The 112,911-nt window shown below is 65.1% G+C and carries 111 protein-coding genes and 2 pseudogenes (1 of these 113 only partly in view); 66 read left to right on the forward strand and 47 right to left on the reverse strand.

Features of this window, described 5'->3' with window-relative positions; all coding sequences use genetic code 11:
• Positions 1-162: 162 nt before the first annotated feature.
• Positions 163-981: an HAD family hydrolase gene (locus tag ACLKOZ_RS17690; RefSeq protein ID WP_436476990.1), complete on the reverse strand. Its 819-nt coding sequence runs from the start codon at positions 979-981 to the stop codon at positions 163-165.
• A gap of 89 nt (positions 982-1,070) precedes the next feature.
• Between ACLKOZ_RS17690 and ACLKOZ_RS17695 the strand changes: the two genes are divergently transcribed.
• On the forward strand, positions 1,071-1,325 hold the full coding sequence (locus tag ACLKOZ_RS17695) for a glutaredoxin family protein (RefSeq protein WP_337346057.1): 255 nt from the start codon (positions 1,071-1,073) through the stop codon (positions 1,323-1,325).
• 88 nt (positions 1,326-1,413) lie between these two features.
• Entirely contained in the window at positions 1,414-2,133 is a 720-nt protein-coding gene (locus ACLKOZ_RS17700; RefSeq protein ID WP_436476992.1) for a redox-sensing transcriptional repressor Rex, read from the forward strand.
• An 87-nt stretch (positions 2,134-2,220) separates the two neighbouring features.
• Here ACLKOZ_RS17700 and ACLKOZ_RS17705 read toward each other — a convergent pair whose 3' ends face one another.
• The 3 genes from ACLKOZ_RS17705 to ACLKOZ_RS17715 form a co-directional block, all read right to left on the reverse strand.
• On the reverse strand, positions 2,221-3,021 hold the full coding sequence (locus ACLKOZ_RS17705; protein ID WP_436476993.1) for a hypothetical protein: 801 nt from the start codon (positions 3,019-3,021) through the stop codon (positions 2,221-2,223).
• A gap of 231 nt (positions 3,022-3,252) precedes the next feature.
• Positions 3,253-3,930, reverse strand: coding sequence for a hypothetical protein (locus tag ACLKOZ_RS17710; RefSeq protein WP_436476995.1), 678 nt, complete (start codon positions 3,928-3,930; stop codon positions 3,253-3,255).
• A 287-nt stretch (positions 3,931-4,217) separates the two neighbouring features.
• Entirely contained in the window at positions 4,218-4,766 is a 549-nt protein-coding gene (locus ACLKOZ_RS17715; protein ID WP_337346061.1) for a YceI family protein, read from the reverse strand.
• A 200-nt stretch (positions 4,767-4,966) separates the two neighbouring features.
• Between ACLKOZ_RS17715 and ACLKOZ_RS17720 the strand changes: the two genes are divergently transcribed.
• From ACLKOZ_RS17720 to ACLKOZ_RS17765, 10 genes are all read left to right on the forward strand, one after another.
• The gene (locus ACLKOZ_RS17720; RefSeq protein WP_436476997.1) at positions 4,967-5,647 is read left to right on the forward strand and encodes a histidine phosphatase family protein; all 681 of its coding nucleotides are present in this window, start codon (positions 4,967-4,969) and stop codon (positions 5,645-5,647) included.
• Positions 5,648-5,727: 80 nt separating this feature from the next.
• Positions 5,728-6,306, forward strand: coding sequence for a TlpA family protein disulfide reductase (locus tag ACLKOZ_RS17725; protein WP_436477214.1), 579 nt, complete (start codon positions 5,728-5,730; stop codon positions 6,304-6,306).
• Between the two features lie 15 nt (positions 6,307-6,321).
• Positions 6,322-7,077, forward strand: a complete 756-nt coding sequence (locus ACLKOZ_RS17730; protein ID WP_337346063.1) for a cytochrome c biogenesis CcdA family protein — start codon at positions 6,322-6,324, stop codon at positions 7,075-7,077.
• Positions 7,077-8,843 carry a cytochrome c biogenesis protein ResB gene (gene resB / locus ACLKOZ_RS17735; RefSeq protein ID WP_436477000.1) on the forward strand — a complete coding sequence of 589 codons (1,767 nt, stop codon included), beginning with the start codon at positions 7,077-7,079 and terminating at the stop codon, positions 8,841-8,843. The genes ACLKOZ_RS17730 and resB overlap by 1 nt, the downstream gene beginning before the upstream one ends.
• On the forward strand, positions 8,843-9,958 hold the full coding sequence (gene ccsB / locus ACLKOZ_RS17740; protein WP_436477001.1) for a c-type cytochrome biogenesis protein CcsB: 1,116 nt from the start codon (positions 8,843-8,845) through the stop codon (positions 9,956-9,958). Before resB ends, ccsB begins: the two co-directional genes overlap by 1 nt.
• A 156-nt stretch (positions 9,959-10,114) precedes the next feature.
• Positions 10,115-12,235: an Hsp70 family protein gene (locus tag ACLKOZ_RS17745; protein WP_436477003.1), complete on the forward strand. Its 2,121-nt coding sequence runs from the start codon at positions 10,115-10,117 to the stop codon at positions 12,233-12,235.
• 174 nt (positions 12,236-12,409) lie between these two features.
• Positions 12,410-14,395, forward strand: a complete 1,986-nt coding sequence (locus ACLKOZ_RS17750; RefSeq protein ID WP_436477216.1) for a LuxR C-terminal-related transcriptional regulator — start codon at positions 12,410-12,412, stop codon at positions 14,393-14,395.
• 164 nt (positions 14,396-14,559) lie between these two features.
• On the forward strand, positions 14,560-15,732 hold the full coding sequence (locus tag ACLKOZ_RS17755; protein WP_436477005.1) for an IniB N-terminal domain-containing protein: 1,173 nt from the start codon (positions 14,560-14,562) through the stop codon (positions 15,730-15,732).
• Between the two features lie 216 nt (positions 15,733-15,948).
• Positions 15,949-17,913 (forward strand): dynamin family protein, encoded by a 1,965-nt coding sequence (locus tag ACLKOZ_RS17760; RefSeq protein ID WP_436477218.1) that lies wholly within the window; start codon positions 15,949-15,951, stop codon positions 17,911-17,913.
• Entirely contained in the window at positions 17,913-19,391 is a 1,479-nt protein-coding gene (locus ACLKOZ_RS17765; RefSeq protein ID WP_436477007.1) for a dynamin family protein, read from the forward strand. Before ACLKOZ_RS17760 ends, ACLKOZ_RS17765 begins: the two co-directional genes overlap by 1 nt.
• 16 nt (positions 19,392-19,407) lie before the next feature.
• On the opposite strand, the gene ACLKOZ_RS17770 is transcribed toward ACLKOZ_RS17765, so the two are convergent.
• Positions 19,408-19,914: a hypothetical protein gene (locus tag ACLKOZ_RS17770; RefSeq protein ID WP_436477009.1), complete on the reverse strand. Its 507-nt coding sequence runs from the start codon at positions 19,912-19,914 to the stop codon at positions 19,408-19,410.
• Between the two features lie 176 nt (positions 19,915-20,090).
• Positions 20,091-20,555: a PLD nuclease N-terminal domain-containing protein gene (locus tag ACLKOZ_RS17775; protein ID WP_337351609.1), complete on the reverse strand. Its 465-nt coding sequence runs from the start codon at positions 20,553-20,555 to the stop codon at positions 20,091-20,093.
• A 60-nt stretch (positions 20,556-20,615) separates the two neighbouring features.
• Here ACLKOZ_RS17775 and ACLKOZ_RS17780 point away from each other — a divergent pair, with 60 nt between their 5' ends.
• Positions 20,616-20,969, forward strand: a complete 354-nt coding sequence (locus ACLKOZ_RS17780) for a DUF4229 domain-containing protein (protein ID WP_436477011.1) — start codon at positions 20,616-20,618, stop codon at positions 20,967-20,969.
• Here ACLKOZ_RS17780 and ACLKOZ_RS17785 read toward each other — a convergent pair.
• From ACLKOZ_RS17785 to ACLKOZ_RS17800, 4 genes are all read right to left on the reverse strand, one after another.
• The gene (locus ACLKOZ_RS17785) at positions 20,966-21,847 is read right to left on the reverse strand and encodes a 1,4-dihydroxy-2-naphthoate polyprenyltransferase (RefSeq protein WP_337346073.1); all 882 of its coding nucleotides are present in this window, start codon (positions 21,845-21,847) and stop codon (positions 20,966-20,968) included. The genes ACLKOZ_RS17780 and ACLKOZ_RS17785 overlap by 4 nt on opposite strands.
• 80 nt (positions 21,848-21,927) lie before the next feature.
• A complete protein-coding gene (locus tag ACLKOZ_RS17790; RefSeq protein ID WP_436477014.1) occupies positions 21,928-23,136 on the reverse strand; it encodes an AMP-binding protein in 1,209 nt (402 codons plus the stop codon).
• A 12-nt stretch (positions 23,137-23,148) separates the two neighbouring features.
• Positions 23,149-24,102, reverse strand: coding sequence for a 1,4-dihydroxy-2-naphthoyl-CoA synthase (locus tag ACLKOZ_RS17795; protein WP_436477016.1), 954 nt, complete (start codon positions 24,100-24,102; stop codon positions 23,149-23,151).
• 21 nt (positions 24,103-24,123) lie between these two features.
• A complete protein-coding gene (locus tag ACLKOZ_RS17800; protein WP_376043810.1) occupies positions 24,124-24,564 on the reverse strand; it encodes a VOC family protein in 441 nt (146 codons plus the stop codon).
• A 238-nt stretch (positions 24,565-24,802) separates the two neighbouring features.
• Between ACLKOZ_RS17800 and ACLKOZ_RS17805 the strand changes: the two genes are divergently transcribed.
• From ACLKOZ_RS17805 to ACLKOZ_RS17820, 4 genes are read left to right on the forward strand one after another with little or no spacing between them, the layout of a single operon-like run.
• The gene (locus ACLKOZ_RS17805; protein WP_376043808.1) at positions 24,803-26,077 is read left to right on the forward strand and encodes an ABC transporter substrate-binding protein; all 1,275 of its coding nucleotides are present in this window, start codon (positions 24,803-24,805) and stop codon (positions 26,075-26,077) included.
• 3 nt (positions 26,078-26,080) lie between these two features.
• Positions 26,081-27,025 (forward strand): carbohydrate ABC transporter permease, encoded by a 945-nt coding sequence (locus ACLKOZ_RS17810; protein ID WP_436477018.1) that lies wholly within the window; start codon positions 26,081-26,083, stop codon positions 27,023-27,025.
• A gap of 3 nt (positions 27,026-27,028) precedes the next feature.
• Positions 27,029-27,946, forward strand: coding sequence for a carbohydrate ABC transporter permease (locus tag ACLKOZ_RS17815; protein ID WP_337346079.1), 918 nt, complete (start codon positions 27,029-27,031; stop codon positions 27,944-27,946).
• 12 nt (positions 27,947-27,958) lie between these two features.
• Positions 27,959-29,773: a hypothetical protein gene (locus ACLKOZ_RS17820; RefSeq protein ID WP_436477021.1), complete on the forward strand. Its 1,815-nt coding sequence runs from the start codon at positions 27,959-27,961 to the stop codon at positions 29,771-29,773.
• On the opposite strand, the gene ACLKOZ_RS17825 is transcribed toward ACLKOZ_RS17820, so the two are convergent.
• Positions 29,770-30,531 (reverse strand): CPBP family intramembrane glutamic endopeptidase, encoded by a 762-nt coding sequence (locus ACLKOZ_RS17825; RefSeq protein ID WP_436477023.1) that lies wholly within the window; start codon positions 30,529-30,531, stop codon positions 29,770-29,772. The two genes, ACLKOZ_RS17820 and ACLKOZ_RS17825, sit on opposite strands and share 4 nt — an antisense overlap.
• Positions 30,532-30,683: 152 nt before the next feature.
• On the opposite strand from ACLKOZ_RS17825, the gene ACLKOZ_RS17830 reads away from it, so the two are divergent.
• From ACLKOZ_RS17830 to ACLKOZ_RS17870, 9 genes are all read left to right on the forward strand, one after another.
• A complete protein-coding gene (locus ACLKOZ_RS17830; protein WP_436477025.1) occupies positions 30,684-31,697 on the forward strand; it encodes a metal ABC transporter substrate-binding protein in 1,014 nt (337 codons plus the stop codon).
• On the forward strand, positions 31,694-32,482 hold the full coding sequence (locus ACLKOZ_RS17835) for a metal ABC transporter ATP-binding protein (RefSeq protein WP_436477027.1): 789 nt from the start codon (positions 31,694-31,696) through the stop codon (positions 32,480-32,482). Before ACLKOZ_RS17830 ends, ACLKOZ_RS17835 begins: the two co-directional genes overlap by 4 nt.
• A 3-nt stretch (positions 32,483-32,485) precedes the next feature.
• On the forward strand, positions 32,486-33,361 hold the full coding sequence (locus tag ACLKOZ_RS17840; RefSeq protein WP_337346084.1) for a metal ABC transporter permease: 876 nt from the start codon (positions 32,486-32,488) through the stop codon (positions 33,359-33,361).
• A gap of 268 nt (positions 33,362-33,629) precedes the next feature.
• Positions 33,630-35,309 (forward strand): ABC-F family ATP-binding cassette domain-containing protein, encoded by a 1,680-nt coding sequence (locus tag ACLKOZ_RS17845; RefSeq protein ID WP_436477029.1) that lies wholly within the window; start codon positions 33,630-33,632, stop codon positions 35,307-35,309.
• 238 nt (positions 35,310-35,547) lie between these two features.
• Complete coding sequence (locus ACLKOZ_RS17850) at positions 35,548-35,895, forward strand: molybdopterin oxidoreductase (RefSeq protein WP_337346086.1); 348 nt, start codon at positions 35,548-35,550, stop codon at positions 35,893-35,895.
• Entirely contained in the window at positions 35,895-38,411 is a 2,517-nt protein-coding gene (gene nirB, locus ACLKOZ_RS17855) for a nitrite reductase large subunit NirB (RefSeq protein WP_436477031.1), read from the forward strand. The genes ACLKOZ_RS17850 and nirB overlap by 1 nt, the downstream gene beginning before the upstream one ends.
• Positions 38,408-38,743: a Rieske (2Fe-2S) protein gene (locus ACLKOZ_RS17860; protein WP_337346088.1), complete on the forward strand. Its 336-nt coding sequence runs from the start codon at positions 38,408-38,410 to the stop codon at positions 38,741-38,743. Before nirB ends, ACLKOZ_RS17860 begins: the two co-directional genes overlap by 4 nt.
• 186 nt (positions 38,744-38,929) lie before the next feature.
• On the forward strand, positions 38,930-40,390 hold the full coding sequence (locus ACLKOZ_RS17865) for an amino acid permease (RefSeq protein ID WP_436477034.1): 1,461 nt from the start codon (positions 38,930-38,932) through the stop codon (positions 40,388-40,390).
• Between the two features lie 251 nt (positions 40,391-40,641).
• Positions 40,642-41,712: a DNA polymerase IV gene (locus ACLKOZ_RS17870; RefSeq protein ID WP_436477036.1), complete on the forward strand. Its 1,071-nt coding sequence runs from the start codon at positions 40,642-40,644 to the stop codon at positions 41,710-41,712.
• 117 nt (positions 41,713-41,829) lie between these two features.
• On the opposite strand, the gene ACLKOZ_RS17875 is transcribed toward ACLKOZ_RS17870, so the two are convergent.
• Positions 41,830-42,006 (reverse strand): CsbD family protein, encoded by a 177-nt coding sequence (locus tag ACLKOZ_RS17875; protein ID WP_337346091.1) that lies wholly within the window; start codon positions 42,004-42,006, stop codon positions 41,830-41,832.
• 133 nt (positions 42,007-42,139) lie between these two features.
• On the opposite strand from ACLKOZ_RS17875, the gene ACLKOZ_RS17880 reads away from it, so the two are divergent.
• The 6 genes from ACLKOZ_RS17880 (at position 42,140) to ACLKOZ_RS17905 (ending at position 46,925) form a co-directional block, all read left to right on the forward strand.
• Positions 42,140-42,598, forward strand: coding sequence for an SRPBCC family protein (locus tag ACLKOZ_RS17880; RefSeq protein ID WP_436477038.1), 459 nt, complete (start codon positions 42,140-42,142; stop codon positions 42,596-42,598).
• On the forward strand, positions 42,598-43,260 hold the full coding sequence (locus ACLKOZ_RS17885) for a pentapeptide repeat-containing protein (RefSeq protein ID WP_436477040.1): 663 nt from the start codon (positions 42,598-42,600) through the stop codon (positions 43,258-43,260). Before ACLKOZ_RS17880 ends, ACLKOZ_RS17885 begins: the two co-directional genes overlap by 1 nt.
• A 133-nt stretch (positions 43,261-43,393) precedes the next feature.
• The gene (locus ACLKOZ_RS17890; RefSeq protein ID WP_337346094.1) at positions 43,394-44,623 is read left to right on the forward strand and encodes a thiolase family protein; all 1,230 of its coding nucleotides are present in this window, start codon (positions 43,394-43,396) and stop codon (positions 44,621-44,623) included.
• Complete coding sequence (locus ACLKOZ_RS17895) at positions 44,623-45,417, forward strand: enoyl-CoA hydratase/isomerase family protein (RefSeq protein ID WP_337351629.1); 795 nt, start codon at positions 44,623-44,625, stop codon at positions 45,415-45,417. Before ACLKOZ_RS17890 ends, ACLKOZ_RS17895 begins: the two co-directional genes overlap by 1 nt.
• Positions 45,418-45,419: 2 nt before the next feature.
• Positions 45,420-46,280 carry a 3-hydroxyacyl-CoA dehydrogenase family protein gene (locus ACLKOZ_RS17900; RefSeq protein ID WP_436477043.1) on the forward strand — a complete coding sequence of 287 codons (861 nt, stop codon included), beginning with the start codon at positions 45,420-45,422 and terminating at the stop codon, positions 46,278-46,280.
• A 36-nt stretch (positions 46,281-46,316) separates the two neighbouring features.
• Positions 46,317-46,925 carry a GNAT family N-acetyltransferase gene (locus tag ACLKOZ_RS17905; RefSeq protein WP_337346097.1) on the forward strand — a complete coding sequence of 203 codons (609 nt, stop codon included), beginning with the start codon at positions 46,317-46,319 and terminating at the stop codon, positions 46,923-46,925.
• Positions 46,926-46,948: 23 nt separating this feature from the next.
• Here ACLKOZ_RS17905 and ACLKOZ_RS17910 read toward each other — a convergent pair whose 3' ends face one another.
• Positions 46,949-47,761 carry an SGNH/GDSL hydrolase family protein gene (locus tag ACLKOZ_RS17910; protein WP_436477045.1) on the reverse strand — a complete coding sequence of 271 codons (813 nt, stop codon included), beginning with the start codon at positions 47,759-47,761 and terminating at the stop codon, positions 46,949-46,951.
• A 157-nt stretch (positions 47,762-47,918) separates the two neighbouring features.
• Here ACLKOZ_RS17910 and ACLKOZ_RS17915 point away from each other — a divergent pair, with 157 nt between their 5' ends.
• Together ACLKOZ_RS17915 and ACLKOZ_RS17920 are read left to right on the forward strand one after the other, a co-directional pair.
• A complete protein-coding gene (locus ACLKOZ_RS17915; RefSeq protein ID WP_436477047.1) occupies positions 47,919-48,638 on the forward strand; it encodes a tyrosine-protein phosphatase in 720 nt (239 codons plus the stop codon).
• A gap of 26 nt (positions 48,639-48,664) precedes the next feature.
• The gene (locus tag ACLKOZ_RS17920) at positions 48,665-50,533 is read left to right on the forward strand and encodes a S1 family peptidase (RefSeq protein WP_436477049.1); all 1,869 of its coding nucleotides are present in this window, start codon (positions 48,665-48,667) and stop codon (positions 50,531-50,533) included.
• 64 nt (positions 50,534-50,597) lie between these two features.
• On the opposite strand, the gene ACLKOZ_RS17925 is transcribed toward ACLKOZ_RS17920, so the two are convergent.
• Entirely contained in the window at positions 50,598-51,044 is a 447-nt protein-coding gene (locus tag ACLKOZ_RS17925; RefSeq protein WP_436477051.1) for a PaaI family thioesterase, read from the reverse strand.
• Positions 51,045-51,182: 138 nt separating this feature from the next.
• Here ACLKOZ_RS17925 and paaZ point away from each other — a divergent pair, with 138 nt between their 5' ends.
• Together paaZ and ACLKOZ_RS17935 are read left to right on the forward strand one after the other, a co-directional pair.
• The gene (paaZ, locus tag ACLKOZ_RS17930) at positions 51,183-53,291 is read left to right on the forward strand and encodes a phenylacetic acid degradation bifunctional protein PaaZ (protein WP_436477053.1); all 2,109 of its coding nucleotides are present in this window, start codon (positions 51,183-51,185) and stop codon (positions 53,289-53,291) included.
• A 154-nt stretch (positions 53,292-53,445) separates the two neighbouring features.
• Positions 53,446-53,853, forward strand: coding sequence for a VOC family protein (locus tag ACLKOZ_RS17935; protein ID WP_337346103.1), 408 nt, complete (start codon positions 53,446-53,448; stop codon positions 53,851-53,853).
• 102 nt (positions 53,854-53,955) lie between these two features.
• On the opposite strand, the gene ACLKOZ_RS17940 is transcribed toward ACLKOZ_RS17935, so the two are convergent.
• The 5 genes from ACLKOZ_RS17940 to ACLKOZ_RS17960 all read right to left on the reverse strand — a co-directional run bounded on the left by ACLKOZ_RS17940 (position 53,956) and on the right by ACLKOZ_RS17960 (position 58,580).
• A complete protein-coding gene (locus ACLKOZ_RS17940; RefSeq protein WP_337351636.1) occupies positions 53,956-55,068 on the reverse strand; it encodes a S1C family serine protease in 1,113 nt (370 codons plus the stop codon).
• An 82-nt stretch (positions 55,069-55,150) separates the two neighbouring features.
• A complete protein-coding gene (locus ACLKOZ_RS17945; protein WP_436477055.1) occupies positions 55,151-56,035 on the reverse strand; it encodes a DUF427 domain-containing protein in 885 nt (294 codons plus the stop codon).
• 8 nt (positions 56,036-56,043) lie between these two features.
• Entirely contained in the window at positions 56,044-56,667 is a 624-nt protein-coding gene (locus tag ACLKOZ_RS17950) for a TetR/AcrR family transcriptional regulator (RefSeq protein WP_337346106.1), read from the reverse strand.
• Between the two features lie 82 nt (positions 56,668-56,749).
• On the reverse strand, positions 56,750-58,111 hold the full coding sequence (paaK, locus tag ACLKOZ_RS17955; protein WP_436477058.1) for a phenylacetate--CoA ligase PaaK: 1,362 nt from the start codon (positions 58,109-58,111) through the stop codon (positions 56,750-56,752).
• Positions 58,112-58,118: 7 nt separating this feature from the next.
• Positions 58,119-58,580 (reverse strand): hotdog fold thioesterase, encoded by a 462-nt coding sequence (locus ACLKOZ_RS17960; protein WP_337351639.1) that lies wholly within the window; start codon positions 58,578-58,580, stop codon positions 58,119-58,121.
• Positions 58,581-58,832: 252 nt separating this feature from the next.
• On the opposite strand from ACLKOZ_RS17960, the gene pta reads away from it, so the two are divergent.
• Entirely contained in the window at positions 58,833-60,920 is a 2,088-nt protein-coding gene (gene pta, locus ACLKOZ_RS17965; protein WP_436477060.1) for a phosphate acetyltransferase, read from the forward strand.
• Positions 60,921-60,987: 67 nt separating this feature from the next.
• Here the strand turns inward: pta and ACLKOZ_RS17970 are convergent, their stop codons facing one another.
• From ACLKOZ_RS17970 to ACLKOZ_RS17980, 3 genes are all read right to left on the reverse strand, one after another.
• Positions 60,988-61,248, reverse strand: a complete 261-nt coding sequence (locus ACLKOZ_RS17970; RefSeq protein WP_436477062.1) for a hypothetical protein — start codon at positions 61,246-61,248, stop codon at positions 60,988-60,990.
• Between the two features lie 96 nt (positions 61,249-61,344).
• Positions 61,345-61,467, reverse strand: a complete 123-nt coding sequence (gene ykgO / locus ACLKOZ_RS17975) for a type B 50S ribosomal protein L36 (protein ID WP_133409460.1) — start codon at positions 61,465-61,467, stop codon at positions 61,345-61,347.
• A gap of 50 nt (positions 61,468-61,517) precedes the next feature.
• A complete protein-coding gene (locus ACLKOZ_RS17980; protein WP_436477065.1) occupies positions 61,518-62,651 on the reverse strand; it encodes a GTP-binding protein in 1,134 nt (377 codons plus the stop codon).
• 152 nt (positions 62,652-62,803) lie between these two features.
• Here ACLKOZ_RS17980 and ACLKOZ_RS17985 point away from each other — a divergent pair, with 152 nt between their 5' ends.
• From ACLKOZ_RS17985 to ACLKOZ_RS17995, 3 genes are all read left to right on the forward strand, one after another.
• Positions 62,804-63,964 carry an acetate kinase gene (locus ACLKOZ_RS17985; protein WP_436477067.1) on the forward strand — a complete coding sequence of 387 codons (1,161 nt, stop codon included), beginning with the start codon at positions 62,804-62,806 and terminating at the stop codon, positions 63,962-63,964.
• 7 nt (positions 63,965-63,971) lie between these two features.
• Positions 63,972-64,532: a GNAT family N-acetyltransferase gene (locus ACLKOZ_RS17990; protein ID WP_436477069.1), complete on the forward strand. Its 561-nt coding sequence runs from the start codon at positions 63,972-63,974 to the stop codon at positions 64,530-64,532.
• 121 nt (positions 64,533-64,653) lie between these two features.
• Positions 64,654-65,838, forward strand: a complete 1,185-nt coding sequence (locus ACLKOZ_RS17995) for a metallophosphoesterase family protein (protein ID WP_436477071.1) — start codon at positions 64,654-64,656, stop codon at positions 65,836-65,838.
• Positions 65,839-65,921: 83 nt separating this feature from the next.
• On the opposite strand, the gene ACLKOZ_RS18000 is transcribed toward ACLKOZ_RS17995, so the two are convergent.
• Entirely contained in the window at positions 65,922-67,121 is a 1,200-nt protein-coding gene (locus ACLKOZ_RS18000; protein WP_337346115.1) for an NAD(P)/FAD-dependent oxidoreductase, read from the reverse strand.
• A gap of 210 nt (positions 67,122-67,331) precedes the next feature.
• On the opposite strand from ACLKOZ_RS18000, the gene ACLKOZ_RS18005 reads away from it, so the two are divergent.
• Positions 67,332-67,799, forward strand: a complete 468-nt coding sequence (locus ACLKOZ_RS18005) for an SRPBCC family protein (RefSeq protein WP_337346116.1) — start codon at positions 67,332-67,334, stop codon at positions 67,797-67,799.
• A gap of 9 nt (positions 67,800-67,808) precedes the next feature.
• Here the strand turns inward: ACLKOZ_RS18005 and ACLKOZ_RS18010 are convergent, their stop codons facing one another.
• Positions 67,809-70,043, reverse strand: coding sequence for a S9 family peptidase (locus ACLKOZ_RS18010; protein ID WP_436477074.1), 2,235 nt, complete (start codon positions 70,041-70,043; stop codon positions 67,809-67,811).
• A 766-nt stretch (positions 70,044-70,809) separates the two neighbouring features.
• On the opposite strand from ACLKOZ_RS18010, the gene ACLKOZ_RS18015 reads away from it, so the two are divergent.
• Positions 70,810-71,232: an Hsp20/alpha crystallin family protein gene (locus tag ACLKOZ_RS18015; protein WP_337346118.1), complete on the forward strand. Its 423-nt coding sequence runs from the start codon at positions 70,810-70,812 to the stop codon at positions 71,230-71,232.
• Positions 71,233-71,402: 170 nt separating this feature from the next.
• Here ACLKOZ_RS18015 and ACLKOZ_RS18020 read toward each other — a convergent pair whose 3' ends face one another.
• The 3 genes from ACLKOZ_RS18020 to ACLKOZ_RS18030 form a co-directional block, all read right to left on the reverse strand.
• Positions 71,403-72,467, reverse strand: a complete 1,065-nt coding sequence (locus tag ACLKOZ_RS18020) for an NAD(P)H-hydrate dehydratase (RefSeq protein WP_436477076.1) — start codon at positions 72,465-72,467, stop codon at positions 71,403-71,405.
• Positions 72,442-73,206, reverse strand: a complete 765-nt coding sequence (locus ACLKOZ_RS18025; RefSeq protein ID WP_436477220.1) for a histidine phosphatase family protein — start codon at positions 73,204-73,206, stop codon at positions 72,442-72,444. The genes ACLKOZ_RS18020 and ACLKOZ_RS18025 overlap by 26 nt, the downstream gene beginning before the upstream one ends.
• A gap of 151 nt (positions 73,207-73,357) precedes the next feature.
• Positions 73,358-75,034: an alkaline phosphatase D family protein gene (locus ACLKOZ_RS18030; RefSeq protein WP_436477078.1), complete on the reverse strand. Its 1,677-nt coding sequence runs from the start codon at positions 75,032-75,034 to the stop codon at positions 73,358-73,360.
• 161 nt (positions 75,035-75,195) lie between these two features.
• Between ACLKOZ_RS18030 and ACLKOZ_RS18035 the strand changes: the two genes are divergently transcribed.
• Positions 75,196-75,636 carry a hypothetical protein gene (locus ACLKOZ_RS18035; protein ID WP_436477080.1) on the forward strand — a complete coding sequence of 147 codons (441 nt, stop codon included), beginning with the start codon at positions 75,196-75,198 and terminating at the stop codon, positions 75,634-75,636.
• Between the two features lie 17 nt (positions 75,637-75,653).
• Positions 75,654-76,463, forward strand: coding sequence for an SDR family oxidoreductase (locus ACLKOZ_RS18040; RefSeq protein WP_436477082.1), 810 nt, complete (start codon positions 75,654-75,656; stop codon positions 76,461-76,463).
• A 6-nt stretch (positions 76,464-76,469) separates the two neighbouring features.
• On the opposite strand, the gene ACLKOZ_RS18045 is transcribed toward ACLKOZ_RS18040, so the two are convergent.
• From ACLKOZ_RS18045 to ACLKOZ_RS18075, 7 genes are all read right to left on the reverse strand, one after another.
• Complete coding sequence (locus ACLKOZ_RS18045; protein WP_436477084.1) at positions 76,470-77,600, reverse strand: LCP family protein; 1,131 nt, start codon at positions 77,598-77,600, stop codon at positions 76,470-76,472.
• An 18-nt stretch (positions 77,601-77,618) separates the two neighbouring features.
• Positions 77,619-78,731, reverse strand: coding sequence for an LCP family protein (locus ACLKOZ_RS18050; protein WP_436477086.1), 1,113 nt, complete (start codon positions 78,729-78,731; stop codon positions 77,619-77,621).
• Between the two features lie 97 nt (positions 78,732-78,828).
• Positions 78,829-79,485, reverse strand: coding sequence for a low molecular weight phosphatase family protein (locus tag ACLKOZ_RS18055; protein WP_436477088.1), 657 nt, complete (start codon positions 79,483-79,485; stop codon positions 78,829-78,831).
• A gap of 204 nt (positions 79,486-79,689) precedes the next feature.
• The gene (locus ACLKOZ_RS18060) at positions 79,690-80,316 is read right to left on the reverse strand and encodes a DUF305 domain-containing protein (protein WP_436477090.1); all 627 of its coding nucleotides are present in this window, start codon (positions 80,314-80,316) and stop codon (positions 79,690-79,692) included.
• Positions 80,317-80,453: 137 nt separating this feature from the next.
• Positions 80,454-80,939 carry a hypothetical protein gene (locus tag ACLKOZ_RS18065; protein WP_436477092.1) on the reverse strand — a complete coding sequence of 162 codons (486 nt, stop codon included), beginning with the start codon at positions 80,937-80,939 and terminating at the stop codon, positions 80,454-80,456.
• A gap of 25 nt (positions 80,940-80,964) precedes the next feature.
• On the reverse strand, positions 80,965-83,046 hold the full coding sequence (locus ACLKOZ_RS18070; protein WP_436477094.1) for a heavy metal translocating P-type ATPase: 2,082 nt from the start codon (positions 83,044-83,046) through the stop codon (positions 80,965-80,967).
• A gap of 32 nt (positions 83,047-83,078) precedes the next feature.
• Positions 83,079-83,387 carry a heavy-metal-associated domain-containing protein gene (locus ACLKOZ_RS18075; RefSeq protein WP_436477096.1) on the reverse strand — a complete coding sequence of 103 codons (309 nt, stop codon included), beginning with the start codon at positions 83,385-83,387 and terminating at the stop codon, positions 83,079-83,081.
• A gap of 392 nt (positions 83,388-83,779) precedes the next feature.
• Here ACLKOZ_RS18075 and ACLKOZ_RS18080 point away from each other — a divergent pair, with 392 nt between their 5' ends.
• The 4 genes from ACLKOZ_RS18080 (at position 83,780) to ACLKOZ_RS18095 (ending at position 86,771) form a co-directional block, all read left to right on the forward strand.
• Positions 83,780-84,451 carry a PAS and ANTAR domain-containing protein gene (locus ACLKOZ_RS18080; protein ID WP_376043719.1) on the forward strand — a complete coding sequence of 224 codons (672 nt, stop codon included), beginning with the start codon at positions 83,780-83,782 and terminating at the stop codon, positions 84,449-84,451.
• 101 nt (positions 84,452-84,552) lie between these two features.
• Entirely contained in the window at positions 84,553-84,972 is a 420-nt protein-coding gene (locus tag ACLKOZ_RS18085) for a YciI family protein (protein ID WP_337351657.1), read from the forward strand.
• Between the two features lie 3 nt (positions 84,973-84,975).
• Positions 84,976-86,226 (forward strand): RNA polymerase sigma factor, encoded by a 1,251-nt coding sequence (locus ACLKOZ_RS18090; protein WP_436477099.1) that lies wholly within the window; start codon positions 84,976-84,978, stop codon positions 86,224-86,226.
• Positions 86,227-86,303: 77 nt separating this feature from the next.
• Positions 86,304-86,771, forward strand: coding sequence for an SRPBCC family protein (locus ACLKOZ_RS18095; RefSeq protein ID WP_337346133.1), 468 nt, complete (start codon positions 86,304-86,306; stop codon positions 86,769-86,771).
• Positions 86,772-86,920: 149 nt separating this feature from the next.
• On the opposite strand, the gene ACLKOZ_RS18100 is transcribed toward ACLKOZ_RS18095, so the two are convergent.
• From ACLKOZ_RS18100 to ACLKOZ_RS18125, 6 genes are all read right to left on the reverse strand, one after another.
• Positions 86,921-87,667: a cation diffusion facilitator family transporter gene (locus ACLKOZ_RS18100; RefSeq protein ID WP_436477101.1), complete on the reverse strand. Its 747-nt coding sequence runs from the start codon at positions 87,665-87,667 to the stop codon at positions 86,921-86,923.
• Positions 87,664-87,990 (reverse strand): ArsR/SmtB family transcription factor, encoded by a 327-nt coding sequence (locus tag ACLKOZ_RS18105; RefSeq protein WP_436477103.1) that lies wholly within the window; start codon positions 87,988-87,990, stop codon positions 87,664-87,666. The genes ACLKOZ_RS18100 and ACLKOZ_RS18105 overlap by 4 nt, the downstream gene beginning before the upstream one ends.
• Before the next feature lie 52 nt (positions 87,991-88,042).
• Positions 88,043-88,816 (reverse strand): ANTAR domain-containing protein, encoded by a 774-nt coding sequence (locus tag ACLKOZ_RS18110; RefSeq protein WP_436477105.1) that lies wholly within the window; start codon positions 88,814-88,816, stop codon positions 88,043-88,045.
• A gap of 163 nt (positions 88,817-88,979) precedes the next feature.
• On the reverse strand, positions 88,980-89,381 hold the full coding sequence (locus ACLKOZ_RS18115) for a VOC family protein (protein ID WP_436477107.1): 402 nt from the start codon (positions 89,379-89,381) through the stop codon (positions 88,980-88,982).
• 10 nt (positions 89,382-89,391) lie between these two features.
• On the reverse strand, positions 89,392-89,877 hold the full coding sequence (locus ACLKOZ_RS18120; RefSeq protein WP_436477109.1) for a helix-turn-helix transcriptional regulator: 486 nt from the start codon (positions 89,875-89,877) through the stop codon (positions 89,392-89,394).
• 9 nt (positions 89,878-89,886) lie between these two features.
• Positions 89,887-90,621 carry a GAF and ANTAR domain-containing protein gene (locus tag ACLKOZ_RS18125; protein ID WP_436477111.1) on the reverse strand — a complete coding sequence of 245 codons (735 nt, stop codon included), beginning with the start codon at positions 90,619-90,621 and terminating at the stop codon, positions 89,887-89,889.
• A gap of 240 nt (positions 90,622-90,861) precedes the next feature.
• Between ACLKOZ_RS18125 and ACLKOZ_RS18130 the strand changes: the two genes are divergently transcribed.
• From ACLKOZ_RS18130 to ACLKOZ_RS18150, 5 genes are all read left to right on the forward strand, one after another.
• Positions 90,862-91,191, forward strand: a complete 330-nt coding sequence (locus tag ACLKOZ_RS18130) for a PadR family transcriptional regulator (protein WP_436477113.1) — start codon at positions 90,862-90,864, stop codon at positions 91,189-91,191.
• Position 91,192: 1 nt separating this feature from the next.
• On the forward strand, positions 91,193-91,558 hold the full coding sequence (locus ACLKOZ_RS18135; protein WP_436477115.1) for a DUF1048 domain-containing protein: 366 nt from the start codon (positions 91,193-91,195) through the stop codon (positions 91,556-91,558).
• Positions 91,555-92,409, forward strand: a complete 855-nt coding sequence (locus tag ACLKOZ_RS18140; protein WP_436477117.1) for an ABC transporter ATP-binding protein — start codon at positions 91,555-91,557, stop codon at positions 92,407-92,409. The genes ACLKOZ_RS18135 and ACLKOZ_RS18140 overlap by 4 nt, the downstream gene beginning before the upstream one ends.
• Positions 92,406-93,170 carry an ABC transporter permease gene (locus ACLKOZ_RS18145; protein ID WP_436477119.1) on the forward strand — a complete coding sequence of 255 codons (765 nt, stop codon included), beginning with the start codon at positions 92,406-92,408 and terminating at the stop codon, positions 93,168-93,170. Before ACLKOZ_RS18140 ends, ACLKOZ_RS18145 begins: the two co-directional genes overlap by 4 nt.
• 71 nt (positions 93,171-93,241) lie before the next feature.
• Positions 93,242-94,189 (forward strand): alpha/beta fold hydrolase, encoded by a 948-nt coding sequence (locus ACLKOZ_RS18150; RefSeq protein WP_436477121.1) that lies wholly within the window; start codon positions 93,242-93,244, stop codon positions 94,187-94,189.
• 44 nt (positions 94,190-94,233) lie between these two features.
• Here ACLKOZ_RS18150 and ACLKOZ_RS18155 read toward each other — a convergent pair whose 3' ends face one another.
• From ACLKOZ_RS18155 to ACLKOZ_RS18170, 4 genes are all read right to left on the reverse strand, one after another.
• The gene (locus ACLKOZ_RS18155; protein WP_436477123.1) at positions 94,234-95,007 is read right to left on the reverse strand and encodes a GAF and ANTAR domain-containing protein; all 774 of its coding nucleotides are present in this window, start codon (positions 95,005-95,007) and stop codon (positions 94,234-94,236) included.
• Positions 95,008-95,083: 76 nt separating this feature from the next.
• Entirely contained in the window at positions 95,084-95,410 is a 327-nt protein-coding gene (locus ACLKOZ_RS18160; protein ID WP_436477125.1) for a hypothetical protein, read from the reverse strand.
• A gap of 170 nt (positions 95,411-95,580) precedes the next feature.
• Positions 95,581-96,594, reverse strand: a complete 1,014-nt coding sequence (locus tag ACLKOZ_RS18165) for a WxL protein peptidoglycan domain-containing protein (RefSeq protein WP_436477127.1) — start codon at positions 96,592-96,594, stop codon at positions 95,581-95,583.
• A 104-nt stretch (positions 96,595-96,698) separates the two neighbouring features.
• Positions 96,699-97,277, reverse strand: a complete 579-nt coding sequence (locus ACLKOZ_RS18170) for a WxL domain-containing protein (RefSeq protein ID WP_436477129.1) — start codon at positions 97,275-97,277, stop codon at positions 96,699-96,701.
• 379 nt (positions 97,278-97,656) lie between these two features.
• Here ACLKOZ_RS18170 and ACLKOZ_RS18175 point away from each other — a divergent pair, with 379 nt between their 5' ends.
• The 3 genes from ACLKOZ_RS18175 to ACLKOZ_RS18185 all read left to right on the forward strand — a co-directional run bounded on the left by ACLKOZ_RS18175 (position 97,657) and on the right by ACLKOZ_RS18185 (position 99,819).
• Positions 97,657-98,088 carry a DUF309 domain-containing protein gene (locus tag ACLKOZ_RS18175; RefSeq protein WP_436477131.1) on the forward strand — a complete coding sequence of 144 codons (432 nt, stop codon included), beginning with the start codon at positions 97,657-97,659 and terminating at the stop codon, positions 98,086-98,088.
• Between the two features lie 123 nt (positions 98,089-98,211).
• On the forward strand, positions 98,212-98,649 hold the full coding sequence (locus tag ACLKOZ_RS18180; RefSeq protein ID WP_436477133.1) for a VOC family protein: 438 nt from the start codon (positions 98,212-98,214) through the stop codon (positions 98,647-98,649).
• A gap of 189 nt (positions 98,650-98,838) precedes the next feature.
• Positions 98,839-99,819 carry a hypothetical protein gene (locus ACLKOZ_RS18185; RefSeq protein WP_436477135.1) on the forward strand — a complete coding sequence of 327 codons (981 nt, stop codon included), beginning with the start codon at positions 98,839-98,841 and terminating at the stop codon, positions 99,817-99,819.
• 710 nt (positions 99,820-100,529) lie between these two features.
• Here the strand turns inward: ACLKOZ_RS18185 and ACLKOZ_RS18190 are convergent.
• Positions 100,530-102,059 carry a DUF222 domain-containing protein gene (locus ACLKOZ_RS18190; protein WP_436477137.1) on the reverse strand — a complete coding sequence of 510 codons (1,530 nt, stop codon included), beginning with the start codon at positions 102,057-102,059 and terminating at the stop codon, positions 100,530-100,532.
• Between the two features lie 411 nt (positions 102,060-102,470).
• On the opposite strand from ACLKOZ_RS18190, the gene paaA reads away from it, so the two are divergent.
• The 7 genes from paaA to galU all read left to right on the forward strand — a co-directional run bounded on the left by paaA (position 102,471) and on the right by galU (position 108,626).
• Positions 102,471-103,514 carry a 1,2-phenylacetyl-CoA epoxidase subunit PaaA gene (gene paaA, locus ACLKOZ_RS18195; protein ID WP_436477139.1) on the forward strand — a complete coding sequence of 348 codons (1,044 nt, stop codon included), beginning with the start codon at positions 102,471-102,473 and terminating at the stop codon, positions 103,512-103,514.
• A 182-nt stretch (positions 103,515-103,696) separates the two neighbouring features.
• Entirely contained in the window at positions 103,697-104,011 is a 315-nt protein-coding gene (paaB, locus tag ACLKOZ_RS18200) for a 1,2-phenylacetyl-CoA epoxidase subunit PaaB (protein WP_436477222.1), read from the forward strand.
• 50 nt (positions 104,012-104,061) lie between these two features.
• Positions 104,062-104,964 carry a 1,2-phenylacetyl-CoA epoxidase subunit PaaC gene (gene paaC, locus ACLKOZ_RS18205; protein WP_436477224.1) on the forward strand — a complete coding sequence of 301 codons (903 nt, stop codon included), beginning with the start codon at positions 104,062-104,064 and terminating at the stop codon, positions 104,962-104,964.
• Positions 104,965-104,969: 5 nt separating this feature from the next.
• Positions 104,970-105,512, forward strand: coding sequence for a 1,2-phenylacetyl-CoA epoxidase subunit PaaD (gene paaD / locus ACLKOZ_RS18210; RefSeq protein WP_436477226.1), 543 nt, complete (start codon positions 104,970-104,972; stop codon positions 105,510-105,512).
• 9 nt (positions 105,513-105,521) lie between these two features.
• Positions 105,522-106,763 carry a 1,2-phenylacetyl-CoA epoxidase subunit PaaE gene (gene paaE / locus ACLKOZ_RS18215; RefSeq protein ID WP_436477141.1) on the forward strand — a complete coding sequence of 414 codons (1,242 nt, stop codon included), beginning with the start codon at positions 105,522-105,524 and terminating at the stop codon, positions 106,761-106,763.
• Between the two features lie 98 nt (positions 106,764-106,861).
• On the forward strand, positions 106,862-107,641 hold the full coding sequence (locus ACLKOZ_RS18220) for an enoyl-CoA hydratase/isomerase family protein (RefSeq protein ID WP_436477143.1): 780 nt from the start codon (positions 106,862-106,864) through the stop codon (positions 107,639-107,641).
• A 94-nt stretch (positions 107,642-107,735) separates the two neighbouring features.
• Positions 107,736-108,626: a UTP--glucose-1-phosphate uridylyltransferase GalU gene (gene galU / locus ACLKOZ_RS18225; RefSeq protein WP_436477144.1), complete on the forward strand. Its 891-nt coding sequence runs from the start codon at positions 107,736-107,738 to the stop codon at positions 108,624-108,626.
• Between the two features lie 69 nt (positions 108,627-108,695).
• Here galU and ACLKOZ_RS18230 read toward each other — a convergent pair whose 3' ends face one another.
• Positions 108,696-110,276 carry a hypothetical protein gene (locus ACLKOZ_RS18230; RefSeq protein WP_436477146.1) on the reverse strand — a complete coding sequence of 527 codons (1,581 nt, stop codon included), beginning with the start codon at positions 110,274-110,276 and terminating at the stop codon, positions 108,696-108,698.
• A 397-nt stretch (positions 110,277-110,673) separates the two neighbouring features.
• Here ACLKOZ_RS18230 and ACLKOZ_RS18235 point away from each other — a divergent pair.
• A pseudogene (locus tag ACLKOZ_RS18235) lies at positions 110,674-110,988 on the forward strand (2-oxo acid dehydrogenase subunit E2); the annotation flags it as partial.
• Positions 110,954-111,307: pseudogene (locus ACLKOZ_RS18240) on the forward strand (glutamine--fructose-6-phosphate transaminase (isomerizing)); the annotation flags it as partial. The pseudogenes ACLKOZ_RS18235 and ACLKOZ_RS18240, both read left to right, overlap by 35 nt.
• A 746-nt stretch (positions 111,308-112,053) precedes the next feature.
• Here the strand turns inward: ACLKOZ_RS18240 and ACLKOZ_RS18245 are convergent.
• On the reverse strand, positions 112,054-112,518 hold the full coding sequence (locus ACLKOZ_RS18245; RefSeq protein ID WP_436477148.1) for an Lrp/AsnC family transcriptional regulator: 465 nt from the start codon (positions 112,516-112,518) through the stop codon (positions 112,054-112,056).
• Positions 112,519-112,677: 159 nt separating this feature from the next.
• Here ACLKOZ_RS18245 and pdhA point away from each other — a divergent pair, with 159 nt between their 5' ends.
• A protein-coding gene (gene pdhA / locus ACLKOZ_RS18250) for a pyruvate dehydrogenase (acetyl-transferring) E1 component subunit alpha (RefSeq protein ID WP_436477150.1) crosses the window boundary here: on the forward strand, positions 112,678-112,911 show its 5' end (the start). The gene runs 984 nt beyond the window's last position; the window shows 234 of its 1,218 coding nt (coding positions 1-234); its start codon is at positions 112,678-112,680; the stop codon falls past the right edge of the window.

The raw sequence follows: 112,911 nt of genomic DNA on the forward strand, positions 1-112,911 counted from the left end.
GAAGACCTCCGTTTGTGGAACTGGACTCTAGACAAGCCCCACTCCACACGGAGGTCTTCTTCATGTCACCAAGCCACGCCGACCGTCACTAACGTCCGTGGTCAATACAACTAGGTAGCAGCAGATGTCGTTTTGAGGGCCCATAACGACATCTGCTGCTACCTAGATGCGGGGGCCGCGGATGCGGGAGAAGCCGCGCCAGAGGCCGTACACGACGCCGCCGGCTGTGGCGGCTTTAAGGCCCAGGGTGGCGGCGCGGCGGCCGGAGCGGAAGTCATACACCGGCCAGTTATTGTCCCGGGCATGGCGGCGGAGCCTGGCATCCGGGTTGATGGCGACGGGGTGTCCCACGAGGGTCAGCAGCGGTATGTCGTTGTAGGAGTCGCTGTAGGCCCAGCAACGCCTGAGGTCCAGTCCCTCGGCGTCAGCAATGCCCTGGACGGCCACAGCCTTCGCAGAGCCGTGCAGGATGTCGCCCACAAGGCGTCCGGTGTACATCCCGTCCGCCACCTCACCGACGGTGCCCAGCGCACCGGTTAGCCCGAGTCGCGTGGCGATGACCGTTGCCACCTCGATGGGGGTGGCCGTGACCAGCCAAACCCGCCGGCCAACCCGCAGGTGCTGTTGGGCCAAGGCTTTGGCTCCCGGCCAGATCCTGGAGGCGATCATCTCGTCATAGACTTCTTCGCCGAGAGCCTTCACGTCCTCAACAGTGATTCCGGCGGCGAGGTTGAGGGCAGAGTCGCGGACCGCATGGACGTCATCCATGTTCTCGCCGCGCGTCACAAACTTGAACTGCTTCCACGCGAATCCGGCGGCCTGGACCAAGGTGAACGCTCCGCGCTGGTGCATCTTGCGGGCCACGTGAAAAAGGCTGGCGCCCCTCATGAGGGTGTTATCGACGTCGAAGAACGCCGCCTCGCCGGTCTGCGGTACCGCAGCCGGCTGTGTGAGAACTGCGACGTACTTCTCCTCGGGCATGTCCCCGAGTCTAGTCAATGCATGCGGCCCCTCCTGCCGCGTGGCCGTGCGCCGCGCTGTCCGCCGCTAAAGGGGGATACGGTTAAACCATGCCAAAACCGCAGGTTGTCCTGATCACCAAAGCCGACTGTCACCTGTGCGCGGACGCGCGCGACGCCGTCGGGCGGGTAACAGCCTCCTTGGGGCTTGAGTGGGCGGAACAGCCGGTGGACCAACTGCCCGAGTTGCGTGACCGCTATGCCGAGGAAATCCCCGTAGTGCTGGTGGACGGCATCCAGCGCGATTTCTGGAAGATCGACGAAGCCCGGCTGGAGCGTGTCCTGCGGCGCGCCATGGCGGAGTAGGGCTGGTTCCGGGCCATGGTTCAGGCTTTGTTGGCAGCAGGCGCAGGGCTCTAGAGTGGAGTCACAACGCGACGCAAGGGAGGGGATAGTGACTTCACTGGATTCATCTCCCCAGCCTGTCCAAGGCGAGTCGGTTGCGCCGGGCATACAGGACGACAAAACCGCTGCCAAGCAGATTCCGCCGGCGGCCGTGGCCAGACTGACCCTGTACCTTCGCGCGCTTAATACCTTGCTGGCCGAAGGCGTGGAGCGCGTATCCTCGGAGTCGCTGGCGGAATTGTCCGGCGTCAGTTCCGCCACGTTGCGCAAGGACCTCTCGCATGTGGGCTCCTATGGCACGCGGGGCGTCGGCTACGAAGTCCAGTACCTTAGCCGCCACATCGCTGCAGCCCTCGGGCTGACCCACGACTGGAAAGTGGCCATCGTCGGCGCCGGTAACCTGGGCAAGGCGCTCGCCAGGTACGGCGGCTTTGAGTCCCGAGGCTTCGATGTCGTAGCCATCTTTGATGCCGACCAGATGGTGGTGGGCAATGAGGTGGGCTGGCTTCGGGTCAGCGACGTTGCAGACCTCGAAACCGTGCTGCAGCGGACGGGCGCCAACATGGTAGTTCTGGCCTTGCCCGCCGCAGTGGCGCAGGACGTGTGTGACCGCGTCGTCGCCGCCGGCGTCCATAGCATCCTGAGCTTTGCGCCTGTGATGCTCCAGGTGCCCGACACCGTAAACCTCCGCAAGGTGGATATGGCCACCGAACTCCAGATCCTGGCCTACCACGCGCAGCGGGCGCAGACCCCGGGCCAGACCGCCTAGCAATCCTGCGGCTCCGGGATCCACGCCCGCTGGGGTGTGGTTTCAATTGTTGGTCAGCGCCGGCATGTCTTCCGGTTGACCGTGAGGCTAGCGGCCGTAGGGGTTTCCCGGCTGGCCATAGGGGTTGGCGAACGGCTGCTGCTTGCGGAAGTACGGGGCCGCTGCCGGCAGGTACAGCAGGACGATGGCTGCGATGCCCATCAGCGTTCCCAGTGTTCCGATGTTCGGCACCTGGAAGAGCCCAAAGATGGACAGTGCCGCGAATACGGTTCCAAGGATCCGGGCCCAGTTCTTGCCCTTGCGGATGAAGAAAGCCACCAATGCGTAGAGCGCGGCTCCGATGATGGCGAAGACCACCAGCGTGCCGGCAATAACGCCCTTGATGTCCTCGTAGGGGATCTCGCCGCCGGCGCCGCCACTTTGCATGGCATCTTCGAAGGTGCTCCGCATCAGCGGGTCATCCAGCTGGCCAACGCCGATCAGCATGCTAATGACATAAATAATGCCCGAGGCAATCAGGAGCCAGAAGGAAATGTTGACCAGCTGGGGGACTCCGTTGCTGCTCGTAGCCGCCGGCTGTTCGGACGGGTACTGTGCGTACGGAGACTGCCCGTACTGCTGGCCAAACGGTTGCTGGCCGTAGGCCGGGGCCTGCGGCGGGTTCTGACCATACGCCGGCGGGTTCTGGCCGTACTGGGGTGCCGGTGTGCCCGTTTCGCCATACTGTGGGGTGTTTTGGCCGTACTGCGGCGCGTTCTGGCCGTACTGCGGGGCAGGGGGCGTGGGCTGGCCAAACTGCGGTGCGTTCTCGCCGTAGCGCGGAGTGGGGGGCTGGCCGCCGGATTCGGGTTCGTTGGGGTTAGGCGGCTGGACTGGGGGAGTACTCATGAGCGGTCCTTTGCAGGTCGAAGTGCGGATCGGCTGCCGGGATCGGTGCACTGGCCCTACCCCCAGCAAGGCTTACTTCCACCGTACCCCCGGGCGGCTCCGTAGAGGGTCATTCCGGAGAGGTATTCCGGCTTCATTCCGCCTTAGTCGGTGAGAACGCGGAGCGCTGGGAAGGCCGCAGCCTGGCGGGTACGCCGGCTGCGGCCTTCGGGAAACAACTTAACCGGCAGGTCAGCCGCGGCCCTTGACTGCGGTGAACCATGCCTGCGAGTTGGGCAGCCACATCAGAACGGTTGCCCCGGCGCTGATCAGGAAGCCGAGCCAGTTATTGCCGATCCCATCGCCCACGCTGCCGCCAATGATGGCGAGGACCAGCGAGACGCCGGCCACGATGGTGAGGGCCAGCCGGGCCCACTCCCGGCCTTCCTTCATCTTCAGGGCGAGGATAATTTGGGCGACGGCGATGGCCAGTGCCACCAGGACCAGGAGGAGGACCACCATGGCCGCCGCAGGTGCAACCGTGAACAGTGCCAGCGCCCCGAATAGTCCCAGGAGTCCGCCCAACACGCCCAAAATGCCGCCGATGAGCCAGATCCAGTAGGACACCTTGAGCTCGATAGGCAGGCCGGTGACGTTGAACATGCCCGAGAACCCACCCTTGGGCAGCACATCGTTAAAGTTTCGGGGGCCGTCCGTCGGCATCTCGAAGTGGAAGCCACCCTGCTGGCCCGGCTGGCTGTGGGGCTGGCCGGGTTGAGCAGGCTGCTGGTAGGCCTGGCCCGGGGCCTGGTATCCCTGTGGTGGTGGCTGGTAACCCTGCGGCGGCTGGTAACCGGCGGGAGGAACGTTGCTGGCAGGCGGCTGGGCGCCCGGCTGCTCAGGCTGCGGTACTTCACTAGGGTTGGTCATGGCTCTCACTGTAGACCGCAGGTTCCCTGTTATCTAGGAGATTTGCGGCGAAATCACAGGGAACGGCAGGGGTTTTCCACAGGATAGACCGACGGGCACGAACGCCGGACACAGGGCATCCCTCACAGCCGCGGCATTCAACCTCAACTAGGTAGCAGCAGATGTCGTTTTGGGAGCCCAAAACGACATCTGCTGCTACTTAGTTGGGCCGGTATGCCGGTTTAAACGCCACCGCCCGGCAGCTGGACCACTCAGTGGATCCGGCGGCCGGGCGGCAGCAGGCAAAATTATGCAGCGGGCGCGATGAACGCGAGCTCCAGGTTGATGGCAACCTTGTCGCTGACCAGCACGCCGCCGGCTTCCAGCACGGCGTTCCAGGTCAGGCCGAAGTCCTTGCGGCTGATGGTGGTCTCAGCGGATACGCCGGCGCGGGTGTTACCGAACGGGTCCACGGCCACGCCGTTGAACTCGGTTTCCAGGGCCACCGGGCGGGTGACGCCCTTGATGGTCAGGTCGCCGGTCAGCTCGTAGGTGTTGCCCTTGGCCACCAGGCCGTTGGAAACGAAGGAGATTTCCGGGAACTTCTCCACGTCGAAGAAGTCCTCGCCGCGGACGTGGCCGTCGCGGTTTACGTCGCCGGAGTCGAAGCTGGCCGTCTTGATCGTGGCGCTGATCTTGGAGTCCGCCACGTTCTCAGCCAGGTCCAAGGTTGCTGCGGCATCCTTGAACTGGCCGCGGACCTTGCTGATGCCTGCGTGCCGGACAGTGAAGCCGATTTCGCTGTGTGAGTTGTCCAGGGTCCAGGTGCCGGTGGTGACGTCTGCGGGAAGTGACATGGTGTTTCTCCTTGGGAGTGTCGGGTAGTACTGGGAAAGGTTGACGCTTCATTTGTTGAAGTCTCAACTAACTGCTGCATCCAGTATAAACATGCATTTGCATCTTTTGTTCCCACTTCCGGAACATTTTTTGAGAATCTTCAGTTCTACTGGATGTAGAAGATTTCGGATAGCACGCCATCTTTGAGAAACTGGTACACATGCCCCAAGCCACTGTCCATCTGCTCCGCCACGGCGAGGTCCATAATCCCGACGGCGTTCTGTACGGCAGGCTGCCCGAATTCCACCTCTCAAAGCTGGGGCGGGAAATGGCACAGACGCTCGCCGCGCACTTCAGCGAGCGTGCGGCCCTTGGCGCACGGATTGTCTATCTCGCGGCGTCTCCGCTGACCAGGGCCCAGGAGACAGCAGTGCCCACGGCCGAAGCACTGCACCTTGAAATCCACACGGACGAGCGCATCATTGAGGCCGAGAACTACTTCGAGGGCATGAAGGTCACCAAGGCCGAGCTCCGCAAGCCCAAGCACTGGCCGCATTTGGTCAACCCGCTCAGGCCGTCCTGGGGAGAGCCCTACAAGGCGCAGGCGGCCCGTGTCCGGGCTGCGGTCCAGGATGCCAGGCTCCGCGCCATTGAGCTGGCCGGTGACGACTACGGATCTGACGGGCCCGAGGCCATCATGGTCAGCCACCAGCTTCCCATCTGGGCCACCCGCCTCAGCGCCGAGGGCCGTCCCCTCTGGCATGATCCGCGCAAACGCGAGTGCACGCTGACGTCCATCACCTCCTTGGTGTTCGACGACGACGGCTCCCTCCTGCGCGTTGTGTACAGTGAGCCCGCTGCCGCACTTCTTCCCGGTGCCGCCAGCACCCCGGGGGCCTGACCGTGGCACCCTTCCGTTCCCAGGACACCCGCGCCACCTCCGACCAGACCGCTTCCGGCCCGGCAACGTCCCGCCGCGCTGTGCTGGCCGCGGGTGGCGCGGCCCTGACCGCCCTGACCCTGGGCCTGTCGGCGTGCGCGCAGGAGGATGCCTTGGCCAAGCAGGCCAAAGCAGGCGATAACAAGAACTATGTTGCCGGGGACGGTTCGGTCACTGAGTTCGCCGCAGCCGACCGCAAGGCCGCCGTCGCCATCAACGGCACGCTCTTCTCAGGCACCGCGGTGACCCCCGCCGACTTCCAGGGCAAGGTGACGGTCCTGAACTTCTGGTTTGCGGCCTGCGCACCTTGCCGCGTGGAGGCACCCATCCTGGAGGAGCTGCACCAGGAGTTCAAGGAGCAGGGCGTGCAGTTCCTCGGCGTCAATCTCCGTGATGAAAAAGCCACCGCCGAGGCCTTCGACAAAACATTCAACCTGACCTACCCCAGCTTCGACGACAAGAACGGCGGCGTCCTCCTGGCCGTCTCCGGGCTGGTCCCGCCCGGCGCAGTCCCTACCACGCTGGTCCTGGACAAGCAGGGCCGAGTGGCCTCGCGCGTGTTGGGCGAAATCCAGAAGGGCACCCTCAAAGCCCTCATTACCGCTGCTGTGGCAGAGTAGCGGCGGATCCGGACCGTGAACAGCCCCTTCGCCGAAGCCATTCTGAACGGCTCGCTCCTGCTTGCCATCCCCGTGGCGCTGCTGGCCGGCCTGGTCTCCTTCCTCTCGCCCTGCGTCCTGCCCCTGGTGCCGGGGTACCTGGGCTACGTCACGGGACTGAGCGGCGTGGACCTGCAAAAGCAGAAACGCGGCCGGATGCTCGCGGGCATCGGGCTCTTCGTCCTCGGGTTCTCCCTGATTTTTGTGCTGTTGGGCGGTGCCTTTGGCCAACTGGGCACGCTGATCACGGGCTCGCAGAACGCATGGATCACCCAGCTCCTGGGCGTCCTGGTGATCATCATGGGCGTGGTGTTCATGGGCGGTTTCGGCTGGCTCCAGCGTGATGCGAAAATCCATGCGAAGCCGCCGGCCGGCCTGTGGGGTGCGCCCTTGCTGGGGATCACGTTCGGGCTGGGTTGGGCCCCGTGCATCGGGCCTACCTACTCCGCCGTGCAGCTCCTGAGCCTGTCAGGCGGTTCTTCCGCCGCCAAGGGTGCCCTCCTGGCCTTTGTGTACAGCCTGGGCCTGGGCATCCCGTTCCTGCTGATCGCCCTGGCGGTTCGCCGCGGCATGGGCGTGATGTCCTTCTTCCGCAAGCACCGGCTGGCCATCCAGCGCACCGGCGGCGGAATCCTGATTGTCCTGGGGCTGCTGATGGCCAGCGGTGTCTGGGGCACCTGGGTCACCGAACTCCAGTACTGGTTCCAAACCGATGTGAAGTTGCCGATCTGATGAGCGAGCGCGTGAAAGCAAACAAGTTGTCTCCGGCCCAGTCCCCGGCCCCCGTGGCCGCCGCCAAGGCCGAGGCAGCCCTGCCTGTCCTCGGGCCCGTGGGGATGCTGCGCTGGGCGTGGACGCAGCTGACCAGCATGAAAACGGCGCTGTTCCTGCTCCTGCTGCTGGCGGTGGCAGCGGTGCCCGGTTCGCTGTTCCCGCAGCGTCCTGCCAACCCGTCCATTGTGACGCAGTACATCAAGGACAACGCGGATTACGGCAAGCTGCTGGATACCCTGCAGCTTTACGACGTCTACTCCTCGGCCTGGTTCTCAGCCATCTACATCCTGCTGTTCATCTCGTTGATCGGCTGTGTCGTCCCACGCGCCATCGCCCATTACAAAGCCATGCGCTCCCAGCCGCCGCGGACCCCCAAACGTCTCTCCCGCCTGCCCGAGTACGGCACCCTGGTGGTTCCCGCCGACGCCGGCCTCCCGGCGTCGGACGCCATCCGCAGCGCCGCCGGGCTGCTGAAGAACCGCGGCTACCGCGTTGAGGTGAGGGACGACGACGGCGCGCGGCCGTCTTTGGGGGCCGAGCGCGGCTTCCTGAAAGAGGTGGGGAACCTGGTGTTCCACACCTCGCTGATAGGCGTCCTGGTGTCCGTGGCCGTCGGCGGCCTGTTCGGCTACAGCGGCCAGCGCATCCTGGTAGAGGGTGACACTTTCGTGAACACCCTGGTTGGTTACGACCAATTCACCCCGGGCACCAACTTCCAGTCCAGCCAACTGCAGCCGTACTCCATCCAACTGGACAAGTTCGCCGTCACGTTCGACCGCGAATCCAGGGGCAAGTTCGGCCAGCCCATCGACTTCACGGCGGATGTCACTACCAAGGAAACACCGGATGCGCCGGCCAAGCAGGAGGTCCTGAAGGTCAACGACCCTGTGACCCTGGGCGGTACCAGTATCTACCTCACAGGCAACGGCTACGCGCCGTTGGTCACCGTGCGTGACGGTGCGGGCAACGTGGCCTTCCAAGGACCAGTAGTGGGCAGGCTGCAGGGTGAGAACTACTACTCGTCGGTCGTGATCAAGGTTCCTGACGCCAAACCGGACCAGCTTGGCTTCGCCGGCTTCTTCCTGCCCACGGCGTTCAAAACCGAGGAAGGCGTCTCGTTCAGCGGGGACCCTGAACTGATTAACCCGCAGTTGACCCTGAACTCGTTCTACGGGGACCTGGGCCTGGACGACGGCGCGCCGCAAAACGTTTTCGAACTGGACGTCAAGGACCTGACGCCGCTGAACGCCCGCAACCTGGACGCCGGCGGCATCACCCTGGCGCCGGGCATGAGCTACACCCTGCCGGACGGCAAGGGAAGCATCAGTTTCGACGGCGTGAAGCGCTACGTGGGCGTGGACATCCACCACAATCCCGGCCAGCTCTACGCCCTCATCTTCGCGCTGCTTGCCGTGGCAGGCCTCATCATTTCCCTCTATGTCAACCGCCGCCGGGTCTGGGTCCGCACGGGGACCCACGAGGACGGCCGGACCATGGTGGAGTATGGCCTCCTTGCCCGCGGCGAAGACCACCGGCTGGCCGCTGAAGCCGCGGCCATCAGGAAGCTCCTCGCCGAGGAGTGGAAGCTTCCATCCGCTGGAGCTACGGAGGACGCCACGGCCGACTCCGCCCGCACCCAGCAAACTCCCAGCCGCCAGGACCATAATGGCGCAGATTCGCTCACCTCCCCAGCTGGCCCCGTCGGGCCGAAAAAGGACCAGTAATGCCCTTCGCCATCAACGAAACCATGGGCCAGTACAGCGAGCTGTTCATGCTGCTCGCTGCAGGCACGTACACCGTTGCCTTCATCGCCTTCGCCTGGGACCTGGCGAAGAGCAGCAAGGCGCTGCGCGCCGTTGACCTCAAGGCGGCCCAGGCGGAGCAGGCACCGAAGGTCCCTGTTGGCGCAGGAATAGGCACTGCCGGCGCCGGGGCTGACAGGGGCGCTGAGAGGACCGACTCGCACCTCGCCGGGCCGGCTGGCCGGGCTGAGCGGCCGACGTCGGCCTCCGCCCGGCAGGCAGGGGGTGCCTCCGGTGCGGGACAGACCGCCGACGCCGACATGCGCTACGCCGCGGAACGGCGCGCCCCGGCGCGGGTCGCCGTCGCCCTGACCATCCTGGGAGTGCTGATCCACGGCGCTGCAGTCATCACCCGTGCCCTGGGCGCGGGACGCGTGCCGTGGGGCAATATGTACGAGTTCCTGACCACCGGTGCGTTCGTGGCCGTGGCTGTGTTCCTGCTGGTGCTGATCCGCCGCGACCTGCGGTTCCTGGGCACCTTCGTGGTGGGCCTGGCCGTCATCATGCTCACGGCCGCCACCGTGGCGTACTTCACCCCTGTGGGCCACCTGGTTCCTGCGCTGCAGAGCTACTGGCTGATCATCCACGTCTCCATCGCAGTGCTTTCCTCGGCCCTTTTTACCCTCACGTTCGCCATGTCAGCCCTCCAGTTGGTGCAGGCGCACCGGCAGAAGACCGTAGCTGCCGGCGGCGCGGACAAGCTTGGCTTCATGCGCCTGGTGCCCTCGGCCCTGAGCCTGGAAAATCTCTCCTACCGGATCAACGCCATCGCCTTCATCGGCTGGACGTTCACGCTGATGTTCGGGGCCATCTGGGCGGAGAAGGCCTGGGGCCGGTTCTGGGGCTGGGACACCAAGGAAGTGTGGACTTTCGTGATCTGGGTGGTCTACGCCGGCTACCTGCATGCCCGGGCCACCCGCGGCTGGACCGGGACCCGCGCAGCCTGGCTCTCGATCGTCGGCTACCTGTGCGTGATCTTTAACTTCACCATCGTGAACCAATTCTTTAATGGGCTGCATTCCTACTCAGGCCTCTGAACAGGGGTTTCTTCCAACCGCTCCCGCGCTGGCCTGACAATAGTAAATTCGGTGTAGCAATAAGGGTTTTGCCATTGAATCGGTGGTGCTACCTTGGTGGAAGCTCGTCTGTGATGAAGCTCGCGGACGGCCTGCTGCGTTTTTTCCGAGGTACTTATGAGCTACGTTCTCGCCATCGATGTCGGGACCAGTTTCACCGCCGCCGCCATTGCCCGTATCGACCTGATTGCTCCGTCTGTTCCGGAGAGCCTCCCGCTGGGGCTCCGCGGAACGTCGGTGCCGTCGGTGGTCTACTATCCCGAGGAAGGCCCCATCCTGGTGGGGGAGGCCGCCGAGCGGCGGGGGCTGGATTCCCCCGACCGGGTGGTCAGGGAATTTAAGCGCCGGATCGGAGACGACGTCCCGATCGCCGTTGGGGCTCTTTCCCTGCCGGCGGAGGAAGTCTTCGCCACCATGGCCGGCTGGGTGGTTGACCGGGCCGCGGAACGCGAGGGCGAGCCTCCGTCGCAGATCATCCTGTCGCACCCGGCAGCCTGGGGCGGCCACCGGACCGCCATCATCCAGGAAGCCCTTAGTGCCCGGGGACTGCACGGTGTCACGCTGATGACGGAACCGGAAGCGGCGGCCCTTCATTACGCCTCCCAAGTCAGGGTGGAGGATGGCAGCACCATCGCCGTTTACGACCTGGGCGGTGGCACCTTTGACACGGCCCTCCTCAGGAAGGCCGACGCCGACCGCTTTGAGTTCCTGGGCCGGCCTGAGGGGATCGAAGGCCTGGGCGGCGCCGACTTCGACGCAGCGGTCCTGAGCCACGTCGCGGCGCACACCGGGGAGGCTTTAGCTGCCCTTGATCCCGCCGACCCCGCCTCGCTGGCGTCACTGGCCCGGCTCCGCCGTGAGTGCGTGGAAGCCAAAGAAGCGCTCTCGGCCGACAGCGCGGCCAGTATTTCCGTGTTCCTGCCCGGCATCCACCAGCAGGTGCGGCTGGTCCGCTCCGAGCTGGAGGCCATGATCGAGGAGCCCATCCGTCAGACGGTGGACGCCTTGGAACGTTCCCTCGATGAGCTCGGCCTTGAGGCGGATGACCTCACCGCGGTGCTGCTGATCGGTGGATCCTCGCGTATTCCCCTGGTGGCGCAGCTGATTTCGGAACAGCTCGACCGGCCCATCGCCGTGGACGCCGATCCCAAGTCCTCCATTTGCCTGGGAGCTGCGGTGGCAGCAGTCCGCGCCCGGCAGGCGGCGGCTGCGGCCGCTGTTCCACCCGACGAGGCAGTCACCGCCGTGGGCGCGGATCCTTCCTCGACGACGGCCATGACGTTGACAGGTCTGACAAACGTTGAGCCGCACGGTGACAGCAGCCGTGCCAGCTGGTCCCGGAAGTCCGGCTCCGCTTTTGGCTCCTTGGCTGGCACCGCCGCCGCTGCTGCCGGCGTCGGTGCCAGGGGACATGCAGGCGCCCACGCAGGGGTCCATGGTCCGGCGGCCAATTCCGGGCCGCATTCCCCGCGGCCATCCGTGCGGCTCACGGCCGTGGCTGCCGCTGCAGCGCTGTTCACGGTCCTGACCGCCACTGCTGCGCAAAGCCCCGAGGGGCTGGGAAGCCTGACGGCGATGTTCGCGCCACAGGAGGCAGCCAAGGACTCCAGCGCCGCAGCCGCAGACCCCGGTACGTCAAGGCCTGACGGTAGTGGCCAGGGCGGCGGTGCACAAGGCGATGGAGCAGCGGATGCCTCGGGCGACGGACAGGCTCCGATGAGGGGTATTGAGGCCAGCGCCAAGAAGATCACTGATAAGTCCGCAAGCACGCAGGGGATCGAGGCAGCGGCATCGCCCACCAGCAAGCCGTCCACCAACGCATCGACGCCAAACCTGGACAGTGGTGGAACGGCAGGCGCGGCCGCAGGTTCCGTTACGGATGGAACAACCGCTACGACGTCCGATCCAACGCAGGGAACCAGCGGCTCCGGAGCAGCCGCCGGGACAACGCCGACCACGAATCCTGACCCCACCACGGACCCGGCTCCCAACCCGACCACCGATCCGCCGGCGCCTGATCCAACGACCGATCCGCCTGCTCCGGCGCCTGATCCAACGACGGATCCGCCTGCTCCGGTGCCGGATCCAACGACGGATCCGCCTGCTCCGGTGCCGGATCCAACGACGGATCCGCCTGCTCCCGTGCCGGACCCGTCCACGGAGCCGCCCGCTCCGATGCCTGATCCAACGACGGACCCGCCCGCGGAAGATCCGATTCCGACTGAGCCGGCGGTCTGAGGCATGGTGGCCCATCAGCAGCCGTCAGCCAGGGAACTCCTCCACGGCCACGCAAGCGAGGCATACGTTGCGCCGCCTCAGACCTACGGCACGGACGTAGCGGGACCTGCAGGGACGGGCACGCCTCACGTCGGCACCGAACCGCACGCGCTGGCGCCTGGCAGCCCCCAATACATGGCACAGCAGCTTCGCGGTGAGAACGCTGCAGTCCGGGAACTCCTCCTGGCACTGTCCGTCGGATTTTCCCTTCCCGGGCCGCTGCCGGCGGAGCTGGAGCGGAAGGTGGGCGGCGGGGACGTCGAAAGCCTCGATTCCCTCGTGGCCAAGGCCGAAGCCTCCGGGCTCCTCCTGCCGGACGGCACCGTTGTAGGCACGGCTCAGCACGCGCTCCTGACGCTGACACCCACTGCCCGGATCCACGCGCTCCAGCGCGAACTCGTGGGATGCTTCGCTGCCGAAGGCCGTCCTCTGGGCGACTTTGCCCGCGAACTGGCACGCGGCGGACTGGCTGACCCCCGCGTCGCGGCTGAGCTGGAAAAGGCCGCTAACAAGGCACTCGAACACAATCCAGGCCTGGCGGCGGAACTCTACGGCGAGGCGTTGCTGGCAGGCGCCGACGAATTGGCCACCGCCGCCCGCCGCGCTCACGCCGCAGCGTCCACCGGGGACCTGGATACTGCAGCCCGCATTATCGACGGCGTGCTGGGATGCCCTGACCCACCCGACCTCCGGCTCGCTGTAGATGTCTCGGCTGCCGTATGGGCGCAGCGGGGGATGCTGGGCCGCAGCGCGGACGTCTACGCCTGGCTGGGCCCATCGCGCGTGGGTGCATCCGCCCCAGCCGCCGCAGTGGCTATGATCGGCTGCGGCAACCGTGCCGGAGCCGAAGCAATGTTCCCCAGCGGTTCCGCGCCGTCGTCGCCCACTCTTTTGGCCGTGGCGCAGGCCCAAACGGCGAAGGGCATTGTGGAGTCACTGGCCGGGGACCCCCATCAGGGGCTGCCGGTGCTGATCCACGCCTCGGACATGCTGAACGCCTCCGGTGCGACAAATCCGCTGCCGGATACGCCCGGTGCACTTGCAGCCCTGGTGGCCCTGCACAGCGGCGAACCGCACCTGGCGGAAACCATCGTTCGTGCCGCGGCAGCCGCAGGCCAGGGTGGCGATGCGGCCAAGCCCAGGCTGTTCCTGCTCCAGGCATGGTCGGCCATGCAGCAGGACAACCCGGAGGATGCCCGGCTGGCCATCAACGAAGCCTCAAAAGCGAACCACTGGCCACTGGTCCCGCGGGATGAATTCCTGTGCGCCGCCCTAGAAGTGGGGCTTGCACGCCGCAGCGGCGAAGTGCACGACCTTGTCCTGGCGTGGGAACGGGCACGGGAGGCCATGCTGCACACGTCCGTGGACCTCTACAACCTCCTGCCTTGGGGAGAACTGATGATCACGGCTGCACGCCTGCGGGAGACCAGGCGCGTCTCGCATTACCTTGACGAGGCATGGACGCTGCTGCATGACCTTGGCGATCCTCCACTGTGGGCGGTGCCGTTGCACTGGGCGGGAGTCCAGGCTGCGCTGCTGAACGAAAGCCCGGCAGACCTCGCGCCGCACGCCACCGCACTGGCCCGGGCAGCAGACCACAGCCACCTCGCATGGGTGCTGGCTGCAGCCGGAAAAGCCTGGGTCTCGGTCCTGGCGGCAAATTTCCGCGCCGCCGATGTGGAAGCAGCGGCGCGCGGGCTGAACGCCGTCGGAATGCCCTGGGAGGGTGCTCGGCTTGCCGGGCACGCCGCTGCCCGGGCAGACGAGCGTAAGGACATGGTGCGGTTGTTGTCCTGCGCCCGGGACCTTCATCCGCAGGGCAGTTCAGCCGGCACGGGAGCCTCCGGACCGTCGGAGCCGCGCGGCACTGCCGCCCCCGAGAACAACAACAGCATGCCCCCTGACGGCGGCTCAGGACTGAGTGAGCGCGAGAAGGAAGTGGCACGGCTGGTCCTTGAAGGCAAGACCTACCGCGAAATCGGGGAGGCGATTTACATCTCCCCGAGGACCGCGGAGCACCACATAGCCCGGATGCGCCGCCGGCTCGGCGCCGAAAACCGCTCCGACCTGTTGGTTCGGCTGCGCCTTGCCCTGGGACCGGAAAACCCCCAGCGGGAATAGCCCCTAGTACCCCTAACGGGACTGCCGCCGATCCCCTAGCAGGGGGTACGGCGGTACGGGGAAGTGACCCGATGCCCGGTCTTTGGGTGGGACCGTACGTTTGATTCAAGCCCGGTATCGACGCCGGGCCAGCCACAACTCAGAGAAGATTTGAGGACCATCCAATGCCTACACTCGCAAACGAGCTCGTCCAATTCCTGATGAGCCTTTTTGGAAACCCGCAAGCAGCGCAGGAGTTCCTGGAGGATCCTGAGCGGGCCCTGGACGATGCCGGCCTGGGCCACGTCTGCTCTGCAGATGTTGATGCGGCCATGCCGGTTGTTTTGGACTACGCTCCCATCACCCTCAACCATTCCTCTTTCGACCGGGAGTACAACACCGGCGGCAACGGCGCGGCAACCGGCCATCATGGCGGCGGCGGTGGCGGTGGCGGCCACACTCCTCCGCCTCCCCACAGCGGCGGACACGGCGGTGGCGGACACCACGACCACGACGACCATGCACATGCTGTCCAGCAGCTGCATCATGTAGTCAACAACTACTCCTACACGTCGACTGTGGATGACCGCGACACCATTACCGACCAGTCCGTCAACCAGAACATCTGGGCCGACGGCGACGTCAAGCAGTGGTTCGACAACGACTCGGTTGTGGCTTCCGGCGACCGTGCCATCGCCGCCGGCGATGACGCCGACGTTGAGGACTCCAACAACATCGAGGACTCCTACAACACAGACAACTCCACGGATAACTCGACCGACAACTCCATCAAGGCTGGCGGCGACGTCAACATCGGCAACAAGGAGACGGACATCGAGGACTCCTTCAACACCGACCTGGACGTCGATGTCGAGGATTCCTTCAACGACAACTCGGACAACTCCATCAACGATTCGTACAACGACAACTCGGACAACTCGACAGAGACCGACGTTGAAATCGACGTCGAGGATTCCTTCAACGACAACTCGGATCACTCGACGGACAACTCGGTGGAGATCGAGGACTCCTTCCAGGACAACTCCACTGACGTTGACGTTGAGGTGGAGGATTCGTTCAACACCGACAACTCCGAAACCACTGAAGTCGAGATTGAGGATTCCTTCAACGAGACCGAAACGGATGTTGAGATTGACGACTCCTTCAACGAAACCTCCACCGAGGTGGAGGTCGAACTCAAGGATTCCTTCAACGACAACTCAGAGACCACCGTCGTCGAGGACAACATTGTTGTTGCCGACAACGAGCTCGAGTTCACCGAGGACAACTCGATCAACACCGAGGTGGAGGTCGACGCCGATATCAGCGCCGAGGACGATTCGGCAGTCATCCTCTAACGGCTGGTCCCGGGGTACCGGGAGTGCCCGGCAGGCGGCCCAGAACGCCTGCCGGGCACTTCTCGCGGCAACCCCCAACGTCCCATTTTCGAGACTTGAAGCAAAGGACTGGCTGTGGTTGAAACGCAACGCCCCGGGGGTCTGGCAAAGTCGACAGGACCGGCAGGACCGGCAACGCCCTCAACGCCCCTTACGGCGGCGCAACTGACAAAACTCGTGGAACAGGGGATCGAGCTCGTCAGCGCCGGAGACCGCGCCGACCTGCGGAAACGCCTGGAGCAGACGTTGCGCAGGCTGCAGGATCCGAATGTCCGCGTGATCGTGGTGGGTGAATTCAAGCAGGGGAAAAGCAAACTCATCAACGCCCTGGTCAACGCTCCGGTCTGCCCTGTCGATGACGACATCGCTACCTCCGTACCCACGGTGGTCCGGCACGGTGATCCGGCCTCAGCCTCCATCCTCCTGCCCCCGGCGGATGCGGAGCCCGGTGACGAAACTGCACTTGAACGGCAGCCCATAAACATCGCTGATCTCGCCACCTACGTTTCCGAGCGCGGAAACCCCGGCAACGCCAAGAAACTCGTGGCCGCCGAAGTGTTCCTGCCCCGCAAGGTGCTGGCTGGGGGCCTCACCGTTGTCGACTCCCCGGGCGTCGGCGGCCTGGGGTCCACGCACACACTGACCACGCTTACGGCGCTGCCCTCGGCAGAGGCCATGCTTCTGGTTTCGGACGCATCGCAGGAATACACAGAACCTGAGATCAGGTTTCTGAAGCAAGCCATGCGGATCACGCCGAGCGTTGTGGGCGTGCTGTCCAAGACTGACCTGTACCCGGAATGGCGGAAGGTTGCCGAGCTTGACCGCGGCCACCTTTCCCGGGTCTCTGTGGACATCCCGCTTTTCCCTATTTCCTCAGATCTCCGCCTGGAAGCCGCCCGGCTGCAGGACGCCGAACTGAACGCCGAATCGGGTTTTCCCGGCCTGATCGGCCACCTCCGGAACGAAATCGTGGGGAAGGCGGAACGGATCCAGCGCCGTGCCGTCAGCCAGGACTTGCTTTCCGTGACCGAAAATCTTCGCCTGTCGCTGCAGTCGGAACTGGCCGCGCTCCAGAACCCGGAAGGGACCCCACAGATGATTGCGGGGCTTGAGGCCGCCAAACTCGAAGCCGACGAACTCCGAAAGCGTTCCGCCCGGTGGCAGATCACGCTCAACGACGGCATCGGCGACCTCATCGCAGACATGGAGTACGACCTCCGGGATCGCCTGCGGCGGATCCAGCGTGAGGCTGAGGCTGCCATTGACCTGGGGGATCCTGGTCCCACGTGGCCGCAGTTTTCGATGTGGCTGGAGGAATGCGCCGCGACCGCGATCTCGGACACTTTTGTTTGGACCAGCGAACGCGCACAGTGGCTGGCTGCGCAGGTTGCTGAGCATTTCTCCGAGGACGAGGTGGCTCTTCCCGTCCTGCGCGTTTCCGATACGGGCGACGCCCTGGATCCCGTCGATGACATGCCCGGGCTGGACGATGGGAAGATCAATCCGATGCAGAAGGTGCTGATCGGGATGCGGGGATCGTACGGCGGCGTCCTGATGTTTGGTCTGCTCACCGGCTTGTTCGGGATGGCCCTGATTAATCCGCTCTCTGTCGGGGCCGGACTGCTGTTGGGGCGCAAGGCTTACCGAGAAGACAAGGAAGCAAGGCTCAAGAGGAGGCAGACCGAAGCCAAGGCCCTGGTTCGCCGGCAGTTGGACGACGTCGTGTTTCAGGTGGGCAAGCAGCTCAAAGACCGGCTCCGGCTGGTACAGCGCTCTACCCGCGACCACTTCACCGAAATCGCGGAGGAACATCACCGCTCGCTCTCCGACTCCGTGGCGGCGGCGCAGAAAGCCGCCACCACCTACAAGCTGGAAAAGGAGATGCGGATCCGGGACATCCAGGCAGAGCTTAAGCGCGTTGACGCCCTGCACCGTATCGCAGAATCGGTGGCGGCGGAGTTGTCAGGGGCCGAAGCTGTGGCGAAGGCAACCGCGAAGCCCATGACAGGGCCGGCTGCCAATCCACAGCCCGCCGGCCCTGGGCCAGGGGCTGACCATCCGGACGGAACCCACGACGGCCGTGACGCGGGCGGCCATCGCTTCGGGAGCGGGCAGAGCCCGCACGCGCTGGCGGCTGGCTGATGGGGGAGGCAACCAGCAGGGGAGTGTCAGAGCTGATCCAGGAGGCCCTCACGGTCTACCGGGATGACGCCACTGCGACGGCAGCCTTGGAAGGCTACTCCGCGAGGCTTGCCGAGCCTCTCCGGGTTGCCGTGGCAGGAATGGTGAAGGCGGGCAAGTCGACCCTGCTCAACGCCATCATTGGCGAAGAGATTGCGCCCACCGATACCGGTGAATGCACACGCATTGTGACGTGGTACCGGTACGGGCATACGCCCCGCATCACGCTCTACCCGATGGCGGGTGAGCCGCGCACGCTGGCACTCAAGCGCGTGGACGGGCGACTGGTGTTCCTCGGCACGGAGCGCGCGGAAGACGTGGAGAAGCTGGTAGTGGAATGGCCCTCCGAGAGCCTCCGGAACGTGACGCTGATAGACACTCCGGGGATTGCTTCCCTGTCCACGGACGTTTCCGCCAGGTCCGCCAGCTTCCTCACCCCCGCGGAATCAGCCTCCCAAGCTGACGCCGTCATATACCTTATGCGGCATATGCATGCCTCCGACCTCCGGTTCCTGGAATCATTCCGTGATACCGAGGCCGGACGGTCCGGCACCGTCAACGCCGTGGCAGTCCTGTCCCGGGCGGACGAGATCGGGGCGGGAAGGATCGACTCACTGCTCTCTGCCGGGGATATCGCGGAGCGGTATCGCCGGGACCACAGCCTGCGGAAGCTGGCATTGGGGGTGGTCCCGGTGGCGGGGCTCCTGGCGCAGAGTGCCCGGAGCATGCGCCAGGCAGACTTTGAATCCCTGGCCCTGCTAGCAGGCCTGGACCGCGCGGCCCGGGAGAAACTGTTGCTCTCGGCTGACAGGTTCCTGCGGGCCGGGGTGCCTGAGGGCCTCACTGCTGATGCCAGGGCATCATTGCTGGAGAGGTTCGGACTTTTCGGGATCCGCCTGGGCGTGGTGCTGATCCGGGCCGGCTTCACCGACCCCACCCCCTTGGCCCACGAACTAGCCAGGCGCAGCGGGCTGGACCCGCTGCTGGCCATGCTGGCCTGCCAGTTCCACGCCCGGGCCGACGCCCTGAAGGCGCGGACAGCACTGGTGGGTGTGGAATCCCTGCTTCGTGCGTCGCCGCGTGAGGGCTCGGGACATTTGTTGGCAGCACTGGAACGGCTTCAGGTAAATGCCCATGAGTTCCGCGAGCTGCGGTTGCTCGCCACCCTGCGGACCGCCGGATCTTCACTCGGCCCTGACTGGGCCATCGAAGCTGAGAGGCTGATCGGTGGCTCCGGCACGGCGGCAGCCCTGCGACTCGGCCTGGAACCGGATGCCACTCCTGAGGAGATCACCACTGAGGCCCGGGAGTGCCTCCGACGCTGGCGGGTGCTCTCGGAGAACCCTTTGACTGACCGTTCGGGGCAGGAAGTCTGCCGTGTGGTGATGCGCAGCTGCGAGGGTATCCTTGCCGAAAGCGCGGCCCTGCAGCTGAGCTAGCCCTGTTGGCTGGAACCTATTCCTGCTTTCGGGATCGGAGCCAGGCATTGCTGGCGGGCGTAAAGAGCAGAACCAAGCCCGCGAATGCCATCAGTAGCTGGGCTCCCCACAGCAGCCAGACGTAGCTGCCGCCATCGCCGTCGGGAACCAGGAACGCCGCCGCCACCAGCGCTGCGCCCACATGGACCAGCAGCAGCGGGATCATCAGCCAACGGACCCAGCCCTGCCGGCCATTGACGATCGCCAGCCCGGCCGCTTCGAGGAGGATTATCAGCAACATTGCGCCCATGCTGGCCCAGAAGACAATGGCCGAAGCAGCACTGAGGGCGTCCGCGTCGCCGCCGGGTGACATCCCGTCCACTACCGCCTGCAACCGTTCCAGGTGTGAATCTCGCGTCAGGAATGAACCGACGAGGACGGCGAAGCCGGCAACGAAGCTAAACAGCCAGAGCGTCCGGGCCATACGGACGGAGCGGGGTGTCGGTGGCGCCACCACAATGGGCGCAGGCGAGGCGTAGGACAAGCCTGGCCGTGGCGGCGGCGCCGGAGGGCCGGAAGGCCGGGGAGAGGCACGGCTAGCCTCAGGCTGGGCAGGGGCAGGCCAGGAAGGAAGGGGGGAAGGAGGTGGCTCACCTGACGGGGGTGCGGACCTGGTGGCCCGCAGTTGCTGTTCTCCGTCGGGGTCATGAGCCATCGGGATTACTTCCGGTCGTCGGTATCGTGCGTGTCCGCATCCCCGCTGCTGGCGTCGCCGGCCCCGCCGTTCACGGTTCCCGTGCCAGTAGGCCCGTGGCCGCCGGTGTCCGGACCGGCGCCGGAGGCCCCGCCGTCGGCCTGCCCCTTCGCTTCCAGGTCATCCTTGAGCTTTTTCAGGCGCGCAGCCTCCGCCTGGTTGCGGCGGCGGACTTCGAGGTTGCGGAGGAAGTCGGGGTCGTCGTCGGGAGCGGTGGGGTGACTGTAGCTCTGCCGGACGGGGGGATTGCCCCGGGGACGGCCTATCAGGAGCCAAAGAATGGCCCCCAGTACCGGCAGGACAATCATCACGACGATCCAGGCGGGTTTGGAGATGCCCCGGGTGAGGCGTCCGTCAGTGCGGATCACGTCCACCAGGCCATAAACAAAGATGGCAAGTACTGCGACGGCGAGAACCACACGGAAGAGCATGGCATTAAGTCTATCGTCCGGACGGGGCGGGCGTTCAGGGAGGGCGGCTAAACTTGGAAGGTGGCTTTCCTGAAATATTCCCTGATCCGGCTGGCGCTCTTCGCGCCCCTCTTTGTGCTGTTCCTTTTCCTGGGCCTCGGCGCGGTGATGTCCGTCATCTGCGCTGCAGGCATAGCCTTCGCGGTCAGCTACCTGTTCTTCCAGGACCAGCGCGACCAAGCTACAGAAGCGATGCGCCGCAGGTTCTCCGGCAAGGCCAAGCCCCTGCGCACCGCCGGCGAGGTGGACGACGCCCAGGCAGAGGACACCCTGGTGGACGCCAATCCGGACCTCACCATTCGCACCGACGCCAAGCCGTCCGGCGGCACAGCAGCAGAATCCAAGCCCTCAGAAATCAAGGGCCAGAACGGCTAGAACCCGTGGCTGAGCACCAGTCCCAGTGAGAACAGCAGGCTGTAGCCGAGGTTGATCAGGCCGGTCTGCTTCAGCACCGGGATGAGGCTCTTGCGCTTGCGCCCGTTGATCATCAGCCAGGCCGGCATCAGGCAGGCGGGGATGAGCAGCAGGACGATCAGCATCCACGGGCGGCCCGGGGCCAGGATGATCACCAGCAGGATGGCCACGGCAAGCATCAGGACATAGCTTTCGCGGGCATGCTTGTCACCCAGGCGGACCGCCAGCGTCTTTTTCCCGGCCTGGATGTCGGTGGGGATGTCCCGGACGTTGTTGGCCATCAGCAGCGCACAGGCGATGAGCCCGGTGCCGATGGCGCCGATGATGGACGCGAGGTTGATTTGTCCGGCCTGCGTGTACGTGGTGCCCAGTGTTGCCACCAGGCCAAAGAAAACGAACACAAAGACATCGCCCAGGCCCATGTAACCGTAGGGGTTCTTGCCGCCCGTGTAGCCCCACGCGGCCATCACGCAGCCCAGCCCCACCAGGATCAGCCACCAGCTCTGGGTGATCACCACCAGCACCAGGCCAACCACCATGGCGGCTGCGAAGGCGCCGAAGGCCGCGTACTTGACGTGTTCGGGGCGTGCAGCACCGGAGCCCACCAGGCGCAGCGGGCCCACACGGTCCTCATCCGTGCCACGGATGCCGTCCGAGTAGTCGTTGGCGTAGTTGACGCCGATCTGCAGGAGTAACGCCACCAGCGCGGCAAGGATCGCGTTGAAGATGAGGAACGAATCCATTTCAAAGGCTGCGGCTGTACCGATCAGCACTGGCGCGATGGCCGCCGGCAGGGTGCGGAGTCGGGCGCCTTGGATCCATTGTGCGGCTGTGGCCACGGTAAGTACCTCGTGTTGGGTCGGGGTTTGGCGAAACGGTGACGCACCTGCCGCAAAGCTGCGGCCGGTGCAGGTCTACTTTACTTTCCCTGGTGCAGGGAGTTGAGCCGGCCGGTCATGGCCAGGCGGTCCGGTTTGCCGTTGGGCAGCATCAGCAGCTCCGGCGCAGTGAACACGGTTTTCGGGGCGAGGAGTCCCAGCGTCCGGTGCCATTCCTGTTCAAGCACGACGGCGGGATCCCCGCCGGGCGCTGCATCGCCACCCGCTGCGGCCGGGGTACCAGCCGCAAACCCCGGCGAGAGGGCCACATAGGCGGCCACGGCCTGGCCCCACTCCGCGGACGGTACGCCGGCCACAAAAGCCGCCGTGACGCCGTCGGACTTTTCCAGTTCTTCCTGCACATGCGCGGCGGAGACCTTGACGCCGCCGGTGATGATCACGTCATCGGCGCGGCCCAGGATGGTGAGCCGGCCGTCGGCATCGAGGCTTCCGAGGTCGCTGGTGCGGTACCAGCGGACGCCGTCCTCCTCGAAGAAAACATCCGCGGTTTGTTCGGGGGCATCCAGGTATCCGGCGGCAATGGTGTCACCGCCCAGCAGGATGTGGCCGTCCTCGGCGATCCGGACCGCCGAACCTTCCAATGGATAGCCGTCGTAGATGCAGCCCCCGGAGGTTTCCGCGGAGCCGTAAGTGGTGAACACCCGGACTCCGGCCTCGCGTGCCGCGTCCAGGAGCTTGGCCGACGCCGGCGCGCCGCCGAGCAGGATGCCGTTGAAGCGCCGCAGCGCCGCCAAGGTTTCCGGCGAAGGGTCCTCCAGGAGCCGCTGGAGCTGGGTGGGCACCAGGGAGGTGTACCGGAGTTTGTCGGTCAGCTCCAGGGCTGCCGCGGTGAAGGCCTCCGGGGTGAATCCCTGCGACATGTCCATGACCCAGGGGCGGGTGCCGGCGAACAGCGAACGAACCAGCACCTGCACGCCGGCCACGTACTGCACGGGCAGGGCGAGGAGCCACTGGCCCTCGCCCTTGAGCGCGAAGGCGGTGGCCATGGAGGAAGCAGCCAGGGCCTCCACCGTGAGGATAGTGGCTTTGGGGGTCCCGGTGGAGCCGGAGGTGCGGACCACTACCACGGCGTCATCGCAGCCAGGGGTCTCCACGTGGCCCACCACCAGGCCGCCGTCGTCGCTCACCGAAAGCTCGACGGCGGGGCCCTCGCCGTGGAGGGCTGCGGCCAGCGCCTTGAGGGCTGGGTCGATGTCTATGGGGCCGATATTCATGGGTCCGATGTTCATGGATGTCCTGCCTTAGAAGTAGTGCGGGAAACGGGACCAGTCGGGGTCGCGTTTTTCCAGGAACGCCTCTTTGCCCTCCACGGCCTCGTCCGTCATGTACGCCAGGCGCGTGGCTTCACCCGCGAAGACCTGCTGGCCGGCCAGGCCGTCATCAGCAAGGTTGAACGCGAACTTGAGCATGCGGATGGCCTGCGGGGACTGCCGGGCGATATCCGCAGCGTACTCCAGGGCCACTTCCTCGAGCCGTTCGTGGTCCACGGCTTCATTGACCGCGCCCATCCGGACCATGTCGTCGGCGGAATATTCGCGGGCCAGGAAGAAGATTTCGCGGGCGGTTTTCTGGCCGATCTGGCGGGCCAGCAGCGCCGAGCCGTAGCCGGCGTCGAAACTGCCCACAGTGGCATCGGTCTGCTTGAACTTGCCGTGCTGGCGGGAGGCGATGGTGAGGTCGGAGACGACGTGGAGGGAGTGGCCGCCGCCTGCCGCCCAGCCGTTGACCACCGCGATGACCACTTTGGGCATGGTGCGCATCAGGCGCTGGACTTCCAGGATATGGAGGCGTCCGGCGCGGGCGGGATCGATGGTTTCCTGCGTCTCGCCGTCGGCATAGCGGTACCCGTCCCGGCCCCTGATCCGCTGGTCCCCGCCGGAACAGAACGAGTGCCCGCCATCCTTCGGGGACGGGCCGTTGCCGGTGAGCAGGACTGTGGCCACGTCCGGGGTCATCCGGGCGTGGTCCATCGCGCGGTAGAGCTCGTCCACGGTGCCGGGGCGGAAGGCGTTGCGGACTTCCGGCCTGTTGAAGGCGATCCGGACGGTGGGCAAGTCCCTGGTGACGGAGCCGTCTGCAGCCCGCTCCACCTGGCGGTGGTACGTCATGTCCTGGAAGTCGTCAAAGCCGGACACGGTGCGCCAGCGGGAAGGATCGAAAACATCGGACACCTTGGCGGGGAATTGGTTGCTCACCGAACAAGTCTAGTAATCGGCTCAGCTGATGCAGAACTCGTTCCCTTCCGGGTCCGCCATGGTGTGCCAGGAGTGGGGACCCTGGCTGGCGCTCCAGAGGAACGTGGCTCCCCGGGCCTCGAGTGCCTTCCGGGCCTCGTCCTTATCCCGGCCGTCCAGGTCCACGTCCCAGTGCACCCGGTTCTTGACTGTTTTTTCCTCCGGTGCCGTCTGGAACAGGAGGCGCCGTTCCGGCTTGGATGCGTCGAGTTCCTCGGGCGGACGGATGGCGCAGCCGTCCCGCCAGACGAGTTTGCCTTTGTGGATCAGGGTCTGGTCCTCGGTGGCGAATCCCTGGTCAATCATGGAGCGGATGAAGCCTTCGTCCTGCGGCTCGACTGCCCAGTCAAGGGTCTCGGCCCACCAGTCCGCAAGGGCGTGAGGGTTCTTGCAATCCGTGACAATCTGAATGTTCAGTCCCATGCCTCCAACCTACGACGGCGGTAGGCGGGCTGGTAGGGGGAGGCACACCCTCTGCATCGCTTCTGCATCGTTGGAAAATGTGCGTACGTTATCTTGACAGATTGTCATGACATGGATCACAGTTGGGTTAGGAAAGGCTTTTCCGAAACGTCGGCAAGGCGGCCATCGAGTCCGCAGCCAACACCTTCCAGCCATGCCCCGCAGGCACGGAACGCATCGTCAGAGACAGGACAGAGCATTGTCAGAGCAGACAAGAATCTCCAGCATCAGCCGCAGGCAGTTCGGATTGACGGCCTTTGGCCTCTCAGCCCTCGCCGTCGGCCTTTCCGCTTGTGGGGGCGGCGGCGGTTCAACTGAAGGCGGAGCCAAAACCCTTCAGCTGGTCCTTTCCGGTGACACCAACCAGGGCGGGGCGTTTGCCGCAGCCGCCGCCAAGTACAAGGAAGCCACCGGCATCACCATCGAGGTGGTGGACGTTCCCACAGCGGACATCACCACCAAGCTCAAAAACGCCGCCACCGCGAACGACCTGCCGGCCCTGGCGCGCGTCACAGGCCTCGATCCGTTATGGGTCAACCAGCTCCAGGACCTCGCGGACATCGCGAAGTCGCGGAACATCGACGAAAAGTTCCTGCAGGAAGCCCCGGACGGCACCATCCCGGCCATCCCGTCCGACCTCACGGCCGTGGGTCTGTTCGTGAACAAGAGCCTCTTCGAAAAGGCCGGCGTGGCGTTCCCCACTGCCATCGAGGAAGCCTGGACCTGGGATGAGTTCGTTGCAGCCGTCAACGAGGTCCGCGAGAAGGCCGGCGCCAAGTACGGCGTGGTCATGGACCGCTCCGGCCACCGCCTGCGCGCCATGATGTACGAGTTCGGCAGCACTGCCTTCGCCAAGGAAGGCGACAAGTACGCCTGGGACGACGAAGCCGTGGAGACACTCGAGTATTTCCAGAAGATCAACGACGACAAAACCATGCCCAAGTCCGTGTGGCTCAGCGGCGAAGACGGCAACGCCATGTTCAAGAGCGGCCAGGTTGCTGCGTATTACTCCGGCAGCTGGCAGGTTGCCGACTTCAACAAGAACATCAAGGACTTCGAGTGGATGTCCGTGCCCCTGCCCAAGAAGGAAGCCAACGCCACCAACCTCGGCGGCGGCTTCATGATCGCGTTCAAGGACACCGGCGCGGACGAGGAAGCCAAGAAGTTCATCGAGTGGTTCTATGACGACGCCAACTACACCGAGTTCGCCAAGCTCGGCGGTTACCTGCCCGTCAAGTCGGACCTCAAGGTCGAATACCCGTTCCAGCAGGCCTCGTTCGAGCTGTACCAGAAGCAGATCGCCGGCAACGAGGCCAAGGGCGACAACGCCATCAAGCGCGTCGTGGCCGAGGCCTATGCCGAGACCCCGTTCTCAGGCGATCCGCTGCGTGAGGAAACCGTCAAGATGCTCGGCGGCAGCCAGGATGCCAAGACCACGGTGGAGAACATCGTGAAGCTCTACAACGGTGCCTGATCGGTGGCTAATCCAACATTGAGCTCCACGGTAACGCCGGGGACGCCCGGCACGGGCGCCGTGCGGAGCAAGTCCCAGCTGAGGCGCCACAACCGCTATGTCATCGCACCGCTGGTGCTGATCGGCGTCAACGTGGTGCTGTTCCTGGTGTTCTTCGTCTGGCCCGGTGCCCTCGGGCTGATCTACTCCTTCACGGATTACCGCGGCGTGGGCAGGCTGAACTTCATCGGCCTGGCCAACTTCCAGAAGCTCTTTGCGGACAGCACGTTCTATGCCGCCCTGAACCGTACCTTCCTGTACACACTGTTTTCGGTGCCGCTGGTCTACGTATCATCGCTGGGCATTGCGGCGCTGCTGGTCAGTAAGGCAACCAGGGGACGGACTGCCGCGAAGGTGATCATCTTCCTTCCCTGGCTGATCTCCCCGATCGTGGTGGGTGTCATCTGGAAGTGGATGTTCGGCCAGGACTTCGGCTTCGTGAACTTTGTGATCTCGACGCTGGGCGGAGCCCCGGTGCAGTGGTCCAGTAACGGCAACCTGGCCCTGACGGTGGTGATCTTCGCTTCCGCCTGGGGCGGCACAGCCTTCAACATGCTGTTGTTCATCGCGGCGCTGAAGAATATTCCAGAAGCGCTGCTGGAGGCAGCCGAACTGGACGGGGCCAATGCATGGCAAAGGTTCCTGCATGTCACGCTGCCAGGCATCGCGCCGACGTCGTTCATGGTCATCCTGCTGTCCACCATCCATGCCATGAAGGAATTCGCAATGATCCAGGCGCTGACCAACGGCGGCCCGGGCACGGAAAACACCCTGATCGTCCAGTACATCTACAAGACCGGCTTTGAGCAGTCCAAGGTGGGCTACGCCAGTGCCGCGTCCATGGTGCTGATGGTGGTCCTGCTGGCCATTGCGCTCATCCAGTTGCGCTTCAACAAGAAGAAGGGCTGACCCATGGCAACCGCTGCCAACCTGCCCCCCGCCGTGGCGGAAGAATCCGCCCTCGGTGCCGAGAAGGCAGCCGCAGGCGCCATCAAACGGAACGGCCGCGAAGGCCGGACCAAGCTGTCCGCACCCCTGACCGGGGTGCTATGGCTGATTGTGGCCATCTATGCGCTGCCGCTGCTGTGGTTCATCCTCAGCTCGTTCAAACCGGGCAGTGAACTGTTCAGCTACCCGTTGTCCATGATTCCCCGGGAATGGACGTTCCAGGGCTTCGTCGACGCGTGGGAGCGGGTGGACTTTGCCCGGTACTTCCTGAACACCGCCACCGTGGCGCTGGTGACCACTGTGCTCACCGTGTTCTTCAGTGCGTGCACTGGCTACGCCCTGGCCAAGTACAACAACAAGGGCACCCGGCTCTTCTTCGTCTGCATCCTGGCCACCACCATGCTGCCCACCGAAGTGATCCTGAACCCGACCTTCTCGGTGATCCGCGACCTCGGCCTGTACAACTCGCTCGCCGGAATCATCGTGCCGTCCGTGCTGACGGCAACGGGTGTGTTTATGTTCCGTCAGTTCTTCCTGACCGTTCCGGATGACCTGCTGCATTCGGCCCGTATCGACGGCGCCAGCGAGCTGGCCATCTTCTTCCGCATCATGCTGCCGCTGTCCAGGCCCATCCTGTTCACGCTGGCCATCTTCTCCTTCCAGTGGCGCTGGAACGACTACATCTGGCCGCTGATCGTGCTCAACGATCCCAAGTGGTACACCCTCCAGGTGGCGCTGCGGAGCATCGTTGGCGCCGAAAACATCGACTGGCCGGTCCTGCTGGGCGCGTCGGTGATCTCCATCCTGCCGCTGGTCCTCGTGTTTGCCGTGTTCCAGAAGTACGTGCTCAACGCCGACGTCTCGGCCGGGCTGAAGGACTAGATGGAGGCCTTTGTGAGGGATGGGATTGAGAGCCAGCCGCCGGCAGCTTCCACAGATGCCGTGTTCCTTGACGGCCTGGTGCAGGCTGCGGACACGTACGTTGGCACGCTGCTGAAGGCGACCGACGGCGACGTGGCGGCTCTTCCGCACCGGGCCGCCATGAGCAGGCTGCTGGCGTTGGCAGCGGTGTACACGGAGCCGGGCTCCGCCCACCGCGGTTCACCGGCGTTTCCGGACGCCATGGCCGCCTGCGTTGCGCGGCTGGAGCACCTGCAGGGCCCTACCGGCCTGTTCGACGGCACCAACCTCAGCTCACCGCCGGACTCAGCGTTCACCATCAACGACGCCTGCATGGCGCTGGAGATCATTGGCGCCGGCCACGCTGCACTGGCGGGCGTCCGACGGCGGCTGCGCGCCGTCGTCGGACGCATTACCGATGCGCTGGTTACCGGGGGAGTGCACACCCCCAACCACCGGTGGGAGCTGTGCGCGGCGCTGGCACGGATTCACGCCCTGCACGAACGCGAAGGCAGCGCCCGGCCGGACATTGTGGAGCGCATCGGGGAATGGCTGGCTGAGGGCATTGACCAACTGCCGGACGGCATGTACTCCGAGCGGAGCCCGCTGTACGCCACGGCTGTCACCAACCCGTCGCTGCTGGCCATTGCCGACTACTCGGGGCGGCCCGGGCTGCTGGAGCACGTCCGCGGCAACCTGGCGGCGTTCCTGCCCTGGTTCAATGCTGACGGCAGCATCGAGTCGCTGTTTTCGCGGCGCCAGGACCAGTGGAAGACGTTCGACGCAGAGGCATTCCAGTTGTTGTACCGCCGGCTGGCCAACCAGGACGTCCGGTCCGATTTCGCCGCCGCAGCGGCCTGGTTGCAGCAGTTCCCGCTGCTGGAACCGGCCAAGGCGCTGGCCCGGACACGGCTTGACCCGTGGCTGGGGCTGGAGCTTCCGGCTGCCTCCGTCACTGACCTGTCCGGGGATTCGGCTTCCACCGTGTTCGACGGCGGCCTCCCGCCGGTGATGGCGCCGGGCCACGCCGCGCTGGACAGCTGCGGGATCCACCGGTTCCGCCGAGCCGGAAACGTGGTGACCGTCTTCGGCGGCTGCGACGCCTTGGAGCCTGGCGTGGTGTCCGGGCTCGCCACCAACCCCACATTCCTGCGCCTCGCCCACGGTGACGCGGTACTCACTGACATGAGGCTCTCACGCAGCTTCTTTGACCTTGGGCCGTTCCGTAGCCAGTCGGTCAGAACTGACGCCGGGGTGGTCCGCCTCGCCGAGGAACTGAGGGCGAACTTCTACCTGCCGTTGCCTCCCGAAAAGCACCGCAAGGACGGAATCTACGCCCTGGTCCATGAGGGCCGGTTCAGCGCCAGCATGGACTTCGGAAGCCGCCCCACGGTGGAGCATCGGCTGGCGACGGCCCTCACCATTCGTCCCGGCGTTGGCGCCGAGGGCGATGCAGCGGAGCTGGAAGTGGAGTTCGACGGCGCGGACACATCGTTCGCGCTGGAGCTGACTTTCCGCCCTGGCGGCGAGCTGGCCGGAGTGGAGCCCCTGGCCGGCCAGCTCCCTGGCTCAGACACGGGCCCGGGGGCGTTCCAGCTGACCTCGGGCACGGGAACCTACCGGGTGGGGAACGATGTCATCGAGTTCGGTCCGGGCATTGCTGCGGACCCCGACAACCCGCCGGTGTACAACCCGGGCGAGGCCTACCGCTACCTTGCCGGGACCAATGCCGCGGAGGGCGTCAAGGTCTACATCACGGGCCGGACCCAAGGCACCCATCGCTTCACGCTGCGGGGCCGGAGCGTTTAGGGCTGGACCTGCTGGAGCTGCTCGAACAGCTCAGGCGGGATGGCGTAGATGAACACGGCAGCCGACAGGTTCTTGGTGGCGTGCACAAAGTAGGAGAACATCAGGTTCTTCCCGGTCCACACGTAGACAAACACCAGCGTGGCGCCCATGGCCAGGTAGGGAAGCAGGGCGGTGAGCGTGATCGCTTCCTGGCCTGCGATGTGGATGGCGGCGAACAGGAGCACGGAGAGCACGCAGCACAGCCAGATGTTGAGGCGGCGGCTGAGCTTGCCGATCAGCAGGTGCCGGAAGATGTACTCCTCCACAAAGGGGCCGATCACCACCAGCACTGGAATCATCAGCCAGGCGGGAACCTGTTGCATCAGAGCCTGTAGCCCGGCTTGGTTCGCGGACGTTTGGACCGTCCCGCTGGCCGCCACCACCAGGGCGGTCAGGATCATCATGGCCACCACTGCGGCCGGCACCATCATCAGCGTGAACCACGGACGGGTGGCAAGGACTCGGAGATCGCGGGCCACCACCCGGCGCGCGGCGAAGAGCGCCAGTATGCCGATACTGCCGTAGTAGATGAGGTTGACGCCGTAAGATGCCGCTGCAGGGCTGGGGGCCAGCTGCCGCAGGAATGGCAGGAGCAGGTCTCCCGCCAGGGCGAAGAAAGCCGCCACCGCCACATAAAGGCCCACGGTGCCGAAATCGAGGCCGGTGAACCGGTACAGCTCGGGCTGCGGAGCAGGTGGTCGCCGGTGCGTTGTGGTCATACGTTCAGCCTAACTCCACCCAACTAGGTAGCAGCAGATGCTGTTTTGAGCCCTCAAAACGACATCTGCTGCTACCTAGTTGGGTGGGGCCGGGGATAGTGGGGCGGGCGTCACATTGCGGGCCCGGCGCGCCGTCGCGTAGAATGTTCGGCATGCCTAACTTTCTGTTTCGGCGCGCCAAAGTAGCCGCCCGAACTTTCGCCCGGAAATCGGCGGCGTTTCGAGCTGCCGGCGCCTCCGCCGTCGTCCTTTTGTCCCTTTCCCTCGCTGCCTGTGGCGGTGATGCCGGCGGTGGTGCCGCCGGAAACAGCGACGGCGACAAGCCGGTGGTCCTGACTACCTTCACCGTGCTGGCCGACATCGCCCGGAACGTGGCGGGGGACAAGCTCACCGTGGAGTCCATTACCAAAGCGGGCGCTGAGATCCACGGCTACGAACCCACCCCCGGCGATATCCGCAAGGCAGCCAAAGCGGACCTCATCCTCGACAACGGGCTGAATCTCGAGGCCTGGTTCGCCCAGTTCGTGGAGGGCCTGGACGTGCCCCACGCAGTGGTGAGCGAGGGTGTGGAGGTCATGTCCATCAGCGAGGACTCGTACCAGGGCAAGCCAAACCCGCATGCCTGGATGTCGCCGGTGAACGTGCAGATCTATGTCGACAACATGGTGAAGGCCTTCAGCGAGCTGGACCCGGACAACGCCGAAGCCTTCAAAGCAAACGGTGACGCCTACAAGACCGAACTGCAGGCTGTGCAGGACGAGATGAAAACCAGCCTCGCCGGCCTCCCGGAGAACCAGCGCGCACTGGTCACCTGCGAAGGCGCCTTCTCCTACCTTGCCCGTGACGCCGGACTCAAGGAGGTCTACATCTGGGCGGTCAATGCCGAGCAGCAGGCCACACCGCAGCAGATCACCCGGGCCATCGAGTACGTCAAGGCCAACCAGGTTCCCGCTGTCTTCTGTGAATCCACGGTCTCCGACGCCCCCATGCAGCAGGTCGTGGGCGCCACCGGATCCAAGTTCGGCGGCATCCTGTACGTGGACTCGTTGTCTGAGGCCGATGGACCGGTGCCCACGTACCTGGACCTGATCAGGCACGACGCCGACGTCATCACCAAAGCGCTGGCGGGCGCCTCAGCCGGGGCTTCTGCCGGGTCAAAACCGTGAGTACTCCAGCCATCCTGGTTGACAACGTCACCGTCCACTACGGCGAGGTCCTGGCGCTGGATTCTGCCTCGCTCAGCCTGGATGCCGCCAGGATCTGCGGCCTGATCGGCATGAACGGTTCAGGGAAATCCACGCTGTTCAAAGTGATCATGGGAATGGTAAAGCCCGACGCCGGCAGCGTGCTGATCGGCGGACAGTCACCGTCCAAGGCGCGCAAGGAAGGCGGGATCGGGTACGTGCCGCAGAGCGAGGATGTTGACTGGCAGTTCCCGCTGTCCGTCCGCGACGTAGTGATGATGGGGCGCTACGGGCACCAGGGATTCACCCGGCGCCCATCCAAGGCGGACCGCGCCGCCGTCGACGAAGCCCTGGACCGGGTGGAACTGGGCGAGTACGCCGGCCGCCAGATCGGCCAGCTGTCCGGCGGGCAGAAGAAGCGCGCCTTCGTGGCCCGCGGCATCGCCCAGGGTGCCACGATGATGCTCCTGGATGAACCCTTCGCCGGGGTGGACAAGCGGTCCGAAGCCACCATCAGCCGCCTCCTGCGCGAACTTGCCTCAGACGGCTGCACCATCCTGATCTCCACCCACGACCTCCACGCCATGCCGGCCCTCTGCGACGAAGCCGTACTCCTCATGCGCAGGGTCCTGATGCACGGCGCCCCCGAGTTGGTGCTGCAGCCCGAAAACCTGGCAATGGCCTTCGGACTGGACGTGCTCAACCGTGACCTCCCGGAAGCAGATGCCGCTCGCGCTGATGCCGACCGCGCCGAGAACAGGGGCTGACCCATGGACCTCCTGGAACTCCTGCTCGAACCGCTCAGCTACGACTTCATGGTCCGCGCCATCGTCACCACCGCGCTTGCCGCCGTCGTCTGTGCCGTGCTCAGCTGCTGGCTGGTGCTGATCGGCTGGTCCCTCATGGGCGACGCCGTCTCCCACGCGGTGCTGCCCGGCGTCGTACTGGCCTACATCGTAGGGGCACCGTTTGCCCTCGGCGCCCTCGTCTTCGCCCTGATCGCGGTCACCCTGATCGGCGTGGTCCGCAGCACCAGCCGGGTGAAGGAGGACGCCGCCATCGGTATCGTGTTCACCTCTTTGTTCGCCCTGGGCCTGGTGCTCATCTCCGTCACACCCAGCCAGACGGACCTGAACCACATCATCTTCGGCAACCTCCTGGGCGTCAGCGTCCCGGACCTCATCCAGGTGCTGGTGCTGGGCGTGGTGGCGTTCGCCATCCTGATCCTGAAGCGCCGCGACCTGACCCTTTACGCCTTTGACCCCACCCACGCCCATGCCATCGGGCTGTCCCCGAAGCGGCTTGGCGCGCTGCTCCTGGGGCTGCTGGCACTCACCTCCGTGGTGGCGCTGCAGACCGTGGGCGTCGTGCTGGTCGTGGCCATGCTCATCATTCCCGGAGCCACCGCCTACCTCCTGACAGACCGGTTCAACCGGATGCTCGTCATCGCGCCAGTGGTCTCGGCCGTGTGCTCCATCGCTGGAATCTACTTGAGCTACTACCTGGACACGGCCTCGGGCGCCATGGTGGTGCTGACCCAGGGCGTGGTGTTCGCCGCCGTCTACCTCTTCAGCCCCCGCCAAGGACTGATTGGCACCCGGCTGGCGAAGGCGAGGCGCAGGAAGGCCGTGGCCCTCGCGGTGTAGCTGTCCCCTTTTTGTAATGCCCGACGGCGGCACTCGGCCTGGGTGCCGCCGTCGGGCGCTGTTGTCCTTGTCCGCTGCGGAGGGCCTGCTTGACGCCGCGGCGTCGGCCGGGGCAGGCTGGAGCGATGAAGTCCTAACCAGCAGCCCGGCCGCGCCCGGGCTGTTCCCCGAAAACCACGGCCGCCGTCGAGCGCTGGATGAACCGAGCTGCCTGAATCGGCCGGTTCAGCCCCGGCGGCCACACTGCGGAACTTTGCGAGGACTTCTCTTGACTGAACACCTGAACCTTTCGGGCGTCTCCCATGGCTACGGCGACCGACAACTCCTGGACAACATCAGCCTGGTCATCAACGCCGGCGAGCACGTGGCGATCGTTGGCGAAAACGGCGCCGGCAAATCCACGCTGCTCCGGATCCTGGCCGGCCTCGAAGCTCCCGATGAGGGCGCAACGGTGATCCAGGGACGGGTGGGCTACCTAGCCCAGACCCACGGCCTGCCTGAAGATTTCACCGTAGGGGCCGCCATTGACGCCTCGCTGGCATCGCTGCGCGCCCTCGAAACGGAACTCGACCGGCTGGAAGCGGGCCTGGCCGACGCCGGCGACGACGAGCTGGAAACTTATGGCAGGCTGCAGACCGAATACCAGCTGCGCGAAGGCTACGCCGCCGAATCCCGGGTTGAGGCCGCTCTGGACCGGCTGGGGCTGGGCGGCCTTGATAGGAGCCGGGTGCTGGGGTCGCTGTCCGGCGGGGAGCAGGAACGTGTGGCGCTGGCCTGCGTCCTGGCCGACCCGGCGGACATCCTGCTCCTGGACGAACCTACCAACCACCTCGACGCGCGCGGGACAGCCTGGCTGGAGGATCGGCTGGCGGCCCATCGCGGCACCGTAGTGGTGGTGTCCCACGACCGCGTCCTGCTCCGCAAGGTAGCCGCCACCATCATCGAAGTGGATGCCGAGCGCCAGGCCGTGACCCGCTACGGAAACGGCTACGACGGCTACCTCCGCGAGAAGGCAGCCGAGCGCCAGCGCTGGGTCCAGCAGTACCACTCCTGGATCGATGCCATGGAGTCCGAAAAGCGCCAGGCCGAGACGGTGGCGGGGACCATGGGGTACGGCCGCAAGCGCGACGGCGACAAGATGGGCTTCGACTTCAAGGCCGGCACTTGGCAGAAAGCAGCCAGCAGCCAGGTACGGAACGCCCAGGAACGGCTGCGCCGGCTCGAAGCCAGTCCAGTGGACCGTCCGCCCGTGCCGCTGCGGCTCAACGCCGAGCTGGCTGTCGACTCCGCTGTACCGTCCGGGGCTTCCGACGACGGCGGACCAGTGCTCACAGCCCGTGGCGTGAGCGTGCCCGGCCGGCTGGGAACCACTGACTTCCGGGCTGCCGCGGGCGAAAAGATCCTCATCACCGGACCGAACGGCGCCGGCAAGTCCACCCTGCTCTCCGTACTGGCAGGAACCCTGGAACCCGCCGCAGGCACTGTCAGGCGGCCCGAACACATCGGCTACCTGCAACAGGAGCTGGAACTGCCCCAGCGGCCCACGCTCCGGCTGTTGCCGGCCTTCGCTGCCGGCCTGGGCGGCAACATCGACGAGCATGCCGAGGCCCTCCTTCGCCTGGGCCTGTTCCGCACCAGCGAGTTCCATGTGCCAGTGGGCAGCCTTTCCGCGGGCCAGCAGCGCAGGCTCGCCCTGGCACGGCTGCTGCTGGGCGGCTACGGCACCCTGATCGTGGACGAACCGACCAACCACCTGGCGCCTGTGCTGGTGGAACAGCTTGAGGCGGCGCTCGCGGACTTCGCCGGGACCCTGGTGATGGTCAGCCACGACCGCGCGCTCCGGGAATGGTTTGCCGGGTGCGCGCGGAAGAGCGAAAAGTCGCGGACGGACGAATCTGGCCGCTGGATCAGGTATTCGATGGACAAGGGCGTGCTTGCCCCGGCCTGAGGGGCGGACTTCCTGACCAAAATGCGTAACTTTCAGCCGGGCCGCGAAGGAAGTTCCCTGGATTTCCGGGCTACTCCGCCGTCGGAGCCGGTATAAGTCACGCATTTAGGCCGGCCTGAGGCACGGGAAACGGTGAGGTTTGCGTTAAAGGAAAGTTACGCAGGGACCGGCAGGCGGAAACATCGGCGGCGGAAGATAGGCCCATGCCAGTCTTCCCGCCGGTCGAAAGGATCTGTCCGTGATCACCAAGAACCTTTTCCTGCAGGGCATCTTCCCGTTTGAGGGCACGGGGCTGGAAAAACCTGTCCCGATCCACAGCGAACTCTCCCATTACGTTCCCGACGGCGTCATCAACCAGACGCTCTATTTCAGGGGCGGCAATTCCAGCAGTGAACTGATCACCGTGGTCCTGATGCGGAACGGCGTCCCCATGCGCTATTTCCCCATTGGCGCCAAGAGCGATGTCCATGTGCCGCTGCGGGTAGTGGAGGACATCGAAGGCGGCTCGGTGGTGGAGCTGTATCTCGCCGCTCCGGATGGTGTTGGGGGATCCGTGGTGGTGGACCTGGGCATGGTGGAGCACTGATGACCAGCGTGCTGGACCGGCCGCAGGGGAGGCACGCAGGCACCGCGCCGCGCCGTCGGCTGGTGGTTGTTGGCAACGGTATGGCCGGCGCCCGGGCAGTGGAGGAAATCCTGGCCAGGGGCGGCGCGGAGCTGTTCACGATCACCATGTTCGGCGACGAGCCGTACGGCAACTACAACAGGATCATGCTCAGCCACGTCCTCTCCGGGGAGGAAAGCGACGCCGACATCTTCCTGAACGCCCTGTCCTGGTACCGCGAGAACAGCATCACGCTGCACGCAGGCGTCCGCGTGGACCGGATCGACAAGTTCACCAAGCACGTCTTCTCCAACGACGGCAGGGTGACTCCCTACGACACACTCATCATCGCCACGGGGAGCAGATCCCACATGCCGCCGATGGACGGGCTCTATACCCCGGGCGGGTCCGTCAAACACGGCGTTTTCGGATTCCGCACCATTGACGACACGCGGAAGATGGTCCAGCACGCCCAGCAAGATCACCACCGCCGCGCCGTGGTGATCGGCGGCGGCCTGCTGGGACTCGAGGCTGCCTATGGCCTGAAAAGCCACGGGATCGAGGTGGAGGTGGTGCACTCGGGCGGGCACCTCATGAATGCGCAGATGGGGCCCGACGGCGGTGCCATCCTCCGTCGCAGTGTTGAAGCGCTCGGAATCAGGGTGCATACGTCCAGCCGCACCACAGCTGTCCTCGGCACGGACCGGGTCAGCGGCGTCAGCCTTAGGGACAGGGACGACATCGAGTGCGACATGGTGGTGGTGGCCGCCGGGATCCGGCCCAATGTGGACCTGGCCGTCCTGAGCGGCCTGCCGGTGGAACGGGCCATCGTGGTGGATGACCGGCTGAGGGTCCAGGACGAAGACGACATCTACGCCGTGGGGGAGTGCGTCCAGCACCGCGGCGAGGTCTACGGCCTGGTAGCTCCGTTATGGGAACAGGCCGTGGTGCTCGCCAACCACGTGACCGGCGTCGATACGTCGTCGGCGTACCTCGGCTCACGGACCGCCACCAAGCTCAAAGTGGCCGGTGTGGAAGTCGCATCCATGGGGCTGCACGGCCCCGAGCTCGACACGGACGAGCACATTGTGTTCTCTGAGCCCAGCCGTGGTGTCTTCAAGTCCATCGTGGTCCGCGACAACAAGATGGTGGGCGCCACGCTCCTGGGCGACAGCCGGAAGGTGGCCTACCTGACGCAGGCCTATGACCGCGGGCTGCCCCTGCCGGAGGAACGGATCTCGCTGATGTTCGACGTCGGCGGGCCGGGCGGGGACGCGGGTGTGGCAGAGCTCGACGACGGCGCCCAAGTCTGCAACTGCAACGGCGTTTCGAAGGGAGCGCTCGTGGCTGCCGTGAAGGACGGCTGCACTACGGTTTCCGGTGCGATGGACGCCACACGGGCCGGCAAGGGCTGCGGTTCATGCAAGCTCCTGGTCAAACAGGTGGTGGAGTGGGCCGCCGATGGTGCTGTGGAGGAGGACCCGGCCGCCAGCTACTACGTGCCCGGGATCCCGCTGGACAAAGCATCGCTGATGGCCGCCATCCGGAAGCAGGGCCTACGCTCCGTCTCGCAAGTATTCGCAGCTCTGGCCCCCGGCAGCGCGGAGGACGCCAAATCTAAAATGGGCCTGGCCTCACTGTTGAAAATGATGCTCGCGGACCAGTACATCGACGAGCGCGACGCCCGCTTCATCAATGACCGCGTGCACGCCAATATCCAGCGGGACGGGACCTTTTCCGTGGTCCCGCAGATGAAGGGCGGCGTGACGTCCGTGCAGCAGCTGCGCCGGATTGCTGACGTCGCCGAGAAGCATAAGGTCCCGCTGATCAAGCTGACGGGCGGGCAGCGGATCGACCTGCTGGGCATCCCCAAGGAGGACCTCCCGCAGGTCTGGGCCGACCTGGACATGCCCTCCGGCTACGCGTACGGCAAGAGCTTCCGCACGGTAAAAACGTGCGTGGGCAAGGACTTCTGTAGATATGGGACGGGTGATTCAACGAAACTGGGCATCGAGATCGAGTCCCGGTTCCAAGGCATCGAGTCGCCGGCGAAGCTGAAGCTGGCGGTGTCCGGTTGTCCGCGGAACTGTGCGGAGTCCCTGGTCAAGGATGTGGGCGTGGTGGCTGTCGAAGGCGGCCGCTGGGAACTTTACGTCGGCGGCGCGGCCGGGGCGCACATCCGCAAGGGCGACCTGCTGGCCACCGTAGATGACCCTGAGGATGTCAAGCTGCTGACGGGCAGGTTCATGCAGTACTACCGTGAAAACGCCAACTGGCTGGAACGGACCTACTCCTTTGTGCCGCGGGTGGGCATCGAACACCTCCGCGCAGTGATCGTGGAGGATTCGGAAGGCATAGCGGCGGCCTTGGACGGGGCCATGCAGGCATCGGTGGACAGCTACGTGGACCCGTGGAGCGAGCGCGCGGACCCCCTCACGCCGGGCCAGTTCCGGACCTCCCTGCCGCTCACGGTCCTGCCCCAGGTGCCGGTCCGATGAGCGCCGGCCACAACCTGGGCCCCGTGGACCAAATCCCCTTCGGCGAGGGGCGGGCGTTCGGCATCGATGGCGAGCAGGTGGCGGTTTTCCGGTTGAGGGACGGAACTCTACGTGCCCTGTCCGCTGTCTGCCCCCACCGGGGCGGCCCCATCGCGGACGGAACCATCGACCGTCAAGTGGTCCTTTGCCCGCTGCACCAGCACGCGTTCAGCCTGGATACCGGATGTTCCAGCACCGGCGCCGAACCTCTGCGCACCTACCACGTCCAGGAGGATGCGGAGCAAAATATTCTTCTGCAGGATTCCCCTTCGGGTGGCAATAGTTCGGCTTAACTGGAGGACGGTGTATCGCTCGTCACTTGCTCCGGTTTGTGTCTTGTAGGATAGAAAGGCCGCGCGAACTTCGACGTCCTGTGACTTTCCATACAGAAAATTCCTTCAAACATCACGAAGCCGAATTTTCAGTATGAGAGTCCGCTGCCAAGGTGCCGGTCAATCCCCTACCCACAAGGAATTGTTGTGCCTCAAAGTACCCCCACAGAACTCGTGAGCCCCTCGGCGCAATCCGCCGTCGTCGACTCCACCCTCAGCGCCGAGGGCTACAAAAAATCCCTGAGCGGCCGCCAGGTGACCATGATTGCCATGGGCGGCGCCATCGGCGTCGGACTCTTTATGGGTGCCGGCGGACGCCTGGCCTCGACAGGCCCGGCACTGATCTTCTCGTACGCCATTGCCGGCGTCATCGCCTACCTGCTGATGCGCGCCCTGGGCGAACTGATCATGTACCGCCAGACGTCGGGCTCCTTCGTCAGCTATGCCGGCGAGATGTTCGGCAAGAAGGGGGCGTACCTCTCCGGCTGGATGTACTTCATCAACTGGGCCATGACCGGCATTGCGGAGCTCATCGCGATCGGACTGTACTTCCAGTTCTTCTTCCCCAACGTGCCTGTTGAACTGTCCGCCATCGCGGCGCTCCTGCTGCTCGTGGGCGTCAACCTGATGAGCGTCAAGGCGTTCGGCGAATTCGAATTCTGGGCCTCCTGCCTCAAGGTCGGTGCCATCGTGATCTTCCTGGCCGTGGGCACCTTCATGGTGGTTGCCAACGCGCAGGTGGGCGACGGCAACGCCTCCGTGAACAACCTTTTCGCAGCCGAGGGCGGCATGTTCCCCAAGGGTGCGCTGGTGATGATCCTGGTCCTCAATGCCGTGATCTTCGCGTACAACGGCATCGAACTGGTCGGCATCACAGCCGGTGAAATGCAGGATCCCGCCAAGGAAGTGCCCAACGCAATCCGCGCCGTCGTCTTCCGCATCGTGGTGTTCTACGTCGGCTCGGTGACCCTCCTCGCGATGCTGTTGCCCTCGGACCAGTACGTGGCCGGCACCTCGCCGTTCGTTACCGTATTCGGCCAGATGGGCCTTGGCTGGATGGGCGATGTCATGAACATGATCGTCATCACCGCAGCACTGTCCTCCTGCAACTCTGGCCTGTACTCGATCGGCCGGATCTTCCGCACCATGGCCAACAACGGACATGCTCCGGAGTGGCTGACCCGGATGTCCAAAAACCATGTGCCGTACGCCGCCATCCTTGCCATCGGCGCCGTCTACCTCGTGGGCATCCTGCTGAACATCTGGCTGGGCGGCTCACACGCCTTCGACCTCGCGCTCAACTCGGCGTCGATTGGCGTGATCTTCACGTGGGGCGCCATCTTCGCCAGCCAGATCGCGCTGCGCAAGCAGAAGGGCAAGGTTTCCTCCCTCCCCGCCCCGGGCGGAACCTGGAGCAGCTGGGCCGGCCTGGTGGCCCTGCTGGCCATCACCATCCTGATCGGCTTCGACACCATGACCAGCAAATCCGGTGAGGTCTTCCATCTCGGACTCTGGACCCTGGCCACCATTCCATTCTTCGCGCTGGTCCTGTGGCTGGGCTGGCAGAAGGTTCGGAACAACGAGCCCAAGAACGCCCTCTTCAGCTAGGGCTTTGCACGCAAGCAGTACCTGCGACGGCGGGATCCCCACGGAGGGGGTCCCGCCGTCGTCGTTATTCCCCGTGCGTTCCTGCCCACTTCCTTTGTTCGACGCGCCCAGGAACCCGGCGCGTCGTGGGTGGTGGACGAGAATCCGGGGGAGTAACTGGGCAGGAGCGCCCAGCCGCGGGTCCGGGCGATGCAGAAGCGACGCGGGGAAACGGTGGTGCGGAGCAGCCGATTGGGGGCACACTGGGGCGTGTGAGCGAACCGTGGGTACTGCATGTGGACCTTGACCAGTTCATTGCAGCTGTCGAAGTGCTCCGCCGGCCCGAGCTCGCGGGCAAGGCGGTGATCGTTGGCGGCCGCGGTGACCCGACCGAGCGGGCGGTAGTTTCCACGGCCTCCTACGAGGCCAGGGTGTACGGCGTCGGCTCCGGAATGCCGCTGCGCATCGCCGCACGGAAAGTACCTGACGCCGTCATCCTGCCCGTTGACCAGGAAGCCTACCTCGCTGCGTCCGAAGGAGTCATGGCGGTGCTGCGCTCGCAACCGGGTGCAACTGTTCAGGTACTCGGCTGGGATGAAGCCTTTATTGGCGTGCAGACCGACGAGCCGGAGGCGTATGCGCGGCAACTGCAGCGCGACGTCCTCGAGGAGACCCGGCTGCACTGCAGTGTCGGCATCGGTGACACTCTGGTCCGGGCCAAAGTAGCGACGTCGTTTGGCAAGCCGGCCGGCGTCTTCCGGCTCACGGAAGAGAACTGGCTCGAAGTGATGGGGAGCCGGCCAACTATCGAGCTGTGGGGCGTGGGAACGAAAGTCTCGCGCCGCCTTGCCACCCTCGGCATCCGGACGGTAGCCGAACTCGCGGCGTCCAAAGACGATGATTTGGTCCCGGAGTTCGGCCCGAAGATGGGCCCTTGGTATGCCCAGCTCGGGCGGGGTGACGGTTCGCGGACCGTCGATGACACACCTTGGGTGGCACGCGGGCATAGCCGGGAAACCACCTTCCAGCGCGATCTGACTGAGCAAGGCCAGGTTGACGACGCCGTCAGGGAGTTGGCGGCGCACGTACTGGAGGATGTCGCTGCTGAAGGGCGGCCGGTGATCGGGCTGACGCTCAAGGTCCGATACGCTCCGTTCCTGACCAAGACGTACGCCCGGAAGATTCCCGAGACCTCGGATCCGGCAGAAGTGCTCGCCCGCGCCCTCGACCTCGTGGCCAAGATCGAGCCGGGCCGTCCCATCCGATTGCTCGGGCTGCGTGCCGAAATGGCGATGCCCGAGGATTCCCGGCAGGGACACACGCCGACGCGCAGCGGCTGGTGACGGGTCCTGCCGTCGATTGCGGGGCGAGGGAGCTGGGGGGAGCAATCGATGGGGGAAGGCACAAAAAAGCGGCGGCGGATCCCCCATGGGAATCCGCCGCCGCGCGCCTATGGCTGACTAGTCGCGCTTGAACTCGTCCTTGATGTCTTCGCCGACCTTCTTCGCGTCGGCCTTGACCTGGTCCTTCTGGCCTTCGGCCTTGAGGCGGTCGTTGTCGGTGGCGTTTCCGGCTGCTTCCTTGGCCTTGCCGCCCATGTCTTCTGCTGCGTTACTGATCTTGTCTCCGAGGCCCATGGTAGTGCCGCCTTTCGTTTCCGATGGATCAAACAATGCCTTTTCACCATAACACGAAGCATGCTTACTATTTCAAGTCGTTGAGATGCCCCGATATCTGTTGATTGTCATTGCCCCCGACTAGGCTCGAACCATGGATCACAGCACCAGCCTTACACAGCACATCCACGCTTCGCCGGAGAAGGTCTGGTCCGTCATTTCGGACATTCCGGGTTCGGCGGCCACCCTGTCCGGCATTGATTCCATCCAAATGCTGAGCGAAGGCCCGTATGGCGAGGGCACGCGCTGGAAGGAAACCCGCACCATGATGGGCAGGTCCGAAACGGTGGAAATGTGGGTGGCCCAGGCTGATCCGCCGCGCAGCACCACGGTCAAGGCCCTGCAGGGCGGTGCTGACTACACCTCCCGGTTCAGCCTGGCGGAGCGCGACGGCGGCACGGACCTGACGCTGACCTTCGGCGCCGACATCGTTAAGCCCACGGTGTTCAGCAAGATATCAATGGCCCTGTTCGGGAAAATCGGCATGAGCATGACGCGCAAGGCGCTGGCCAAGGACCTGGCGGAGATCGCGGCCAAAGCGGAATCGCTCTAGTGGCGGCCAGGCCGCCCAAGGTTACCGGCCCGCGGCTCTCGCCGATTCTCCTTGAGGAACTTACGGACGATCCCGCGCCGGACTTCCAGCGCGGAGTTCGGTACGACGGCGTGCGGTACATTCGCGCGGCGGCAGACGGTCTCGAGCTCAGCGGCACTGACTTCGCCGAGTGCGAATTCCAAGGCGTCTCGTTCAATGACACACAGTTGCGCGGCGCCACGTTCCGCGACTGCATCCTGGTCGAGCTGTACGCGCCCGTCTTCACTGCGGCCCGCACCACGTGGCGGGACGTGCGCATCGAAAATCCACGGCTCGGGTCCGCTGAAGTGTACGAAAGCGGGTGGCAGTCCGTCCGGATCGACGGCGGAAAGCTGGACTTCCTGAACCTCCGTGGCGCCAAGCTGATGGATGTCCTGATCACCGACTGCATCATCAATGAACTGGACCTCGGTTCCGCGGCGGTCACCCGGGTAACGCTGAAGAACTGCACCATCGGCACCCTGGACCTCACCGGCGCCAAGTTGAAGGACTTCGACCTCCGCAGCACTGACTTTCGCACCATCAGTGGCCTGGGCAGCCTCTCCGGAGCCATCATCGACGACTACCAGCTCAGCCTCCTGGCCCCGCTCCTGGCGGCCCACCTCGGCCTCGTGGTTCTCTGACCCCTCCGGGGGAGGGTCTTGGTGCCCCTTGCGCGCGCAGTGTAGTCTTTACAGAACGAACGGTCGGTAAGTGGATAGCATCCCCTGAGCCGCCGACGATGACAGTGCTGTTAATCGCGTGAAGGGTGTTTCCATGGCGTCAGCTACCGCAGGACCGCAGGCTTTTCTCGTTGGCGGTGTCCGCACCCCGGTGGGACGATACGGCGGGGCGCTGTCCTCGGTCCGCCCGGACGACCTCGCCGCACTGGTCATCCGGGAGGCGGTCACCCGGTCCGGACTGGATCCGGACACCATCGATGAGGTCATCCTGGGCAACGCCAACGGGGCCGGGGAGGAAAACCGCAACGTAGCCAGGATGGCCACTTTGCTGGCAGGACTTCCCCTCCACATCCCGGGGATCACGGTCAACAGGCTGTGTGCATCAGGCCTGAGCGCCATCATCCAGGCCAGCCAGATGATCAAGTCCGGTGCCGCGGACATCGTGATCGCCGGTGGGGTGGAGTCCATGAGCCGTGCGCCGTGGGTCCAGGAGAAGCCGGCTACCGCCTTTGCGAAGCCCGGCCAGATCTTCGACACCTCCATTGGCTGGCGGTTCGTAAATCCCCTGTTCCAAAAGGGCGAGCTGGCGCGCGAGGGCAAGATGACCTACTCCATGCCGGAAACCGCCGAGGAAGTCGCCAGGGTTGACGGCATCACGCGGGACGACGCCGACGCCTTTGCCGTCCGGTCCCACGAACGTTCCCTGGCCGCCATCGCCGCAGGGCGGTTCAGGGACGAGATCGTCCCGGTGACGGTCAAGTCCCGCAAGTCCGAAACCGTTGTGGACACCGATGAAGGCCCCCGCGCTGGCACCACCATGGACGTCCTGGCCGGCCTGCGCCCGGTTGTCCCGGGCGGCTCCGTGGTCACCGCGGGAAACTCCTCCACCCTCAACGACGGCGCCTCAGCCATCATCGTCGCGTCCGAGGCCGCCATCGAGCGGCTGGGCCTGGTACCCCGCGCCCGCATCATCGACGGCGCCTCTGCCGGCTGCGAGCCCGAAATCATGGGCATCGGCCCGGTGCCGGCCACGCAAAAGGTCCTCAAGCGGAGCGGCCTCAGCGTCGGTGACCTGGGCGCCGTCGAACTTAATGAAGCGTTCGCCACGCAGTCGCTGGCCAGCATGCGCCGGCTCGGCCTGGACCCGGAGATTGTGAATAACGACGGCGGCGCCATCAGTTTGGGGCACCCGCTGGGTTCCAGCGGTTCCCGGCTCGCCATCACCCTGCTGGGGCGGATGGAGCGCGAGGACGCCAGGATCGGCCTGGCCACCATGTGTATCGGCGTGGGCCAGGGCACTGCGATGCTGCTGGAGCGCGTGTAATGGCGGCCCAGGACCTAGCGAACGAACACTTCAGTACCCTGCTGGTCGAGGAGCGGGAGGACCGCGTGGTTGTCCTCCTCAACCGCCCCGAGGTGAGAAATGCCATCGACCAGCAGATGGTGGACGAGCTGCACATTATCTGCGCGGCGCTGGAGCAGAATCCCAGGATCCTGGTCATCGCCGGCGTGGACGGAGTCTTTGCCTCCGGGGCGGACATTGCCCAGCTGCGCGAGCGGCGCCGGGATGATGCGCTGCAGGGTATCAACTCCACGATTTTTGTCCGCATTGCCAAGCTGCCCATGCCCGTCATTGCCGCCCTGGATGGCTACTGCCTGGGCGGCGGTGCCGAGCTCGCCTACGCGGCTGATTTCCGGATTGGAACGCCGAGTGTACGGATCGGCAACCCCGAGACAGGGCTCGGCATCCTGGCCGCGGCCGGAGCCAGCTGGCGGCTGAAGGAACTCGTAGGCGAACCCTTGGCCAAGCAGATCCTGCTCGCAGGCCTGGTGCTCCGGGCCGAGGACGCCCTGGCTGCGGGCCTCATCACGGAAATCCATGAGGCGCCGGAACTGATGGCCGCCGCGCACAATCTCGCGGACAGGATCGCCCGCCAGGATCCGCTGGCCGTGCGGATCACCAAGTCCGTGTTCCACGCCCCTGCCGATTCCCATCCGCTGATCGACCAGCTTGCCCAAGGGATTCTTTTTGAATCCCAGGCCAAATTTGACCGCATGCAGGCGTTCCTGGATAAGAAGCTGGACAAGAACCTCGATAAGAAGACAGAGAAGAAATAGCCATGGCCACTTCGAACCTTCCTTCCACCGTCGGCGTCCTCGGCGGCGGCCGCATGGGCGCAGGAATAGCCCATGCCTTCCTCATCAAGGGGGCCAACGTCCTGGTCGTGGAGCGCGATGAAGCCTCCGCCGAAGCCGCCCGTGAGCGGGTGGAATCCGCCGCTGCGAAGAGCATCGAACGCGGTGCCACCGACGGCAACCTGGACGAGATCGTCTCGCGGCTCGCTGTCACGGTGGACTACGACGACTTCGCCGACCGGCAACTAGTGGTCGAGGCCGTGCCCGAAGACTGGGACCTGAAGGTTACCTCGCTCCGCGGCATCGAGGAGCGGCTGGCGGACCATGCCTTCCTGGCCTCCAACACCTCATCGCTCTCGGTCAACGGTCTGGCCCGTGAACTCAAGCGGCCGCAGAATTTCCTCGGACTGCACTTCTTCAACCCCGTCCCCGCCTCCACGCTCATCGAAGTGGTGCTCGGCGAATATACGTCCCCGGACCTGGCCGCGGCCGCGAAAACGTGGGTCGAGGCACTCGGCAAGACCGCCGTCGTCGTCAATGATGCCCCCGGCTTTGCCTCGTCACGACTGGGAGTGGCTATCGCGCTGGAAGCGATGCGCATGGTGGAGGAGGGCGTGGCCTCCGCGGAGGACATCGACGCCGCCATGGTGCTTGGCTACAAACACCCCACCGGCCCGCTCAAAACCACCGATATCGTGGGCCTGGACGTGCGGCTGGGGATCGCCGAGTACCTGCACTCCACGCTGGGGGAGCGTTTCGCGCCGCCGCAGATCCTCCGGGACAAGGTGGCAAGGGGCGAGCTGGGCCGCAAATCGGGCAAGGGCTTTTTCGACTGGCCCAGCTAAGGCTGCTCTAGCACCGCGTGGGCCTAGGCTGGTGCAGTGAGCTTTCTTGAACCCATCACCCTGACCGGCCGGCACGTCATCCTGGAACCCTTGCGCCCGGCACACCACGACGGCCTGGTGGAGGCGGCACGCGATGGCCAGTTGTGGAACCTTTGGTACACGTCCGTGCCGACGCCGGAGGAGATGGCCGCTGAGATCCGCCGACGCCTGGGCCTTCAGGAGCAGGGGTCCATGCTGCCGTTCACCACGCGCCTGATCGATCCGGCCACCGGCGGACCGGGCCGGATCATTGGCATGACCACGTACATGAATATCGATCCCGGCACACCCCGGGTGGAGATCGGCTCCACGTGGAACGCGGCGTCAGTGCAGGGCACGGGCACCAACGCTGACTCCAAGCTCCTGCTCCTGAGCCATGCTTTCGACGTGCTCGGCTGCCCCGCGGTCGAGTTCCGGACACACTGGCTCAACCACCAGTCCCGGGAGGCGATTGCCCGCCTGGGCGCCAAGCAGGATGGAGTCCTGCGCAACCACTCGCGGACCAAGGACGGCGTGCTCCGGGACACCGTGGTGTTCTCGATCCTTGAACACGAGTGGCCCATGGTCCGGAACGGTCTGGAGCACCGGCTCGCCAAGCGCCAGTAAGGGCTTGGCGAGCCGGCCGGCCCCTAGTTCAGGACAAATGCGTTCTGGCTGAGCAGCGAGGCAAAGTAGCCGTGCCGGTAGCCTTCCCCGGTTGGATGGAAATTCGCCCGATCCAGCAGGTTGTCTGGGTTGAAGTTGATCCATGGGTCTGTTGAGCCGACACCATGTCCTGCGAAGGCGGCCGTGACATCGACGTACTGGGACCCAGTGGCCGCCGCGACGCCGGCTATCGTGGCGTTGAGTAAATCAGCCAAGGGATTCCCTACGGCAGCAAACGGGTGACTCGGATCGAAGAGATGTGGGTATCCCGTCAGGACAATCTTCGCCTCAGGGGCTATTGCTCGGATCGTGAACACCAGGTCGGCCAACTCTGCGGCAAAGCTGCCATCGGTCAGCATGGTGGTCACGTTTCCGGCAGCCTGGAGGCATGCAGCCGATGACGGGTCGGGAAGGCACGCGAACAGGAGGCCTGTGGTGTTCAGGTCATTCGCCCCGACAGTGAGCGTGATGACTTCGGCCTCCTGCAGGGCGCTGACGGGGAGATTGGCCTTGACGATGTCGATGGTCCATCCTGAACAGCCTGCGTTGAGCGCCAGTTGCACGTCCCGGAGTTTGTCAGCAATGGCAGGGTATCCCTTGCGGCTCACGAAGCAGTTGAGGTCCGTATACGGTGCTGCGCCGTGGCCGGCAGCATAGGAGTCCCCGAGCGCAACATAGTCCAGCTGGGGAGGCGGCGCTGCGTCCGCCGGAACGGCCGTGAAGCCCAGTGCCATGGCCAGGGTGGCGAGGCCTGCTGCAAAAGCCGGGCGGCGGCGTCGTCCTGTTCGAATTGTCATTGGTTTTCCCCTTTTGGTAGTCAGAGCGCGGGTGAGGATATGTGCCACGGTACGCCTGCGCGTGACGACGGTCACTGCCCCGGAGTACCCTATTTTGCTGGACCGGCTACCTGCCAGGGAATGTGCGGCGCTCGCCGCCGTGTGGTTAGCTGTCCGGATGAAGAAACCTGGCGGACCCCTGGACTGGGACGGGGCTGTGAACGCCTGGCACGTGGCCGGCCACGTCTACCGGATGGGCCGCCGCGAATGGCTTACAGCGGCCGGCTGGCGAACCGCTTACGACGACGGCGTCCGCACTGTGGTGGACCTCCGTAACTCCCATGAGGCCCGGCGCCGGGACACAGACCCGGCTGTAACGGAAGCGGCATGGTCCGGCATACGGTTGGTGTCCGCCCCCACCGAAGACCCGGACGATCCGCGGTTCATTGCAGTCTGTGGACCGTACCTGAATGATCCTGCCCACTATGTCCACAATGTCCGGCTGTTCCCGGCGAAACTGGTGGAAGTCTTCCGCACCATTGCCGAAGCCGCGCCCGCCGGCGGGGTGGTGGTCCACTGCGCAGCAGGCCGGGACCGCAGCGGCATGGTAGCTGCAATGCTGCAGGACCTGGCCGGGGACACGGACGAACAGATCGCCGCCGGCTACGCCCGGGCTGCCCGCGCCATCAATGAGCGCTACCGCACGCACGGGCCGCCGCACGACCGCGAACGCTACGTTGGGGAAACCGAATTGGCACCGCTGCTGGAAGAGCGGGGCCACACCGTGGTGGCCTTTGTCCGGGACCTGGACACAGAGGACTTCCTGCTGCGGCACGGTCTTACCGCCGCTGAGCTGATCGCTGTGCGGTCCGTGCTCGGCGCCACGGTGACTCGATGAAATCTGGACCAAGCCAGGGGGCTGGGATGAAGCGGATTCTTACGCTTGGTGCGGCGGCAGGGCTGTTGCTGGGTTCTGTGATGCTGGCAGACCCTGCTTCGGCAGAATCCACGGAACCGCCCGCGATCGGCGATGGACTCCACACCGCAACGCCTTCCACGCCGGCTGTGAGCGACGCTGGCCTGGCGGAGGCCGTTTCCCAGGACTTGGGCCTCACGCCCGAGGAGTTCAACGCCGCGGGCGAGCTCGGCAGGCAGGCCGCAGCAGCCGTTGAGATCCTCCGCGGAACACCCGGCTACACCGGGACCCGGCTGCACAACGGCCGCGTCCTGGTCAGTGGCTCCGGGCCTGACCTGGAGGCCCGGGTTTCGGAGCTCACTGCCACCATTCCCGCACTGACCCTCGAGGAACCTGCCCCGGAGAACGCTGTTAGTGCCCCCGGGACCGAGCTGGCGGTCAGTGCGCATCAGCTTTTCCAGGCCTACGTCCGGGAGGTGGGCCCCCAGGGGCTCCAGGCGGTGGCCTACTCCGACGGTCGGTTTGTCATCCGTACAGGCGGAACCAACGCGCCCGAATCGACTCCCGAAGCTCCTTCGGCTCCAGCCCCGGATGCCCCGACCGCGGCGCCCGGGAAAGTGTCCGCCGAGGACTTTGTGGCCCGGTTTGCCAATGTGGAGCTCGACGCCGGCACGGACCTTGCGCCGGAAGCGGACGTAGTGGGCGGCCAAGGCTACATCGCGGACACCTGGGAAGTCTGCTCCACCGGGTTCTCGGCGTTCGATCCCGCCGGCCTGCCGTCGGTCCTCACGGCGGGGCACTGTTCGAACGACGGTGCCGCGCAGCAGGCCAGCCTGGAGTTTCCGGCCTGGATGCCGGCCGGACCGCTAGGGACGTTCGGGTTCAGCCAGTTCGGCGGCCCCGGCAACACGGGCATCGTCGGCAACGAGGACAACCCCGGCAATGTGGGGACTGACGTGGCCGTGATTGGCTCCATAGCGGCCGGACTCGAACCGCAGCCTGCCGCGAGCACCTGGAACAACCCCTCCGAGGCCGGCCCCGACGTCAAGGTCATCGGCGTCGCCGCGCCCGTGGAGGGGCAGCCGGTCTGCCGCTCAGGACGGACCTCCGCATGGTCTTGCGGGATCATCGATGAGGTGGGCATCTACGTGGTCCAAGGCCGCTCGGGCAACCCCGCGGACCTGAGGGCGTTCAGCGGGTTCCTGTCCTTCGCGGTCCAGTCCACCGGTGGCGACTCCGGCGGGCCCTGGCTCAGTGGCAACTACGCCGTGGGCATCCACGCCGCCGGGGAGGGCGCCGGCGCGCCGGTGAACTTCGCGGTGGCCGCCACGCTGCAGGACGCCCTGGCGGTCCTGCCCGGCTACCAGCTGGAACTCTTCCTCAACAAGCCGGCGGTGACGTCACCCGCGCCCGGCAGCACCTACCAACCAGGACAAACCATCACCGGGAACGTGCCTGCCGCCCCTGCCTCGGCCGTGGCCGCAGGGTCCTCTGTCATGATCACCGTTGCCGGGCACGAGCCCGTCGAGGTGCCTCTGGATACTGAGGGGAACTGGCAATTCACGGCCCCCGAAGCCGTGCCCGGTGCGGCTCCCGCGGCGCTCAGCTTTACGGCCGAGACTGTCAACGGCTTCAGCACTTCCGGGCCCGGTGCCTTCGAATTTGCGCCGCCGGCGCAGAAGGATTCCAGCGAGGCTGGACCCGTCGTCAAACCCGCCGCTGCCAACCCGCCGGACAGAAACGAGTCGGTCACCAGCCTCGCCGACACCGGAGCCGACGGCGTGCTGACCGCAACCGGCGCGGCGTTGGCGGCGATCGCCGTCGGCGGTGTCCTGGTGCTGCTGCTGGCCCGGCGCCGGAACTGGCATCCCAACTGAGTAGCAGCAGATGCTGTTTTGAGCCCTCATAACGACATCTGCTGCTACCTAGTTGGGAGGGGGGCTAGTTCTTCCGCTCCATCAGCAGGTTGGTGATGCGCATGGTGCAGAGCCGCTGGCCGGAGCCGTTGGTGATCAGCACTTCGTGCGTGGTGAGCGTACCGCCCAGATGGATGGGCGTGGCCGTGATGGTGATCTGGCCCTCGCGGGCGGAGCGGTGATGGGTGGCGGAGACGTCCACACCTACGGCCGTCTTACCCAGTGTGCTGGCGTGGATGACCGCCGCCCAGGATCCCACGGCCTCGCCCACGGCCAGGGACGCGCCGCCGTGGAGCAGGCCGAAGGACTGCCTGTTGCCTTCCACCGGCATTGTGGCCACCACGCGCTGGACGGATTCCTCCACGATCTTGACGCCCATCTTCTCGTCGAGTTCGCCCAGGGTGATTTTCCAAAGTGCGGCGTCGGTGACCTCAGGGGCTGGGTCGGTGCTGTCCTGGGATGGGGCGGTCATGGCTCTCCTTTGTGGCAATGCTGGAAGTTCTAGTGTGCAGCACGGAACATTCATGTACTGTAGGTATATTACCGAACGTACGGTCAGTAATGATCTGGCCGTTATTGTTTGTCCCCGTGTTGGAAGGACCCGTCAACGATGACCACCACCGCAACAGCTGAAGCCACAGTCGACACCGTAGAGACCGTCCCCAGTTTTGTGCAGGACTCCTGGTGGACTCCCGACGCCGGTTCCATGGCGTCTGCCGTCCCCGTACGGGACGCGAGCACCGGCGAAGTCCTGGCCAAGGTGAGCACCGACGGACTGGACCTCGCCGCCGTCGTGGATTACGGCCGCACCACAGGCCAGGCGGAACTGGGCAAACTGACCTTCCACCAGCGCGCGCTCAAACTCAAGGAACTGGCACAGTACCTGAACGCCCGCCGCGAACACTTCTACATGTTCTCCGCCCAGACAGGCGCCACGAAGATCGACTCGATGATCGATATCGACGGCGGCATCGGCGTGCTGTTTACCTTCGGGTCCAAGGGCCGGCGCGAGTTGCCCAACTCCCAGGTAGTGGTGGACGGTCCCATGGAGGTGCTGTCCAAGGACGGTTCGTTTGTGGGCGAGCACATCTACACACGCATTCCCGGCGTGGCCGTGCAGATCAACGCGTTCAACTTCCCCGTCTGGGGCATGCTGGAGAAACTTGCCCCCGCCTTCATCGCCGGCGTCCCCACCATCGTCAAGCCCGCCACACCAACCGGGTACGTGGCCGCGGCGGTGGTGAAGGCGATCATCGAATCCAACATCCTGCCCAAGGGCTCGCTGCAGCTGATTTCCGGCTCAGTCCGCGGCCTGATGGACGTGCTGGACTACCGCGACCTCGTGGCCTTCACCGGCTCAGCGTCCACGGCGCTCTCGCTGAAATCGCACCCCAACGTGGTCCAGGGCGGGGTCCGCTTCACCTCCGAGACCGACTCCCTCAACGCGGCCATCCTCGGCCCCGATGCTGTGGAAGGTACGCCGGAGTTCGACGCCTTCATTAAGTCCGTAGTCACCGAAATGACCGTCAAGGCCGGGCAGAAGTGCACCTCGATCCGCCGGACCATCGTCCCGCAGGAGCTGGTGCCCGCTGTCACCGCTGCAATCGGCAAACGCATCTCCGAACGTGTCGTTCTCGGGGACCCGCGGGCAGACGGTGTCACCATGGGCGCCCTGGCCTCGGTTGAACAGCTCGCCGATGTCCGGGCCGCCGTGCAGTCCATGCTCGACGCCGGCGGCGAGCTGGCGTACGGAACGCTCGATTCGCCGTCGGTCACGTCCGCGGACGGGACCACCGGCGTGGTGGACGGCGGCGCGTTTATGTCGCCAATCCTGCTGAGTTGGGAAAATCCGGAAGCGGAGGCAATCCACTCGCTGGAGGCCTTTGGCCCGGTATCCTCCGTGATTGGGTACAAGGACCTGGCCGACGCCGTCCGCCTCGCCGCCCGCGGCGGCGGCTCCCTGGTGGCTTCGGTCTGCACCAACGATCCGTCCGTGGCGCAGGAACTTGTGATGGGGATCGCGGCCCACCACGGCCGTGTCCTGATGCTCAACCGTGAGGACGCCCGCAGCTCCACCGGCCACGGATCTCCGGTCCCGCACCTGGTCCACGGCGGTCCCGGCCGGGCCGGGGGCGGTGAGGAACTGGGCGGCATCCGCTCGGTCATGCACCACATGCAGCGCACCGCCATCCAAGGTTCGCCCAACATGCTCACCGCCGTAACTGGCGTCTGGCACGCCGGCGCTGACCGGAACTTCACCCTTGAGACCGAGGGGACGCACCCGTTCCGGAAGTCCCTGGAAACGCTGCACATTGGCGACGCCGTCCGCTCCGACCTGCGCCAGGTCACCCTTGAGGACATCACAGCGTTCGCCAACTCCACCGGCGACACCTTCTACGCACACACCAACCGGGAAGCCGCGGAAGCCAATCCGTTCTTCCCCGGCATCGTGGCGCACGGCTACCTGCTGCTGGCCTGGGGCGCGGGACTGTTCGTGGAACCCGCTCCGGGCCCGGTCCTGGCCAACTACGGGCTGGAGAACCTGCGCTTCATCACCCCTGTTGCCGCCGGAGATTCCATCCGGGTGACCCTCACGGCCAAGAAAATCACCCCGCGTGAGACCGACGAGTACGGCGAGGTGGCCTGGGACGCCGTCCTGACCAACCAGGACGACGAGATCGTGGCCACCTACGACGTCCTCACCCTCGTGGAAAAGTAGCCCACCCCCGGACGTTGTCTCACGTGTTGCAGGCGTTCCCCCAACCCTCTCGCAGGTGCGAGAGAGTTGGGGGTTTACCGACCGGATGTGAGAGAGGGTTTTGGCTCTTTCCGAGCCATCAAGGCGTAAAATTTCCTCCGTAGGAGGTGGCCAAATGAACCTAGCCCTGAGCACAGCCACAACCATCCTGCCAGTCGATGATGCAGCGCGGGCCCACAGTTTCTACACCGAAAAACTGGGACTACCGCACCACGGAATGACAGACGATGGAAGCGAATTACTCGGTACCGACGGCGGCCCGATGCTGCAGTTGATGCCTGTCTCGGACGGAAAGCACTCCGAGCACACCGCCCTCAGCTTCGAGGTGCGCGACATTGAGCGGATCGTCCAGGACATGGAGGCCAAGGGCGTCCGGTTCCAGGATTACGACCTTCCGAACCTGAAGACCGAGAACCACATCTGCACCACGGATTCGGAGAAGTGCGCGTGGTTCATGGACACCGAACACAACATCCTTTGCGTCCACGAGACCTTGGGCACGCAGATGGAGTACCAGCTCTGACCTTAAGGCGGCAACTGCCAGCCGCTTGCCAGACCGCAGGAGGGGCGTCCCAGCGAACGGGGGCTCCCCTTCTGCCTCGTTAAAACCCGCCTTGGACGGGCTTTAAGGGGCCACCGGCCGTTCGGTGAGTTCCACCTTGATGTCCAGGCTTTCGTCGCCCCGTTTGACTTTGAATCCCACCGTGTCGCCCGGGTTGCGGTTCCTGAGCTCGGCCAGCAGCTTCTCCGGCGCGGCAAGGTCCACGCCTTCCATCGACTCCAGCACATCGCCTGGCCGGATCCCTGCAGTGCCGGCCGGGCCGTCGTCGTCAACGGACAAAACCACGACGCCGGTGCTCGCGTCGATGCCCAGCTGCTCGGCGATCTGCCGGGTCAGTTCGCCCGGGGTGAGCCCCACGTAGGCGTGCTCCGCCGAGCCATCCGCCAGCAACTCCTCGGCCACCTCGACGGCGGTGGCCGCCGGAATAGCGAAGCCTAGCGCCACAGCACCGGACGACGGAGGAATGTAGGCCTCGCTGATGCCCACCACCTCGCCGCGCATGTTAATCAGGGCACCGCCGGAATTGCCGGGGCTGATGGGCGCATCAGTCTGGATCAGGTCCACCAACGACAGGCTGTTCTGTGCGGAGCCGGGGATGGAGCGGTGAAGGCCGGAGATGATCCCTGCGGTGGCCGTGTTTTCGAAGCCAAGCGGCGAACCCAGCACCACGGCCCCTTCGCCCACCTTGGGCAGCGAGGTCTGGTAGGTGGGCTTCGGCAGGCCGGTCCGGTCCGCCTGGACGAGCGCAAGGTCAGTCACGGGGTCGGTTGCCTTGACGGTGCCGGAAACGCGCTGGCCATCCGCGAAGGCCACCTCCACCTCGGTTTGGCCGCGGATGACGTGCTCATTGGTGAGGATCAGGCCGTCCTCGGAGTAGACCACCCCGCTGCCCAAGCCGCCGTCGGTGAAGATCGTAACGACGGAGGGGGACAGGTTTTCCACAATCTCGGTAATGCCGCCCGCTACGTCGGGAGCTGCCGGGGCCTCGGCGTTGGGGGTGCTGGTACCGCCAGGGGTTGCGGCGGCAGAAGTGGCCCCGGCTGTGGATTCGCTGGGACCCGGCGGAACGGGTGAGCCTGTACATGCGGCAACTGCCAGGATGACGGCCGTCAGGATGCACCAGGGCGCTGTCCGGAAACCGGCTGAAGGGCGTGTTGGACTGGCTGACGGCTTCATGGGCAACCTCCCCGCGGACGCTGGCTCTTACCTCCTAAGGTAGCCGTACACAGGACTGGCAGGCCAGTAGTATCAGCCCCGTTCAGTGCGCCCGGGAGGGAGCGTGAGAACCCCCTCCGCCCGCGCCTGTCGGCGGCGTGGACCACGGCGTCACCGGCCGTTCCTGGAGGACGCTGTCCACCGTGATGTCCACCCTCTCGTTATAGAAACTCACCAGCCCGTGGATCTGGCCGGCGTCGCGGAAGGTCCGGTTGTACGCCCACGCGAGGTTCTTCCCGTTCTCGGCCGGCGGGTAGGACCAGTAGCTGGCGGTCCCTTTGTACGGGCACACGGTCCGTTTGGTGCTGGCTTCCATCAGGTCCAGCCGAACGTCGGCCGGAGGAAGGTAATAGCGCACCGGGAGCATCGTCTCGTACAACAGTTGGGCGCCGTTGGTGGCGGCCAGCGTAACGCCGTTGGCTTTGACCTCCACCGTGAGTGAGGACGCCCGGATATCCACCCGGTGGAAGGGGTCGCGGGGATGGCCGATGATCTCCTCATCGTCTTCCAGCCAGTCGAAGGCCTTGAAGTCCAGCACCACATAGCCGGCGAGGTCCGGATCAGCCGGCCGGAAAGCCGCCCGGGGGAGCCTCGCGGCGGAGGTGACGACGTCGAACTCCTCGCCTGGTGCGGTATGCCTGCCGAAACCGGTGCGCGGATCCAGCGAGGGCGGCGCGTCCAGCATGATCTTCACGCCGAATTCGGGAACGTCGCCGGCCTGATGCTCTGGCGCCGCAAGCTCGGCGCGAAGGTCCGCGACGGGGACCGCAAAGACGGGGGTGATGCGTTGGGGTTCCCAGACCAGGAGGGCGTGGAACGTGTCGACGACGGCGTTCCCGCCTGTCAGGGCCCGGACCCGTTTGGCGGTGGGCTGGTAGCGGAGCTTACCGAACGTGCCGAAGAGCACTTCGGACAGTTTGATGGCCATAACTCATGCTAGGGCTGCGCGTGGAGCCCGTCGAACGCGATGGTGATGACGTCGTCGGCCAGCTTTTCGGGGGAGAGCGAGCCGCCCGGTTTGTACCATTCGACGATCGAGTTGATGGTGCCAAACAGAAGCCGGGTCACCGTGCGCGGGTCGATGTCCTGGCGCAGCGAGCCCTCATCGCGGGCGGCGGAGATGAGCGCGGCCACCTTGTGGTCGAAGGCGCGCCGCCGCTCCAGGGCGTCCCGTTCGATCTCCGTGTTGCCCCGGAGGCGCAGCAGCAGCGTGACAAACGGCAGCCGTTCCACCAGTACGGCCACCGTCTGGCGGAGCACAAATTCAAGCCGCGCGTCGGCGGCGCCGGACTTCGCCTCGGGCCGCTCCAGGATGGCCTCCAGCCCGCCCAGGGCGTGGTCCAGGGCGAGCTTGAGGAGATCGCCTTTGGACGGCACGTGGTGGTAGATCGCTGATTTGGAGATGCCCAGGTTCTCGGCGAGGATGCCCATGGACGTGGCGTCATAGCCGTGCCGGTTGAAAACGTCGACGGCTATGAGCAGGACCGACTGCTGGTCGTAGCCGGGCCGGCCGCGTTTGGCGGGGGCTTCGGGGCTGGATACTTCGCTGGTGCTGGGCATAGTGGCTAGTTTCTCATGAACGGTCGGTCAGTCTCGTGAGGTGGGGGCGGCGCGGCCAGGAGCTGCGCCGCCCATCGGGGCCCTAGCCCTTCGGCCGCAGGTCGTAGATCCGGCGCAGCTTGCCGTTGGACCGCTCCAGCGATCCGGGCTCCACCACGTCCACGGCGCACGAAGAACCCACGTGGATCTTGATCTGCTCCTTCAAGGCGCGTGCCGCCGTCGCACTTTGCTCAGTTGTCACGGCGTCACGGCGCTCGATCCGGACCGTCAGCTGGTCCATCCGCTGGCCCTCTGGCCGGGTGAGTTCGAGCTGGAAGTGCGGGCTGAGTTCCGGGATGCGCAGCGCGATTTCCTCAATCTGGGACGGAAACAGGTTCACGCCGCGGAGGATGATCATGTCGTCGCTGCGGCCAGTGATGCGGCCCATCCTGCGGTGCGCGGGGCGGGCGGTGCCGGGCAGAAGCCGGGTGAGGTCCTTAGTGCGGTACCGGATGATCGGCAGTGCTTCCTTGGTCAGCGCGGTGAACACGAGTTCGCCATGTTCACCGTCGCCCAGCACGTTTTCCTTGCCCACCGCGGGGTTGAAGGCGTCGATGATTTCGGGGCGGAAGTGGTCCTCCCAGATGTGGCTGCCGTCCTGCGTCTCCACGGCCTCGCCGGCGACGCCCGGGCCCATCACTTCGGACAACCCGTAGATGTCGCAGGCCTTGATGTTCATGGTGACTTCGAGCTCGTGCCGCATCTCTTCCGTCCACGGCTCAGCGCCGAGGACTGCGTACTTGAGCGACGTGGAGGCGGGGTCGATGCCCATGTGTGCCATGGCGTCGGCGATGGTCAGCAGGTACGTGGGCGTGGCCAGGATGGCATCGGGCTGGAAATCCTGGATGAGCTGGATCTGGCGTTCGGTCTGGCCGCCGGACATGGGAATCACCGTGCAGCCGAGCGCTTCGGCGCCGGCGTGGGCGCCCAGGCCGCCGGTGAACAGGCCATAGCCGTATGCGTTGTGGACCTTCATGCCGGGGCGGACGCCGGAGGCGCGCAGCGAGCGGGCCACGAGTTTGGCCCAGTCGGCCAGGTCCTGCTTGGTGTAGCCGACGACGGTGGGCCGGCCGGTGGTGCCGGAGCTGGCGTGCACGCGGGCCACTTCAGTCTGCGGCACCGCGAACATGCCGAAGGGGTACTCGGCGCGCAGGTCTTCCTTGGTGGTGAAGGGGAAGTTGCCGAGGTCGGCCAGCTCGCGCAGGTCAGTGGGGTGGATGCCCGCGTCGTCGAACTTGCGCTTGTACAGCGGTACGCGGTCGTAGGCGTAGGCCACGGTGTGCTTCAGGCGGCTGAGCTGGAGCGCCTCGAGTTCGTCGCGGGAGATGGTTTCCTCGCGGTCCAGGACGGCGTCGGTGGCTGTGGTTGCCTGTGGCATGGGGGTTTCCGGGGCGTGGAGGGTCATGGGTTTCCTACTTCTTGGGGATGGTGCGGCTGCGTCCGCGGAACTCGGCGATGAGTTCACCAAACTGCTGGGGATCGGGCTGCGTGGCGGCGTCGGATGCGAAGATCTGGATGTCGTAGAGCCCGCTGCGGCCCGCACTGGAGCGGCGGTCGGCGACGGCGGTGATCACTTGGCCGCGGTAGGCCGGCTTGAGGAAGTTGATGTCGACGCCGGCAGCAACGGTGATGCTGTCCGCGTCGCCGGGGCCCGGGTTCACCGGGTTGCAGGCAAGGGCGAAGGCGGTGTCGGCGAAGGCGAAGATCATTCCGCCGTGGGCCATGCCGAACCCGTTGAGCATTTCCTGCCGGAGCGTCATGCGGATGGTGGCGTGGCCGTCGCTGAGGGCGAGGACCTTGATGCCCATCCATTCGGAGGCGTAGTCGTTTTCCAGGATGGGGTGGGTTGCCCCGGAGAGTGTTGCTTCAGCCATGCGTCATTGCCTCCAGCTTTATTTACCGAATGTTCATTAGGTAATCCCATGGAGGGGGTCGGTGTCAAGAGTGGGGCGGTTGCGGCCGGCCCAACTGGGTAGCAGCAGATGTCGTTTTGACGCCCGAAAACGACATCTGCTGCTACTTAGTTGGGCGGGCGTGGAGCAATCGGTGCCGGACGGGGTGCCCGGTGCGGCGCCGGGAGGTGACAGGATGGGAAGACCTGCACCAGCCAAAGCAAAGGGCGGACCATGGCCAAAGGCATCTACGTCAGCGCAACCACTCCGGGGTCGGGCAAGTCGCTCGTGGCCCTGGGCTTGGCGGACACGCTGCACCGGCACGCGGACAGGATCGGCTTCTTCAAACCCGTGGTCCATGGCCCGGACGCAGCAGACGATCCTATGGTGGCCTTGATGAAGTCCCGCTTCCAACTCGACGACGACCGGTGCCGCGCCGGCCTCACCGGCGCCGAAGTTCGGGGCCTCCTGGCCGAAGGGAAGCGTGCCGACATCGATGCGCGCTGCGTGGAAATCTTCGCCGAAATGTCCCGTCACTGCGATGTGGTGATAGTGGAAGGTACCGACCTCACCGGCCAGGATGCCGCAGTCGAATTTGACCTCAATGCGCGCCTGGCCAACAACCTGGCTGCCCCCGTGGTGGCTGTGGTGGGCGCGAAGGGCCTGAGCGTCGCCGAGGCGGGGGCCGCCGTCGAGGTGGCCCGCAAGGAATTGTCCGCAGAAAGGTGCGTGCTGCTGGCCATCATGGTGAACCGTGCGGACCCGGACCTGGTGGACTCGATCGCAGCCGAGGTGAAGCTGGGGGCATCCGGCCGTCCGGTGTACGTCCTGCCGGAGCTCGAGGAAATCGCCCGGCCCACTACGGGCGAGGTAGCCACGGCCCTCGGTGTCCGGCAGATCGCCGGCCGCGCCGACATGGAGCGCGACGTGAAGGACATCAAGGTGGCGGCCATGAACGTGGGCAACTTCCTGAATGTGCTGGACGAAGGCGCGCTGGTGATTGTGCCGGGCGACCGGGCGGATGTGATGGTGGCATGCCTCGCCTCGTCCTTCTCTCCCGAGTTCCCAGTGCCCTCCGCGCTCATCCTCACGGGCGGGCTCGCGCCGGACGCCAACATCTATCCGCTGCTGGCGCAGGCTCCGTTCCCCGTCTTTGCCTCGAGGGAGGACACCTACACCACGGCCCGGCGGGTCTCCGAGGTCCGCAGCGAAATCTGGTCCGGGCACCGCCGCAAGGTCGCTTCCGCCCTGGGACTCTGGTCCCGCCGCGTAGATGAGGCCGAACTGGTGGAGCGCCTCCACCTGCCCCGGGCCGAGCGGATGACCCCGCTGCGCTTCCTGCACGACCTCATCGAACGCGCCCGGTCACAGCGCCGGCATGTGGTGCTGCCCGAGGGAACCGACGTGCGGATCCTCCGGGCAGCCGAGATCCTGCACCGCCGCGACGTTTGCGACCTCACAGTGCTGGGCCCCGAACCGGACGTCCGCGAACTGGCCGCCGCCCGCGGCATCGACCTGTCCGGCATCAACATCGTTGACCCGACCACCTCGGACCTGCGCCAGAAGTTCGCCGAAAAGTACGCGGAGCTCCGGGCGCACAAGGGCGTGGACCTGGCGAAAGCGCTGGAAATCATGCAGGACGTCAGCTACTTCGGCACCATGATGGTCCAACTCGGAGTGGTGGACGGCATGGTGTCCGGTGCAGCCCACACCACTGCCCACACCATCCGGCCCGCCCTGGAGTTCGTAAAGACGCGCGAGGGCGTCAAGATTGTGTCCTCGGTGTTCCTGATGCTCATGCCGGACCGGGTACTGGTGTACGGCGATTGTGCGGTCAACCCTGACCCTAACGTGGAGCAGTTGGCGGACATCGCCCTCGCTTCGGCTGAAACAGCCGCGCAATTCGGGGTGGAGCCGCGGGTGGCGATGCTGTCCTACTCCACGGGCGGATCCGGATCAGGGGAGGCCGTAGACGAAGTCCGGCAGGCCACCGAACTGGTGCGGGAGCGCCGCCCGGACCTCGCCGTCGAAGGCCCCATCCAGTACGACGCAGCCGTGGACGCCTCGATTGCGGAGTCCAAGATGCCCGGTTCCTCGGTGGCCGGGCAGGCCACAGTGTTCATTTTCCCGGACCTCAACACCGGCAACAACACATATAAGGCTGTGCAGCAAAGCTCCGGGGCGGTGGCTGTGGGGCCAGTCCTGCAGGGGCTGCGGAAGCCGGTTAACGACCTCTCCCGCGGCTGCACGGTGGAGGACATCGTCAACACCGTGGCCATCACGGCCATCCAGGCGCAGGCTCCGGTTCCGACGACGGTTTAGGCGCCCGCTTCCCGGATTAACGCTCGACGGCGGCACTCACCTGAGTGCCGCCGTCGAGCGTTATTGGCTAACTGTTTTCGGGCTTGGCGAAGCTTTCCGGGTCCTCCTGCTTGGCGGGCTCGTCGGACAGCCCTAAGGGCGTGAGGTCCTGGTCCTCCAGATCCTTGGGGGGCTCGGGTGCTTCCCCCACCTCTTCCGCCTTGACCTTCCCGGTGTCGTCCAGCGCCGGATTCGCGCCTTCGACGCCGGTGGGGTCCTTCGTGCCTGCACCCGTAGTGCTGGTGGCATCAGGCTCGTCGTTGTCGGGCTGAGTGGTGCCGTTCGTCATGGAAGTCCCTCTCTGGGTGGTGCTGCCTGTCCGCCGACTCTAGGCGCCTGCCGCCACGAACGCAACGGCAGGCGCGGGGTGAGTCGGGCTGTGGACTCAACCCTGACGGGCCTTCATGCGCGGGTTCTTTTTGTTGATCACAAAGGTGCGGCCCCGCCGTCGGACGACCTGGGCGCCGGGGATCTTCTTCAGCGCGCGGAGTGAGTTTCTGACCTTCATGCTGGTGCTCCTTCTGATTGGGTGAGGGTGGTTAGTCGGGGGATTGGAACTCAGTTCGAGTGGGGTGCCAGATTCGCTGACGGATCAAGCTGGAACGGGTCGGGCAACCCTGCGAAACCGGCGTCCATTTCGGCGTCCGTGAGTTGGCAGCACGAGAGCAGCCCGGCGATTTGGGCCGCATTAATTCCGTCGCCAGTCGCTGCGATCACGCTGCAGCGATCACCGTGCTCCGGGTGCCAGTCCAAGTGGGCGTCCACATAGTTCATGGGATCGGGCTTTGCCCCTGCCTTCTGGTCTGCCAGCCACGGGCCAGTGTTCTCCAGCCAGACGCGGGGGCCGATGCCTTGGATGGCGATCCTGCAGCGGGGCGCGGCGGCGATCCACAAGCGGCCGCGCAGCCAGCAGCAGCCTTCCGCCAGGGATGTCAGGGCGTCCCGGAACCGTTCCGGGTGCAGCGGCCGCTCGGCCCGGTGCGTGACGGTGGTGAAGGGCGACGCCGAGACGGCGGCCGGGATCCGCACGGAACCTGGGAGTGTCCGGCACAGTGCCTCCTGGTAGTCGTGGCGGCCGGGGCGGATCTCGCCGGGGTCCGCAACCACGTCCGCATGCGGTGCCAACTCCTGGATCAGCTGGACGCCGCGGCGGCGCACAGCAGGGTCCACCGGAACGAGGGCGGGTTCGGCCAGCAGGACGGTGTCGTTGAAGCTCAGCTCGCCCACCAGGAACTCACCGGGCGTCCGGTGGTCCTCGGGGACCGGGGTGAATCCGGACTCGAAGAGTGTGTGGCGGTCCCAAAGATGGTCCTCCAGCGTGTCCGGGGCGCAGGCGAGGACGGCGGAATCGATGGTGACGCTTTCGGGCAGCCCGCGCCGCAGCGCTCCAATGGCCGCCTCGGATGACACCGCCGGTGGGAGCCCGATGATCACGCACTCTTCGCCGCGCTCCAGCAGCCTTTCCACCGTGGGAACGACGTCCAGCCGGACAGTGCAGCTCAGGCAGCCGTGCTCCAAATGCGTCTCGTCGCGTTCCAGAAGCCCTGCCGGGCTGAACACCCGGCGGATGACCAGGCCGTTTTCCAGGAGGTCGTGGAGGACCACCACGGCCCGGGGATTTGCGGCCGCGGCGGCTTCGCAGGCCTGCTGGCGGCACAGGGCGTCGAGGGAGCTGATCACAGTGAGATGCATGCGATCAGTCTAATGAGAATCATTCTCAAATACAAATGGCGCGAGAAGCTCTCTGTCTGGACAGAACTCGAAAGGAGGGGAGGGGGACTCGGGAAGCTAAGGTAGTTGAAACCGTCAGGTGCAACCGCCACAGCAAGGCTCAGGAGGCCCCTATGCTCGTGCTCGTCATCAATTCCGGCTCGTCCTCGCTCAAGTACCAGGTCCGCGATGTCGCGGCCGGCAGCGTTCTGGCGGAGGGGCTGATTGAAAAGATCGGCATGGGCAACGGCGGCGACGGAGACGGCGAGATCGAGGGCCCGCGCGACCACGCCGAGGCGCTGGAGCAGGTGGACGCCGCCATCCACCAGGAACTCGGCGACCTCGAACTTGCGGCGGTCGGACACCGCGTGGTGCATGGCGGGGAGCGCTTCGCCGAGCCCGTGCTGATCGACAACGAGATCACCCGCGCCATTGAGCGGCTCAACCCGCTGGCGCCGTTGCACAATCCGGCCAACGTCCTGGGCATCCGCGCCATCACCAAGAAGTGGCCGGAACTGCCGCAGGTTGCCGTGTTCGACACCGCCTTCCACCGCACCCTGCCCGAGCACGCCTGGCGCTACGCCGTTCCGGACGAGCTCTACACCAACCATGGCATCCGCCGCTACGGCTTTCACGGTACCTCGCACGAATACGTGACGCACCAGGCTGCCGCGCTCCTTGGCCTCCCCGTGGAAGAGTTCGACGGCGTCATCGCCCACCTGGGGAACGGCGCCTCTGTCACTGCGATCCGGGGCGGCAAGTCCGTGGATACATCCATGGGCTTCACCCCGCTGGAGGGCCTGGTAATGGGCACCCGCTCGGGTGACCTCGACCCCTCCATCCTGGTGTTCCTCGGCCGGGCCGGCTGGAACCCAGAGGACATCGACGCCATGCTCAACCGCGAATCGGGACTGAAGGGCCTCGCCGGCAACAACGACATGCGCTCGGTGGTGGAAGCTTCCGAGGCCGGCGACGCCAGGGCTGAGACGGCGCTCGCGGTCACGTCCTACCGGCTGGCAAAGTACATCGGCGGGTACCACGTGGCTGTCGGTGGCGCCAAGGCGCTCGTGTTCACGGCCGGAATCGGCGAGAACTCACATCAGTTCCGGGCCCTGGTGGCGGAGAAGCTGGGTGCGCTGGGCGTAGAGCTCGACGCCGGCCTGAACAGCCAGCGGTCCAAGGAACCACGGGTGATTTCCACGGCGGAGTCCGCGATCCCGGTACTGGTGGTTCCCACCGACGAGGAGCGCGCCATCGCGGAGGCGACTGCCGCCGTCGTACGCCCTGCCGGCTGAGCGCAGCATGCCGGACATCACCCTGCCCCTTCGGACCGAGAGGCTGGTCCTGCGCCGCTTCGACGGCTCCGACCTGGAGGCCTTCCACGCCTACCATTCCCTGCCGGAGACGGCCAGGTTCCTCCCGGGGCCGGCCAAAACGTACACCCAGTCCATGGAGCGGGTGGGCAGGTACGCCAACTTCGTCTTTGAAAAGGAAGGCGACTGGGTGTGCCTGGCCATCGAGGCCAAGGGCCAGCCCGGCCTGATGGGAGAAGTGGTGCTCAAATGGCTGCCAGGCCGAGGACAGGCAGAGGTGGGCTGGACGCTTGCGCCGGCAGCGCGGGGCAAGGGCTATGGCACCGAAGCGGCAGCGGCCGTGATGGAGCTGGGGTTCGAGGAGCTGGGATTCCACCGGATCGAGGCGCGCCTGGATGAACTCAATACGGCGTCGGCCAGCCTGTGCGAACGGCTTGGCATGCGGCTTGAAGCCCGCTTCGTGGACAAGTGGCACTACAAGGGCCAGTGGGCCACCGAAGTGGTCTACGCCGTCCTGGCCATCGAGTGGCGCGCCACCCGGTCCCGATGAGTCCTCCCGGGCCGGGCACTTTGTGTTCACCGCCTGTTTCAGGGCCGGATGCCTCCTTCCCCTACTCTCTCGGCAGTATGGCGGCGCGATCCTGAGGCCGCCACCCTGACGAGAGGTAGCGATGACTTCAAGCATTAACCAGCCCAAACTCAGCCGTCGGGCGGCCCTGGCGGCTGCCGGAACACTGGGGGCACTGGGAATCACCGTATCCGCTGCTGCGGCAAGCGTGGCGGCACCTGGCACGAAGGCGCCGAAGCCCACCCTTGCCTTCCGCCCGGAAGGCAAGTTCAAAGTTGTTCAGTTCAACGACACCCAGGACGATGAACAGACGGACCGTCGCACCATCGAACTCATGGACCGGACCCTGGACGCGGAAAAGCCGGACTTTGTGGTCATCAACGGCGATGTCATCAACGGTGGCTGCGACACCGAACTGGACGTCAAACAGGCACTCAACCACGTGGTCAGGCCCATGGAGAGCCGGCAGATTCCGTGGGCAGTCACCTTCGGCAACCATGACGAAGATTCCGCCCAGCAGACAGGAATGACTGAAGCCAAGATGCTTCAGTTCCTCCAGAGCTACCAGTACAACGTCAACGCCGACTCCACTCCGGGCCTGACCGGTACGTCCAACTCGCAGCTCCTGATTCAATCCTCCCGCTCAAATGCTCCGGCTTTCGGACTGTGGCTCATCGACACCGGCCGGTACGCCCCGGACGCCATCAACGGCCAGGACTTTGAGGGCTACCCGGACTGGGACTGGGTGCGCATGGACCAGGTCAACTGGTACCGGAACCAGTCCATCGCCACAGAGCAGAAATACGGTGCGAAAATTCCATCCCTCATGTGGGGCCACATCGCCCTGCACGAGCACCGCAACATGTGGTTTGCCAGCCTGGACTCCCGGACGGAGGCGGACCACGCCCGGGCCGTGGCGAAGCACAACATTGTCGGCGAGCGGAACGAGGATGAGTGCCCCGGGCCCATCAACTCTGGCTTGTTCAACGCCTTCCTTGAACGCGGGGACGTGCTCGGCTACTTTGTGGGGCACGACCACGTCAACACATACGTCGGCAACTACTACGGGGTTCAGCTCGGCTACGCACCGGGAACGGGATTCGGCGCCTACGGACTGCCGGGCGCGGACCGGAACCGCCTCCGCGGTGCGCGCGTCTTCGAACTGGACGAAAACCACCCCGGAATCTACAAGGACACCCGACTTGTCTTCGCGAGCGATTTTGGCATCGATCTGACGGCCAACGACCAACCGATTGTCCCGCTCCCGCTCGATCCGGCGCAAAGCTAACGCCGACGCGTCGCTAGTGGTTGGGCTTGTCGGGCTCCGGGCTGGCCAAGCCGGGTTCGACAAGCTCAACTGCAGATCTGTGCTTAGGCCCGGCCCTTGAGGATCAGGTTCCAGTAGACCCGAGGGAAAACATCGCGGTCCACCACCCAGGAGGCACGGCTTTCCTTCCACGTGGGCACCCTGGGGACGGAGGGCATCGGCCGGTAGTCGGCGTCGAACTCGGCGAAGACCACCGTGGAGCGGGACACCGTGAACGGGCAGACCGCGTAGCCGTTGTATTTTTCCGTCAGCGGCGCTCCTCTGCGTGCCGCCACCAGATTCTTCGCAAGGACCCTGGTCTGCTTGCGCAGCGCGCCGCCGCACTTGGAGTTGGTGGTGCCCGCAGCGTCGCCGAGCGACCAGACGTTGGGGTAGCGCACATGCCGGAGGGTTTCCGGATCCACCTGCACGAAGCCGCCCTCATCGCCCGGGGCCGGCAGGTCCGTGGCCTTGAGCCAGTCCGGCGCCGACTGCGGCGGGACCGCGTTCAGCACGTCATAGCGGAGTTCCTCCGTGGTGCCGGCGGCGTTGTCCCTGATCAGCGCCACTTGTCCCGCCGGATCAACCGAGGCCAACTCGCTGTTCAGGCGCAGCTCGATGCCATATTCGGCGATCTTTCGGTTCAGTTCCTCATCTACGCCTTCAACGCCAAACACGGTGGGGTACGGCTGGACCATGACTACGCGGATGTCACCGAGGACTCCGTGTTCTTTCCAGTAGTCGCACGCCAGGTACATGGGTTTCTGGGCTGCGCCCGCGCATTTGGCCGGTCCCGACGGCATGGTGAACACGGCAGTCCCTGACTTGAGGCTGCTGAGCAGTGTCCAGGCTTTGGGAGCCAGCTCGAACTCGTAGTGTGAGGCGCCGTGCGGGGAGTGGACGGCGGCCGCGAGCCCGGGCACCCTGTCCCAGTCCAGTTGCAGCCCGGGGCACACCACCAGGTGGCCGTAGGTGATCTCGTCGCCCGAAGCCAACGCCACGGTGGTGTCCGCCGCGTTGATGCCTGTGGCCCCGTCCCGAATCCATTCGACGCCCGGCGGGATGACTGAAGACTGCGCCCGGATCGCCTCACTCGCCTTCGCCCGTCCGCCCGCGATGTGGGAGAACAAAGGTTGGTAAAGGTGGTGGTCTTTGGGTTCGACGACGGCGATGTCAGTGACGCCGTAACGGTGCAGTCGTGCCGCCAGGGAAATGCCGGCGTTGCCGCCGCCAATGATGAGGACGTCGTGGTGCCTGGTGTTCACAGGACGATTCCTTTCCTGGAAAGGCGGGCGCCACCACGTGGCCACCTGCCGTTGCAGCCGGTTAGGCTTCGACCCTACCGGGACGATTCCGGGGCGGGAACCCTTCGGCCCCTGGCCCTTGACGCGCTCCGGCCGCCGCGCCACACTGGCGCTGTGCCTAGCTGCCGGCCAAGCCGGGCTGGCAACAGGTGTGTCCAAGGAGCGCTTGCCATGCCCGTCGTCGAAGACAGCGTATACATCTCCCGTCCGCCGCAGGACGTCTTCAATTTTGTGTCGAAGAACGAAAACATTCCGGTATGGGATTCGTCGGTCCTGCACGCGGAAACCATCGGCGGTGTTCCCGAAGGCCTGGGCACCCGCGCCCAGGGCACCAGCAAGGTTGTGGGCAGGAAATTCGACTGGACCGCTGAGATTACGGAGTACCAGCCGCCCAGCCGCATTGTGTCCCGCTCGGTGGATGGGCAGCTGGAGTTCACCATCACCACCACCCTGGAACCCGAAGGCGACGGGACCCGGCTCAATTACCGGATCGACGCGGCTTCCGGCCTGGGCGGCATTTTCGGGAAACTTGCCGACCGCCTGGTGGAAAAAGCCCAGGCCAGGACGGTCCGCGCCAACCTTGAGACGTTGGCGGAACTGCTGGCCGAGCATCCCGAGCTGGGCCGCAGCGACGCCTGACCGGCGTCGCTAGGAATACTTCAGGCCGGCCCCCGGGAGCAGTTCCGTGGCGCCCAGGGAATCGGCGATGAACGCGTAGTCCCACGCTCGTTCACGCCACTGGACGTACCGGCCGGAGGCGCCGCCATGGCCGCCGTCCATCTCGATCTTCATCACGATGGGCTCAGTGCCGGTGGTCTTGTTGCGCAGTTCCTGGACCCACTTGGCCGGCTCCACGTACAGGACGCGGGTGTCATTGAAGGACGTTACCGCGGCCACCTTGGGGTAGGCCACGTCGCGCACGTTCTCGTAAGGGGAGTACGACCTCATGTAGGCGTACACCTCAGGGTCCGTGATGGGGTTGCCCCACTCCTCCCACTCCAGGGCCGAGAGCGGAAGTTCGGGGTCCAGGATGGTGCTGAGGGCGTCCACGAAGGGCACCTGCGCCACAACCGCGGCATACTTTTCCGGCGCCAGGTTGGCCACAGCTCCCACCAGCAAGCCGCCCGCCGAACCGCCCAGCGCCGCGATGCGGGACGGGTCCACCCAGCCAGAGCCGGCCAGCCAGTCGGTAGCGTCCACGAAGTCCGTGAAGGTGTTCATCTTCGTGAGTTTCTTGCCGTCCTCGTACCAGTGCCTGCCCAGTTCGCCGCCGCCGCGGACGTGCGCAATCACAAACACGATGCCGCGGTCCAGCAGCGACAGCCGCGCGATGCCAAAGCCCGGATCCATGCTCAACTCATAGGACCCGTATCCGTAAACCAAGCCAGCCGCCGTCGAATCCTGTTTGATGTCTTTGTGCCGCAGCAGGGACAGCGGGATCCTGGTGCCGTCGGTGGCGGTGGCCCATTCGCGGGTGGCGACGTAGTCGTTGCCGTCGTAGCCGCCCAGCACAGGGCTTTCCTTGCGCAGCAGCAGTTCGCCCGCGGGCTGTGCAGGGGTGGGCAGTACGAAGTCGTACACGCGCGAGGGCGTGAAGTAGGACGTGTACCCGAGCCGGATGACCGGGGCCTCGTAGTCCGAACCGCCGACGCCGGCCGTGTACAGCTCTTCGTCGAACGCGGGCTCCACAGGGCTTTCCTGCTCCGGTGTCCCCAGGCCCGCCAGCCCCATCACCTGGACGCGTTCGATGGTGTCCTTGCGGATGGAGACGATGAGGTGGGTCGAGGTGACGCCCGCGCCATTGACGCGGACGTCGTCGGAATGCTTGACGACGGTGCTCCAGTGCTGCTCGGCCAGCGGCTTGGCGAGCTCGGCGGGGTCAACCAGCGAAACCATGGAGTTGACGGCGTTCCGGTTGTGGGTGATGACGATGCGCTCTTGCTTTTCGCCGCCAGGGCCGGTGAGCAGGAACGGCTCTGCCTCGTAGAGCACGTGTTCGTCGCGGGAGATCACAGTGGTGAGTGTCGGCGTCGGGTCATCAAAGCGCAGCAGCCGCGTTTCGCTGTATTCGGAGCAGCCGATTCCCAGCACGAGGTGACGCCTGTCAGAGGAGAGCTCAAAGCCCAGCCACATGGCGACGTCGTCCTCCTGGTAAATCACCTCATCGTCGGCGACGGGCGTGCCGAGGACATGGGATTTGACCTGGTACGGGCGCCACGCATCGTCCACCACGGTGTAGAAGATGCGGGTGCCGTCGGGCGAGAAGCTGACGCCGTAGAAGATGTTCTCGATGACGTCGGGCAGGAGTTCTCCGGTGCGGAGATCCTTGATTCGGAGGGTGAAGCGCTCGTCGCCCGCGTTATCCACAGCGTAGGCGTAGAGGTTCCCATCGACGGTGACGGCCGAGCCGCCCACGGAGAAGAATGGCTTGCCTTCGGCTTCAATGTTGCAGTCCAGCAGCACCTCTTCGCCGGGAATTTCGACGCCGGCCTCCACTGCGGGGGGAGTCCAGTCCGCCACGGGGTTACCGGTGTCCTGGGCGCGGACGCGGCACTGGATGCCGTATTCCTTGCCTTCAACCGAGCGGCTGAAATACCACCAGCCGTCCTTCCGGTTCGGGACAGACAAGTCTGTCTCCTGGGTGCGGCCCTTGATTTCCTGGAAGATGGCCTCCCGCAGCGGCTCCTGGTGCGCGGTGATGGCTTCCTGGTAGGCATTCTCTGCCTTTAGGTGCTCAATGACCTCGGGGGATTCCTTCTCACGCAGCCACTCGTAGTTGTCCACGAATGTGTGGCCATGGTGCGTCCGCTCAATCGGCACCTTCTTGGCAACTGGCGGCGTAAGCGAAGTGGTAGCGGAATCCTGCAGCGGAGTCTGGGTCATTCCTTCAATATATAGACCCCTCCGGGCAATGGTGCGGCCCGTTCGCTACCGGGGGAGCGCCCCACCCAGTTGCCCTATCACCTTTGGTCGCTCTGGGCCCCAAATGGGGACCAAAAGTGATAGAGCAACTGGCTTCTGGAGGGGACAGGGCGCCGGGCGTATCCTGAAACGGCAAAGGCACACCCGCCACGCGTGAGAGGGGAATCAAATGACCATCCCGCCAGTGCACGAACCAGAGCCATTCCCGCCGGAACCCGGCCCGGACCCCATGAACCCTGACCCCACTTCGCCGGGCCATCCCGGTCCCGCCAGGCCCAGTCCTGTGCCGTCGCCGGAGCCTCCTGGCCCGCTGCCGGTGCCGGATCCGGGACCCGCACCGCTGCGCCCGGATCCCACCCGGAGCTAAGTTACCCGTCGGAACCCCTTGTATTGGGTCGCAACCCAGTGCTAAAACGGCAGTACCGGGAGGATCCGAACGCGTTGTATATCTGCCTCTTCTGGGCGATTTGCCACTAAGGAACGCCACAGCGCCAGATAGCGCATCGGCAGTTGCGGGTGATCCCCTCCGATAATGATGGCCCCCGGCATTGCGCCGGGGGCCATCCCTATGCACGGACGCCCACTCCTCGAAGCCGGGAAATTTAGGAAAAATTCTTGCCCCAAGTGCTTGCGACTGCTTCCAGCTGGTGCTATAAAAAATCTATATCAGCGAATATAGATCTCGCTGGTATGGATATGTTGGACCATCTCTCAAGAGGAGGTAGCCATGTTGATGCGAACCGATCCATTCCGCGAGCTGGACAGGCTGGCCCAGCAAGTCCTCGGTACGGCAGCACGCCCGGCGGCAATGCCCATGGATGCGTGGCGGGAGGACCAGGAATTCGTGGTGGCCTTTGACCTGCCCGGAGTCGACCTGGACTCGGTAGACCTGGACGTGGAGCGGAATGTCCTGACAGTGAAGGCAGAGCGGCCCGACCCGACCGGCAAAGACACCGAACTGATCGCCGCCGAGCGCCCGCGCGGTGTCTTCAGCCGCCAGCTGATCCTCGGAGATACCTTGGACGCGGATAACGTCAAGGCATCGTACGACGCCGGTGTCCTGACGCTGCGGATTCCGGTCACCGAAAAGGCCAAGCCGCGCAAGATTGCGATTGAAACCAAGGAGGCCAAGCACGAGATAGCCGCCTAGGTTCACCGATGGCCCGGGAGGTCCGGCTCGCTTAATGTTGACTGCCTTTTTGGGGCGATTAGCCATTCTGTGCACGCCACAGCGCCAGACAGCGCACCGGCAGCGAGCGGCCGCATCTCCCGCAACGATGGCCCCCGGCATTGCGCCGGGGGCCATCCCATGTGCCTGTGCTACGTGGCGAGTTCGACCATCAGTGCGGGCAGTTCGTCGGCGAGTTCGCGGGCCAGGAAGCCCAACGGTCCCAGCCTGCTGGCAAGGCGGTCCGCGGCAGCAGCATGGAGGTGGCTGCCCCAGCAGGCTGCTTGGGCATCGCTGGTTCCGCGGGCGCGCAGCCCGGCGATGGCACCGGCCAGGACGTCCCCGCTGCCGGATGTCCCCAGCCCGCCGTAACCGGTGGTGATCTCCCACAGGTCGGGACCCTCCGGCGTATCGGCTTCCCCTTGCCTGCCCACAGGCCGGGCCACAAATCCCTGACAGCTGACCACCGCCTGGTATCGTGCCGCGATGGATGCCACGGCAGGTTCCAGTTCGTCCAGGTCCCGGCCCAGCAGGATTTGGGCCTCGTGGGGGTTCGGGGTCAGGATCAGCCGGCCCCGCCACGGATCCAGGGAATCTTCCAGCCGGGGCAGGCATCCCAGCGCGTAGGCGTCCAGGATGATGGTCGCGTCGCCGCTGACCAGGCCGCGGCCTGCGACGCCGTCGGCATCCTGGTCCAGCAGTGTCCGGAGGAGCTCCTCGGTGAGGTCGATGTCGTCCAGCCCGGGGCCGATCAGGACGGCATCGGCGCCGCCAAGCTCGGAAAGGATGGGCTCCAACCCGGATCCCAACACGGACCCCCGTGCCGTCTCGGGAAGTCCCGTGACGCCTGCTTCGGGAAGGGCCACCGCCAGCTGCATGGCCACGGATTCGGCCACTGCCATGGTCAGCCTTCCGGCGCCGGCCCGGAGCGCGGCAGTGCCGGCCAGCAGCGCGGCGCCGGGGGTGGCCCGGGCGCCGCCGATCACCATGACGGCGCCGCGCGAATACTTGTCCTCGCCGGCGGACGGCAGCGGCCAGGCGCGCAGCAGCGAAGGCGTGACCGGGGTGGCCCGCGAACCGTTGGAGCCCGGACCATCAGCCCGCAAACGGTTTGCCCGGGACCCGTTGGATTCCAAAGCCGGCCCCTGGCCGCCCTGCCCCTGGCCGCCCGGCCCCTGGCCGCCCTGCCCCTTACCGCCGCGGGTGGACACTGGCATCCCCGGCATGTTCGGTGACTTCGACGCCCTGGGCGGTGAGGTGGTCCGCCACATTGAAGCTTTCCAGCGTCCACGGGCCCTGTCCCTCGGGGCGGACGTAGCGGGTGATAGACGCGTTCAGGACCGAGGTGCCTGCGGCGAGATCCAGGATTTCTGCTTCGCTCATGCCTTCGAGGATGTAGCGGAAGAGCAGGACCACGGCGTCGTGGCACACCAGGATCACCCGGTGCCCGCTGCCCAGGTTGTTCAGTTCGCTGAGCACGGAGCGCAGCCGCAGGGCCACATCGGCCCAGGACTCGCCGCCCGGCGGACGGTAGTAGAACTTGCCCAGCCACAGCCGGCGCTCGGCCTCATCCGGATGCCACCGGTCCACGCCCTGCCGGGTGAGCATGTCCAGGATGCCCAGTTCACGGTCCCGGAGCCTCTCGTCGGTGCGGACCTTGACCGGCCAGCCAGCGGTTTCCACCGCGATCTCCGCCGTCTGCCTGGCCCGGACATAGGGGGAGGCCACTACGGCGTCGGCCCGGCGGTCCTCGGGAGTTGTGCCCAGCGCCCTGCCTAGGGCGAGTGCCTGGTCCTGGCCGGTGGAGGAGAGTCCGACGTCGGCGTCCCGGGCCGGAACCTCAATGATGTCGGCGCCGGCCAGGCCTGCCTTCGTCGCAGCAACGTTGCCTTCGCTTTCGCCGTGCCGGATCAGGACGAGCTCCACGGCACCGGCCTCCCGCACCGCCTGCGTCATTCCGCTGTTGTCCACGACCAACACCCCGTCCAGTACTCGTACCGCCTCGCCTGCTGACCGCCGGATGCGGAAAACAGGGACATTACTTGCGGCGTACCCAGATTCGCGGTCGGATAACGCCCGACGGCGGCAGTTAGGTAGGGTGCATGCCCTAACGTTCCGGGGTCAGCACCTTGGAGAACACCACGGCGCCGTTGGCGTTGCGGAGGCTGGCGGTGAACGTGCCGTCCTCGCCGAGCTGGACATGGCCAAAGAACTGGTTCTCGCCGTCGCGCGGCGATTCGCCCGGGAAGCGGCCCGCCTTGGCGAACACCACCTCCGGGCCGAAGGTCCCGTCCATGGTGTTGGGCCCGAAGGACCCGGCGGCGATGGGTCCTGCCACGAACTCCCAGAACGGGTCGAAGTCGGTAAAGGCTGCCCGCTCGGGGGAGTAGTGGTGGGCTGCGCAATAGTGCACATCGGCCGTCAGCCACACGACGTTCCGGACCCGGTTCCGTTTGAAGGCACTGAGGACCCCGGCGATCTCAAGTTCGCGACCAAGCGGCGCGCCAGGCTCCCGGTTGGCCAGGCTTTCCTGGTTGACTGCGCCGTCGGGAACGATGATGCCCAGCGGCAGGTCCGCGGCGATCACCTTCCAGGTCGCCTTGGAACTGGATACCTCACGGATCAGCCAGTCCACCTGTTCCTGGCCCAGGATGGAGGTGGCATACGGCTCCTTGCCGTCCGTGTTGGGCGACTTGAAGGTGCGCATGTCCAGGCAGAAAACATCCAGTTGAGGGCCGCGGGTGATCTTCCGGTAGATGCGCGCGGGCTGGTACTGCCCGCCGTCGTCGAACGTTCCCGGCCGCCACAGCGCGGCACCGTCAGCAATCGGCATGTTTTCCTGCCAGGCCTGCCGGCCCCGGGCAGCGAGCGTGTTGACGTCGCGGACGGTGTAGCGGGGGTCGTCCAGGATCTCGCCGGGATACCAGTTGTTGGTGGTTTCGTGGTCGTCCCAGTTGGCGATCAGCGGGACGTCGGCGAGCATGGCGCGGATATTGGTGTCGAGGGAGTTGTAGCGGTGCCGCCCGCGGAATTCGGTGAGGGTTTCGGCCACCTTGGAGACTTCCTCTGTGACCAGGTTCCGCCAAACCTGCCCGTCTTTCTCCACCACGGATTCTGCGATGGGGCCGTCGGCGTAGACAGTGTCGCCGGAGTGGATGAAGAAGTCGGGCCGGGTGCTGTGCATGGCCCGGTAGCCGCGCATCCCGCCGATTTCCTCGTTGATGCCCCAGCCCTGCCCGGCGGTGTCGCCGGTCCACACAAAGCTTTGGGCGGACGACGGCGGGAGGTCGCCGCCGCTGCGTCCCTTACCGTTGGTGCTTCCGGTATCGGGCGCCGTCCGGAAGGTTCCGGTGATCGTCTCGCCCGCCGCGCCGCCGTCGTCCTCGAAGCTGATTTCCAGGGCGAAGCGTGTGTTGGCGGGGAGGTGGCCGGCGTGGATCTTGGCGGTGAAGTCGGACCCCTGGGTGGCGCGCGGTCCACGGAGGGTTCGTGCGAAGGCTCCGCGGCCGCTCAGCACAGTGCCGCCGTCGTCAACTGCCCTGAGGGTGGCGATCATCCGGCCTGCGGCGGAGGAGCGGGACCAGAGCACGGCGGAGTCCGAGGTGACGTCCCCGGTGGCGATGCCGCTGGGCAGGGTGAGGCGGTTCCTGACAAGCGGGATCCCGGTGCGGAGGGGGCTTCCGGGGACCGGGCCGCTGGCAGCGTTGGCGGCCGCCGGGACTGCGGCCAGGGCTGCGGCGAGGACGGAACCTTTGACAATGGTGCGGCGTGAAATTTCAGTCATGGCATCCACTGTGCACGGGGCTCGAACACGCTCCGTGGAGCCTGGATTAACGCCGGGCATGGGCTGGGTTAACTGATGCCAATCTGTCATCCGCAAACCACTTGACAGGGCGTCACTAACGCGCGGTAATTGTAAGCACACTTATCAAATTGGGGTCTGAGATGCGCAATATAATTCCGAAAGGCACCCTCCGGCAGATGCTTCTGCCGCCCACATTTGGCCTGCACCTGGCCGGGAACGCGGAGTTCACGGTGCTCTCCGTGGAGGTCTGGAGCAGGTGCCTGGTGGTCAATATCCACGTAAAGTCGGCCATCGGCAGGCCGGTTCCCCGCATCACCATCGAAGACCATTGGGGCACTCCTTACAGATTCCGCGACTCCGCCAGCCTCGGTTCCCGGAACCTGCAGGTCTTCACCCCCTCAATCCCGTACGGGACCAGGAGCCTGACCATTAGGTCGGTGGACGACGCGGACGCCCGCCTGGTGGTGACTTTCGCCGTCCCGCTGATGCTGGAGGAGGACGAAACGGGCCAGGCAGAGGAATCTGTTTCAAGGGCTTCCCGTTTGCAGCCGCCGGCATCCCGCCTGCAGCGGCCGGCATAGCGGGCTGAAAGGAAGGCATGGAAGACACCACGCGCTTCGAACCGGCGACGGCCATCGTCACGGGATCCGATTCGGGCATCGGAAGGGCCACTGCGGTGGCCCTTGCCGCGTCCGGGATGGACATTGGCATCACATGGCACACTGACGAAAAGGGCGCCGAAGAGACCGCCGACGAGGTTCGGCGCGCCGGACGCAACGCCGTCGTCCGCCGGCTGGACGCCACTCGTCCGGCAGAAGCGGCAGCGGTCCTTGACTCGCTCGCCGAGGAGCTGGGCGGCGTGGACGTCTTTGTGAACAATGCCGGGACAGGTGACGGCACTCCGTTCCTGGACCTTGACCTGGAGACGTGGAAAAACACGGTGGATACGAACCTCACGGGGGCTTTCGCCTGCCTGCAGGCCGCCGCCCGGCGCATGGTTAAAGCCGGCAGGGGCGGCCGCATCGTGGCGGTGACCAGTGTCCATGAGTTCCAGCCGCGCGTGGGCGCCGCTGCCTACGACGCCTCCAAGCACGGCCTGGGCGGACTCATCAAGACCATGGCCCTGGAGCTCGCGGAGTTCGGTATCACTGCCAACAGCGTGGCACCAGGGGAGATTGCAACGCCCATGACGGGCCAGACGGACGAGGATCCTACGATGAAGGACCGTCCCGGCGTTCCGCTCGGCAGGCCGGGGGACGCCCGCGAGGTGGCGGCTGTCATTGCGTTCCTGGCCTCGCCGGCTTCAAGCTACGTGACCGGTGCATCCTGGGCGGTTGACGGCGGAATGCTGCAGATGGGGCCGCAGGCCGGCTCACACATCACCGGCCACGACTGGCGCAAGCCCTGACTGTGCCTAGCGCGCGTACTCGGCGATCCGGCCATCCCGCAGGGCCGTCGCCAGCGCATTGATCCCGCCGTAGTCGGGCAGGACCACCGAAGCGCCGCCGATGGTGCCCACGCCCGCGGTGGGAAGCGTGACGAACCCCGCGGCATTGGGATCGGTGTTGCGCAGCGCGTAGGCCAGGATGGCCACGGACACCGGATCGAAGCCGTGGTCCACCGTGAGGTATCCCCCGGCAAAGTTCACCAAGGCCCGCACCGCGTTGACATCGTTGAGTGCCCCGCCGCTGGTCAGCTTCGCAAGGACGGCCCGGAGGAAGGTCTGCTGGTTGCGGACCCGCTGGTAGTCGCCGTCCACAAAGGCGTAGCGCTCGCGGACGAACTCCAGGGCAGCCTGGCCGTCGAGATGGTTCACGCCGGCGGTGAAGACATGCTGGGTTTCGTGCGTCGACTGGAAAGGTGTGGTGACGTTGACGTCGATCCCGCCCAGCCCGTCCGTCAGGAGCTTGAAGCCGTGGAAGTCCAGCATCACAGTGTGGTCGATGTGGGTGCCCAGCACGGATTCGACCGTCCGCGTCGCCAGGTCGATCCCGCCCACCTCAAGGCTGGTGTTGATCTTTGCCCCGCCGTAACCTGGGATGTCGACCCACAGGTCCCGCATCAGCGAGATAACGTAGAAAGTTCGGCGGTCTGCCGGGACGTGGACCAGCATCAGCGTGTCCGCCCGGTGGTCTGACGAGGCGCCTGTAGCCATAGTGTGGGCGGCCTGTTCCCGGGCGTTGCCGCGGCTGTCACTGCCAATGAGCAGGATGTTCATGGGCACCGGCGGCAGGTCGGCGATCGGCTCCGGGGGTGGGGGAGCTGCCGGCGCCGGCGGAGGGGTGGTCTGAGTGGGCGTCGGCGTGGCGGTCTCGCTGGGGGTGGCCGTCTGCGTCACCACGGGCGCCTGGGATTCGGAACCGCTGCGGTTGAAACTTAAGACGGCGACGACGACCCCCGCCACCAGCACCAGTGCCAGGACAGCGGCTATCACCAGCCGCCGTCGTTCGGTCCACGGCAGCTGTGCCGGGTGGGCTGCAGGGTTGGTCCCGCCAGGAACCGAAGGTTCGGGGCTGCTGGGACCGGAACCGGATGGGGTGCTCATCGTTGTGCCTCCATGGCATCAGTTTCCGCCCTCTAGGCCGTTGTGCGCTACATAGTCTCCCAGCGTGTCGGTGGCCATGGCCGCGGAGATAGCGTCGATGGCCGCGAGGTCCGGGAGCACAATCGACTGGCCGTCGGTGGAGGTCCCCGTGCCCCGTGTCGGTAGCGTGAACATCACCATGTCCTCGGGCTGGACATCCTTCAGCTCCCTCGCGAGCCTGATCACGGTGGCCGCATCGAGTCCACTGTCGACGCTGACGAACGGTGACATGGCGCTCACCACGTTGTGGACCGTGAGGGGATTCAGGACCGTGTCCTGGCTGAGGTTCTTTGCCAGGAGGGCCTTGACGAATGCCTGCTGGTTACGCACGCGCTGGTAGTCGCCGTCAGCAAAGGCGTACCGCTCACGGACAAACTCCAAGGCGTGTACACCGTCCAGGGTGTTCGGGCCCGCGGGGAAGGATATCCGGTCGTGGCGGGACACAAATGGCGCCGGGATGTCCACTTCCACCCCGCCCACGGCGTCAGTCATCCCCACGAAGCCTTCGAAGTCGATCATGGCGACATGGTCTACGCGCTGGCCGAAGATGGACTCTACGGTCTGCACCATCAGCGGGACGCCGCCGAATGCCAGCGCAGCATTGATCTTGGCGTGGCCGTGGTCCTTGATTCCCACCCAGAGGTCACGCATCAGGGAGATGGAGTAGACCTTGGTGCGGTCCGCGGGAATGTGGACCAGCATGAGGGCATCAGCGCGCTGGTTGGAGGCGGCGCCGGCGGCAGCCTTCTCACTGGAGGACGCGCGCCTGTCACTGCCCATCACCAGGATGTTCAGGGAGCTGCGGGTGTTCGACGGCGGGGCCCCCGCCGCTGCTGGATTGGCTGCGGTACCGCCTACGGCCGCCCCAGGGATGGACGGCTGCGGTCGGGTGGATTCTGCCGGGAAGGCTTGTTCGATCTTGGTGGTTTCTGAGTCGAAGATCCTGCCGAGATTGAATAGATACGCGTCCTTGAGCATAGGAACGAGGACTGCGAGCACCAGCAGCATCTGGAGAGCAACGATGACGGGACGATGAAGGCGTGCGGCATTGGCGCGGTTGGTCGACCTTGGATCCGCGGCATGGGTGCCCATTTCCGAAAATTAGCACCGGCGTTCCGGCGCTACATCGGGGGAATCCGCAGAAAACCCGCACAATTAGCCGCAGTCCGGGACGACGGCGGCAGTCCGGTCAGGCGGGGGCGTTCAGCCGTGCATGGCGCAGGATGGAGACGATAGCCGGGGCCAGTTCGTCCTCCATTTGGCGGTAGATGTCCAGGCCACGGCGGTAGGGGTCGATGACGTCGTTCTCTGACGAATCCGACGGCAGGGACAGGTGCCGGACCGCTGCGGCCCTGGCGGGGAGGCCGCGCCAGACCTCGGCGTTCGCTGCCAGCCGCTTGCCGGCGTCGTGCGTTGCTTCTGTTGGTGTTTCCGCTGTTCCAGGGGCGGTGGCGGCGCGGTCATCCAGGACGTCGAGCATCCGGGCGAACTCGCGGATGGTGAAGGTGCGCTTCAGGACGGACGCGTCCAGCTTCAGGACCTCACCGCGATGGCCCGACGTCATGGTGAGCACCAGATCCACGCCGCGCAGGATCCTGCTGGTCAGCTGACGGGCGGCGAAGCCTTCTGCGTTGCCGCCAAATGTGCGCACGATGTCCGCGGACGGCGGCTGGATGGGATCGCCCACCATGGCATGCGTGCCGGCGCTGGTGACCACAAAACCGCCCGGAACTGCCTGGTCCAGGCCTGCCTGCAGGAGCCGCTCGGCCACGGGGGACCGGCAGATGTTGCCCGTACAGACGGTCAGTATTCTCACTTGCGCGGAGGCAGGGTCGGGCAGTTGCAACAGGGGTACTCTTTCCAGCCGGTGCGCCGGACCGGTCGGTCCGCACATTTCAACTTAACACGGGAAGGCGCCGCCGCCGCCGTCGAAACGCTCTCTCACCTTTCGCGACAATTCCAACGATGCTCTATCACTCTTGGTTGCTAAACGTGGCTGTTAGGAACCGGAAGTGATAGAGCATCGCGAGGGAAAGTGGTCAGGCGGTTGTCACACTGCGGCGAGCAACTCCTTCATCTCCTCGATTTCCGCCTGCTGCGAGGTGATGATCGCGTTGGCCAGCTCGATGGTTTTGGTGAACTCGCCGGACTCGACCTCGGTTTGGGCCATGGCGATGGCGCCCTCGTGATGGGCGATCATCTGCGTCAGGAACAGCTTCGCAGCTTCTGTGCCCTGGGCGGCCTTGAGTTTGTCCAGGTCCTCGGCGCTGACCATGCCGGACATGTCCCCGCCGTGCATGGCGTGCCCGGTCATCATGCCGGTGGGCTGGTTCCAATCCTCGAGCCAGTCCGTCATCTGCTCGATTTCGGGAGCCTGCGCCGCCTTGATCCGGGTGGCCAGGGAGGTCACTGAGGCCGGAATGCCAGTTTTCGCCAGCATGATCTCGCTCATTTCCACGGCCTGTGCGTGGTGGGGGATCATCATCTGAGCGAACATGATGTCCGCGGCGTTGTGGTCCGCCGAGGCGTCCGGCATCATGCTGGACATCGGGCTGGAGCTGCCGTGGTTCATGCCATGCGACGGCGTAGTGCCCGTGCCGGTGCCGGCGGCGCATCCGGCGAGCGATAGGGCAGCGGCAAGGGCGGCTGCTGCCAGGCTTAGTTTCTTGGTGTTCATGGGAAATCTACCTTCGGGTTGTGTTCGGCGCAGGGGGCGCCGGAGTCTTGGCATGCCGCGCAGTTGGCGCGGCGGACGGCCCGATGGTGCACATCGGGCAGGCAGATCGCCGGACTGTGGGCCCGGCGTCGTGCCCTTTACGTCCGGCTGATGGAGAGATCTCCCGGGGACGGGCCATCGGGCAGGTAAGGGTAGAACCGCATGGTTCCCACACCGGAACTGACCCGTGCGTCCGCAAGCTGCCCCGCGCTGCCTGGTTCGGGGGCACTGAGGGATCCGGCCTTGGCCAGGGGAGTGCAGCCCGCGGCCGGCAACTCCGCGCTGCCAAGGCTGCCGCTGCACGCAGCAGCGGATGCACCGTAGGCACCGGGCTCGCCCCGCACCACGCTGCGGTTACCCTGCACCATGCCGCTGTGCGCGCCGTGGGCGTGCGTCATGTGAGCCTGCCCGCCGGGCGTGGCTGTGGCGTACGACGGCGGCGCCACGGCTCCGAGCGTGTGCGCGGCGTGGTTGCCGGTCAGGACATGCATCCCCAGGATTCCGGCCACAATGGCCAGGATCCCGGCGAGCAGCCCGGCGCGCCCCATCGGAGCTGCCAGCCGGCGTCGGGCTGCTGCGTTCATGCCGTGGATCCTCCCTGCATCAGCGTCAACGGACCTGCTCCGGGTTCAGCCTGATCCGACGAAGCAGTTGGGCGTTCAGTGCCACCACAATAGTCGAGGCGGACATCAGGACAGCGGCCGCCGCCGGGGAGAGTACCACCCCGGCGAACGCGAGGACGCCGGCGGCCAGCGGGACGGAAATGACGTTGTAGCCGGTGGCCCAGACCAGGTTCTGCCACATCTTCCGGTAGCTGGCGCGGGAGAGGTCCACCATGGACAGCACGGCCCTGGGATCGTTGCCGGCCAGCACAACGCCTGCCGATTCCATAGCGACGTCGGTGCCCGCCCCGATCGCGATACCCACTTCTGCCCGGGCCAGCGCAGGGGAGTCGTTGACGCCGTCGCCCACCATGGCCACCTTCAGCCCTCGGGCCTGCAGCTCCGCCACTTTCTTGTCCTTGTCCGCCGGCAGGACTTCGGCGAAGACCTCGTCGATGTGCAGCTCGGCCGCCACGGCCTCCGCAACCTGCCGGGCATCGCCTGTAACCATCGCAACCTTGATGCCCCGGTCCTGCAGCGCCGCTACGGCTTGGCGCGATTCGGTTCGGACCGCATCCTCCAGGCTGACGGCCCCCAGGATCCGGTCACCGTCGACAACGTGCAGGACCGCAGCCCCGCGTTCCATCCACCCCGCGGTCGAGGAAGCCACCGAGTCAGGTTCCGAAAGGCCCAGTTCGCGCAGTAGGGCCGGGCCGCCCACCTGGATGGTGCGGCCGTCCACGCTGGCGCGGACTCCTCGTCCGGTCAGGGAAGTGAAGCCCGTGGCGTGCGGGATGTTCAGGTTCCGCTGCCGCGCCGCCCTGACGATGGCACGGGCAACCGGGTGTTCGCTGTCCGCCTCCACGGCGGCGGCGAGCGCAAGCAGCCCGTCCCGGCTGCCGCCGTCGGACGTTGCGATGTCCTTGAGCTCCGGCTCACCCGTGGTGAGCGTTCCGGTTTTGTCGAAGAGGACGACGTCGATGGTGCGCATCCGTTCGAGGGCCATCCGGTTCTTGATCAGCACACCTGCCCGTGCCGCCTGCTCGGTGGAGATCGCGATGACCAGTGGGATCGCCAGGCCGAGGGCGTGTGGGCAGGCAATCACCAGCACCGTGACGGTGCGGGCCACGGCTTCCGGGACGCTGCCAAGCAAGGTCCAGGCAACGAAGGTGAGCACACCCGCTCCAGCGGCAAAGTAGAACAGGAACGCAGCGGCCCGGTCGGCGAGCGCCTGGGCGCGCGAGGAGGATGCCTGGGCCTCCGCCACCAGCCGCTGGATGCCGGCCAGGGCGGTGTTGTCGCCAACGGCGGTCACGCGGACGCGCACGGAGTTGTCGGTGGCCACCGTTCCGGCCACGACAGCGTCGCCTGGCGAGCGGGACACTGTCTTGGACTCACCTGTGATCATGGACTCATCGAACTCGGCCTGCCCCTCAAGGACCCTGCCGTCAGCAGGTAACCGGGCGCCGGAGCGCACCAGGACGATGTCGCCTTCGCTCAGTTCGGAGACCGGAACGGTCTCGGTGCCGGTGGGGGTTACGCGTTCAGCCTCGTCCGGGAGCAGCGCGGCAAGGGCATCCAGTGCGCCCTGCGCGGAGCCGAGGGCGCGCATTTCAATCCAGTGGCCCAGAAGCATGATGGCCACCAGCAGGGCCAGTTCCCACCAGAAGTCCAGGTCGAAGCCGCCGATGCCCAGCGTGGTGACCCATGAGGCAACAAAAGCAACGCTGATGGCCATCCCGATCAGCAGCATCATGCCAGGGCGCCGGTCTTTCAGTTCCCGCAGCCCGCCCTTCAGGAACGGCTGACCCCCGTAAAGGAAGATCACCGTTCCCAGGACTGGTGGAATCCAGGCGGATCCGGGAAACATGGGCGGCATGTAACCCAGAAGGTGGCCCACCATGGGGCTGAAGTAGACCACGGGGATGGAGAGGGCGAGGGCCGTCCAGAACCTGTTTTTGAACATGGCGGTGCTGTGGCCGGCGTGCTGGCCGGAGGTATGGACAGCATGGGCGTCCCGGGCGCCGTGGCCCGGAGACGCGTGGTTTTCGTGGTGGTGGTGTCCGGTGGTGGTGCCGTGGTGTTGCATGATTCCTCCTGGCGAGGACGCGGTGGGGTTGCTCAGCGGCTAATGGTGTACCCGGCAGCGGAAACTGCCTCACGGATCGCGACGTGATCGGCCGATCCGGAAATCAGCAGGCGCGACGTCCCGCCTGCTACCAGTTCAACGGTGGCGGCGGTGACGCCTTCGACGGCGGTCGCGGCCCTCTGCACAGTCTCAACGCAGTGTCCGCAGGTCAGGCCGCCAACGGAGTATTCGGCGTCGGCCGTGTTCCGCTGTGGGTGAGCCGGGACGCCGGTCGAGCAGCGGCTGCAGCCGACGGCGGAGGTGGCTTGAGGCAGTTCGGTGCGGTTTCCAATACCAGGCATGTCAGTTTCCATTCGTTGACGAAGGTCCAATGGGCGCTGGGGTTGAACGGCTGTGATGGCGGGTGCGGGGCACCGGGCCTGGACATACCACTTCACTGACAACACTGAAAATATACCCCCAGGGGGTATCGGCGTCAAGTCTGCCCGCACTTAGGAGGCGGCGGACGCCGGGTGCCGCGTCCAGCAGGAGGATGCGTTGCTCTATCACTTAGGGTCCTTCTGGGGGCCTTTTGGGGACCACAAGTGATAGAGCAACGGACCAGCGAAGTGAGAGAGGGTTCGACGGCGGGACGTCACCGTGGGGATACAAACGTCTCAAATGCGGGATTCCTTGCCATAATGGGGTGACCCGCCCAGGGGAGGCGGCCTACGGAACGCCTGGAGGTGCCCAATTGTCGGATTTGAGCAGCCCCTACACGTATTCGAGTGCTTTGGGGACGCGGAATTGCCCAGCCGGAACCTACCACATTGACCTGGTCAGCGGGACCGTGGAGTTTTCTGACGGCCTCTTTGAGCTGCACGGCTACAAGCGTGGCGAGGTGGTGCCCTCTATCGAGCTGATCTTCGCCCACAAGCATCCTGACGACAGGCCGCGGGCCCAGGAGATCATCGCTGAGATCTGCTGCCATGGCGGCCATTTCTCCATCTATCACCGGATCATCGACGCCCACGGCCGCCTTCACCAGGTCCTGACTTCCGGCGAGGGGACTGTTGACCCGGCAGGAACGGTCACCACGATCGACGGGATGATGGTGGACCTGACCGCCACCCTCCAGCGGGAGACCGAAGTGGCCGCCCGCGAAGCCGTGGAGCGTGCCACTGCCACCCGCAGCGTCATCGACCAGGCCCGGGGACTGCTGATGGGCAGGCTAGGGATCGGCGCGGAGGAGGCGTTCAAGCTGCTGATCGGCCACAGCAGCCGCAGCAACCTCAAGCTGGCGGTCGTAGCGGCGGAGCTTATGGCCCTGGCAGACGCCAAAGGCACCTTGGACCAGCTGGATGCGGCTGTCCGGACGATCGTGAACGGGAAACCCAAGCGTCAGCGACGGGACACCCGCAGCTAGCCAAAAGTTTTTCTTCAGTTGTGTCGATCTGCGGTGGTGCCGTTCGACCTATGGGTGAGAAGGTCGAAGGGCGACCTTCCACACTCAAGGAGAAGATTGAAATGGCCAAGTACATGCTGATCATGCGGGCAACCGACGAGTCCCTCGCCAAGTTCACGGACGTCGACTTCACCGAGGCCCTGACCGCCATGGGCAAGTTTAACGACGAACTGATCCGCGCCGGCGTCCTGCTGGCAGCCGAAGGCCTCGATGATCCCAAGGAAGGCGTCGTAGTGGACTTCACCGGCGAGCAGCCGGTAGTCACCGACGGGCCCTACGGCGAGACGAAGGAACTGTTCAACGGCTTCTACCTCCTGGACGTCGCCTCCAAGGAGGAAGCCGTCGAGTGGGCCAAGCGGGCGCCGATGACGGAAGGCAGCAAGACCGAGATCCGGCGCGTGCCCACCATCGACGAATTCCCGCAGGACAACGAATGGATCCAGAAGGAACGCGCCTGGCGCGAGCAGACCGGGCAGCTCTGACCGGTGGGATCCACCGCGGCGAGGGGCGCCGTCGAAGCTGTGTGGCGGATGGAAGCCGCACGAATCGTCGGCGCCCTCGCCCGCTTCACTGGCGATTTCGCCCTCGCCGAAGACCTGGCACAGGAGGCGCTGGCCGAGGCGCTCGTCTCCTGGTCCGTTAACGGCGTCCCCCACGAACCGACGGGCTGGCTCCTGACCACCGGCCGCCGTCGTGCCATAGATGCCTTCCGGCGCCGCTCCGCAGCGGACGAACGATACGCAATACTGGCCCGGGACCTGACCCCGGAGGAACCCGGCCCGGATGCCTTATTCGACCCTGAAGCCATCGACGACGACGTCCTGGCATTGATGTTCATCTCCTGCCACCCGGTGCTGTCCAAGGAGGCGCGCATCGCGCTGACCCTGCGCGTGGTGGGCGGGCTGGGGAGCGAGGCCATCGCGAAAGCGTTCCTGGTGCCGGTGGCAACAATCCAGGCCCGCATCACGCGCGCCAAGAAAACCCTGGCCGCCGCCAACGTGCCCTTTGCCGTGCCGGAGCCCCGGGAGCGGGCCGAGCGGCTGGGTTCCGTGTTGCAGGTGGTCTACCTCATTTTCACGGAGGGGTCGTTTGCCTCCGGCGGGGACTCGTGGATCCGGCGGGACCTCGCCGGCGAGGCGCAGCGGCTGGCCCGCACCCTGGTGCGGCTCGATCCGCAGCCGGAGGTCTTCGGGCTGCTTGCGCTGCTGGAGTTGACCGCCGCCCGCTTTCCCGCCCGCCTGGACAAGTCCGGCCAGCCGGTCCTCCTCGAGGACCAGGACCGGCGGCTATGGGACCAGTCGGCGATCCGGCGCGGACGTGCGGCGCTGGCAAAGGCCGACGGCGGCCGCGGGCTGGGTGCCTATGGCCTGCAGGCGTCCATCGCCGAATGCCATGCGGTTGCGCACTCGGTGGCGGAGACTGACTGGCCCCGGATCGTTGGACTGTATGAGGCACTCGGCCAGCTAACGCCGTCGCCCATCATTGAACTCAACCGGGCGGTGGCGGTAGCCATGGCGTCCGGCCCGGCCGACGGGCTGGCCCTGGTGGAGGAGATCGCCGGGCGGGGAGAGCTCAACGGTTCGCACCTTCTTCCGTCCGTCCGAGGCGAGCTCCTCACCCGGCTGCGCCGCGTCGACGAAGCCCGACACGCCCTGCTGCAGGCCCTGGAGCTGTGCGGGAACGCGGCGGAAAGGGTCGCGCTGGAGCGCAAAATCAGTGCCCTTAGCCCGTCCTGACGCCGGAAGTGCCACCGGGTCGGGGGCTCCGGGGCCGGGCACTCCCGGGCAGGACGGCCCCGCACTATGCTGGCAGCATGTCTACCTATGAAGTGACCCGCAGCGCATTCATTCCGGCTCCGGCCGAGGCAATCTTCCCGCTCATCAACAACTTTCACGAATGGACCCAGTGGTCTCCCTGGGAGAAGGTGGACCCCGCCCTGGAACGCCACTATTCCGGCAACGCTGCCGGCGTCGGCGCGAAATACTCCTGGAGCGGCAACCGCAAGGCCGGGAGCGGAAACATGGAAATCGTGGAGTCGACGGAGCCCCGCTTGGTCAGGGTCCGGCTCGAGTTCACCAAGCCGTTCAAGGCCGTGAACCCGACCACCTTCACGCTGACCCCGGTCGACGGCGGCACCAACGTGAAGTGGACCATGACGGGCGAGAACAAGGGATTGGCCAAGGTCTTCGCCCTGTTCATGAACATGGACAAGATGGTGGGCGGAGACTTCGAAAAGGGCCTGCAGGCACTCTCGGCAGCGGCGTCCGCGCGTACTCACTAGGGCGGCCTTGTCCCGCATGAGCTGCCGTGGGCCGCACGAGCGGTGTTGGACGGCACCGTTCATGCGGGCCGGGGCCGCGGAAGCCGGGGCCGCGGACGCGGGCAACGGTGTTCGGGCTGTGAGGATGCGGGGCAGTTCGAAGTCCGCGTTCAGTCCTCACGGAGGGGGATACGGACGGGGAGCACCGTGCGCTGGGCCATGTCAGGGCCGGTGTGGCAGCCATCGCAGCATCCGTCCGCTGTCGGCTCACGGGATCCGACGGCGTGGGGAACCGTGCAGCAGGCATCGCCGCGCCAAGCGTTGATGCCTTCACGCACTGCGATCACGGCAATCACGAGGGCCGCGCCGGCGTCAGCCCACCACCAGCCCATGGTGCTGTTCAGCAGGAGCCCTGCCAGCAGGACCGCGGAGAGGTATGTACACAGCAGGGTCTGCTTCGAGTCGGCCACCGCTGTCCGCGAGCCAAGTTCCCGTCCGGCCCGCCGCTGCAGCCAGGATAAAACCGGCATGATCGCCAGGCTCATGGCTGCGATGACGATGCCAACAGGAGAATGCCGCGGTTCGCCTGCGCCCAAGAGCGAGCGGACGGCGTCCACGGCCACAAATGCTGCCAGGGCAAAGAAGGACACGGCGATGATCCGAAGCGTCAACTGTTCCCGCCGCTCAGGGTCCTGGGCGGCGAACTGCCATGACAAGGCCACTGCCGAGGCGACTTCGATGACCGAATCCAGCCCAAAGCCGATCAGGGCGGATGAGTCAGCCACACCCCCGGCCCAGAGCGCGGCGCCGGCCTCGATCACGTTGTAGGTGATGGTGGCCGCCGCGAGGAGGCGGATGCGCCGGGCCAGGACAGCCCGGCGGGAAGCGCCCGGTTCGGCCCGTAATGTCGCTGTCAAGGCAGGCACGTCCCGTCGGGCGCGCAGCACGCAGGGTCCACCGCCAGGACAACGCCCAGCAGGTCCCCGATCGCGTGGCCCAGCCTCGGATCTGCGAGCTCATACCGGGTGCGGCGTCCGTCCGGCACGGCAACCACCAGGCCGCAGCCCCGCAGGCAGCTCAGGTGGTTGGACATGTTCTGCCGGGACACGCCCAGTGACTCTGCCAGGTCCGACGGATACGACGGTGCATCGGCGAGGGCAAGCAGGATCCGTGCACGGGTAGGATCCGATACTGCGTATCCGAAGCGCGCAAGAACCGGGGCGCTGGTGAGGGCTTCCATGCTCCGATAGTACAGTGAGGGCTGTACCCTCGGGAGGCAGGTGTCAATAAAATCAGCTGTCGAAGTGGGTTTCGGGGGCGCCGCCGTAGCCTTCCAGGATTGATTCCGCGATGAGGCGCAGCTTCACGTTCCGGTGGCTTGAGGCCTTGGCAAGGATGTCGAAGGCTTCGTCGTAGGAGCATCTGTTCTGCCCCATGATCACGCCGCAGGCGATGTCTATTGTCGTGCGGCTGGTCAGGGCCGAGCGCAGCTGGTCTGTGAATTCGGACGCCCGCCGCACCTGCGTTGCCAGGCGCAGGCTCCTCGATCCAACATCCCGGAAGGCAAAAGCCTGCGACATGAGCTCAGTGGTGAAGACGTTGGGCTCGGCCGCGAAGAAAGTCAATGCGCCCGCATAGCCGTGGCTCACCTCCAGGGGAAGGCTCATAGCGCTCAAGTAGCCAGCCGCCTGCAGCCGTTGGCGGTAGTGGGGCCACCGCGGGTCCCGGGATTCGGCGTTGAGGAGGATGGCAACGCTGCCGTCCAGCGATTCCGACGCCGGGCCGTGCGAATGTTCCTGGTCCCACCTGGTGAGCGCCACGGCAGCGTCCGGCGCGCCGGCCGTGACCGGTTTCCGCTTCGGTGCCCGGAGGGTCACCGCACAATCAAGGACCGCGTCGGCGGCCCTGGTCAGGGCCGCGGCCCCTAGGCCAGCGAGCACGTCCAGTGACGCGGCCTCCGTGGGTGCCACCAGATCGTAAAGGAGATCCGTGCCGTCCCAGCGCCAGTGGGTCGGCAGCTCAAGTTCGTCCGAGCCCCTGCCGGTATGTGTTTGACCATCGTTCACGTGATCGCCCCCATCAAGTGAGAAGGCCGTCGCTACTGCAGCCAATCCCGAGCCTAGGGGGCTCACCACCGGGGCACACGAGTAGTTAGTACTCATATTTGATTAACCCCGGCACGGAGCGGCCCGGGTTCCGCAACGGGATCCGGGCCGTGTTTCGCCAGTGTCAGCCTTGGTTGATGCGGATCATATTGCCGGAGGGGTCCCGGAACGCGCAGTCACGCGGGCCCCACGGCTGGGCCTTGGGTTCCTGCAGGACCTCGGCCCCTGACGCGCGGAGCCGTTCGAACGTCGCATCGAGATCGTCCGTGTTGAACACAAGCATGGGCATGACGCCCTTGGTGAGGAGTTCCTGGATGGCATCTCCGTCTGCCTGGGAGCGGCCTGCGTGGGGAGGCGAAAGAACGAGCTCAAGGTCGGGCTGGGCGGCACTTCCAATGGTGACCCAGCGCTGTCCGTCCGAGCCGACGTCGTTCCGCACTTCAAAGCCAAGCGCGTCGCGGTAGAACGCGAGGGATTCATCGAGATCGTTGACGGTTACGTGTGCGTACTTCAATGAAATGTTCATGTTTCACACGCTATTGCAGCTGTGGCGCGGGCGCTTCTTCAATCCTGCTCAGTGTTTCCCGTGCCGCTCCACTGCCCGCTTTCTTGCTTGCTGCCGACGCCTTGCGGTCCGGCCGCGTGTGTTGTTTGGCGATGCAGTTGGGCATGGCCTTCACTGCGTGGTGTTCCCTGGAGCGGTACTCGCTGGGGGTGATGCCCACGACTTCTGTGAAACGGGAGCTGAACGAACCCAGCGATGTACAGCCCACCTCCATACAGGCGTCCGTCACGCTGATGCCGGCCCGCAGCAGGGCCATGGCGCGTTCGATCCGCCGTGTCATGAGGTAGTTGTAGGGCGTCTCGCCATAGGCAGCCTTGAACTGGCGCGAGAAGTGCGCCGGCGACATCAGGGCGCCGGCAGCCATGGTTGGCACATCGAGGGGCCGCGCATATTCGCGATCGATCAGGTCGCGGGCGCGGCGCAGGTGGGCCAGGTTGGCCAACTCCTGCGGTGTCATGCGGTCATTTTACGCGTCGAAGTGGGTGCTGGGCTTGTCGCCGGAGATCTTGATGACCATTTCCTCGGCCACGTCGCGGAGCTTCTGGTTCCGGTGGCTGGACACGTTGGTCAGGATGGTCATGGCTTCGGCCTGGGTGCAGCGGTTCTGGCCCATGATGATCCCGCAGGCCAGGTTGATGGCTGTCCGTTTCTGCATGGCTGCGCTGAGGTCATCGGCCGCGCCCTGGGCGGTGCCCACTTTCAAGGCGAGGCGGACGGCGCTGCCGGCAAGGTCGGCGAAGCCGGCGGCTTCCTTGATGATGCCGTCAGAGAACACGCTGGTGGACGTAGCGAAAAAATTCAGGGCGGCGGAAGAGTCTTCGCCGATCTCCAGCGGCACGCCCAGGGCGCTCAGGATGCCCTCGTCATACAGCGCTTTCTGGTAGCGCGGCCAGCGTGAGTCGGTGCGGACATCGCCCAGGAGGGTGGGCCTTTGGGTCTGGAGGGCTGTGATGCAGGGTCCCTCACCTACCTGCTGCTCGATCTTGTCCAGGTGGATGGCCTTCGGGCTGCTTCCGCCAACGGTCCTGGTGTGCTTGACGCGTTTCAGAGTCACGCCGCATTCCACGGTTTCACCGGCGTTCCGGCTGATCACGTCGGCGGCGATAGCAGCGAAGCCTCCCAGGAACTCGGCTATTGAATCTGTGCCGACAATCAGGTCCTGGAGTTCAAGGAGGAGGTCGCGCTCCGGCGTAGTGGACATCTCCACAACCTATTCCCATCGGTTAGCGCCCGCAACTGGAAAGGGCCGGGGGGCTAACCGATGACGGGGCGCTCTTCCGGCAGGCTGTAGAGCCTTGGCGCCCAACGGCGGAACCCGGGAACTTAATACCTGCCCCACGGCACCTCCAGGGGGATCATTTTGAGGCCTTGCAACTCGACTACTTAGCGCTACTATGTACTAGTAGCTAGTAACACTGAGTAGTGGATGAGGAGGTGTCCGGTGGGTAAGCAAATGACGGAGATGCTCAAGGGGACATTGGAGGGCATTGTTCTTGCCCTCCTGACCGGGAGCCCGCACTACGGGTACGAAATCACCACGCTGCTCCGGGCGCAGGGGTTCACCGAAATCGCCGAGGGGACCGTGTACGCGCTGCTGGTCAGGATCGAGCAAAAGGGCCTGGTGGACGTCGAGAAGCGGCCCTCCGAGAAAGGGCCGCCGCGCAAGGTGTACACGCTCAACCCACAGGGCGAAAAAGAACTTAACGAATTCTGGAAAACATGGAGCTTCTTGTCCGAACGGCTTGAACAGCTCCGCACGGGAGGAAAGTGATATGGCAGCCAAGTGGATCGAGCTGGTGACCGGCTCGCTCGAGCAGAAGAAGCAGTACAAGCAGTCCAAGGCGCGGCTGGATGCCCTGCCCGAGCCCTACCGCGCGGTGGCGACCGCTTTCAACCGGTACTTCATGTACTACGGCGGGGTCACCGATGGGGACACCATCGTGCAGATGTTCTCGGACCTGGCGGACCTGTGGGAACGCGCTGCCATCGACGGCACGCCAGTGGAGGAGATCGTCGGCGAGGATCCCATCGAGTTCGCCGAGAGCTTCGCCCAGGCCTACGGCGGAAAGCGATGGATCGACAAGGAACGGGCCCGTCTCACCGAGGCGGTCGATAAGGCGAAAGAGGCAGGATCGTGACAACCGCCGCTATCCGGGTGCAGGGCATTGAGAAGTCGTTCAAGGACCTGCACGTCCTGCGCGGCGTGGACTTTGACGTGGCCGCGGGGAGCATCTTCGCGCTGCTCGGTTCGAACGGCGCGGGCAAGACCACGCTGGTGCGGATCCTGTCCACGCTGCTGAAGGCCGACGCCGGCTCCGCCACGGTGCACGGCTTCGACGTCACCGCGGAGCCCGGCGACGTGCGCGAGTCGATCAGCCTGACCGGCCAGTTCGCCGCGGTCGATGAAGTACTAACCGGCCGGGAAAACCTCGTGCTCGTAGCCAAGCTGCGTCATCTAAGGGACCCGGGGGCGGTCGCCGATGGGCTGCTTGCGCAGTTCAGCCTCGCCGATGCGGGTTCCCGCAAGGCGTCGACGTACTCGGGGGGCATGCGACGCCGGCTCGACATCGCGATGAGCCTGATCGGGAACCCGGCGGTCATCTTCCTCGACGAACCAACAACGGGGCTCGACCCCCAGGCGCGCATCGAGGTGTGGCAGACCGTTAAGCGACTCGCCGGCCAGGGCACCACGGTGCTACTGACCACGCAGTATCTCGACGAGGCAGAACAGCTCGCCGACCGCATCGCGATCCTGCACAAGGGCACGATCATCCAGAACGGGACGCTCGCCGAACTCAAGCAACTCCTCCCGCCCGCCAAAGTCGAGTACGTGGAGAAGCAGCCCTCCCTCGAGGACGTCTTCCTCGCCCTCGTCGGTGGCACCGGCCAGGGCCCTACCACCGGCGAGGGCCCTACCACTGACGACGGCCCGAACACCGACGACGGTCACGCCGCCGGCACGGTCCCAGCACGAAAGGAAGTCCGATGACCGTTCACGTTTTCGGCGACACACGCGTCCTGACCAGCCGCTCGCTGCGCCACATCCTCCGCAGCCCCGACACGATCATCACCACCGCTGTCACCCCGATCGCGCTGATGCTGCTGTTCGTGTACGTCTTCGGCGGTGCGATCAACACCCGATCCGATACGTCGTACATCAACTACATGCTCCCTGGCATCCTGCTCATCACCATCGCGTCCGGAGTCGCGTATACCGCGTACCGGTTGTTCCTGGACATGCAGGGCGGCATTTTCGAACGCTTCCAGTCCATGCCGATCGCGAGGTCGAGCGTGCTCTGGGCCCACGTTCTCACCTCCCTGGCCGCGAACCTGGTCTCGGTAGCGCTCGTGATCGGCGTCGCCCTCGTCATGGGGTTCCGCACGGGGGCATCCGTGGCTTCCTGGCTTGCCGTCGCCGGCATCCTGGTCCTGTTCACCCTGGCGCTGACTTGGATCGCCGTGATCGCCGGGCTCTCGGCGAAGACTGTTGACGGCGCGAGTGCGTTCAGCTATCCCCTGATTTTCCTGCCGTTCATCAGCTCGGCATTCGCGCCCACCGATTCGATGCCGGGCCCGGTCGCATGGTTCGCTTCGAACCAGCCCGCCACCTCCATTGTGAACACCATCCGGGCCCTGTTCGCCGAGGAACCGGTCGGCAGTGACATCTGGATCTCCCTCGCCTGGCTCGTCGGCATCCTGGTTCCCACCTATGCCTTCGCGACCGCCATTTACCGTCGCAAGATCTCCTAGGGTTTTGTCGGGCAAGCTCCCTGTCAGGCACGACGGCGGTGCCGGCGTTGTGCCCCAGGTTGCAGTGTGGCGTGTGCATCAGTCAGTCCGCGGAAGAATTTGTGCCGGCCGTGCACTGGCTGTGCAGCGGGTGCAATGTCAGGATTGAGGGCAGGCACGCAGAGGCCAGAGGAGGCTCACGGATGACCGATGGGACGACAGCCGCCCGCGAGACCGGATACGCGTCGGTCAATGGGCTCCAGATGTATTACGAGTTGCACGGGGAGGGCGGCACACCGCTGTTGCTCCTGCACGGCGGGCTCTTCGACATCGAGCAGCAGTTCGGTGCGCTGATCCCGAGTTTGTCGGGCGGGCGCCGGGTGATCGCCACGGACTTCCAAGGGCACGGACGCACTAACGACATCGACCGGCCGCTGGGCACTCACGCTCTGGCGTCTGATGTCATCGGGCTTCTTGAGCACCTCGGTGTCGGCAGCGTGGATGTGTTCGGGTTCAGCGTCGGCGGTGCGGTCGCGCTGGACCTGGCGATCCACCACCCGGAACTTGTGCGCAAGCTCATCGTTTCGTCGGTGTCGTTCCGGCCAGAGGGGAATCGCGGCGGCAACGAGGAAGCTGTCGCGGAGATGACGGTGGACATGATCGCGGGAACCCCAATGGAGGAACGTTACCTCGCAGTGTCCCCGCATCCCGATCGCGAGCACTTGCAGGGCCTGCTCGATAAGCTCTCACACTACGGCTCGGGCGAATCCGGATGGAGCGATGATGAGATCCGCGGAATCGCCGCCCCGACGCTCTTCACGGTGGGTGACTGCGACATGGTCAAGCTCGAGCACGCGGTGAAGTTCCTCCAACTGCGCGGGGGAGACGTGAACGGCGACTTCGAGGGCGTGCCGGCGTCGCAGCTCGCGGTGTTCCCCGGAACGACGCACTTTTTTGGGCTCGCGCGGACCGACCTCGTGCGCGAGGTAGTGACCACGTTCCTCGACGCCCCCGCGCCCACCGGTTGGGCCGATCGGTAGGGGTGCGCCAGCCAACAACCCCCGTATCACCCCAGCAAGTCCGCTTAGGACGCCTTGCTCTCCGTACCTTTGCCGCCTACGGAGTCCACCACGGTGGAGGCCACCTCGCGGAGTTTCACGTTGCGGCTGTTGGACGCCCGTGTGAGGATGCTGATGGCCTCATCCTGGGAGCTGCCGTTCTGCGCCATGACCACGCCCACCGCCATGTCAATAATGGTCCGTGATTGCATCGCTGCCAGGAGGTCCTCGTGTACACCCTTCAGGTGTGCCATGCTGAGCGCGAGCTGTATGGACCGTGACGCATTGGCCACGAAGTTTTCAGCGGTCAGGACATCCAGGTCCGAGAATCCGTCGGGTTGTCTGGAATAGAGGTTTGTCACCCCGTGTGCCTCGCCCGCCAGGTTCAAGGGGACGGCAAGGACGGAGCGAACGCCGTTGTCCAGTGCGGCCTCCGTGTAGCGGTGCCACCGTTCCTCCACAAGAAGGTCGGGGATCAGAACGGTGGTGTTCCCGTGCAGGGCGGTGAGGCACGGCCCCTCGCCGAAGCCGTTCTGCAGCTCATCCAGGGACGCCGCCCGCGTATTGCTGCTGGCTGCCACCGCGGGCTTTTTCTCCCGCAGTACGGTCACGCCGCAATCAATAATGTTGTCCTGCGTCGAAAGGCACGACGCCGTCATGATGGCCAGTTCGGTGAGGAAGGAAGTGATCTCAGGGCTGTCCAGGACAAGCCCCAAAAGTCTGTTTTCATCCTCGGCCGCTGCCACATGGCCCGTCGTTCTGCCCTCGCCTCTGGTAGCCCCCAGCTGATTGTGGTCCAAAATGTTCCGCCTCCTTCGCCGAAACCAAGTCCCCTTCCGACGTTACCCCCGTCGGAAGGTGGTGGACATCCCTAATTCATGCGGATAACGGCTCCACGTTAGGGGTTCTGTTCGGCCCTCCCGCTGGGTAGTTACGGGGTGTGCCGCTGCCGGCTGCCGTGTCCTCGCGCCGGATGATCTCCAGGGCCTCCGGATCCAGCAGCCTGCGGGTGCCGGTCCGGGCGTCCAGGATCCAGAACAAATCCAGTTTGGGAACGACGTCGGTCACCCGGCCCTCGTGGAAGAGCTTGCCGTTGTGCCACGCCTCGATGTAGTCGCCGGCCTGCAGCCGGTCGGTGTTGACTCGTTCGGTCTTGACCGGTTCGGTGTGGATCCGGCCAGTGCTAATACGTTGAGTTCCCATGTGAGCCGCCTCCAACTCGTTGTGTCCCCGTACGGCCAAGCTTGCCGTGGCGACGTTGCCGGAGTGTTTCGCCGGGATGATTTTCCTGTGTCGTCGACCCGGGGGCGTGCGTGGCCGGCTGCAACCCGGGGCGGGAAACAGGCACATCAGAACTCCGCTGCGAAAAGGGGTTAAAGTCCAGGGACAGTTTCCGGATCCCGGGTTTCGCGTTCTTTTGCGGTGACCTGGGCAATGGCGTGCCGGGCGCGGCGGACAAATCGGGCCGTCCGCCATGCGCCGTAGGTGGCGCCCAGTACGAGGAACAGCCCGGCGATGAGGAGTGGCCAGGGTGCGTAGGCGATGCTCGTCTCGGAATGCCCTGTGCCCGCTTCGGAGGTGAAGGTGGCCGCCGCGGTGCCGGACTGAACTGCGGGTGCCTGTGGCAAGCTGGCGTGAAGTTCGAGCGTGGACCCGGGCAGCATGCTTTCTGGTGTGTCGAATTTCAGCTGGGTGTTCGCTCCGACCCAGCTGCTGACATCGAGCGTGCCGGACGGGTGCAGGATGGTATTGCCGGTGTTGTACAGGGGCAGGGCGAACGTGACTGTGTCCCCGGTCTTCGCCCAGCTCAGGCCGCCGTGTTTGAGTGTGCTGACAGCGGTGCCTGCGACGTTGAGGTAAATGCGGACCCCCTGACGCTGGATGACGTCTAGGCGGACGGCTGTGTCTCCTTCCACGGTGGAGGTTTTGCCTTGGACCGGGGGGCTTTGGATGATCAGCCCGCCGGCGTAGTCTCCCGGTGGGGTTCCTTCGGGGACGCTGATCCTGAAGGGGACTCTTAGTTCTGAGTTCGCCGCAAGAGTGATGTGGTCGTTGGCCAGTTGCACCCAGCCGCCCACGCCGGGACGCGGCTCGTCCTGGTTGGCAAGCGCGAAGGCGCCTTGCGGTGTGCTGGTGGCGTCTACGGGATAGTTCAGTAGCGTCACGGCCGTTTCAGTGTGGTTGGTGACGATCGCGGTAGCCTCGAGCGCTGCCCCGGGATAAAGGGAGATGTGGAAGAAGTCGGATTCGTTCGCGGGCCGAATTCCCAGCGCCCCGTTGTCGACCGCAGCTACCGGTCCAGAACCGGCAAGCAGGCAAAGGGCCAACGCCGCCGTGACCAGGGCAGTGCTCAGGGCCCGGTGGGGCCGGGGAAAGGGAATGGTCATGGAGGGTCCTTAGATCAGCGGCCGCATTGCCCGTTGCTGGGATGGGGGCGCAACCCGCCGGATGTTCTCCCCGGGAGAGACCATCCGGCGGGCGCGCGGGAACTCTAGGAGATGGTGTACGTGAGCGTGGAGACGTAGGGCAGGAGAGCAGTGGACCCAACGGCGCCAAAATAATTCGACCGGTAGGTGTTTGCCGGGACGGCCAGGCTGTAGGTGGGTGTTAACGCGTAGGTTCCCCTGTTGGCTCCGCCCGACGTAACGAGGGCCTGGGCCGACCCCGACATTGCCAGGGCCGGTGCAGTGATGCCGTCGACAGGATCGGCGCCCGACCCGGCGGTGACCGTGCCCGGGGTGATGGTCAGGTTGGAAACGGGGATGGTGCGAGCCGTTGTTTCAACGGTTCCGGCCGCGCTGGTGGGGACCGTGGCGGTAACTGACAACGTCCACGCTTGGCCTGTGCCGCGGGAGTCTGAAATGCTCCACGGGGACGATGATGTTCCGGTAGCGGCTTTGTCTGTTCCGTCGAGTGTCACACCGCTCAGGTTCGCCCCGGACGTTGTGGAGGTCAGGGATCCACCGGAAATGGTGGAATCGACCGTGTCCGCCGTTGCCGCCGGCAGGACCGCGGTGAGCAGGATTCCGGCGGCGGCAAGGACGCCTGCGGCCTTGATGAATTTGCGCATGGGATTTCTCTCCAAAGGTTGTGGGCACGCCAAGAGCACGGCCGCGATGTGGCACGACGAAGTGATTGAGATACGCAAGACCGTGCAGGGTGAAGGTCCAACGGGATAACGAGGATCCGAGGGCGGGTTGAGCAACCCGCAGCTTCCCACATCCGGCCCGCAGATGGGCGCTGGTCTTGCGTGAGAGCAATAAGGAATTCGTTCTGTAGCCCCCACCATGAACGAACATCACCAAACGATGTGGTGTGTATGTGTCACTGTACGCTAGTCGCCGTCCGGCACTCCGGACAGGGACGGCGGAACAGATGTTCACAGGCGGGTCATAGCATGGGGGTATGAAAGTTGGGATGATCCGGGGACGCTCAGGGCGGAAACTGACATGACCGGTGACAGGGACAGGGATGCTTCACAGCGCCCACGGCAGACGCGGCCGCGTGACGCCCTTGGGCGGCCGCTGCCGTACGGAAGCGTCGGCGTCGAACCGGTCTCGGAGGAGCCGCTGCCGCCGGCGCAAACATTGGTCACGGCTCGGGGCCTGGTGGAGGCTGGCCGGCCCTTCGCCGCCCATGAGGTACTGGAAGCCCGCTGGAAAGCCGGACCAACCGAAGAGCGCAACCTTTGGCAAGGACTCGCCCAAATCTGCGTCGGTCTCACGCATGCCGCCCGGGGCAACAGTGTTGGCGCGCTCCGGCTCATCGAGCGCGGCGCGGCCCGACTCGCCGACTACGGTTCCGGCAGCGGCCCGACTTACGGGCTCGACTTGCAGGCTGTTGTCAATTGCGCACGTGACCGGATGCGGACTGCCCCCTGAACTGACAGCCGCGGTCAGCCGGCATTTTCCTTGGAGGCAAGCCACCGGTTCAGCGCTTCTTGCCCCACACCCAGAACGGACGTGACGCTGGAGCTATGCGGTCGGCCTTGGTAGCTTCAACGCATGGCCATCAAATTTGAGAACGTCGGCATTGCAGTTCGGGACCTCGAAGCAACAATCGCTTTTTTCACAGATCTCGGTCTTACGGTTGTCGGCCGTGACACGGTCAGCGGCGAGTGGGCCGATACTGCGGTCGGACTTGATGGCAACCACGCGAAAATTGCGATGCTCGAAACCCCTGATGGTCAGGGTCAACTGGAACTCTTCGAATACATCCACCCTGAAGCGATCGAGACGAACCCAACTCGTCCGAACGACATCGGAATGCACCGCGTTGCCTTCTCGGTTGACGACATCGACCAAGCCCTTGAAATAGCTGCGAAGCACGGATGTACTCCGCTGCGCGGCGTTGCGACCTACGGTGACGTCTACAAGCTCACGTATCTCCGCGGACCCAGTGGAATCCTCGTCATGCTCGCTGAGAAACTGACGAAGGACTGACGCCGGGGTCTGCCCGATGACGGAGGCCTGCGGCCCCAGCCGCGCAATAACGCCGCAGTAACGGCCGGCGTGAGCCAATAACTAAAGCGCCCTTCGCACTTTCTTGTGAACAACGCCGGTCAGAGAATTGAAGATGACGGAAGTCCGCGCTGCAGCAAGGAAATGAGCAGAGGATCCAGGTGAACGCCGGTGAGTTCGCGCAACACTGTGGGACGAAGGCAAACCTCGACGCTCAGTCATGGGTTTCGCACTTCTGCCACTGGGCGGCTTCGGTCGTCTTCGGGGAAGCGTGATGTAAAAACGGCGAGCGGAGCCGATCTCAGTCACTCGGTTTTACAATGGTTCGCCATTATTGCGCCCCTCACCACCATTGCCACGGCTCTAGCATTTTGGTTCGGATGGACCATGACGGCTACTCGGACAGCCTATTTTGGCATTGATCAGAGTATCCTCGAGTATTCCACGGTCGATTATCTCCTGCGTAGTGCTGATGCGCTGATTGTTCCTGCCATTTTTATTCTGCTCATCACGGTTGCATGTGTTGGAATTCATGCGCTGACCGCTGCAATTATCAGGCGGGAAGTTGGTCTTGGGTACGTCCAAATCGGGGCCGTATTCGTGTTGTTGGCCGGGACATTCGTCACTTCGCTTGGAGTCTGGACGATGTTCGAGGATCTTCCCTTTGCCACTCCCTTCCTTTTTGAACCTTCCGCGCTGGGAGGTGGAATGGCAGTCAGCGCCTACGCTTTCTGGGTGCTCCGACGAACGGCCCTCGGCGCGAACACGGTAAGGCGCCTGCCAATGTGGGAAAAGCTCGGCTACGTTGCCGTCGTTCTCCTCGTGGTGGTAGCGCTCTTCTGGGCCTGCTCTTCCTATGCGGGAGCCCTTGGCACCGGCAGGTCCCGGGAGTATGCCCAGGATCTGGAGCGGCGTCCAGCGGTGACTGTCTACAGCATGCAGTCGCTCGCGCTGGGATCCTCCGTGACAGAGGAAAAAATCTCAACCCCCGGCTCGAAGTACGGCTTCAAGTACACCGGGCTCAGATTCGTGACACTCAGCTCCGGCAAATACTTCCTGCTGCCAGCGGACTGGTCACGGAGCGCCGGCGTGGCGATCGTTTTGGATGAAAGCTCCGAATACAGGGTTGAGTTCGAGCCGGGAAGGGGATAAGCAGTGCAGCGGAAAATGATAGCCCTAGGAACCAGTTGTCTGATAGCCGTTGCCGCGCTCAGCGCCTGCGTCGCGGAACAGCCGACAAACGGCGAAACATCTGAGCCCGCCGCAGTGGATAACCGCGTCAAAGTGGGCGGAAACAACTGGATATATGAACCTGGGGCTAATGCTGAAGTTGTCAGGGTCGGCGCGGTTGAATCCTTTGAAATTGTCAATGAGACCGATGAGGACATTTCACCTGAAGTTGGATTTGGAAATGTCCTGTTCAGGGAGATATCGAACGGATGCACAAACATTGTTCTCAAACCTGGCCAGTCCTGCCGGGTTCTTGGAGAGTGGGTGCAAGGGGGTGTCAGAAAAGCAACCCTGGACGTAGCGGTAACCAAGCAGAGTACGCCCGGCGCTACGAAGGAAAAAATCTCCATTCCGCTTGAGGCGACTTCACGTTCGGAGGCGCCGACAGGAAAAACAGTCTCACCCACCCCGGCTACTACCACTGCGTCGCCGTCGCCTTCAGAGACTTCGACAACGGGCACTCCCACGCCGTCGACTTCGACCTCGGGAACGTCAACACCTTCGAGTTCACCAACGGGGACTTCAACGGGTTCGGCTCCGCTGGGTCAGACGCCGTCTCCAAGCGCAACGCTCGGTGGTCTATAGCGTTGGTGACCCTGGTGCCGGGACAGCGAGAAAATTCGGGCAGCTAGTCAGGCGTGGGCATGGAGGAACCGCTCGAGGCCGTTCTCTCCCAGGGAGAGCCCGGTTTGGGCGAAGTCCAGATGGCCGTAGAACGAGGCAGGCTGAGCTGACGGTGGACTGCATCCGGTGGGTGCCCGTGTGGATGCTACTTCCGGTTGCAGTTCCTGGGGCAACTGTGGTGGTTCCCAGTCCTGGTGTTCGCTGGTGTAGCGGCGGCCGCTGGGCGAGATCCAGCCGGGTGGTTCGTTCTTCGTTGCCGGGGTTGGTGTCCAGGTGCTGGTGTGTTTGAGCTGGTGGTGGCGGGGACACAGCTGGCGCAGGTTTGATACGCCGGTGGTCCCGCCGTCGGACCAGGCGCGGAGGTGGTCCGTTTCGTTGTCCAGGGACTGGTTTGAACATCCCGGGAAGGTGCACCGGCCGTCACGCAGCTGCAGCCAGCGCCGCATCGCTTTTGTGGGCCGGTAACTCTTGCGGCCGATCTCCAGCTGCGCCCCGTCCCGCGGGTCCACGAGGACCCGGTGGAAGGATTCGGCGCCGTTGACGACCAGGTTCCTGGCCATCGAGGCGGGGATCGGGCCGTATCCGTCGAGCATGGCCGGTTCGTCGGTGGCGCCGAGCAGCGAAAACACCGGCACCGTCACCAGCACCTCGGCCCGGGGTGTGGGGACCTGCCCGGGATTCCCGGTCTTCCCGATGTCCCCGCCGCCGTCGTCAATGCTGCGGCCGTTCCCGCCGCCGAGGAGGGCGGCGGCGTAGACGTCGGCCCGGATCTGGGCGAGGTTGCGCTTCTCGTCGGGTCCCTGCAGGCCCCGGGAAATGGCGGTGATGCGGTTCCAGATCGCCGCGGCCTGGTCCGCGGGGAGGTAGGCCGAGAGCCAGGCCATGCCGTCCCGGTCCGGCGCGTACTCGACCCGCCGGTCCAGGACGGATGTGGCGTGGCGCTTCTCGATGCTCTGCCCGTGGTGGCGTTCGCGCCAGATGCGGGCCTTGTGGCGGAACCGGGAGGCGGGCATGTCCCCGGCAGGGCAACCACTGGCCGGGTTCGGCGCGGCAGGGTCCAGGAAGTGCGCTTCCAGTGCCGCGGCCCCTGCCGGATCTAGGCTGGCTGTTTCGTCCACCATCACCCGGGCGTGCTGCCAGGACATGGTGCCGGCCTGCAATGCGGCCAGGGTCAGCGGCAAGCGGGTGGTCAGCTCGTGGGAGTCGAACAGGAAGGCACCCGCCGCGCGTGGCCCGATGGTCAACACGCACGCGACCTCCGCCGCCACCGACGCCTCCCGTGCCATCGCCGGCGCGTCAGGGGGCGCCATCGAGTGGAGAGTGGCCGCGTATTTCGCGGCGGCCCGGGCCTTCAACCCGGCCATCGGCGGCTCCGACCGGGCCGCCCCGGCCAAGATGTCCAGGCAAAGATCCGACGTGTCCTGCAGCGGATCGGCATCCGGGCCCGCCCCGGAGCCGGTCCCCTCCAACTCAGCAGAAAGCACAGCATAGGCGGCATTGATATCCGCAAATGCCTTCTCCACCGCTGCCCTTCCCATGGATTCATCATCGCGGGAGGGTCTGACAATTTGCCCGGAGACCACGGTGGACGACAATTCCCGCAGGTGAGTGGCAACCAACCCGAAATTGAGACTTATTGTGCAGTGACGGCTCAGTTCGCTGCTGTCGCGCGCGCTCCTGCCCAGTTGCTCCCAGGTGGTCGCCATCCTGATGCCGGGACGCGCCGACGTCATGGCGCGCCTTCGTGAAGGCAGGAAGAGTAACTGGGCTGGGACGTACGACGGTGGCCCGGCAGGCAGTGGGCCGCGTTCCCGATCAGGGTGTCGCCGGCTCGCAGGAGCAGCATCCACCACGCCCCGCTGCTTGACGCCCTCCAACGCTTCCGCATATCCTGAACGAACGGTCGGTAAATAAATTAGTTCAATGAAGGCCTTTGCATAGGAGCAACCATGGCAGCGCATAATCTGCAGTCAGTGCCCGCTGAACAGTCCCCGGAAGGAACGACGGCGGCATCCGCAGAAGCAGCCCTCGCCCAGCGTGAGGCGGACGGTCAGGCGAACTTTGACCGCGTCATGGCGGAGGATTCCCGCATTGAACCCAAGGACTGGATGCCGGACGCTTACCGCAAGACCCTCCTGCGCCAGATTTCCCAGCACGCCCATTCTGAAATCATCGGCATGCAGCCCGAAGCTAACTGGATTTCGCGAGCCCCCAGCCTGAAGCGCAAGGCCATCCTCATGGCCAAGGTCCAGGACGAGGCCGGCCACGGGCTTTACCTCTACTCCGCCGCCGAGACCCTCGGCCAGCCGCGCGACAAAATGACGGCGGACCTCATCGCCGGCAAAGCCCGCTACTCCTCGATCTTTAACTACCCTGCCCTGACCTGGGCGGACATGGGTGCTATCGGTTGGCTGGTGGATGGCGCCGCCATCTGCAACCAGGTGCCGTTGTGCCGCGCCTCCTACGGCCCCTACGGCCGCGCCATGGTCCGCATCTGCAAGGAAGAGTCCTTCCATCAGCGCCAGGGCTTCGAAATCCTGCTGGAACTCTCCAACGGCACCCCGGAGCAGAAGCAGATGGCCCAGGACGCCGTGAACCGCTGGTACGCCCCGGCGCTGATGATGTTCGGCCCGCCAGACGACGATTCGCCAAACTCCCGCCAGTCCATGGCCTGGAACATCAAGCGCTTCAGCAACGATGAACTCCGCAGCCGCTTCGTGGGAATGATGGTGGAGCAGGTCCGCGTCCTGGGCCTCACGCTCCCGGACAGCGAGATCCGCTTCAACGAGGAAACCAAAAAGTGGGAGCACGGCCCGCTGGACTGGAACGAGTTCAAGGAAGTTCTCGCCGGCCGCGGCCCCTGCAACGCGCAGCGGCTGGAACGCCGCAGGGAAGCGCACGACGACGGCGCCTGGGTCCGCGAGGCAGCAGCCGCCTATGCAGCAAAACAGCACGCAAAACAGTCAATGAAGACGAAGGAATACGCAGCATGATCCCCACCGACACCCCAACCTCGCAAGCTCGGCTGGGGACCCCTGTCGCCGTGGCCCCACCCCACGGCAACCCGGAAGTCCCGGCCAGCTCCGCCACGGAAATCAACCGTGAGTCAGCGAAGGTCCCGGCCGGATCCGAGTCAACAGCTTCGACAGGCTCAACCACCGATACCAGCGGACACCTGGCGGCTGAGCCTGTCGAGCAAGCACCCACCGGCAACGCTTGGGGCCTGTGGGAGGTCTTCGTCCGGTCAAGCCGCGGGCTGAGCCATGTCCACGCCGGGTCCCTGCACGCGCCGGATGCCGCCATGGCCCTGCGCAACGCCCGCGACCTCTACACCCGCCGCAACGAAGGCGTGTCCATCTGGGTTGTCCCGGCCGATGCCATTGCCGCCAGCGATCCGGACTCCAAGGGCTCGTTCTTTGAGTCCCCGCAGGGCAAGGATTACCGGCACGCCACGTATTACACCAAGAGCGAAGGGGTGAAGCACCTGTGATCCCCACCGGCTCCCACAGCTCGCAAGCTCGCAGCGGGTCCCTCGCCGGCGTGGCCCCAACCACGGAAGGCCACGGCGACATCTCCACCGGTGTGGCAACTCCATCAGGAAGCGGCGACAGCAACGCCAGCGCCACCCGCATCACGCCCGGCAACGCCCTGCGCCCGGAGGATATTGCCCTTGAGGTCCGCACCGGCCTGGTCAAACCCACCGAGGACGTGGCCGAGTACGCGCTCCGCCTCGGCGACGACGCCCTGATCCTGGCCCAGCGCCTGGGCCATTGGATCTCCCGCGCCCCCGAACTGGAGGAGGACGTGGCCCTGGGCAACATCGCCCTGGACCAGCTGGGCCATGCACGTTCCTTCCTCACCTACGCCGGCGGCGCCTGGGAGAAGAGTGAGGATGACCTCGCCTACTTCCGGCGCGAGCACGAGTTCCGCTCCGCCCACCTCTTTGAGCAGCCCAACGGCGACTTCGCGGTGACCATTGCCCGGCAGTTCGTGGTGAGTTACTACCAGTTTGAGCTCTACCGCCGGCTCACGGAGTCCACCGATGCAACGCTGGCCGCCATCGCCGCCAAGGCCGTGAAGGAAGTGGACTACCACCGGGACCACAGTGCCCAGTGGATCCTTCGTTTGGCCGGCGGCACAGACGAATCCCGCAAGCGGATCATCCACGGCCTCAAGCTCGTCTGGCCCTACGTCGGCGAACTTTTCGAGGATGACGCCCTGGTGACCCGCCTGGCGGAGTCCGGTGCCGCCGTCGTGCCTTCCTCCGTCAGGGAAGACTTTGACCGGGTCACCGGCGAAGTCCTCCAAGAGGCCGGGCTGGAGGTGCCGGACGTTCCGGCAGCACCTGGCGGCGGCCGGTCCGGCAAGCACTCCGAGCACTTGGGCTACATCCTCGCGGAGATGCAGGTGCTGGCCCGCGAGTATCCCGGAGCAAGCTGGTGACCGTGATGGAAATGTACGTCGCCGGCTTCGATGCTAAGACCAAGAGCGCCGAGCAAAAGGCGTGGGACATCGCCGCCACGGTGTGTGACCCCGAAATCCCCGTGCTCACCATCGCGGACCTGGGCATCCTCAGGGACGTGAAAATGGTCGACGACGGCGGGATAGTTCCCGCGGTCCAGGTCACCATCACGCCCACGTACTCGGGCTGCCCGGCGATGGACGCCATCCGCGACGACCTGAAGACCGCGTTCGCCAAGGAAGGCTACCCCAGTGTCCATGTGGACCTGGTGCTTGCGCCCGCGTGGACCACTGACTGGATGACGGACGCCGGCAAGGCCAAGCTGCGCGAGTACGGCATCGCCCCGCCCTCCGGCAGGGCTGCAGCCGCCAGGCACGCGGGCCCCATCCGCCTGCAAATGGCCGTCAAATGCCCGCAGTGCTCGTCGCTGAACACCAAGGAACTCACCCGTTTCGGTTCCACCTCCTGCAAGGCGCTGTACGTCTGCCAGGACTGCAAGGAACCGTTCGACTACTTCAAAGTCCTGTAAGGAAGCCCCATGCCTGTTGTCCGCCAGACCGCCGCCGAATCGGCGCAGGCCACCGGCCGCCGTCGTCCGTCCTTCCACACCCTCACCGTGGCGGAGGTGCGCCGGCTCACCGAAGACGCCATCGAGGTCACCTTCGGAGTACCCAAAGAGCTCGCCGGCCAGTTCGACTACCTGCCCGGCCAGTACGTGGCCCTGCGCACTACGCTCCCGGATGAGAACGGCGAGCCGCATGAGGTGCGCCGCAGCTACTCCATCTGCGCCGAGCCGCGCAGCTTCGCGGACGGCAGCAGCGAGATCCGCGTGGCCGTCAAGAAGGACCTGGGCGGCCTGTTCTCCACGTGGGCCAACGCGGAGCTGAAGGCCGGCGACACCCTTGAGGTCATGAGCCCCATGGGCGCGTTTGTGTCCAAGCACGGGCGGGATGGCAAACCGGTGGACCAGAACGTCATGAATTCCATGAACCATCCGGAAGATCTGGCTGGGGAAACTGCCTCCATTGGGGGAGGCAGCTTCGTGGCCATTGCGGCCGGATCCGGCATCACCCCGGTTATCGCCATCGCCCGTACGCTGCTGGCCGCGAACCCGGAGACCCGGTTCGACTTGATCTACGCCAACAAGGCCGCCATGGACGTGATGTTCCTGGAGGAACTCGCGGACCTGAAGGATAAGTACCCTCAGCGGCTGGCCATCCACCACGTGCTGTCCCGCGAGCAGCGCATCGCGCCACTGCTGTCCGGCAGGATCGACGCCGAGAAGCTCCAGCAGCTCCTCGGCACCGCCATCCACGCGGACGACGTTGACGAGTGGTTCCTGTGCGGGCCGTTCGAACTGGTGCAGCTGTGCCGGGATACCCTGGCCGAGCGCGGCGTGAAGCCCGAGCATGTCCGGTTCGAGCTGTTCACGTCCGGGAAGCCGGACCGGCCGGAGGGCCACGCCGGCCGTCCCGTGGTGGTGGACGAGTCCAAGGAAACGTACAAGATCACGTTCAAGCTTGACGGGCTGCAGGGCGAGGTGGCCAGCCCCACGCACGCCCGGGAGTCCATCCTCAACGCCGCCCTGCGGGTCCGCCCCGATGTGCCGTTCGCGTGCGCCGGGGGAGTGTGCGGCACGTGCCGGGCCAAGGTGGTCACCGGCAGCGTCACCATGGACGAGAACTACGCGCTGGAGCAGGATGAACTGGACAAGGGGTACGTCCTGACCTGTCAGTCCCACCCCACCACCAAGGAAGTCACCGTCGACTTCGACGTCTAAACACTAACGATTGAGTCCGGGGCCACGCCCGCAGGGTTCCCTGGCCGAGCTTGCGAGGATAGGGTGCGGGTGGAGACCCGGACGAACCAAGGAGCCCCATGATTTCCCTCTCCATCAGCAACGGCGTCGCCGAGGTAGTGCTGGATGCGCCGAACAAGCTGAACTCGCTGGACGAGCAGGCGCTCAAAGAGCTGGGCAAGGCGTACGACGACGCCGCTGCCGCCGCCTCACGCGGTGAGGTCCGGGCGCTGCTCCTCAGGGGAGAGGGCCGGGCCTTCTGTGCGGGCCGGGATATATCGGGCGTATCGCCGGAGAGCGACGACGCGGCCGCCTACCTGGCCGGGCTGGTGCAGCCACTCCTCAAGAAGATGGCCGGCTTCCCGGCGCCGACGTTCGCTGCGGCGCACGGAGCGTGCCTGGGGGTGGGGTTGGGCCTGCTGCTGGCCACCGACGTGGTGTATGTGGCCGAGAACGCGAAATTCGGATCGCCGTTCGCCAAACTGGGCGCCACCTTGGATTCCGGCGGTCATTGGTACTTCACCGAGCGGCTGGGCATGCACCGGACGCTGGACCTGATTTACACGGCGGAGCTGATGAGCGGCTCGGACGCCGTGGCCCAGGGTCTCTTCAGCCGGGCCATGCCGGCAGATGAACTCTTGGACAACACGCGGGCAATTGTGGCGAAGGTGGCGGTTGGCGCCACCGGCGCCTTCAAGGCAAGCAAGGAACTGGTGGCCCACATCAGGGACCAGCGGCTGGGCCTGTGGGAGGCCATGGAAGAGGAAAATGCCGAGCAGGCACGGCTCTGTAAAACCGACGATTATGCTGAAGGTTTCAGGGCATTTCAGGAGAAACGAAACCCAGAGTTTACGGGCTAGGGATAATTGAGCCCGTCGGTATCACTGTGTGGAAAACCGCTGTGATTCCTGCAACTCGATTGCCATGGTTGGTCATGATTTGTAGGGTTCACCTATGACTACGGGAAAATCAGTGACCAAAGCCGTCATTCCTGCTGCCGGACTGGGAACTCGTTTCCTGCCCGCTACCAAGGCAATGCCGAAGGAAATGCTTCCTGTCGTCGACAGGCCAGCCATCGAGTACGTCGTCGAGGAAGCCGTTGCCGCTGGCCTGACTGACCTGCTTATGATTACGGGGCGCAACAAACGTGCCCTGGAAGACCACTTTGACCGCGAGCCGGGGCTGGAGCGTGCCTTGGAGTTGAAGGGCGACAGGGAACGCCTTGACGCAGTGCAGCACGCTTCGCAGTTGGGGCCGATCCACTACGTCCGTCAGGGCGAAGCCAAGGGCTTGGGACACGCTGTGCTGTGCGCCAGCCAGCACGTGGGAAATGAGCCTTTCGCTGTACTGCTCGGCGACGACCTGATCGACGAGTCCGATTGCCTGCTTACCACCATGATGGACGTGCAACAAAAAACCGGCGGCTCTGTGATCGCCTTGATCGAGGTGGATCCGTCCCAGATCAGCGCCTACGGCTGCGCGGACATCTCGCCGGTTGAAGGCGAAGACTTTGTACGGGTCAACAGGCTTGTGGAGAAGCCGGCCGCGGGTGAGGCGCCGTCCAACCTGGCCGTCATCGGCCGGTACGTGCTGCATCCGTCGGTATTCGGCGTGCTGGAGGAGACTGAGCCGGGCCGCGGGGGAGAGATCCAGCTGACCGACGCCCTACAGACCCTGGCGGCCAGCGAGGGCGAAGGCTCCGGAGTCTACGGTGTGGTGTTCAAGGGCCGTCGCTTCGACACCGGCGACAAACTGAGCTACCTCAAGGCCGTGATCACGCTCGCTTCCGAGCGCGTGGAGTTCGGCGAGGACCTGAAGACCTGGATGAAGGGCTTCGTCAACTAACTGGCACAGGCTTAACGAACTACGGCCTTCGCGAAAGCGGGGGCCCGTAGTCGTACCGTCGATGATGCTTTAGTAGCTGAAGTTCAACACAGTCACGGTACCGGCCGTTAGCGCAATGGACTGCTCGGTGGACCCGTACTTGAAGCCGGGAAACGTGAGCCGCTGGGATACTGGCTGCGGGCCGGTATCAGTGCCGTCAATCAGGGTTTCCTTTTCGGCCTGATAACTGGGACCGGTGAGCTGCGCCATGGTTCCAGTTACGGGCTGTCGCGGCAACGTGAGCGTCACTTCCGTCTGCGCAGCAGCTTTGGGATCGTTCTGGTTGACTACCACTACTGTCGTGCTGCCGTCGGCATTCTTCAGAGCGTAGTTGTATACGAGCCCCCCTCCGGAACTCTGCAGTTCAAGGAATTTCCCACCCTCAAGATCCGAGACCATGGCGAGTCCGAAGAAATTGGCGTGTGCTGTGTACTCTCCAGTCGGCTTGAGGTAAGGGCCGCCGCTGCAAAGCACAGACATGGGTGGGCCGCCTGTGCAAGTCTGGAGGGAACTGTGAAAGCCGATTCGGGTGATGCCCAACTTGGCAGCGTTGAGAACATAATCTGCTGTCCAAAGGGCTGAGGCGTGGGTACGGGAGGTTTGGTTCGATCCAGGGCAGGCAGCGATGCCAGTCTCCGGAAGCCATGTTTCAAGTCCTGCTTCCTTGGCCGCTTCGAGAGCAGCTTTCTGATAAATCTCTCCACGCTCATGCATAAGCGGCGACATAAGGTTCGCCAAGGTCGGTGAGGCCTTAGGGTCAACGGAACCGTCACAGCTGTAGAGAGGATAATTGTGGAAGGTAAAAATCTTCTTCTGCGGAATATCAGCCGCGATGAACGGCCGCCACCAGGCCTCGCTGTAGGTGCCGGGACCAGCCATGGGAACGTCCGGCGCCACCGCGTGTATCGCCTTGGCATATGCCTTTAGCTCTTTGACAAAATCTTCAGGTGTGTATCCGCCAGGACGAACGCCATTTGTACCGAAACCATTTGGCTCGTTGCCGACGGTCACGCTAAGTAGCCGGTCTCCCAAAATTGCGGACGCGTTTTTCACCATATCCGCAGCACGTTCCGGATTGTAATGGCCCAGGTCTACGGTGAGTGCCACGCGTGCATCTGCAGCTTCCAGCAGCTTGTTTAGGCGAGTTAGGTCCTTTGGACCCACGGCACGAACGGGATGCGCTTTGTCACCGGTGTAGTTACTCGGAATTGCCTCACCTGTCGAGGTCCAGAAAAAGCGGCGGTCGACTGCGTTCCCTCCGAAACGCAACACCGGCCCGCCCACTTCGGTCAGGAGTTCCACCAGGGATGCGTTCTCCGCGCTCAGCAGAGGATCAGCCAAATCGGTTGCTTCGAGGGAGATGCCAGTCATGCCCTGCGGCAGGGCAGTGCCCGTCTCCTGTTCAGTGACCCGGATGGTTAACGGTTCCACCTTTTGCAGTGGCGAACCTTCTGGCGGACCGACCTGTTCGTAGTACGTAACAAGCGGCGCAGGAGGCAGCGAACGGCTGGGCACCACAGTTGGCTGCTCGACGGCGGGTTCCCGGGCGGATTTCGGAGCGAATGCGATAAAGGCCGTCACAACCAGCGCCAGCGTGAACAGCGCTGCCAATCGGCGTGCCGTAACTGCAGTGCGTCCTGGCTTCCGTCTGGCATTCACCAGCGGCTGATCGCCAGCGGGGACGTCGTGGGATTTCGGGTGGGGGCTGGGCATGCGAAAAGGTCTCCAAGGTCAAAGTGGCGATACTTTAGCTTAGCCTTGTTACATCAATGGCGGTGGGGCACACTTTCGCCGGCATTTTGATATGCACGCTGAAACCAGAGATGTCCACCGCTGAAATGGGTGTCGATGTCTCGCTAGCTGCGCCACCGGTCAATTCCGCCCACCGATTCTGAGGTGGCGGCCGACGATCCTCTCCCTATGCCGCACCAGGATCCCGGGCAGGTTGGGCACCGTCATTCACCGCTGGTGCGTCGCACGGTCCGGGGGCACGGCGTTGACCTTGGCGAGAGTTGAAACGGCCTCCGATGGCAGCCAGAAGATCGTTGCTTTCACGGGCATTAACCTCGGCTTTGCAGCGAAAACCGACCCGGGGATGGTGGTGCCGTCGCCTCTCCGGTCCGCGAAGAAGTTGAGCGACCGCGATTCGGACGAGCAGATTCCGCAAGTTTACTAATATTGCCCGCGTGGGGGAGGCCACTCCGGCTGGAGCGGCAGCGGGACGTTCACGCTCAACGCTTACGGTGTCTTTGGCGTGGTCGGGTCGGCGGCGATTATCACCTGCTCGGATGTTGCCAATCTTGGGGTTGGCGGGAATGTCTGAGGGCTCCATAGAGTCCCGCAAGAAGTCCGGAAAGCTGAGCAACCTACTTGAGGAGTTGGTGGCGCATCCGCTGCCTGAAACGCTGACGGGTATCGGCCACACGCGCTGGGCAACGCACGGCGGGCCCACGGACCAGAACGCGCACCCGCACCTGTCCGACGGCGGCAAGCTGGCCCTGATCCACAACGGCATCATCGAAAACTTCGCCGAGCTCAAGCTGGAGCTGCTGGCTAAGGGCGTCACCTTCGCTTCCGAGACGGACACCGAAGTGGCCGCCGCACTCCTTAGTGACATCTTCCGCACCAAACTTCACGGCGACACCAACAACGGCGGTGTCACATCCAAGTAGTGGTAATGGGAAATGTGAGTACTGACTACGGTTAAGTTCACGCATAGAAAGATTGAACATGAGATATGACCGTATATTTGGTGGAACCTCAGGCGCTTGAACACCGCTGCCAGTGCTGCGGGGAGCTGACGGAGACTCTGTTCTGTGATGATTGCGGACGTCACGGGGATCCGTCAGTAGTGCGTGCTTAGGTAAACCATCGCACTGCGTTTCGAACATACTCACGCCCTCCGTGGTTCGTGCCCGCCCATACTTTCCAGGCATTCCCCGGGACAGGCAAGGCCTAGGTCCACAGTGACCGCTGACAGGAGGGCCGCAGGGCCTTCGCGTAAGAAGAGATCGGCATAATTGTTGTTCCACCGGACCGTACCGGAGGACGCGGCTACGTCCACGCCATGGAGCTGGCGGGCGCTATCTGGCCGCCCTGGACTTCCTCAAGTCCAACGCGCGAACCCTTTCGCTGAACTTGGGACATGACGGGGATCCTCGGAGCTCGAGGTCATCCGGGCCCTTAAATAACCCGCAGGACGTGACCTACCCTGCGGTTCACTTCCCGGCGCTGGGAGACGTGACTGTCAGCTATACCGACACCTCTTTAGGCCTGCCGGGCTTGGATTGGTCTGCCCGGCGGGACCCGCCAGGAAGCGCGCGAAGAGCATGGGCAGAAGGCAAACCCTTTGGATACCTAACTGACTGTCCCGCCTATCGCCGCGGTGCTACCGCGTATCCACATCCTCAAACACTAAAAACGTCTGGGTATCCAGCACCCCCGGCATGGACTGCAACTGGTCGAAGATCACCCTCCTTAAGTCGCTGTTGTCTATGGCACGCACAAGCAAAATCACGTCGAAGTCACCGCCAACCAAGGCGATGTGGTGCACTTCCGGGATGGCGCGCAGCTGCTCACGCAGTTCGCGCCAGGAGTGCTGGCTCACTTTCAACGTCACGTAGGCGGACGATCTTAGCCCTGCCTTAATCGGATCAACCAGTGCCGTGAATTTGGTCAGCACTCCTTCGCCGGTGAGCCTCGCGATGCGCGTGTAGGCGTGCGCCCGGGAGATGTGGACGTTCTCGGCCACTTGAGTGACGGACATCCGTCCGTCCCGGGTCAGTTCCGCAATGATGCTGCGGTCTATGTCATCGAGCGGTGTGGGCTGCCCTCCTGCTTCAATGTTTGCCATTCCGTCCATAGCTCCTGTCTGTAATCCGAATCGTCATGCAATTCGTCTTCAAGAATAGGTTGATTCATCGTTGTTCTCCACGATTTTGCAAGCTAGTGGATACGAAACCTGCAGCGGGATGATACTGGGAGGGAATAGTGGCTAGAAAAGGACGGACCAATGACGATCTCCGCAGACCACACTGCACCGGACCAGGACGCAAAGCCGCCAACTGAAGACGCCGTAGCGGAAGCCGTCCGTAAATTCGGCATCACGGTTGAGGACTACATGCTCCCGGCCCGGCACCAGATCCAGATGGTGGACCAAGAGGGCCGGCTCAAGGCCGACCGCGAGCAGGGCACCGAACCCGGTCACGAGTACCCTCTGCCAGGCGACGACGAGTTGATTGCTGCC

Origin of the sequence: Arthrobacter sp. R4 (assembly GCF_051365025.1) — a bacterium.
Taxonomy (GTDB): domain Bacteria; phylum Actinomycetota; class Actinomycetes; order Actinomycetales; family Micrococcaceae; genus Arthrobacter.

Coding starts and splice junctions, on each gene's coding strand:
- ACLKOZ_RS17690 (WP_436476990.1), bottom strand. CDS start 981: ATGCCCGAGGAGAAGTACGTCGCAGTTCTCACACAGCCGGCTGCGGTA.
- ACLKOZ_RS17995 (WP_436477071.1), top strand. CDS start 64,654: ATGACTTCAAGCATTAACCAGCCCAAACTCAGCCGTCGGGCGGCCCTG.
- ACLKOZ_RS17710 (WP_436476995.1), bottom strand. CDS start 3,930: ATGACCAACCCTAGTGAAGTACCGCAGCCTGAGCAGCCGGGCGCCCAG.
- ACLKOZ_RS18175 (WP_436477131.1), top strand. CDS start 97,657: ATGACCGGTGACAGGGACAGGGATGCTTCACAGCGCCCACGGCAGACG.
- ACLKOZ_RS17890 (WP_337346094.1), top strand. CDS start 43,394: ATGGCGTCAGCTACCGCAGGACCGCAGGCTTTTCTCGTTGGCGGTGTC.
- ACLKOZ_RS18070 (WP_436477094.1), bottom strand. CDS start 83,046: ATGCAACACCACGGCACCACCACCGGACACCACCACCACGAAAACCAC.
- ACLKOZ_RS18085 (WP_337351657.1), top strand. CDS start 84,553: ATGGCCAAGTACATGCTGATCATGCGGGCAACCGACGAGTCCCTCGCC.
- ACLKOZ_RS18220 (WP_436477143.1), top strand. CDS start 106,862: ATGATTTCCCTCTCCATCAGCAACGGCGTCGCCGAGGTAGTGCTGGAT.
- ACLKOZ_RS17960 (WP_337351639.1), bottom strand. CDS start 58,580: ATGGCTGAAGCAACACTCTCCGGGGCAACCCACCCCATCCTGGAAAAC.
- ACLKOZ_RS17745 (WP_436477003.1), top strand. CDS start 10,115: ATGAGCTACGTTCTCGCCATCGATGTCGGGACCAGTTTCACCGCCGCC.
- ACLKOZ_RS18075 (WP_436477096.1), bottom strand. CDS start 83,387: ATGCCTGGTATTGGAAACCGCACCGAACTGCCTCAAGCCACCTCCGCC.
- ACLKOZ_RS18125 (WP_436477111.1), bottom strand. CDS start 90,621: ATGTCCACTACGCCGGAGCGCGACCTCCTCCTTGAACTCCAGGACCTG.
- ACLKOZ_RS17840 (WP_337346084.1), top strand. CDS start 32,486: ATGGACCTCCTGGAACTCCTGCTCGAACCGCTCAGCTACGACTTCATG.
- ACLKOZ_RS18190 (WP_436477137.1), bottom strand. CDS start 102,059: ATGGGAAGGGCAGCGGTGGAGAAGGCATTTGCGGATATCAATGCCGCC.
- ACLKOZ_RS18010 (WP_436477074.1), bottom strand. CDS start 70,043: ATGACCCAGACTCCGCTGCAGGATTCCGCTACCACTTCGCTTACGCCG.
- ACLKOZ_RS17720 (WP_436476997.1), top strand. CDS start 4,967: ATGCCCCAAGCCACTGTCCATCTGCTCCGCCACGGCGAGGTCCATAAT.
- ACLKOZ_RS18065 (WP_436477092.1), bottom strand. CDS start 80,939: ATGAACGCAGCAGCCCGACGCCGGCTGGCAGCTCCGATGGGGCGCGCC.
- ACLKOZ_RS17910 (WP_436477045.1), bottom strand. CDS start 47,761: ATGACAATTCGAACAGGACGACGCCGCCGCCCGGCTTTTGCAGCAGGC.
- galU (WP_436477144.1), top strand. CDS start 107,736: ATGACTACGGGAAAATCAGTGACCAAAGCCGTCATTCCTGCTGCCGGA.
- ACLKOZ_RS17750 (WP_436477216.1), top strand. CDS start 12,410: ATGGCACAGCAGCTTCGCGGTGAGAACGCTGCAGTCCGGGAACTCCTC.
- ACLKOZ_RS18030 (WP_436477078.1), bottom strand. CDS start 75,034: ATGACTGAAATTTCACGCCGCACCATTGTCAAAGGTTCCGTCCTCGCC.
- ACLKOZ_RS17815 (WP_337346079.1), top strand. CDS start 27,029: ATGGCAACCGCTGCCAACCTGCCCCCCGCCGTGGCGGAAGAATCCGCC.
- ACLKOZ_RS17950 (WP_337346106.1), bottom strand. CDS start 56,667: ATGCCCAGCACCAGCGAAGTATCCAGCCCCGAAGCCCCCGCCAAACGC.
- ACLKOZ_RS17875 (WP_337346091.1), bottom strand. CDS start 42,006: ATGGGCCTCGGAGACAAGATCAGTAACGCAGCAGAAGACATGGGCGGC.
- ACLKOZ_RS18045 (WP_436477084.1), bottom strand. CDS start 77,600: ATGAGCACCCCATCCGGTTCCGGTCCCAGCAGCCCCGAACCTTCGGTT.
- ACLKOZ_RS18035 (WP_436477080.1), top strand. CDS start 75,196: ATGCGCAATATAATTCCGAAAGGCACCCTCCGGCAGATGCTTCTGCCG.
- ACLKOZ_RS18005 (WP_337346116.1), top strand. CDS start 67,332: ATGCCCGTCGTCGAAGACAGCGTATACATCTCCCGTCCGCCGCAGGAC.
- ACLKOZ_RS17985 (WP_436477067.1), top strand. CDS start 62,804: ATGCTCGTGCTCGTCATCAATTCCGGCTCGTCCTCGCTCAAGTACCAG.
- ACLKOZ_RS18040 (WP_436477082.1), top strand. CDS start 75,654: ATGGAAGACACCACGCGCTTCGAACCGGCGACGGCCATCGTCACGGGA.
- ACLKOZ_RS17900 (WP_436477043.1), top strand. CDS start 45,420: ATGGCCACTTCGAACCTTCCTTCCACCGTCGGCGTCCTCGGCGGCGGC.
- ACLKOZ_RS18025 (WP_436477220.1), bottom strand. CDS start 73,206: ATGACGCAGGCGGTGCGGGAGGCCGGTGCCGTGGAGCTCGTCCTGATC.
- paaZ (WP_436477053.1), top strand. CDS start 51,183: ATGACCACCACCGCAACAGCTGAAGCCACAGTCGACACCGTAGAGACC.
- ACLKOZ_RS18120 (WP_436477109.1), bottom strand. CDS start 89,877: ATGACACCGCAGGAGTTGGCCAACCTGGCCCACCTGCGCCGCGCCCGC.
- ACLKOZ_RS17715 (WP_337346061.1), bottom strand. CDS start 4,766: ATGTCACTTCCCGCAGACGTCACCACCGGCACCTGGACCCTGGACAAC.
- ACLKOZ_RS17925 (WP_436477051.1), bottom strand. CDS start 51,044: ATGACCGCCCCATCCCAGGACAGCACCGACCCAGCCCCTGAGGTCACC.
- ACLKOZ_RS17880 (WP_436477038.1), top strand. CDS start 42,140: ATGGATCACAGCACCAGCCTTACACAGCACATCCACGCTTCGCCGGAG.
- ACLKOZ_RS17915 (WP_436477047.1), top strand. CDS start 47,919: ATGAAGAAACCTGGCGGACCCCTGGACTGGGACGGGGCTGTGAACGCC.
- ACLKOZ_RS17705 (WP_436476993.1), bottom strand. CDS start 3,021: ATGAGTACTCCCCCAGTCCAGCCGCCTAACCCCAACGAACCCGAATCC.
- ACLKOZ_RS18160 (WP_436477125.1), bottom strand. CDS start 95,410: ATGGGAACTCAACGTATTAGCACTGGCCGGATCCACACCGAACCGGTC.
- ACLKOZ_RS17860 (WP_337346088.1), top strand. CDS start 38,408: ATGAGCGCCGGCCACAACCTGGGCCCCGTGGACCAAATCCCCTTCGGC.
- nirB (WP_436477031.1), top strand. CDS start 35,895: ATGACCAGCGTGCTGGACCGGCCGCAGGGGAGGCACGCAGGCACCGCG.
- pta (WP_436477060.1), top strand. CDS start 58,833: ATGGCCAAAGGCATCTACGTCAGCGCAACCACTCCGGGGTCGGGCAAG.
- ACLKOZ_RS18115 (WP_436477107.1), bottom strand. CDS start 89,381: ATGAACATTTCATTGAAGTACGCACACGTAACCGTCAACGATCTCGAT.
- ACLKOZ_RS17695 (WP_337346057.1), top strand. CDS start 1,071: ATGCCAAAACCGCAGGTTGTCCTGATCACCAAAGCCGACTGTCACCTG.
- ACLKOZ_RS18245 (WP_436477148.1), bottom strand. CDS start 112,518: ATGGCAAACATTGAAGCAGGAGGGCAGCCCACACCGCTCGATGACATA.
- ACLKOZ_RS17755 (WP_436477005.1), top strand. CDS start 14,560: ATGCCTACACTCGCAAACGAGCTCGTCCAATTCCTGATGAGCCTTTTT.
- ACLKOZ_RS18015 (WP_337346118.1), top strand. CDS start 70,810: ATGTTGATGCGAACCGATCCATTCCGCGAGCTGGACAGGCTGGCCCAG.
- ACLKOZ_RS17765 (WP_436477007.1), top strand. CDS start 17,913: ATGGGGGAGGCAACCAGCAGGGGAGTGTCAGAGCTGATCCAGGAGGCC.
- ACLKOZ_RS18145 (WP_436477119.1), top strand. CDS start 92,406: ATGACCGTTCACGTTTTCGGCGACACACGCGTCCTGACCAGCCGCTCG.
- resB (WP_436477000.1), top strand. CDS start 7,077: ATGAGCGAGCGCGTGAAAGCAAACAAGTTGTCTCCGGCCCAGTCCCCG.
- paaK (WP_436477058.1), bottom strand. CDS start 58,111: ATGACCCTCCACGCCCCGGAAACCCCCATGCCACAGGCAACCACAGCC.
- ACLKOZ_RS18095 (WP_337346133.1), top strand. CDS start 86,304: ATGTCTACCTATGAAGTGACCCGCAGCGCATTCATTCCGGCTCCGGCC.
- ACLKOZ_RS18060 (WP_436477090.1), bottom strand. CDS start 80,316: ATGAACACCAAGAAACTAAGCCTGGCAGCAGCCGCCCTTGCCGCTGCC.
- ACLKOZ_RS17945 (WP_436477055.1), bottom strand. CDS start 56,035: ATGGCCATCAAACTGTCCGAAGTGCTCTTCGGCACGTTCGGTAAGCTC.
- ACLKOZ_RS18180 (WP_436477133.1), top strand. CDS start 98,212: ATGGCCATCAAATTTGAGAACGTCGGCATTGCAGTTCGGGACCTCGAA.
- ACLKOZ_RS17800 (WP_376043810.1), bottom strand. CDS start 24,564: ATGGGACTGAACATTCAGATTGTCACGGATTGCAAGAACCCTCACGCC.
- ACLKOZ_RS17970 (WP_436477062.1), bottom strand. CDS start 61,248: ATGACGAACGGCACCACTCAGCCCGACAACGACGAGCCTGATGCCACC.
- ykgO (WP_133409460.1), bottom strand. CDS start 61,467: ATGAAGGTCAGAAACTCACTCCGCGCGCTGAAGAAGATCCCCGGCGCC.
- paaD (WP_436477226.1), top strand. CDS start 104,970: ATGGAAATGTACGTCGCCGGCTTCGATGCTAAGACCAAGAGCGCCGAG.
- ACLKOZ_RS18165 (WP_436477127.1), bottom strand. CDS start 96,594: ATGACCATTCCCTTTCCCCGGCCCCACCGGGCCCTGAGCACTGCCCTG.
- ACLKOZ_RS18170 (WP_436477129.1), bottom strand. CDS start 97,277: ATGCGCAAATTCATCAAGGCCGCAGGCGTCCTTGCCGCCGCCGGAATC.
- ACLKOZ_RS17790 (WP_436477014.1), bottom strand. CDS start 23,136: ATGAACATCGGACCCATGAATATCGGCCCCATAGACATCGACCCAGCC.
- ACLKOZ_RS17920 (WP_436477049.1), top strand. CDS start 48,665: ATGAAGCGGATTCTTACGCTTGGTGCGGCGGCAGGGCTGTTGCTGGGT.
- ACLKOZ_RS18020 (WP_436477076.1), bottom strand. CDS start 72,467: ATGCCAGTGTCCACCCGCGGCGGTAAGGGGCAGGGCGGCCAGGGGCCG.
- paaA (WP_436477139.1), top strand. CDS start 102,471: ATGGCAGCGCATAATCTGCAGTCAGTGCCCGCTGAACAGTCCCCGGAA.
- ACLKOZ_RS18105 (WP_436477103.1), bottom strand. CDS start 87,990: ATGGAAGCCCTCACCAGCGCCCCGGTTCTTGCGCGCTTCGGATACGCA.
- ACLKOZ_RS18135 (WP_436477115.1), top strand. CDS start 91,193: ATGGCAGCCAAGTGGATCGAGCTGGTGACCGGCTCGCTCGAGCAGAAG.
- ACLKOZ_RS17940 (WP_337351636.1), bottom strand. CDS start 55,068: ATGAAGCCGTCAGCCAGTCCAACACGCCCTTCAGCCGGTTTCCGGACA.
- ccsB (WP_436477001.1), top strand. CDS start 8,843: ATGCCCTTCGCCATCAACGAAACCATGGGCCAGTACAGCGAGCTGTTC.
- ACLKOZ_RS17980 (WP_436477065.1), bottom strand. CDS start 62,651: ATGCATCTCACTGTGATCAGCTCCCTCGACGCCCTGTGCCGCCAGCAG.
- ACLKOZ_RS17775 (WP_337351609.1), bottom strand. CDS start 20,555: ATGCTCTTCCGTGTGGTTCTCGCCGTCGCAGTACTTGCCATCTTTGTT.
- paaE (WP_436477141.1), top strand. CDS start 105,522: ATGCCTGTTGTCCGCCAGACCGCCGCCGAATCGGCGCAGGCCACCGGC.
- ACLKOZ_RS17990 (WP_436477069.1), top strand. CDS start 63,972: ATGCCGGACATCACCCTGCCCCTTCGGACCGAGAGGCTGGTCCTGCGC.
- ACLKOZ_RS17825 (WP_436477023.1), bottom strand. CDS start 30,531: ATGACCACAACGCACCGGCGACCACCTGCTCCGCAGCCCGAGCTGTAC.
- ACLKOZ_RS17935 (WP_337346103.1), top strand. CDS start 53,446: ATGAACCTAGCCCTGAGCACAGCCACAACCATCCTGCCAGTCGATGAT.
- ACLKOZ_RS17895 (WP_337351629.1), top strand. CDS start 44,623: ATGGCGGCCCAGGACCTAGCGAACGAACACTTCAGTACCCTGCTGGTC.
- ACLKOZ_RS17830 (WP_436477025.1), top strand. CDS start 30,684: ATGCCTAACTTTCTGTTTCGGCGCGCCAAAGTAGCCGCCCGAACTTTC.
- ACLKOZ_RS18050 (WP_436477086.1), bottom strand. CDS start 78,731: ATGGGCACCCATGCCGCGGATCCAAGGTCGACCAACCGCGCCAATGCC.